We start from the raw sequence: 115343 nt of genomic DNA on the forward strand, positions 1-115343 counted from the left end.
TTGAGATCAAAGAAATCGCCCGTACCCTGTAATGGTGAAACGCAAAGCCGCTGCGCCAAACCGCAGCCTCAAAGTCTCCGACCAGATTCAGCGGGATCTGACGGAGCTGATCGCCCGCGAGTTGAAAGACCCGCGGGTGGGCATGGTCACCATCCAGGGGGTGGAGGTTACGCCCGACTACGCGCACGCCAAGGTTTTCTTCAGCGTGCTGACGGGCAACCCGGACGAATGTACCGAGGGTTTGAACCAGGCCGCAGGCTTTCTGCGCGCTGGTTTGTTCAAGCGCTTGCACATCCATACCGTGCCGACTTTGCACTTTCATTTTGACCGGACGACCGAGAAAGCCGCCGATATGAATGCGCTGATTGCGCGCGCGGTGGCATCCCGGGCCAAGGAAGACTGAGCCCCATGACCGCAACGCCACGTGTACGGGTTGCCAGGCGTCCCGTGCATGGGGTGCTGCTGCTGGACAAGCCTTTGGGCCTGTCCAGCAATGATGCGCTGCAAAAAGTGAAATGGCTGCTGCGCGCCGAGAAGGCCGGCCATACCGGTACCTTGGACCCCTTGGCCACCGGTGTGCTGCCTCTGTGTTTTGGCTCGGCGACCAAGTTCAGCCAGCTGCATCTGGATGCTGACAAGACCTACTTGGCAGTAGCCCGGCTGGGGGTGAAAACCTCTACCGGCGATGCCGAAGGCGATGTGATTGAGACGCGGCCGGTGCATGTCAGTCCCGAGCAGGTGGCGGCCGTGGAGAAGCAGTTCACCGGCCCGATCCGGCAGGTGCCGCCGATGTACAGCGCCTTGAAGAAGGACGGCAAGCCTTTGTACGAGTATGCGCGTGCCGGGGTGGAGATTGATCGGCCGGCACGGGATGTTGAGATATTTGAATTAAAAGTGGCTTTAGCGCAGACGGAATCTGCGCTGGATGCTATAGAAATTGTAGCTAAGTGCAGCAAGGGCACCTACATCCGCACACTGGGTGAAGATATTGGTGAGGCACTCGGTTGCGGTGCGCATCTGACGGCATTGCGTCGCATTGCGACCGGTGATTTCGGGATAACGCAGTGCGTCACTTTGGCGGAGTTGGAGGCCATGGCGGAAGACCAGCGCCTGGACTGCCTGCTGCCGGTGGATGCGTTGTTGGCGCAGCACCAGCGTGTCATGTTGGACACGCAGAATGCGGGACGGTTTCTGAGCGGCGTGCGCCGCCGGGGCGACTGGCCCGATGCTGCCCATGTGGCGGTATACGGCGACAGCCCCGCCACCTTGCTGGGAACGGCACAGGTGAGGGACGGTGAATTGATACCAGGGCGACTGCTAAGCCCGCTGGACATAGGTCAGATTCTGGCCCAGGCGCAAAAAGCAGAGAGCCATTCGATTTAGGAGTAGAGAAATATGAGCACTAAACAAATCCGTAACATAGCGATCATCGCCCACGTTGACCATGGCAAAACCACCATGGTTGACCAACTGCTGCGCCAGTCCGGCACCTTTGCCGAGCACGAAAAAGTGGTTGACACCGTGATGGACAACAACGCCATCGAAAAAGAACGTGGCATCACGATTCTGGCGAAGAACTGCGCAGTGAGCTGGGAAGGCACGCACATCAACATCGTTGACACCCCCGGTCACGCGGACTTCGGTGGTGAAGTCGAACGCGCCTTGTCCATGGTCGATGGCGTTGTGCTGTTGATCGATGCACAAGAAGGTCCTATGCCGCAAACCCGTTTCGTGACCAAGAAGGCGCTGGCCCTGGGCCTGAAGCCGATTCTGGTGGTGAACAAGGTGGACAAGCCCGGTGCGCGTCCCCAGCACGTGGTGAACGCCGCTTTCGACCTGTTCGACAAGCTGGGCGCGACCGACGAGCAACTCGACTTCCCGGTGGTTTACGCTTCCGGCATCAACGGCTGGACCTCGTTGGAAGAGGGTGCTCCTGGCGAGCAATGGGGCCCCGACATGTCGGCCCTGTTCAACACCGTGCTGAAGCACGTGCCATCGCAAAGTGGCGACCCTAAAGCTCCTCTGCAGTTGCAAATTTCCGCACTCGACTTCTCCACCTTCGTGGGGCGTATCGGCGTGGGCCGCATCGGCCAAGGCACGATCAAGCCCAATATGGACGTGGTGGTCATGGAAGGTCCGGACGGCAAGGTCGTCAAGGGCCGTATCAACCAAGTGCTGACCTTCCAAGGTCTGGAACGCGTGCAAGCCACGGAAGCCGGCCCCGGCGAAATCGTGTTGATCAACGGTATTGCCGACATCGGTATTGGTGTGACCGTGACCGATCCGCTGAAGCCCGCACCACTGCCCATGCTGAAAGTGGACGAGCCCACGCTGACCATGAACTTCTGCGTCAACACCAGCCCGCTGGCCGGCCGTGAAGGCAAGTTCGTAACCAGCCGCCAGATCTGGGACCGCCTGCAAAAGGAACTGCAACACAACGTGGCTTTGCGCGTCAACGAAACCGACGAAGAAGGTATCTTTGAAGTGATGGGCCGTGGTGAATTGCACCTGACCATCCTGCTGGAAAACATGCGCCGTGAAGGCTATGAGATGGCAGTGTCCAAGCCACGCGTGATGTTCAAGGACATCAATGGCGAGAAGCACGAACCTATCGAGCTGGTGACGGCCGATATCGAAGAACAGCACCAGGGCGGCGTGATGCAGGCCTTGGGCGAGCGCAAGGGTGAACTGGTCAACATGGAGCCGGATGGCCGTGGCCGTGTGCGCCTGGAGTACCGCATCCCGGCCCGTGGCCTGATCGGTTTCTCCAACGAATTCCTGAACTTGACCCGTGGTTCCGGCCTGATCTCCAACATCTTCGACAGCTACGAGCCGCACAAGGGCGACATCGGCGGCCGCAAGAACGGTGTGCTGATCTCCATGGACGACGGTGAAATCTTCACCTATGCCCTGGGCAAGCTGGACGACCGCGGCCGCATGTTCGTGCGCGCCAACGACCCTGTGTATGAAGGCATGATCGTCGGTATCCACAGCCGTGACAACGACCTGGTGGTGAATGCTACGCGTACCAAGCAACTGACCAACTTCCGCGTGTCCGGCAAGGAAGATGCGGTCAAGATCACGCCTCCGATCGAGCTGACACTGGAGTACGGCGTTGAGTTTATCGAAGACGACGAACTGGTCGAAATCACGCCCAAGTCGGTGCGTCTGCGCAAGCGCCATCTGAAGGAAAGCGATCGCAAGCGCGCAGGCCGTTAAGCCCTGATTCGGAGCAGCCACCGCGAGGTGCTGCTCTCTTGGAAGCCCCGGGCGCCGTCATGGCGTGCCGGGGTTTTTTCATGCGTGGCATGTTTTGCTGCATGGCGGGCACGCGTTACCATGGTTGCGTGCTTGGATGGTCCAGGTGGACGCATTTCGAATGGGGCTCCCTTGATGTTTGGGCGTACGAATTACCACCGTTATTTGCTCTGGGTCGCCGTAGTGACGGTCGGCATGGCGCTGGCCATGGCGGTAATGCTGGTGCTACAACTGACGCAGCGGCAGGCCATACGGCAAAACAGCCATTTGGGAAATGATTCGATCACGGCCATGGCCTTTCAGTTTGAGCGCGAATTTTTGCGTTTTCGCCAGGTGCTGGACAGCCGGGTCAAAAGCCGTGAACCACCGGACATGGATGAGCTGAATCTGCGACTGAACATCTTCGTGAGTCGCCTGGGTTTGCTGCGTGACAACCCCAGCATTGCCATCCTCCAGGGGCGGCCTGAATACGTGGCGGTCATTCCCCGCATGGAACAGTTGGTGGCGCAGACCGATAGCGTGTTGGAGCAGCCAGATCCGGACCCTCAGGCATTGACTGATTTGCTGCGGGAATTCAATGCCATGGGGCCCGAGGTGCAAGCACTGAGCATGGTTGCAAACAGCCAGGTATCACTGCAGCTGGAGGGGCAGGGCACCACGCTGCTGTGGCAGAACAATATGATCGTCTGGCTTACGCTGGCACAGCTGATCGTGCTGTTGGTGGCATCCGGTGCCCTGGTGGTCCGGCATCGCCGGCAGGAAGAGGAGCGCTTAGCCTTGAAGCGTTTGACCGATGATCTGGTAGAGGCCAACCGCATGGCCGAGAGCGCCAACCGCGGCAAGAGCCAGTTTCTGGCGAATATGAGCCACGAGTTGCGCACGCCTTTCAATGGTATTTTGGGCATGCTGGGGCTGCTGGAGGAAACGCGACTGAATGCGCGACAGGCCGACTATGTCGCCACCGTGCGCGGCTCGGCCAACCATTTGCTGGCTTTGTTGAATGACATTCTGGACGTGTCGGCCCTGGACGTGGGCAAGATGGCCATCAATCCATCACCTGTGCAATTAATCCGGCTGTTGCACGATGTAGATGCCCTGATGGGCCCGCTGGCCAAGGATAAGCACCTGGAGTTCGCGCTGGAATTGCATAGCCCGCTGCCCGATTGGGTGCAGGCCGACGGTACACGCATCAAGCAGATCTTGCTGAACCTGGTGTCCAACGCCATCAAGTTCAGCGCCCAGGGCCGCATTCTGCTGAGTGTGGACTGCGAACCTCAGGGCGACGCCACACCTGCGCATTCCGTAGCGCTGCGGCTATGCGTCAGCGACCAGGGCATAGGTATGGACGCCGCCACGCTGGACAGCCTGTTCCTGCGCTTTTCGCAGGGTGACGCCAGTATTTCCCGCCGTTTCGGGGGCACCGGTCTGGGCCTGGAAATCTCCCGCAGCCTGGCCCGGCTGATGGGAGGCGATATTACGGTGCAGAGCCAGCCCGGCCGGGGCAGCCAGTTCAGCCTGGCACTGCTATTGCCCTGCGTGTCGGCTCCGCAGGGTACCGAGCAGGCGCCCTCGGTACTACCTGCGCATGCGACCCAGTACGGCATCATCGGCGGCCTGGACATCCTGGTCGCTGAAGACCACCCGGTGAACCGCAAATACATGGAGGGCTTGTTGCAACGGCTGGGCCACCGCATCCGTTTCGTGGAGGACGGCGAACAGGCTGTGGCCGAGGTACGGCGTGCCGCGCCCGATGTGTTGTTCATGGATGTGCACATGCCCGTGTTGGACGGTCTGCAGGCCACCCAGGCATTGCGCGCGGGTGGTGGTGCGGCGTCCCGCGTCTACATCGTGGCTTTGACGGCTGATGTCTTCGCCGAATCCCGTGAGCGTGCGCTGGCAGCGGGCATGGACGATTTCCTGTCCAAGCCGGTGCGAATGGACCAGATCGAATCCTTGCTGCAGCAGCGCTTCGGCCTGATGGACAGCCGCGCTCCTGCGCAAGAGGCTGCAACGGTGGCCCCGCCTGCACCGGCCGAACCACGGCGCTTCCGCTCGGAAGATGTGGCCCGGCACTTGGATATGCCCATGCTGGGTGAGGTTTGCGTGGCGATTTCCCTGGACGGCTACCGCTCCTTGCTGGACAGCTTTTTCAACGACGAGTCTCGCAGCTTCAATACCCTGGTGGCATGCCTGGACGCGGCCGATACGACGCGCTTGCAAGAGGTGGCCCATGCCTTCAAGGGTGGCTGTGCCAGCCTGGGCTTTCATGCTCTGGCTGCCCTGGCCGGGCAGGTTGAACGCGCTGGGCTGGACTATAGCGCCGACGCCTGCGCGGACGCGGCGCGGCAAGTGCGCAGCCTGTACCAGACGGCGCATGCCTTGTGCCGGCGCATGGGCCTGACCGGTTTGGCCCATCCCGCAGCTTAGGTTACGTTGTCTAGGCAGGTGCTGCGGCAGACGACAATAGGGCATGCATTTATCCCACGCCCGCGCCTTGTTCATGATGGTTTTGGTGACCCTGATGTGGTCCATCGCAGGGGTTACCACCCGCCACCTGGAGTCTGCCCACAGCTTTGAAATCACTTTTTGGCGTAGCGCCTTCACAGTGTTGTCGTTGCTGGTGATTTTGCCCATCCTGCAGGGCCGTGCGGTCTTTACCAAGATCGCCCGGGGCGGCGTTTCGCTCTGGTTGTCGGGCGTGTGCTGGGCGGTGATGTTTACTGCCTTCATGCTGGCTCTGAGCATGAGCCCGGTGGCCAATGTGCTGGTCACCATGGCGCTGGGGCCTTTGTTCACTGCATTGCTGGCCCGCTTCGTGATTGGCCACCGTTTGCCCATGCGCACCTGGACGGCGATTGCCGTGGCGGGCGTGGGTATCGCCACCATGTATGGTGCACAGCTCTCGCTGGAGGGTGGGATGGAGCAGTTGCTGGGCTCGCTGGTCGCCTTGTGCGTACCGATTGCCGGCGCGGTGAACTGGACTGTGCTGCAGCGCAGCCGGGCACAGGGCCATGATGTGGACCTGGTGCCTTCGGTACTGGTGGGGGCCTTGATTTCGTCGGCTTTGACCCTGCCTTTGGCTTTGCCTTTCCAGGCGACCGCGCACGATATGGGCTTGCTGGCCCTGCTGGGCTCGGTGCAGCTGGCCATTCCATGCGTGCTGTCGGTATGGTGCGCCCGGGTGTTGAAGGCGCCCGAGGTGTCCCTGCTGCAGTTGCTGGAAGTGCTGTTTGGCATTGCCCTGGCCTGGCTGGGTGCCAACGAGGCACCCGATCCGCGCGTTCTGCTGGGCGGTACCCTGGTCGTGGCCGCGCTGGTGGGCAATGAGCTGCTGGGTTGGTGGCAGCGCCGCCCGATGTCTTGAACATACAAGCCGCTGCGATTACCCGTCTCAGGTGTAGGTGGTGTGCTTGCGTGCCACGGTTGCCTGTTCTTCTTCCACCTCTTTGCGCAGCCGGCGGATTTCTGTCAGTGCGTGCTGGAACTCGGTCAGTGAACGGTCGATGTCGTGCACCGGCTGTTCTTCCAGCTCGTTGCGGGAGTGGATGAAGCGCTGCGCATGGGCGGCGATTTCTCCGGCCAGATCTGCCTTGGCATCGGCGGCCAGCTGCGACTGGTGCGCGTCCAGCTCGCCCGAGGTGGTGAACAAGCCCATCAGCCCATAGGCGCGGCTAAGTTCTGCGGCCTGCTGCTGTGCCCGTTCGGCCTCCATATGGACTGCGCTGGCGGCGGCGACGGCCTCGCGCACCTCCATCAGGCGCAGCATGCGTTCGCAGGCCATGCTGGCCGCGCTGGCAGCTTTGGCCGCCTTGTGGGCAATCAGGCCCGCGAATGCGGTGAACAGGCCGATGACGGCACAGACCAGGGCCGCAGCCAGGGAGAGAAGGGCGGAGTTGCTCATAGCGTTCAGGGCCTGCAAGTTTCAAGCCGAATATGCGTTTGGCGCACATAGAGCCTGCGGGAGTAGCTATTAAAAATGTAGTGCCCCCAAGCGCCACGGCACGGCAGCTAGAGGCCATCTACGGCTTGTTTTTACCTTCGGGATAGGCTGGCAGAGGCAGTCTATCAAAGCGCGTGCGTCCACTGGCGGCGGTGATGTGCGCCAGGCGCTCTGCGGCCTCGCTGCCCACCCATTCCCACTGGAAACGCCAGGTCCAGCAGCCCACGGTGCCCGGGGTGTTCATGCGGTGGCTGCCGTCCAGGCCCAGTACGTCCTGGAACTGGCACAGCGCGTGGTTGGCCACTGATTGCGCGCAGGCGCGCACCATGGCCCAGTGCACATCATGTCCGTCGGTGTGCAGGTACTCACCGGCATAGGCGCGTTCGCGTTCGGTGCAGTCGGCCCACCAGCCTTTGACCGTGTCGTTGTCGTGCGTGCCGCTGTAGACGACCGTGTCGCGCGCATAGTTGTGCGGCAGGAAGTTGTTGGCTGCATCGTCCGAGAACGCGAACTGTAGTATGCGCATGCCGGGGAAACCAGCGCGCTGGCGCAGCGCCACCACCTCGGGCGTGATGACGCCCAGGTCTTCCGCGATGATGGGCAACTTGCCCAGCGCGGCTTCGATGGCGGCGAATAGCCCATAGCCCGGCCCTGGCATCCAACGGCCTTTTACGGCGGTGGGCTCGCTGGCCGGAATTTCCCAGTAGCCCACAAAGCCGCGGAAATGGTCGATGCGCACCACGTCGGCCAGGCTCAGCTGGCGCTTCACGCGCTCTATCCACCAGCGGTAACCGTCGGCCTGCATGGCCTTCCAGTTGTACAGCGGGTTGCCCCAGCGCTGGCCGGTTTCCGAGAAGAAGTCGGGCGGCACGCCGGCGATCACGCTGGGGTTGCCCTGAGGGTCCAAGTCATACAGGTCGGGGCGCGACCAGCAGTCGCTGGAGTGGTGGGCGATGAAGATGGGCAGGTCGCCTACCAGGTGGATGTTCTTCTGGTTGGCGTAGCCCTTGAGCCGCTTCCACTGCACATCAAACTGCCACTGCACAAAGCCCCAGAATGCAATTTCCTGTGCATGCTGGGCGCGGGCTTGCGCCAGTGCGGCCGGTTCACGGCGGGCCAGCGGGGCTGGCCAGTCGGGCCACAGCGCGGGGCTGTGAGCCTGGTCCAATGCCATGAACAGGGTGTAGTCGTCCACCCAGCTGGCTTCGGCCTGCAGCCAGGCCTGGAGGGCCTGCTGGTCTTCCGGCAGGGCGGCTTGCTGGAAGCCCGCAAAGGCCTCGCGCAAGCGGGCCAGGCGCCAAGGTACGACCTGGCTGTAGTCGATCTTTTGGGCGTTGAAGTCGGCTTTTAGTGATGCCGCGCTGATCCAGCCGTGCTCCAGTAGCGGCTCGAATGCCACAAACAAGGGGTTGCCCGCGAAGGCCGAGCTGCCCATGTAGGGCGAGTCGCCCGGGCCGATGGGGCCTAGCGGCAGCGTCTGCCACAGCGTCTGGCCGGCCACTTGCAGCCAGTCCACAAAATAGTAGGCGTTTGGCCCGAAGTCACCGCAGCCGTGCGGGCCGGGCAGGGACGTGGGGTGGAGCAGTACGCCCGAAGTGCGTTGGTTCAGAAGATCGGATGCCATGGTGCGTGGGTCCAGATGAAGTTGTGGATGGCTCAGGCGGCAAACCAGCCAAAGCCTTTGGAAGGTAGCGTAAGCGCGCCGCGTGCCAGCTTGTGTTCACCATACACGGCTTGCCATGGGATGCTGACCAGATTCGCTGGCAGGACGATGTCCACCGCAGTGTTGCCCAGGTTCTGCAGCACCAGCACCCGGCTGTCGCCGTTGGCGCGCACATAGGCCAGCACGCTATCGGCCAGACCGGGCACGGGCTGGAAGCTGCCACCGCTCAGTGCGGGTTGGCTGCGGCGCACGGCCAGCATGGCGCGCACAGCACCATGGATGTGCGCCGGCAGGTTGCCGGGCGTGGCCAAGGCTTTGTCCACCGCAGGCCAGTCCACCGCGCCGCGCACGCGGTAGCGTGCGTCCTGGTAGCCGGTCAGGGCCTCCTGCTCTCGCTGGAACTGGTCGTCATTCGGCTTGGCGAATTCATCGCCGTAGAAGATCACCGGCGTGCCCAGCAGGGTGAAGCTGATGCTGAAGGCCAGCAGGATGGCGGCGGGATCGTGGCGGAACAGGTCCACCAGCCGCGCGGCAATGCCCTCGCCCTGGCGGAAGTCCCATTCGGGCTGCAGGCAGTAGGCGGCGTGGATGGCCTTGCGCTCTTCGGGCGTCACCATCTCCAGCGTCAGTTCGTCGTGGCAGCGCAGGAAGGAGAACCAGCCGCAGTCGGCCGGAATCTCCGGCGTGAAGGCGGTCGACAAGGTTTCGAAAATCGGTTTTGCCGAGCCCTGGGCCAGCGCCAGGTAGATGCGCGGCATCACCGGGAAATGGTAGGCAGCCTGGCATTCGTCGCTGTCGCCGAAATAGGTGACCACCTCGGCCGGCGGCTGGCAGGCCTCGGCCAGCAGGATGGTGCCGGGGCGCACGGTGTCCAGCACGGCGCGGAAGAACTTGATGATGGTGTGCGTGCCCGGCAGGTTTTCGCAAATCGTGCCTTCTTCCTTCCACAGGTAGGGAATGGCGTCGGCGCGGAAGCCGTCCACCCCCTGCGCTACCCAGAACAACAGCACCCGGCACATGGCCAGCAGTACCTCGGGGTTGCGGTAGTTCAGGTCGGGCTGCGAGTCGAAGAAGCGGTGGAAGAAATAGGTGCCGGGCTGACCATCGGAACTAGGCAACGGGTGCCAGTTGCTCGGCATCATGCCTTTGAAGATGATGCGCGCTTCCTTGTAGCGCTCTGTTGTGTCGCTCCAGATGAAGTAGTCGCGGTAGGGGTTGTCCGGCCCCTTGCGGGCTTCCTGGAACCAGTGGTGCTGGTCTGAGCAGTGGTTCATCGCCACATCGAAGATCACGCGGATATTGCGGCGGTGCGCCTCGGCCAGGAATTCGGCAAACGTGGCCTGTGCTGCGGCGTCGCCGCCGCCCACCAGCTCGCTGCGGATGCGGGTGTAGTCGCTGATGTCAAAGCCGGCGTCGCGCATGGGCGAGTCGAGTATTGGCAGCAGCCACAGGCAGGTGACGCCCAGGTCCTGCAGATAGGGCAGGCGGTCGCGTAGGCCCTTGAAGTCCTTGTTGAACAGGTCCACGTACAGCGAATACACCACCACCTCCTTGAACCAGGTGGCAGGCGGCGGCGGGCTGGCCTGGGCGGCGGCTTGCTGCAGCTCGGCGAGGAAGGCGTCCAGCTGTGCGGTGGGCTGGCCGGGGTAGAGCTGCTGCCAGAACTGGCGTAGACCGCTGGACGAGGGGGTGGACATAGATGCTTCTCCAAAGCGCTTTGAATGCATGAAGACGCGGATTGTACGGGGTGTAAATAAGCTGCGAATGCGGGTTGCTCCTAGGAGCCTGTCGGACTTGGCAAGTGTCGGCTGCAAAGGGACCGCAGCGGTCCATTTTTATGGGAGCAGCGCTTTCACCGTCTTTTTGTCCCATAGCGGGGCTATGGGCCTGCAAACCCGGCAAAACCAGTCCTCGCTGGGGCCGCTTTTCGCTATCGACGCCCCAAACCCGAAAGCCTTCTGGCGCAATGATCCAGGTTAAGGCAGCGCCTTCCCGCTCGTCGCCCCGTTTGTTCCGCAATTGCCAGACTGCACTTCATAGTTGACCACTTGCACGGTCACGCTGAATGACGCCAGGGCCGGGTCGTAGGTGATCCGTAAAACCTCGGCACGGTCGTTCGCCGTGGGCAATGGTGGCAGTGCCGAGTTGTCCACTACCAGACTCTCTTCCTCGATACGCATGGCATCAGCGCGTAGAGTCAGCTGCTGGGTGGCCCCTTTTTGGGCCAGCACGGTAGCCACGCAGGCCTGCACCATGGGCGATCCCCGGGCCGGTATCTGCTCAAACACCAGCGCCTTGAGGTCGCTGGCCGCCAACGGAACCATGCCCTTGCCCGGCACCTCCAGCGTGAAGTTCCTGCTCACCGCATCGAAGCCGGCAATGTGGCGCACACCGGCCAGCGAACTGCCGTCGACGCGTTGCACGTCCACGCGGCGCATCGCGTAGCGGTCCGGTTGCGTGAGGTTCAGCGCCACGTCTGCGGCCTGCGCCATGCCAGTGGCCAGGGCCCATCCGAGCCAGAGCGCCTGACGCAATCCGCGGGAGTCAAGTTTCAGCATGTTTGCCTCCTATTCAAGGACCAGCACCACATTGCCGCGGTTGGGCAACACCAGCGTCAACGGCCGCCTATCGGTTGCGTCGGCAGGTCGCGCGGCGAACAGATAAACCTCGTCGTCGTCGCGGTAGAGCAGGCGCCAGCTCACCTCGCGGTCGTTGCAGGTCCGGAAAAAACGCTGCAACTCCTGCAGCCGCTGGCCATCGCCAATGAAGGTGGCCAGCGTGGCCGCGTCGGCTGTCGCACCACAGGCCAGCGCGGCCACCGGGCCATCTTTGGCGCCGCCAAAAACCGCGGTGACAGCGGGCAGCGGATGGTGCGGATCCATGCGGGCATGCGCCAGGAAAGTCTCATAACCAATCATCGACGCGACGTTGTAGACCGCATAAACGATCACCCCGGCCCGCAACAGATCCGCCAACAGCGGTGAGGGCCAACCCAGGTATGCCGCACCACGGCCGATGGCGCGCCCACCCGCATGCGCCGACGTCGCCGCAGCCGAGAGCCCCGCCGAGATGGCTGCCAGCACCAGGTTTATCACCAGCACCGGCACAGCCACCCAAAGCAGCAGCATGACCAGGTTGCGCGGCGTGCGCATCAGCTCGAAAGCGGCGATCAGGAAAGACTGGAAGCCGAGCTTGAACACTAGGTGCTGCACACCGAAGTTGTAGTAATAACTCCAGCGGTAGGCGAAGCCGGCCACATACAGCAAAGCCGCCAACAACGAAGATACGCCTATCAGCGCGGCGAAGGGATTGGGTCTTTCGGCGGCTTTTGTGTTTTCCATGCGGGTGGTGGTTGCCAGCAGTGGCGTGTGATGGTGGAGCTCATTTTTGGCGGGTACTGCCGGCCCGTCAACAGGCGCGCCACGCAAAAGGTGGAAGCTCAGCCAAGCCCTACACACTCCTGGGCGTTCAACCGTGACCCCGCCCAAGCCTGCCAGTGGGCAGACGTCGCACCGCACCTCCATGCGCAAGGTACCGTTGACTTGGCTGCCGATGGGTGCGCGACAGGGTGTGGCTGCTAAGGACCCGGGCGGAGGGGCCCTGGTTTGTGGGGCAGTTCTTGGTGCCTTTTAGATCGCTAGCACAGGTATTACCTGCGCTGGTAGCTATTTTTTATATAGCACTTTGAATTTGACTTTCAATAGAGCGTCGAAGACCGCTGCAAATGGCCTCTATGCAATGCGGGAAGGCGAAGGCTCCGCCGCTCCCGGTGCTATTTTTTGCGTTTCGGCAGACTGACCAGTCCGGTGGACAGGGCCGTGCCGCACACCACCACCAGGCCGCAGCCCAGCATCCAGGGCGTCAGCGTCTCGCCCAGCAGCACCGCGCCATAGAACACCGCGAACACCGGCACCACGAAGGTCACGGTCAGCGCCTTGCCGGGGCCGATGTTGCTGATCAAGCGGAAGAACAGGATGTAGGCCAGGCCGGTGCACACCACGCCCAGCACCAGCAAGGCCAGCATGGCATGGGTGCTGGGCCACTGGGCCGGCCAGAGCCACAGCGCGGGCAGGGCCAGGCCCAGCGTAGCGCCGACCTGGCTGCCGGTGGCGGTGACCAGGGGCGGTACGCCGGTGAGAAAGCGTTTGGTGTAGCTGCCGCTGATGCCGTAGCAAATGGAGGCCAGCAGGCAGGCCAGCACGGCCCAGCCGGGGGCGATGCCATGGGCGTCGGGCTTGAAGCTGGCTTTGTCCCAAGCCAGCAGGGCCACGCCTACAAAACCAATCACCAGGCCCAGGCTGCGCGAGCTGTTTGGCCGGTCCTTTAGCCAGGCCCAGGCGATGAGGGCGCCGAACAGCGGCACGGTGGCATTCAGAATGGCCGACAGCCCGGTGGTGATGGACAGCAGCGCAAACGAAAACAGCGCGAACGGAATGCCCGAATTCAGCATGCCAATCAGCAGCACCGGCTTCCAGTGCTGGCGCAGGGAGGGCATCAGCCCGCGCAGCCACAACAGCGGCAGCAGGGCCAGCGAGGCAATGGCCACACGCACTGCGGCGGTCGGTACGGCGCCGATTTCCACCGTGGCGATGCGCATGAACAGAAACGAGGCCCCCCAGATGGAGGCCAGTGCCACGAAGTCCAGCAGCCAGGGCTTGGCAAGAGATTGAGGCACCGCACTCACAGTAGCACCGCCTGGCGCTTGGCTTCCAGCTGCAGCAGCGCGGTCTTGCGCTCCAGCCCGCCGGCATAGCCGGTAAGCGAGCCGTCCGAGCCCAGCACCCGGTGGCAGGGCACGATGATGCTGATGGGGTTGCGCCCCACGGCGCCAGCCACGGCTCGTACCGCGCTGGGTCGGCCCAGACCGAAGCTCAAGGCGCCATAGGTGGTGCTGGCGCCACTGGGGATGCGCAGCAGGGCCTGCCACACAGCCTGTTGGAATTCTGTGCCGCTGCGCAGGTCCAGCGGCAGGTTGAAGCTGCTGGTGTCGCCCTCAAAATAAGCCTGCATAAAGGCCTGGGTGTGCAGCAGCACCGGGTGCTGTTGCGCCACCGGCCAGCCCGACATATCCGGCAGATGGCGCTGGCCTTCTGCAAACCACAGGCCGCACAGGCCTTGCTCGCTGGCGGCGGCCAGCATAGGTCCTAGCGGTGAGTCGAAACGGCTTTGCACCGTGTGGGATGGGAATTTCATATCAAACAAGCCTTTGGCGCAGGTAAATCAAGCGGCGGCAGCTACCTTTTTGGTAGCAACGGGTTGGGGGTTAGCGGCCGGTGCGGGCAGCTCGGCCCAGGCGCGCAGCACGGCGTAGCTGCGCCAGGGCTTCCAGGCCTGCGAGGCGGCTTCGGCGGCGCGGCTGGCCAGGCGCACATTCGGCTCCTGCTGCACGCCCAGGGCTTTGTGCAGGGCCACGTCGCCGGCCGGGAATGCATCGGGCCAGCGCAGCGCGCGCATGGCGATGTACTGGGCGGTCCAGTCGCCGATGCCGGGCAGTTCGCGCAGCTGGGCCATGGTGGCGTGTATGGGGCCGCTGCCGCACAGCCGCAGCTGCCCGTCGGCCACGGCGCGGGCCAGGGCCAGAATGGCGTTTTGCCGCTGGCGCACGACGCCCAGGGCGCCCAGCGCATCGCCGCTTAGTCGGGCCAGCACCTGGGCGGAGGGGAAGAGCCGGTTCAGCCCCGGCACGGGTGTTTCCAGCGGTTCGCCAAACTGTTCCACCAGGCGCTGGGCCAGGGTGCGGGCGGCGGCCACGGTGATCTGCTGGCCCAGCACGGCGCGCACGGCCAGCTCGAAGCCATCCAGTGTGCCGGGTACGCGCAGGCCGTCGCCGCTGGGGAAGTCGCTGTGCAGCACTGGGTTGATGGCCTTGGGGTCGGCGTCCAGGTCCAGCCAGGCGCGTACCCGGCGTATCACCTGCGGCAGCACGCCCAGCAGCGATTCGCTGACGTGCAGCAGCACATGGGTCTGGCCGGGGACGAACTCGGCGCGCAGCCAGCCGTTGTGGATCTTGCCGCCAGAATCCAAGCTAAAAGTGCGTGTGGCGCAGGATTCATCTGCGCTGGTAGCTATGGATTCAATAGCATCTATCTGGCGCTTGCGCAAAAATCCCAACATGGCGGCCACGTCATACGGCGGGCGGTAGCCGAGCTTGATGGCCGTGCCGCCCTGGGCCACTGGCTGGGTGCCCTGGTGTCGCAGCTGGCTGGGGTTGAGCTGGTAGCGTTCCATGAACACGGCGTTGAAACGGCGCACGCTGGCAAAGCCGCTGGCCAGGGCAATCTGGGCCATGGGCAACTGGGTGTCGGCCAGCAACTGCTTGGCTACCAGCAGGCGCCGGGTCTGCAGGTATTGCAGGGGCGACACGCCCAGCTGGGCCTCGAAGATACGGCGCAGATGCCGGTCGCTGACGCCCAGGCGCGCCGCCAGCTGGGCCACCGAGATATTGCTGTTGTCGCTCCAGCTTTGCGGGTCGTCCAGCAGGCGGGCGGCCTGCTGGGCAAGGATGGTGGTGGCGTCCTGGAACGACCACACCAGCGAGTGCGGCGCCAGCTCGGGCCGGCAGCGCAGGCAGGGGCGAAAGCCCGCATGCTCGGCCTGGGCTGCGTGGCCAAAGAAGCGGCAGTTTTCGCGCTTGGGCGTTTTCACGCTGCATACCGGTCGGCAGTAGATGCCGGTGGAGGTTACGCCGGTGAAAAAGCAGCCGTCAAAGCGGGCGTCCCGCGCCTGCATGGCGCGGTAGCAGGTATCGTCAAAGCGGCTGGTGCTGTCAGGTGTCATAGAGGCCATGGTACGCCAGGCGCCGGCCCTGATTAGCCGTTTTCGGACCCGTGATTGGCGTGCCGTGCACGGCCTCATTTCCGTCCACAATTTATGCGCAGCCTGGCTTGGCGCGGGGCAATTCTCAGGGAAAATGAAGTTATGCACCAACCCATCGTCGAAGTCCCTGGCGCCCACTGGTCTGGCCGTCCCACCGAAGCAAAACTGACCCGGGCGCTGGAAAGCGGCGGGGTTCTGTATTTTCCGTCCATGGCGTTCACCATGTCGCCGGCCGAGCAGAGCTTGCTGCGCCCCGATATGCGCGACCCCAAGGCGCGCAATATCAGCCAGCCGCCACAGGGCCAGGTGAAGGGCGCACTGGGTTCGCCCGATGAGTTGGCCCTGCTGGACGCGATGATGCGCCGCTACCGCCACCAGGCGGTGCAGCTGGTGCAGGACTTGTTCCCGCGCTACAGCGCTTATCTGCGCATGGAGCCCACCAGCTTCCGACCGACCGAGGTGGCCTCGCGCAAGCAGTCCTGGCGCGCTGACGATAAACGCCTGCATGTGGATGCTTTTCCGTCCCGGCCGAACCGGGGCGAGCGCATCCTGCGGGTGTTCAGCAACGTCAACCCCGAGCAGCCGCGCGTGTGGCGCGTGGGCGAGCCGTTCGAAGACATGGTGCAGAAGTTCTGGCCCCAGCTGCCGCCGTACAGCCCCTGGAAGGCGCGTTTGCTGCGCAGCATGCGCATCACAAAGTCCTTGCGCAGCGAATACGACCACATGATGCTGCAGCTGCACGACAAGATGAAGCGCGACATGGTCTACCAGAAGGAGGCGCCCAAGACCGTGGTGGCCTTCGCCCCGGGCAGCACCTGGGTGTGTTTTTCCGACCAGACCCTGCACGCGGTGGACCGGGGCCAGTTCATGATGGAGCAGACCTTTTTCATCCCACCCCAGCACCAGTACGATCCCTCGCAAAGCCCCCTGGGCATCTTGTCGCGCATGGCGGGTCGCACGCTGGACGGCGCGCGCCAGTAGCGAGTAGCGAGTAGCGTCTACGGCGTAATGGTCTACGGCGTAATGCCGGAGCCTGCTGCGGCCAACAGCACCAGGCTGTGCGCTGGTAGCTGGAACATCACTTCGCCCTGGCCGACCCACTTGGATCGGCCCTGTGGTTGGCTGCTATCCAGGACAACTTGCCAGACGCCGGCGGGCAGCCAGAACGGGTCGTCGGTATGGCCAGCATTCACCAGCAGCAGCAAAGGTGCTTTGGCCCGGCCGGGCCGGCCTATGAGGCAGCCCAGCGAGCGGTAGTGGGGGTCGCGCCAACCATCACCTTCCAGCGGCCGGCCGCTGCCGCGCAGCCAGGCCAGGTCGTGCAGGCCCAGCGCGTCGGCCACACCGCTGTACCACTGGTTGGCGAAGGGCAGGGCCTGGCGGCGCAGCGCGATGACGCGGGCCGTGAAGGCGATCAGGTCGTCGTCGGCCTCGGACCAGTTGATCCAGGTGGTCGGGTTGTCTTGGCAATAGGGGTTGTTGTTGCCGCCCTGGGTATGGCCCAATTCATCGCCAGCGCAGATCAGTGGTGTGCCTTGTGCTAGTAAAGTAGTAGCAAGCAGGGCGCGCTGCAGCCGCCCGCGCAAGGTGTTGACCACGGGGTCGTCGCTCGGGCCTTCGGCACCGCAGTTGAAGTTCAGGTTGTGGCCATGGCCGTCGCGGTTGCTCTCGCCATTGGCTTCGTTGTGGCGGTGGTTGTAGCTCAGCAGGTCGCGCAGGGTAAAGCCGTCGTGCGACACCACGTAGTTCACCGATTCGGCCGGTGCACGCTGGCGCGGCTGGAACATATCGGAGGAGCCGCACAAGCGCAAGGCCAGGTCGGCGCGGGTGTTGTCGGGCAGAGCGGCCTCCGGGGCGGCGGCGGTTTGCACCCAGAAGCCGCGCATGCAGTCGCGGAAGCGGTCGTTCCACTCCAGCCAGCCACGCGGGAAGTTGCTGGTCTGGTAGCCGCCCGGGCCTACGTCCCAGGGCTCGGCTATCATTTTTACGCGCGACAGCACCGGATCTTGGGCCACGGCGGTGAAGAAGGCGCTGCCGCGCTCGAAACCGGTATCGGTACGGCCCAGCACGGGTGCCAAATCGAAGCGGAAGCCATCGACATGCATGTCCGCCACCCAGTAGCGCAGGCTGTCCATTACCATTTGCAGCACGCGTGGCTGGCGTATGTCCAGCGTGTTGCCGCAGCCGGAGTAGTTGTCGTAGTAGGCTAGGGCTTCTGGCGGCAGGCGGTAGTAGCTGCGGTTGTCCAGCCCGCGAAAACTGATGTTGGGGCCGTCTTCGCCCGATTCGGCCGTGTGGTTGTAGACCACGTCCAGCAGCACCTCCAGCCCGGCGGCGTGCAGGGCCTTGACCATGCGGCGGAACTCGTCGCGTGGCGACAGGCCATCTACGCCGCTGGCCATGCGTGGGTCCACGCTGAAGAAACCCAGGGTGTTGTAGCCCCAGTAGTTGCTCAGGCCCATGTCGCTGAGCCGCTCTTCGCTGACTGCGTAGTGCACCGGTAACAGGCTGACCGCCGTCACGCCCAGGCGCTTCAGGTGGGCGATGGAGGCGGGGTGTGCCAGGCCGGCGTAGCTGCCACGCAGGGCTGGCGGCACTTGGTCGTTCAGGCGCGAGAAGCCTTTGACATGGCACTCGTAAATCACCGAATCGGCCAGGGCTATGCGTGGTGGGTGGTCGCCGCTCCAGTCGAACTGGTCGTGCGTGACGCGTGCTTTGAGTGCAAATGCCGCGTTATCGCGTGTGTCCATGTGGCGCGGGTGCAGGCGGTCGCCAGCGAAATGCTCGTCGCGCCACTCGAATTGGCCAACGATGTCGCGCGCATAGGGGTCCAGCAGCAGCTTGGATGCGTCGAAGCGATGGCCCCGGTCGGGCCGCCAGGGGCCGTGGGCGCGCAGGCCATACACCTGGCCGGGCTGGGCGCCTGGCAGGTAGCCGTGCCAGACATCGCTGGTATGGGCGGGCAGCCTCAAGCGGGCCAGTTCCTGCGTGCCTGTGGCATCGAACAGGCACAGGTCCATGGCCTGGGCATGGGCGGAAAACACCGCGAAATTGACGCCAAGGCCATCAAAGCTGGCACCCAAGGGCCAGGGTTGGCCTTGGGTCAGGCTAAGCCTGGCCGCATGGGGCAGGGGGGCGGGGGGAGATTTCAGGCTGTCCATTCCAGCAGTACTGTAGCCAAAGGCGGCAGGTTCAGCACAACAGAATGCGCGAACCCTTGCCAGGCCACATCTTCCGCTGTGGCAGTGCCCAGTGGCGTGCCTACATTGCTGCCGCCGTAGTGGGCCGAATCGGTGTTCAGCTTTTCATGGTAAGTGCCGGCGCTCGGTACGCCCAGGCGGTAGCCGTTCCACACATTCGGGGTGAAGTTGCACACCACAACGATGAACGAGGTGGCGTTCATGCCCCGGCGTATGAAGGCCAGCACCGAGTGCTCGGTATCGTTGTGCTCAATCCACTGGAACCCCTCGGGCACGAAGTCCAACTGGTACAGCGCCGGGGTGGCAGTGTAGAAGTGGTTCAGGTCGCGCACCAGGCGCTGTATGCCAGCGTGGGGCGCGTGCTCCAGCAGATGCCAGTCCAGGCTTTGGTCGTGGTTCCATTCGCGGTCCTGGGCGAATTCGCAGCCCATGAACAGCAGCTTCTTGCCCGGGTGGGCAAACATATAGCCGAGGAAGGCACGTAAATTGGCGAACTGCTGCCAGCGGTCGCCCGGCATCTTGTTCAGCAGCGAACCCTTGCCGTGCACCACTTCGTCGTGCGAAATGGGCAGCACGAAGTTCTCGGTAAAGGCATAGACCAGGCTGAAGCTGATTTCTCCCTGGTGGTGCTTGCGGTAGATCGGGTCGCGCTGCATATAGGCCAGCGTGTCGTGCATCCAGCCCATATTCCACTTGTAGTGAAAGCCTAGGCCGCCAGCATAGGTGGGGCGGGACACGGAGGGGAAGGCTGTGGACTCTTCGGCCAGGGTAATGGCCTGCGGGCGTTCGGTGCCTACCACCTCATTCATGCGCTTGAGGAAGGCGATGGTTTCCAGGTTCTCGCGCCCGCCGTGCACATTCGGAATCCACTCGCCAGCCTTGCGGCTGTAGTCGCGGTACAGCATGGAGGCTACGGCATCCACGCGCAGGCCGTCGACGCCGAAGCGCTCCAGCCAGTACAGGCTGTTGCCGACCAGGAAGTTGCTGACCTCGGTGCGGCCCAGGTTGTAGATCAGGGTGTTCCAGTCGTTGTGGAAGCCCTCGCGCGGGTCGGCGTATTCGTACAGGTGCGTGCCGTCGAAATTGCCCAGGCCGTGCGCATCGGTGGGGAAGTGGGCGGGTACCCAGTCCAGTACCAGGCCCAGGCCCTCGGCATGGCAGCGGGCCACGAAGCGGGCGAAACCCGCCGGGTCGCCGAAGCGGGCAGTGGGCGCGTACATGCCTACGGGCTGGTAGCCCCAGGAGCCGTCGAACGGGTGCTCGCTGATGGGTAGCAGCTCGATGTGGCTGAAGCCCATATCGCGTGCGTAGGGCACCAGGCTGTCGCTGAGTTCGTCCCAGTTCAGCCAGCGGTTGCCTTCCTCGGTCTTGCGTTGCCAGGAGCCCAGGTGCACTTCGTAAATGCTGATGGGCGCATCCAGTGCGTTGGCGTGTTTGCGTGCAGCGGATGCCGGCACGAAGGGCGGCAACGGTGCCACCATGCTGGCGGTGGCGGGGCGCAATTCGGCCTGTAGAGCATAGGGGTCGGCCTTGCCGGGCAGTATGCGGCCGTCCTGCGTGCGAATTTCGTATTTGTATTTGTTGCCGGCATGTACACCGGGCAGGAACAGCTCCCACACGCCGCATTCGCGGCGCAACCGCATGGGGTGGTAGCGGCCGTCCCAGAAATTGAAGTCGCCCACCACGCTGACGCGGCTGGCATTGGGCGCCCAGACGGCAAAGCGGGTGCCGGCCACGCCTTCCATGCTACAGGGTTGCGCGCCCAGTACTTCATAAGGCCGCAGGTGCGTACCTTCACCCAGCAGCCAGACGTCCATTTCCGCCAGTACCACGGGAAAGCGGTAGGGGTCGTCTACGGTGCTGCTGTGGCCATCGGCCCATTGCACCTGCAATCGGTATGCGGCGCCCGGTGTCAGTGCCACTGTGCCTTCAAAGAAGCCAGCGGCGTCTTGCAATGCCAACGGCCCCAGTAGCGCACCCTTGGCTGATTCCACGACCACGCTCTGGGCACCTGGCAAAAAGCAACGCACCGAGGTCTGGCCCGCATCTACAGGGTGGGGGCCCAGCACTGCAAATGGGTCGCCGTGGCGTGCGCCGCAAATCATTTCAATATCGTGGGCGTGCAACATAAAAACCGATCTTGAAGTGGGTTTAATCAGAAATGGACAGCGCTATGCGGTGTTGTCTATCACCGCATGTGTCTTATAGCGCGCCCGATGCATCCGGTGTGATGTGCCAGATTTGTTTCGCGTACTCACGGATCGTGCGGTCGGATGAGAACACCCCCATGCCCGCCACGTTGCTGATAGCCTTGGCGCACCAAGCCGCCGGCTGGCGGTACAGCGCATCCACCTCAGATTGCGTCGTTACATAGGATGTGTAGTCGGCCAGCAGCAGGTAATGGTCGCCACCCCACAGCAGCGAATCCACCAGGGCGCGGTAGCGGCCGGGTTCGTCCGGCGAAAACTGGCCACCGGCAATCGCGTCCAGCACGGCTTTCAGCTGGGGCGTGCTTTCGTAGTAGCGCATGGGTTGGTAGCCGCTTTGCTTCAGGGCTTGCACTTCGGGGGTCTTCAGGCCAAAGATGAAGATGTTGTCGTCCCCCACGTTCTGGCGGATTTCGATGTTGGCACCATCGTCGGTGCCAATGGTCAGCGCGCCGTTCAGGGCCAGCTTCATATTGCCGGTGCCGGAGGCTTCGGTGCCGGCGGTGGAAATTTGTTCGGACAGGTCGGCGCCGGGCATGATGACTTCGGCCACCGAGACGCCGTAGTTGGGCATGAATACCAGCTTGAGCTTGTCACCTATGCGCGGGTCGTTGTTGATGACCGTGCCCACGTCGTGGATCAGCCGGATGATGGACTTGGCTGCCACATAGGACGAGGCGGCCTTGCCCGCGAAGATCACGGTGCGCGGCACCCAGTCGGCGTTCGGGTTGGCCAGAATGGCCTGGTAGCGTGTCACCACGTGGAGCACGTTGAGCAACTGGCGCTTGTATTCGTGGATGCGCTTGACCTGCACGTCAAACAGGCTGTCCGGGCTAACGGTGATGCCAGTGCTGTGCTGTATGGCGGCGGCCAGGCGTACCTTGTTGGCGCGCTTGACGGCCATAAAGGACTTTTGAAAGTCCGTATCGTCCTTCTTGGCCTTCAGCTTCTGCAACTGGTCCAGATCCTGGCGCCAGCCTTTACCAATGGTGTTGTCCAGCAAGGAGGATAGGCCAGGGTTGGCCTGGGCCAGCCAGCGGCGCGGAGTCACGCCGTTGGTCATATTGGTGAAGCGGTCGGGCCAGATGCTGGCGAAGTCGGCGAAGATGGTTTGCACCAGCAACTCGGAGTGCAATGCTGACACGCCGTTGACCTTGTGGCTGCCGACGATAGACAGGTGCGCCATACGTACCCGGCGCTCACCTTGCTCGTCGATCAGCGACAGGCGGGCCAGGAAGCCGTTGTCGCCCGGGCGGTGGGCGGCGGCGATGTCCAGAAACTCCTTATTGATGCGGAAGATGATTTCCAGGTGGCGTGGCAGCACATGCTGCATCAGGCTCACCGGCCAGGTTTCCAGTGCTTCCGGCATCAAGGTGTGGTTGGTGTACGAGAAGGTCTTGCAGCAGATGCTCCATGCCTTGTCCCAGGGCATGCCTTGCTCGTCGCACAGCACGCGCATCAGCTCGGCAACACCTATGGCCGGATGGGTGTCGTTCAGGTGAATGGCCACGTGTTCGGCCAGGTTGTCCAGCGATGGGTGTTCAGCCAGATGCCGTGCCACCAGATCCTGCACCGAGGCGGCTACAAAGAAGTACTCCTGCTTCAGCCGCAGTTCGCGTCCAGCGGGCGTGCTGTCGTTGGGGTAGAGCACCCAGGAGATGTTTTCGTACTCGTTCTTCAGGCTGGCGGCGCGCGCGTAGTCGCCGGTGTTGAAGGCGTTCAGGTCGATATGTGCCGGTGCCACGGCTTTCCACAGGCGCAGCGTGCTGACTTTGGGCGTACCGTGGCCGGGCACCACCATGTCATAGGCTTTGGCCGCCACTTCACCCGCATGGCGCCAGACGGAGGCGCCGTTCACATGCTCTACCCAGCCGCCAAAGCGCACCGGGTAGCTGATGTCTGCACGCGGGAATTCCCAGGGCGTGCCGTTTTCCAGCCACGGATCGGGGTACTCCATCTGCGCGCCGTTTTGGATGTCCTGCGCAAACATGCCGTATTCGTAGCGGATGCCGTAGCCGAAGGACGGCAGACCCACGGTGGCCATGGAATCCAGGAAGCAGGCTGCCAGGCGGCCCAGGCCACCATTGCCCAGCGCGGCATCGGGTTCACGGTCGGCTACGGTTTCCAGGTTTTGGGCGAAGCGGGTCAGGCCTTCTGCGGCACTGCCACGCAGCTCCAGGGCGCCCAGGGCGTTGGACAGGGTGCGGCCCATCAGGAATTCCATGGACAGATAGACCACGCGGCGGGCCTTCTGGGATTTTTCCTGATTTTGGGTTTGCACCCAGCGGGCTGAAAGTTGTTGCCGTGCAACATGCGAGCTTGCGAGCATCAGGTCGTGTGCGGTTGCATCGGCCGGAGATACGCCTACGGTGTGCAGCAAATGCTGTTCAATGGCGGTATGGATATCGTCAGCGGAGGGGGTAATACACTGGGGCACAGGGGCATCCTTTGTCGAATGTGGTCAAGGCTGTCGCACTCCATTTGGAGGCTTTTTTGCAGAGTCTAAGCGCTTTGGATTTCTGAAATAGGCTTATTTGTTGAATTTTCGCATGCAGGGTTGGGCTGTAGGATTTTTTCGGCTTCGAGGTTTAAGATGTTGGCGGTAATCGGAAAGCCAATCAACAATTAATTTCTTCTGGAGACATTTGATGCAAAAAAATGATTTGGCACTCGGGCTGGATTTGCCCAAGCGGGCCATCGCATTGGTACTGGCCGGCGGTCGCGGCAGCCGCCTAATGAACCTGACCGATAGGCGTGCTAAACCGGCGGTCTACTTCGGCGGCAAGTTCCGTATTGTTGATTTCGCACTGTCGAACTGTTTGAACTCCGGTATTCGCCGCATTGGCGTGATCACCCAGTACAAGTCGCACAGCCTGCTGCGCCATTTGCAGCGTGGCTGGGCCTTTCTGAAGAATGAGATGAACGAGTTCGTGGACCTGCTGCCGGCCCAGCAGCGCAACGACAACGAAAACTGGTACCGCGGTACCGCCGACGCGGTCTATCAAAACCAGGACATTCTGGAAAGCTATGGTGCGGACTACATCGTGGTGCTGGCCGGTGACCATATCTACAAGATGAATTACGCCCTGATGTTGGCCGACCACGTGGCCAAGGGGCGGGAATGCACCGTGGGTTGCATTGCCGTACCGCGCAGCGAGGCATCTGCCTTTGGTGTGATGGCCGTGGGCGACAACAGCCTGATCACAGAATTCCTGGAAAAGCCGGCCGACCCGCCGGCCATGCCCGGCAGTACGGACATGTCCCTGGCCAGCATGGGCATCTATATCTTCAATGCCGCCTATCTGTATGCCGAGCTGGAACGCGATATGGCGGACCCGGAGTCCAGCCACGACTTCGGTAAGGACATCATTCCGCGCGCGGTGCGCAACGGCAATGCGTCGGCCCACCCGTTCTCTTTGAGCTGTGTACCCAATGCGGATGATGAGGAGCCTTACTGGCGTGACGTGGGCACCATTGATGCCTACTGGGATGCCAATATCGATCTCACAGCCACGGAACCGAAGCTGAACCTGTACGACACGCACTGGCCCATCTGGACTTACCAGGCGCAGCTGCCGCCCGCCAAGTTCGTGCACAACCAGGATGACCGGCGCGGCCTGGCGATCGAATCCATGGTGTCGGGTGGTTGCATCGTGTCGGGCAGCGTGTTCCGTTCCGTGCTGTTCTCCAGCGTGCGGGTGCATTCCCATTCCAGTGTGAATTGGTCGGTACTGTTGCCGGGTGTACAGGTGGGCCGTGGAGCACGTATCACGCGGGCTGTCATAGACCGTGGCTGCGTCATTCCCGACGGCATGGTGATCGGTGAAGATGCCGTGCTGGATGCGGAGCGCTTCCACCGCAGTGAAAATGGCATTACTTTGGTGACACCCTCCATGTTGAAGAAGTTGGCCGGATGAAAGTATTGCAAGTAGGCGCCGAGGTTTTCCCTCTGGTCAAAACAGGTGGCTTGGCGGACGTCATGGGGGCTTTACCCCAGGCCTTGATTGCGGCGGGGGCTGATGTGCGTCTTCTGCTGCCGGGCTTTCCAGCCATTCTGGCAGGGCTGAAGAAACCCGCACTGGTGTGTGAGCTCGGTGCCGTGTTTGGTGCGGGGCGGGTACGTTTGCTGCGTGGCACCCTGGCCGTCAGCGGTGTGCCGGCCTACGTGGTGGATGCCCCGTATTTTTACCAGCGAAAAGGTAATCCTTATTTGGCGGCAGACGGATCCGAGTGGCCGGACAACGCGCAGCGCTTTGCCTTGCTGGGCTGGGCGGCGGCCCAGGTGGCCTCTGGTGGCCTGGATCCGGCCTGGGAGCCCGATGTGCTGCACGCCCACGATTGGCACGCTGCCATGGCATGTGCCTACGTTGCGGCGAACCCAGGGGCCCATGTGGCGACGGTATTTACCGTGCACAACCTGGCCTACCAGGGGCTGTTTGATGCCAGGGACTTTCATCTACTGGGTTTACCCATCCGGTACATGGACCCTACGCGACTGGAGTACCACGGCAAGTTTTCATTCATGAAGGCGGGTTTGACCAGCGCGCGCTGCATCACCACGGTCAGCCCCAGCTACGCCCAGGAGATCGCAACCTCCGAGTTCGGCTGCGGTTTGGACGGGGTGGTGCGCTCACGTGGCGCAGATGTGTCCGGCATCCTGAATGGGGTGGATGACGCGGTGTGGAACCCGTCCACCGACAAGGATATTCCCGCTCGCTATTCCGCATCCGATCTGGCTGGCAAGGCCGTATGCAAGGCGGCGCTGCAAAAAGCCCTGGGTTTGCGGGTGGATGCCAAGGCACCACTGTTTACCCTGGTGAGCCGTTTGACGCAACAAAAAGGCCTGGACCTGGTGCTGGCCGCCATACCCGAGATGCTGGCGGCAGATGCGCAGCTGGCGGTGCAGGGGACGGGTGATGCCGTGCTGGAAAAGGCCTTCAGGGAAGCCATGGCTGCACATCCCGGCGCCATGGCGGTGCGCATAGGTTATGACGAAACCTTTGCCCACCAGATGATTGCCGGGGCGGACGCGATGCTGGTGCCATCCCGTTTCGAGCCCTGTGGCCTGACCCAGCTGTATGCCTTGCGCTACGGCACGGTACCCGTGGTCCGCCATGTGGGCGGTTTGATCGACACGGTGGTGGATGCGGATGCGTCCAGCCTGCAGGCGGACACCGCAACGGGCTTCATGTTCGGCCCCGCGACCCGCGAGGCTTTGGCCTTGGCGGTGCACCGTGCCGTGCAGGACTTTGCGCTGCCGGATGTGTGGAAGCAGCTGCAACGCTGTGGCATGGCGCAGAACTTTTCATGGGCTGCAGCGGCTACGCAATACCTTGCGTTGTACCAAGCTTTGGGTGTGCCGGCACAGGCTGCGTAGCTGGTGGATTGCAGGCCCGTCAAAACGGGCTTGCGAAAAACCTACAATTCGCGCTCGTGGTCTGGCCCTCTGGGTCGGATGTCTGATTTACCCGACCTCATCTACACCATGCACATTGCCAATTCCATCTTCAAAGCCTATGACATCCGCGGCATCGTGCCGACCACGGTAGACGAAGCGGTTGCAGAGGGAATCGGTAGGGCGTTCGGCACGATTGCGCTGGCCGAGGGGGAGAAGGTCATTGCTGTCGGGCGCGATGGCCGTTTAAGCGGCCCCAGCCTAGTCGCCGCACTGATCCGTGGCCTGGTTGCGGTGGGTGTGGATGTGATTGACGTTGGCGCCGCCACCACACCCATGCTGTATTTCGCGGCCTACACGCTGTGCCGCAGCGGCATCCAGGTTACCGGCAGCCACAACCCCAAGGACTACAACGGTTTCAAGATGATCATGGGTGGGCGTGCCATCCATGGTGAGGAAATCCAGGCGCTGCGCCGCATGATGGAAGCGGAAACCTGGGTATTCCAGGCCGGTGGCTCGGTACGCCAGGTAGATGTGCTGCCTGCCTACACCGCGCGCATCGTCTCCGACATCCAATTGGCCCGGCCGATGAAGATCGTGGTTGACTCGGGCAACGGCATTGCCGGCGCTTCGGCCCCCGCCATTTTGCGGGCCATAGGCTGTGAAGTGGTGGAGCTGTTCAGCGAGGTGGATGGCAACTTCCCCAACCACCACCCGGACCCGAGCAAGCCCGAGAACCTGGAAGACCTGATTGCCGCGCTGAAGACCACGAGCGCCGAGCTGGGCCTGGCTTTCGATGGCGATGGTGACCGCCTGGGCATCGTGACACAGGACGGCAGCAATATTTACCCTGACCGCCAGATGCAGCTGTTCGCCGAAGACGTGCTGCGGCGCGTGCCCGGTGGCACCATCTTGTTCGATGTGAAGTGTTCGCAGCGTCTGGCACCGGCGATTGCTGCCGCCGGTGGCCATCCGCTGATGTTCAAGACCGGCCATTCGCTGATCAAGGCCAAGATGAAAGAGATTGAAGCTGCAGGCGGCCAGGCGCCGCTCGGCGGCGAGATGAGCGGCCATATCTTCTTCAAGGAGCGCTGGTTTGGCTTCGATGACGGCACCTATGCCGGCTGCCGTCTGCTGGAAATCCTGAGCCAGTCGCCCGACGCCAATGCGGTGTTGCATGCCTTGCCGACCAGCTTCTCCACGCCTGAGCTCAATGTGCCCTGCCATGAAGGCGAGCCGCCCCGCGTGGTGGCGGAAGCCTTGCGTTTGGTGGATTTCGCCGCGCCTGCAGTGGTCAGCACCATCGATGGTTTGCGCGTGGATTGGCCGGACGGCTTTGGCCTGATCCGCGCATCCAACACCACTCCTGTGCTGGTGCTGCGTTTTGAAGGCCACACCCAGGCGGCGCTGGACCGCATCCAGGCCGATGTGTTGGCGCTGCTGCGCCGCGTCAAGCCCGATGCCAGTTTTGCGGCCTCTGCCCACTAAGGTGGCTGCTGGCGTCTGCAGGTATCTGGCATGAATGTTCTGATCGTCAAATTATCTTCTCTTGGTGACGTGGTGCACGCCATGCCGGCTGTGCAGGACATACTCTCTGAGTTGCCCGGTACCCAGGTGGACTGGGTGGTCGAACCGGGTTTTGCACCGCTGGTGCGCCGCTGTGAGGGCGTGCGCCGGGTGATCGAGTGCGACTTGCGCCGCTGGCGCAAGACCGTGTTTACCGTGGACACGCGCAATGCTTGGCGTGCCTTTTCGGCCGACTTGCAGCAGGAGACCTATGACGCGGTGCTGGACCTGCAGGGCCTGAGTAAATCCGCGCTGGTGGCCAAAATGGCGCGCTTGAGCCCGGACGGCCTGCGTTATGCCCTGGCCAACCAGACCGAGGGTTCCAGTTTTGAGGCGCCTACCCGCTGGGTGGCCGATGTGGCCATTCCCGTGGAGCCGCGCATCCACGCCATCAACCGTTCCCGCGTGATGTGCGCCCGGGCCTTGGTGTACGCATTGCCGGAGAAGGTCAATTTCGGCCTGGTGTCGCATTCCAGTATGGATGTGAACGCGATCAAGAACATTTCTAACAACTTCTTCGATTCCGGTGCCACGTCTCCCGCGCCCGTGGTGGCATTTGTGCACGGCACGTCCCGCGCCGACAAGCAATGGCCGGTGGAGCATTGGTTGGACCTGGGGCATCGCATGAATGCCTTGGGCTATACCGTGGCTTTCACGCACGGCAATGATGAGGAGTTGTGGCGCAGCGAAAGTATTGCCAGCCGGCTGACGCAGGCGGTGGTCTGGCCCCGCATGAAGGTGGACGCGCTGACCGATGCCATGTCCGAATGCATGGGCGTGGTGGGCGTGGACAGTGGCCTGAGCCATATCGCCGTGGCGCTGGATCTGCCGCATGTGCAGATATATAACTTCGACACCGCCTGGCGTACCGGCCCGCTGCAGAGCGACCACCAGATCAGCGTGGTGTCTGACACCACGCCCACGGTCGAGGCGGTTTGGGGCGCCTGGATGCAGGCCTCGGCCCTGGCGGCGCTGCGAGACTGAGCACTCTTGGTTCGCGTCTTGTATTCCTTGCTGCTGTGGCTGGCCAGTCCCTTGCTGCGCCGCAAGCTGCGTCTGCGCGCCGTGGCAGAGCCCGGCTATGCAGAACACATATCCGAACGTTTTGGCCACTACACCCAGGCGCCCAGCACAGGCTGGGTGTGGGTGCACGCGGTTTCGCTAGGGGAGACCCGGGCCGCCGCCATTTTGCTGGCAGCCTTGCGCAAGGAGATGCCGGACCTGCGCCTGCTGCTGACCCATGGCACGGCCACCGGCAGGGCCGAAGGCCGCGCTCTGCTGCGTCCGGGTGATGTACAGGTGTGGCAGCCCTGGGATAGTCTGGGCGCCGTGCAGCGCTTTGTGAGTCACTTTCAGCCGCGTATCGGCATCCTGATGGAAACCGAGATCTGGCCAAACTTGTTGGCCGCTTGCCGTAGCGCAGCCATACCGGTGGTGCTGGCAAATGCCCGGCTCAGCGAAAAATCCTTGCGCCAGGCCCAGCGGCTGGCTTGGTTGTCGCGGGCGGCCTATGGTGCGCTGAGCGCGGTGTGGGCGCAGACCGAGGCGGACGCCCAGCGCTTCGTTGCAGCCGGCGCGCCCAGGCCCCAGGTGCTGGGTAATTTGAAGTTCGATGCCAGCCCGGATGCCGCCCAGTGCGCCCGAGGCCGCAACTGGCGCCAGGCGGCGGGCCGTACGGTGGTTTTGTTGGCCAGTGCGCGCGAAGGCGAGGAGCGCATGCTGCTGGAAGCCTTGAAGTCTTTTAAGGCTCTGGCGCAGGATTCATCTGCGCTTGGTGCTATTAAAATGGGAGCAAACGGTGTGCAGTGGCTGATCGTGCCGCGCCATCCGCAGCGTTTTGACGAAGTGGCCGCGCTGGTACAGAACTACGGTTTGAGCGTGTCGCGCCGCAGCCAGTGGCAGGACGCTCCGATCGAGGCCGATATCTGGCTGGGGGATTCCCTGGGTGAGATGGCGCTGTACTACGGCCTGGCCCATATGGCTTTGTTGGGCGGAAGTTTCGAGCCATTGGGCGGGCAGAACCTGATCGAGGCCGCGGCCTGTGGCTGCCCCATGGTGCTGGGGCCCTCTACCTTCAATTTCGCAGAGGCGGCTGAATTGGCAACCCAGGCCGGTGCGGCCTACCGGGTGGCCGATATGCCTGCGGCGCTGGAACAGGTGCGGGCCTGGTGCCTGGCGCCGGATCAGCTGGCTGCTGCCGCGGCAGCCGGGCCGGCATTTGCAGCAGCCCACCGCGGAGCGGCGCAGAAGACGGCCGCTGCGATCAAAGCCTTGTTACAGGCCTGAGGTTTTAGAACGTTCTTAGTGGGCCAGCAGGGCGTTCACCGCCTGCAGGTCTTCTGGCTTCAGGCTCCCGCTGGCCTGGCGCAGCTTCAGCGAACCCACCAACACGTTGTAGCGGGCCTGGGCCAGACTTTGCTTGGTCTGGTAGAGCTGGCTTTGCGAGTTCAACACATCGATATTGATGCGCACGCCAACTTGGTAACCCAGCTTGTTGGCGTCCAGTGCGATCTGGCTGGAGCTTTCGGCGGCCTCCAGGGCCTTGACCTGGGCCAGGCCGGACAGCACGCCGTAGAACGCGGTGCGGGTGGATTGTGTGACCGCGCGCCGGGTTGCGTCCAGGTCGGCCTGGGCCTTGTCTTCCAATGACAAGGTTTCGCGTATGCGGTTCTGGACAGAGTAGCCGGCAAACAGTGGAATGGTCAGGCTCAGGCCCACCACGGCGGTGTTGTTGCGCGAGTTGGACGGCAGGCTGGATGTGCCGTTGGGGTAGCGGTTGACGTTGTAGGCGGCCGTCAGGTCCAGGGTGGGCAGATTGCCAGCTTTGGCCTTCTGGGTTTCCAGGCGTGCCACATCCAGTGCCACCAGGGCCTGCTGCACGTTCGGGCTGGCGCCTTCGGCCTGGCTGACCCATTTATAGACATCGGCTTCTTCCACGTTGGGCAGCACGGCGGGCTGGGCCAGCGGCGTGGGCTGGGCATTGGTTTTGCCGACGATGGTGTCCAGCGCTATTTTTTTCACCAGCAGATCGTTGTCGGCCGCGATCTCCTGGGAGCGGGCCAGGTCGAACCGGGCCTGGGCTTCGCGGGTATCGGTGATGGTGGCCGTGCCGACTTCGAAGTTGCGCTTGGCAGAAGCCAGTTGCTCCGCCACAGCGGCCTTCTGGGCGCGTACAAAGGTCAGGGTATCGCTGGCGGCCAAGACGTCGAAATAAGCTTGTGCCACGCGCACCACCAAGTCTTGTTCGGCTACGACCAGTTGCGCCTGGGCGACTTCTACCGACTTCTTGCCCTGCTCATAAGTGATCCAGTTGGCGGGGCGGTACAGTGGCTGCGTGCCGCTGAGGGCTGCAGTCTGGGTGGTGTAGTCCTTGTCCAGCGTGGGATTCACACTGTCGAGCAGGTTACGGTTCAGCCCGGCGGACAGGCCTGCGGTAGGCAGGATGCCAGCCTTGGCTTGGTCGGCCTTGGCCAGATTGGCGTCGTACTGCGCCTTGGCCGACTGGTAGGTTGCATCCGTGGCGCGGGCGGAGTCATACAGCTCCTGCAGACTTTGCGCATGGGCTGAGCCGGCAAAAATGGCAGCCACGGCCAAAGCGAGCGCGCCGAGCGGGAAACGTTGCATGTTCATCCTTGTCATGTCAGTAGCGGGGCACACGGGTATCCAGCTGTTGCGACCATGCATCTATGCCGCCGGCAATGTTCACCACTTGCTCGAATCCGCTCTGCAGCAAATACATGGCGACCCGCTGGCTGCGCGCGCCATGGTGACAGAGACAGGCCACGGGTTGCGCGGGGTCCAGCTCCGCCAGGCGTGCCGGGATTTCGCCCATGGGTAGAGTCACCAGGCTAAAGCCTTCTGGCTGCACACTGGCGGTTTGCCATTCCCAGGGCTCCCGTACATCCAGCACAACCGGCTTTGCCGTGGAGGGAAGGCTTTGCAGCCACTGGGCCAGTTGGGCGGGGGTGATCTGGTCGAGCATGGGGTTCAGAAATGGAACTTCGAGGGTTCTGGGAAATGCGCCAGCCGGGGGGCGACGATATCCCAGGGGGTGGTGGTCTGGTAGCTGGTGGTGCTGGTGCGGGTGGTGATATGGGCCTGCATTACCGGGTCTTGGCCCACGATGGCAAACAGGCGGCCGCCCACCTTGAGCTGGGCTTTCAGTACTTCGGGCACCGAAGCCACAGAGCCGCTGAGCACGATGACGTCAAAAGGACCATCGCCGGCCGCGCCCTGGGCGCCGTCGGCCTGGCGTACTTCCACGTTGTGCACACCGGCGTCACGCAGGTTCTTGCGGGCCAGGCTGGCGAGTTCCGGCAGGATTTCCAAGGACAGCACGTTTTGCGCGCAGGCACCCAGCAGGGCTGCCATGTAGCCGGAGCCGGTGCCGATTTCCAGCACTTTTTCGTGTTTCTGGATTTTCAGGTCCTGTAGTGCGCGAGCCTCGACCTTGGGCGACAGCATGCATTGGCCACCGGGCAGGGGCGCTTCCATGTCGATGAAGGCATAGGCCTGGTGCTCGGGCGGGAGGAACTTTTCGCGCTTGACGATAGACAACAGAGCCAGGATCGAGGCGTCCAGCACATCCCAGGGGCGGATCTGCTGCTCGATCATGTTGAAGCGGGTTTTTTCAATCTGGGCGGTGGTGGTCATGGTGGGTCTCTGTGGCGAAGGCGAAATAAGCTCTGGATTTTAGGGGTGGAATATGGCGGGTTCGGCGGGCAGCTAGGCCATTTACTTTCCGGTCATGCCTTGGCATGGGCGGCGATGTGTGCGTCGATAGCTAAAGTTTCATGTGGTGGCGGCTCCGGAGGGCTCGGGGCGGGCGCGCAGCCCGTTCAGCATGATGCGCACCTGCGAGGCGATGTACTGCTCGGGGGTAAACGGCTGCTGGGTGCAGGGGTGGCTGCCATCGGCACGCTGGCCCACCGACATGAATATCAGTGGCGCAGTCACGCTATAGGTGGCCAGGTCCAGGTTGAGCGGCGCGAATTCGCCGCTGTCCACACCGCGTTGCAGTATCTTGCGCACCAATTGCTGGTAGGGGTGCACCACTTCGTCCTGGTAGAAGGTGGCCATTTCCGGGAAGTTATGGGCTTCCAGCAGCATCAGACGGCTAATGCCTGCGGCTTTGGTCCGGCCTACGCGCTCCCACCAGGTCAGCATGCCGTGCTCCAGCAGGCTGGCGATGCTGCCGGTGTATCCATCCACTTCGCCGTTCAGTTCGTGGAAATGGCTAGTCAGGCTTTGCCGAACTACGGCTTTGAACAGTTCTTCCTTGCTGGAAAAGTACAGAAACAGCGTGCCTTTGGACACGCCGGCGCGCAGGGCGACTTCTTCCACACGGGTTGCGGCAAAGCCTTTTTCAACAAAGATGTCCAGTGCCGCTGCCAGCAGTTCACCCGGGCGCGCTTCTTTGCGCCGCGCACGTTTGGCGGTAGGGGGGGGCAGGGACTCTAGGCTGGGGGGCATTTTACTGACTGGTTGGTTATTAATATAGCCCGTTACCGATGCAGCGTCAACGTTCGGGCTGTACGGTCTGGGCTTGGGCTGGCACATGCGGGATTTGTTCCCGCAGTTATGGCATGCCTAAGAGCCTGTTCATGATCTATTTGGGGCCGCGCAGCCGTCTTTTCGGGAGGGGCTGGTAGGCGCGGCTCGCCGCCAATAGCCCGGCTATTGGCAAGAGTCGCAACGCCCCAGACCGCCCGAAAAGGCAGCTGCCCTTCGGGTTGGGGAGAAATCGGGCGATTTGCCCGCCATCACCCTTGCATGGGCAGTGAGCCCATGCAAGGGCGCTGACAGCCAACTCATCCCGATTGCTCCCCAACGCGGCCTCAAATAGATCATGAACAGGCTCTTAGATCGTAAACACGTTCTTATATGCGCCCTGCAACCTGCATGCCTAGCCATTCCCGCAGGATTTCGCGCGAGGACTGCAAGCCACTGCCGGAGGGCAGCCATTCCAGCAATGTGCGCTGCTGCGGCAGGGTAAAGCCGGTGGGGGCGGGCACGACCTGCAAGCCGGCCCGTTCGAAGGCCTGCACGGCGCGCGGCATATGCCAGGCGTGGGTTACCAGCGCGATGCGTTGCACGCCGTCGTGTGCCAGCAGCCGCTGCATTTTCTGAGCGTTTTCCACGGTGTCGCGGGATTGGTCGTCTACCCAGCGCAGGTTGCCGCCCAGTTCTTTCGACACCATGGCCTTTGCCACATCGCCTTCCGACAAGGCGCTGGTGCCGCTATTGGCCCAGCCCACGCCGCCTGCAAACGCCAGTGGCAGGCTGGATTGGCGCGCCAGCCAGACGCCGTAGCGCAGCCGCGCAGCGGTTTGGGCCGAGGGCTGGGCCGCGCCGTATTCGGGTGCGCTGGGCTGCACGCCACCGCCCAGCACCACAATCGCCTGGACCTGGTGGGCCTGCAGGTAGCTGGGTGCAGTGGCGGGTGGAATGGCTGCAACCTGCGGCAACAGGGTCTGCGCCAGCCAGACCGCCACTGCATTGCAGCTCAGCAGCCACAAACCTGCTAGGGCCAGCACGGCGATGCCCCGGCCCAGCCATTTGCGCCGCCGCGCCAGCACGCTGGCCAGAGCCGCCAGCAACAAAGGCCCGGCTGGAGGCATGGCCAATGCGGTCAGTATGGGTTTGAGTTCACTCGGATTCATTTGCTCTTGTATTGATAGCTGTTAGCGCAAGCAATTCGTGCGCTACACCATGTTTTGCTTTGTATCGAAGCTGGCTGCTTTCCGGTCGGCGCAGGGGGCAAGGTGAGTGTACAAGTCGGGCGCTGTTGAATCGGTGTACAAAGTAGCTTATGCAAAATTCGCCGTCCTCCACATCCTCGTCCAGTGCCGCCCAACGTGAGTCCATCACCTTGGGCGGTGGTTGTTTTTGGTGCACCGAAGCCGTGTTCGTCCAGGTGCGCGGCATTACCGATGTAGAAAGCGGCTATTGCAACGGCACGACCCAGAACCCCAGCTATGAGGCCGTGTGCAGCGGCCAGACCGGCCATGCCGAAGTGGTCAAGCTGGAGTTTGATCCGGCCCAGATCAGCCTGCGTGAGATTCTGGAAATCTTCTTCGTCATCCATGACCCGACCACGCTGAACCAGCAAGGCCACGACGTAGGCACACAGTACCGCAGCGGCATCTACGTGAATTCGCCCGACCAGCAGGAAGTGGTGCAGTCCGTGCTGCGTGAGGTCAACGACAGCAAGACCTATCGCCACCCAGTGGTGACCGAGGTGCTGCCCCTGGCCAACTATTGGCCCGCCGAGGAATACCACCAGGATTACTTTGAAAAGCACCCCAGCCAGGGCTACTGCCTGATGGTGGCTGCGCCCAAGGTGGAGAAATTCCGCAAGACCTTCAGCCGTCTGGCCAAGAGCTGATTGCTCTACTTATAGGAGCGCCTGGCGCAGCTTTCATCTGCGCTAGCGCCGGTTTTCTTGTGTGAGCATGCGGCGCTGCACCCCTAAAGCCATGTAGAGGGACGTGGGGCCATATGCGCGTCTGGGTGCGTAACGGGGCCCCAGCCCTTAAAATCGCGGGTTAATCCCCACAAAGTTTTGCATGAACGCCCCCGTCGACGTTTCCTTTTTCGCGCGCGCCGCCAAGCCGCTGACCAGCTACCGCAAGTACTGGGCGGCCCGCTTCGGCACGTCCAAATTCCTGCCGATGAGCCGCGCCGAGATGGATGTGTTGGGCTGGGACAGCTGCGACGTGATCATCGTCACCGGCGACGCCTATGTGGACCATCCGAGCTTCGGCATGTCGGTGATCGGCCGCATGCTGGAGATGCAGGGCTTTCGCGTCGGCATCATCGCCCAGCCCGACTGGCAGAGCGCCGACCCGTTCAAGGCCCTGGGCAAACCGAACCTGTTCTTCGGCGTCACGTCGGGCAATATGGATTCGATGATCAACCGCTACACCGCCGACCGCAAGATCCGCAGCGACGACGCCTACACCCCCGGCGACATCGGCGGCAAGCGCCCGGACCGCGCGGCCATCGTCTACAGCCAGCGCTGCCGCGAGGCCTACAAGGACGTGCCCATCGTCTTGGGTGGCATCGAAGGCTCGCTGCGCCGCATCGCGCATTACGACTACTGGTCCGACAAGGTGCGCCGCAGCGTGGTGGTGGATGCCAAGTGCGATTTGTTGCTGTACGGCAATGCCGAGCGCGCGATCGTCGAAGTCGCCCACCGCTTAGCCGCCAAAGAGCCCGTGCAGAGCATCACCGATGTGCGCGGCACGGCCTTCATCCGCCGCAGCGACGACCCGACCGGGCGCGACTGGGTCGAGATCAATTCCACCTCGGTCGATGCGCCGGGCCGCGTCGAGTCGCACATCAACCCCTACCAGACCACCTCCGAGCAGGCGGCAGAGCAGGGCGCGACCTGCTCCAAGGACGATGCCAATCCGCAGGGCGTACCGGCAGAAGCCGTCGTCAAGATGAGCCCGTCGCTGGGCGACGCGCTGGCGCGCTCCCAAGCCCGCGAACTCGCCAAGATCAAGGTGCCGCCACGCGAACGCTCGGTGATCCGCCTGCCGTCGTTTGAGCAGGTCAAGTCCGACCCGGTGCTGTATGCCCACGCCAACCGCGTGCTGCATCTGGAAACCAACCCCGGCAACGCCCGTGCGCTGGTGCAGGCCCACGGCGAGGGCGTAACGGCCCGCGACGTGTGGATCAACCCGCCACCGATTCCGCTGACTACGGCCGAGATGGACGCGGTGTTCGACCTGCCGTACGCGCGCAGCCCGCACCCGGCCTATGCCGACGAGAACGGTAGCCACGACGGCGCCACCAAGATCCCCGCCTGGGAAATGATCCGCTTCAGCGTGAACATCATGCGCGGCTGCTTCGGCGGCTGCACCTTCTGCTCGATCACCGAGCATGAGGGCCGCATCATCCAGAGCCGCTCGGAAGAATCGATCATCAAAGAGGTCGAAGACATCCGCGACAAGGTGAAGGGTTTCACCGGCACCATTTCCGACCTGGGTGGCCCCACCGCCAACATGTACCGCCTCGGCTGCAAGAGCCCCGAGATCGAGGCCGCCTGCCGCAAACCCAGCTGCGTGTATCCGGGCATCTGCTCGAACCTGGGTACGAACCACGACCCGCTGATCAAGATCTACCGCCGTGCCCGCGCGCTCAAGGGCATCAAGAAGATTCTGATCGGCTCCGGCCTGCGCTACGACTTGGCGGTGCAAAGCCCCGAGTACGTGAAAGAGCTGGTGACCCACCACGTCGGCGGTTACCTGAAGATCGCGCCTGAGCACACCGAGCAGGGCCCGCTGACCAAGATGATGAAGCCCGGCATCGGCAGCTACGACAAGTTCAAAACGCTGTTCGAGAAGTTCAGCGCCGAGGCCGGCAAGAAGCAGTACCTGATTCCGTACTTCATTGCCGCCCACCCTGGCACCAGCGACGAAGACATGATGAACCTGGCGCTGTGGCTGAAGAAAAACGGCTTCCGCGCCGACCAGGTGCAGACCTTCTACCCGTCGCCCATGGCCACCGCCACGACCATGTACCACAGCGGCAAGAACCCGCTGCGCAAGATCACCCGCGACAGCGAAACCGTTGACATCGTGCGGGGCGACCGCCGCCGCCGGCTGCACAAGGCCTTCTTGCGCTACCACGATGCCAACAACTGGCCGCTGCTGCGCGACGCGCTGAAGACCATGGGGCGTGCCGACCTGATCGGCAATGGCAAGCACCATCTGATCCCGACCTACCAGCCGATGACGGACGGGAACTACGAGAGCGCGCGCAAGAAGAATTCCACCGTGGTGACCAAGTCTTCACCGGTCACCAAGGGCCGCCTGCTGACCCAGCACACCGGCCTGCCGCCGCGCGACAACGGATCTGGCAAGGCGCCGGTTCGCAAGGTGGCGCGCAAGCCGCGCTGAACCGGTAGAAGTTTTAAGAAAAAACCGCTACCAGCGCAGGATTTACCTGTGCTGGTAGCTATAAATAACGTAGCAATCTCCCCATGTCTTCTCCCAAAGTTCTTTTCGGCTTTCACGCCGTGGGCGTACGCCTGAAAACCGCGCCGCAGTCCATCATCGAGATTTACTACGAGCCCACCCGGCGTGACGCGCGCATGCGCCAGTTTCTGGAGAAAGCCAATGAAGCCGGTGCGCGTCTGATTGAAGGCGACAGCCTGCGTCTGGCCAAGCTTTGCGGCAGCCACGGCCACCAGGGCGTGGCGGCGCGCGTGGAACATGTTCCGCAGGTCCATTCGCTGGACGACCTGCTCGACAGCCTGACCACGCCGCCGTTGCTGCTGGTGCTGGACGGCGTGACCGATCCGCACAACCTGGGCGCCTGCCTGCGTGTGGCCGATGGCGCCGGTGCCCATGCCGTCATCGCTCCCAAGGACCACGCGGCCGGCATCAACGCCACCGTGGCCAAGGTGGCCAGCGGTGCGGCCGAGACCGTGCCCTACTTCATGGTGACCAACTTGGCGCGCACCCTGGGCGAGCTGAAGGAGCGCAGCATCTGGTGCATAGGCACCAGCGACAACGCGCCCAAGACCCTGTACCAGGTGGACCTGAAGGGCCCCGTCGCTTTGGTGCTGGGCAACGAAGGTGACGGCATGCGCCAGCTGACGCGCAAGACCTGCGACGAGCTGGTTGGCATCCCCATGGCGGGTGCGGTGGAGAGCCTGAACGTATCTGTGGCCAGCGGCGTTTGCCTTTACGAAGCCTTGCGCCAGCGCTTGTAGCCCAAGCGGGCGAGGCCCCGTTCGAAAAATGCGGGTTTTCGCCTGAATTGTGGGTATATGTTGTTGAAAGCGGCTCGAAGCAGTGCAGAGTCAGTTATTCTTTACATTGAAAATATGCGTGTCACCAATATCCATTAAGGAGGAGGTGGGGCACAGCATGGAAATCGGGTTGCCGCAGTTGATGGGCAATACAAGAATAAGCAGGAGACTCAGCGTGTTTTATGAACCCCAACCTATCGATTGCATCACCAGCCGTGCGAAGACGTACAGCCTAATTAATAGCGTTTCTTTCCATCCGAGCGAGAATCTTTTTTGTGCGGCTTTTACCACTGTCAGCCAACTGATCATTTTCAAAATTGATCGTTTCGGCCAGGCGCGGACGAGCCAGATATTGAAAAGCCCCACAGCTTTGCTGGATGAGCCTCAGCATGTGGTGTTTTCCACGGACGGCCAAAAAATAATCGCCGTCAATTGGAATAGCGAGATATTCACGATTTACCAGCGCGGCGCCAATGGGCGTTATGCACACAGCCCCTTGGCTTCCATCAAGTTTCCAGAGCCTCTGGCCGGCTTCAAGCCGCATGGCATGGACATGTCGCGCTGCGGCAATAAGATGGTGCTGGCCTTCGGCTCCACTTCGCTGCGCAAACGCGGGGTCGCGCTCTTCAGTTTTGATGACAAGGAGCCGGCGATCCGCTTGCTCAGCCTCATCAAGGAAGAGGAGTTGCCTGGCATACCCAAGGGCGTTGTTTTCTCTCCGGATGGCAGCTGCGTGCTGGTGACCTACGCGGATGCAAACTGCATTTGCGTTTACGGGTTTGATGCGGAAACCGGGCGCCTGAATCCTGTTCCCCTGCAGACTTTCAAGGGCGAGGCCACGCGTCTATTTCGGCCGGAAGATATACGGATTTCGCGCGAAGGCGACAGCATTCTGGTGTCAAACAGCGAGGCGGACCGCATAACTTCCTACCATTTTGATAGCCGCAGCAACCGCATCACGGAAGAAGCGCCCAGCAACGCACTGGAAAACCCAGGCGCAAACATGCAGTTCCCGCACGGAATTGCGCTGTCGCCCGATGGCGGCTTGCTGGTGGTATCCCAATTTGGTCCACTGCCTATTACCAGCGACGGGAATATTGTGTTTGGCAGCAAGACGCCGCGCAAACAGGCGCGTATCAACATCTACCGCCACCAGCGGTTTCAGCCGGTCTTGAAAAAGTACGCCTGGAGGCGGTTCTGGTCGTCGCTGGTACGGACGGTTGCATTCCGATAGACGCCCCTTGTTTGGGCCCGCATGTGATTACAGCGGGCCGAGCCGGACCCGCACGGTGTAGGCGCCGGGTCCACCCGTAAATTCCAGCCGTCCGCCCATGCGGGTAGTGATTTGTCGCACGATGGCTAGGCCTAGCCCAGTGCCTGGCAGGGTACGGCTGCTGCTACCCCGGCTGAAGGCCTGTTGCAAGGGCTCCACCTCTTCCTGGGCGATGCCTGGGCCGGCGTCCGTTACGTCCAGCCAAACCTCTTGTTCTTGCTGACGCAGCTGCACGCACACAGGTGTCTGGCCGTGCTTGAAGGCGTTGTCCAAAAGATTGCTGACCAGCCTGTCGACCAGCAGGGCATTGGCGTTTGGCCAGAGCAGGCTGGTTGGGGCATCGATGTGCAGCTCTTCGGCAGGGCGGTCCCAGCGGGTTGCGGCGCTACGCACAGCTTCAGCCAGATTCACGGTCTCATTCAGTGGCAGGGTGTCGCTGCGCACATAGTCTAAAAAACTCTCTATCAGGCGGTCGGCTACGCCTACGTTGCGGGCGATGGCCTCCTTGCGGGCGCTGGTGTCGGGTACGTCAGGCAGTAGCTCGGCGGCCAGTCGGATGCGGCTCAGCGGGCTGCGCAGATCATGCGATACCCCGGCCAGTAGCACGGCCCGTTCGCTTTGCTGTTGGGCCAGCCGCGCCAAGGCTTGGGTGTAGGCACTGTCGATGGCGGCAATTTCGGGTGTACCACCCGGAGGCAGGGGGCTGGCCGGCGTCTCCAGCAGGTGGGTGTCGCCGTTGGCCAGGGCCTGCATGCGCGCGCGTAACTGTTCCAGTGGCCTTGTGAGGCGGCGGGTAAAGGCCCAACTGGCCAGCACCAGTAAGACCGCCAGGGCGGTCAGCGCCAGCAGCACGCGTGTGGGCCACGCGGTCAGCACAATCTCCCCAGGCATTCCCAGCCAGATGGCGGAGGTCTGGGGGCGCAGCACGTGGACCCAGACCATGGGCTCGTTGGCACGCATATTCAGCCGGACCTCGTCTATCGACAGGCCGCGTTGTGCCAGGGTGTTGCGCAAGGCGATGAAGCGTGGCGTGAGTGTGGGCAGGCGGCGGGTCTGGGCTGGCGTATCGCTTTGCTGCAGGATCTGTGCGGGAGCCGAGGGTGTGAGTTGCAAGCCCGCTGCCTGGGTGAGTTGCGGCGCCCATAGCTCGGCGTACAGAGTGGCGATGGTGGTGTTGCGTTCCAGGTAGAACAAGCTGCCGACAATGCTGCCTAGTGCCATCACCACGGCCAACTGTGTCAGCAGCAGGCGCAGAAACAGGCTGTCCAGGCGGCGCAGCATGCCCATGTGCTTGCCTCTCTCAGCCGCGCGGTACGAAGACATAGCCTTCGCCGCGCACAGTGTCTATCCAGGCTTTGCCGGGCACGGCTTCTTCCAGCTTGCGCCGTAGCCTGGCCACTTGTACGTCTACCGTGCGGTCTTGCGGCTTGTAGCCGCCGCTTTGCACGGCGTCGCTGAGCTGCTCGCGCGAGCGTGGTTTGCCGGGGCTGGCAGCCATGGCGATCAGCAGTTTGTATTCCACGCTGGTCAGCGCCACCGCCCGGCCGCCGGCCAGTACCTCGCGTTTAAGCTGGTCTATGCAGAGCCCATCGAAGCGCAGTTGCGTGGATTCGGTGCGGCCGGGCAGTTGCCGGCGCAGCAGGGCACGCAGACGGGCGACCAGCTCACGGGGTTCAAAGGGTTTGGGCAGGTAATCGTCAGCGCCGATTTCCAGGCCCAGCACGCGGTCCATGGGGTCGCCGCGCGCAGTCAGCATGACGATGCCCAGGGCCGGGTGGGCGGCACGCCAGCGCCGGCAGACGTCAAAGCCATTAGCGTCGGGCAACATCACGTCCAGCAGTACTGCGTCGGGTTTCCATTGTTGCAAGGCGCGCTCGCCGTCGCCGGCGGTCAGCACCGTATGCACGGCCAGACCTTCACGCTGCAGCAGTTCCGCCACCATGGCTGACAGCTCGGCATCGTCGTCCACCACCAGGACCAGGGCTTTGTTCATGGGCACCGAGTGTAGGAGAGGGCAGGCCGTGCGACATGCATGTTTCAAAACTGTCGCATTTCGTCGTATTCCGTGGTCATCCTGGGCGCGTCCGGACCGTCAAATAGAGGCCAGGCCACAAGGCTCGTGCGCAAACCCTCAACCCCAGGAGCAACCACCATGCAAACACCTTCCTCCATGACTTTCCGCCACTCGGTGCTGATGGCACTGGCGGCCGCATGCGCGCTGGGCGCCTTTACCGGCGTAGCCCAGGCGCGTAGCCGCCAGACCACCATCACCGGAGCAAATGGGGAGTCGGCTACCCGTGACGTGCTGCGCAAGCGCGGCGATGTATCGTCCAGTACCACCGGCCCCAATGGTAAGACCAGCAGCCGTGTGGTGGACCGTTCGGCCACCGGTGCCATGGCCACAATGACGGGGCCGAATGGTAAATCTGCCAGCCGGGTGACAACGCGCAGCAGCACCGGTTCACAATCCACGGTGACCGGCCCAAATGGCCAGACCGGCACGGTGACGGTGACGCGTTAAACCGGCAGTTCATCTCCATCCGGAAGATTCCAGGAGAAGCCTATGCGAACCGGAATGTGTTACTGGCTGCTCGCTTCCGCCGGGCAACCCGTGGCGGGCGGCTGAGATGCTGGCTTCGTTCAGCAAGGCTCCGGAATACCTGCCCTGGTTGCTGTTGCCGCTGGCTTTGGTCTGGCTGGCCGCTACCCTGGAAGGCCTGGTGCAAAGCTTTGTGCGCCGCCAGCCTTATGACTGGCGGGCCTACGCCACATCGGTAGCCGATATGCTGGGGCGCAGGCTGGTGGACGCGTTGGGCTTGTCCTTGGCTGCACCGGTGTTTGCCTGGGCCTATACGCACCGCCTGGGGGATATAGGTTTGTCCAGTCTGGTGGATGTGGGCGGCCTGTTTTTGGCGCAGGAGTTCTTCTACTACTGGTACCACCGCGCGGCACACCGTGTGGGCTGGTTCTGGGCCACGCACTGCGTACACCATTCGCCGCAGCAGTTGACCCTGGTCTCGGCACTTCGTCTGGGTTGGACGGGCAAGCTCACCGGCATTGGCTTGTTCTTTGTGCCGCTGGTGTGGCTGGGCTTTCCGCCGATAGCCGTAGCGGGTGTGCTGGCGGCGAATCTGCTGTACCAGTTCTGGCTGCATGCCACCTGGATACCCAAGCTGGGCCTGTTGGAATGGGTGTTCAACACGCCGTCGCACCACCGCGTGCACCATGGCAGCAATGCCGAGTACCTGGACTGCAATTACGGCGGCGTGCTGATTGTGTTCGACCGTTTATTCAGTACTTTTGTGGAGGAGCGGGCGGATATTCCCATCCGTTACGGCCTGGTCGAACCTGTGGCCACCTACAACCCTTTGCGGGTGGCCCTGCACGGTTGGTGGCGGCTGGGGCGGGACTTGCGGCAGGCGCAGGGCTGGTGCGCGCGCTTGGCGGTGCTGTGCGGACCGCCGGGTGGCCGAAGGGGTTCAGACAAACTCTTGCCGGTAGTTAAGGGTGAAATACGCCTCTAGCGCAGAAGATATGTGCGTAAGTTGCTATTTATTTAGTAGCGATTGATGACGGCTCACGGAACATGGCAAGTTCTCCCCGTTGGCGCTGGATAACTTTGGGGATAACTCTGAATGAATGCTGTATTACTGGGGTAAACCCTTGTTTTTAAAGGGTAAACATTGCAGTGCCTTATTTTCGGGCAGTTAACAACCCGGGCACTGCGCCCCCTTCAAACCCAGCCCCAAGCCCCCAGGATGGCGCCTATGCCCAGCAACCACAGAAGGTGTAACCGGGTGCGCCACATGATGAGGGCGGACACGGCGGTCAGCAGCCACAGGTTCCAGTCTCCGCGCGGGCCGTGCTGTGCTGATGACAGCACCCAGCCTGTGGCCACCATCAGCGCAATCACGATGGGCGCCATACCTTGTTTGAAGGCGCGCACGGCACGTAAGTCGCGGTTGCGGTGGCCCCAGCGGGTGGATACGCTGGTGAGTATGGTGCTGGGTAACAGCAGGCCCAGCATGGTGCAGGCCATGCCCAGCAGCGCAGCCCAGCCGCCGCCAGCATTCAAGCCCACGTTCCAGCCGAACAGGGCGACGAACAGTACATTTGGCCCGGGCGCGGCCTGGGCGATGGCAATGGCGGTATTGAACTGCTCGCTGGTCAGCCAGTTTTGCTGATCCACCAGATAGCGGTGCATATCGGGCACGGTGGTGATGGCGCCACCTACGGCCAGCAAGGACAGCGATACGAAATGCAGGAACAGATGCAGCCAGTCCTGGGCCTGCATGCTGATGGCGTGCAGGGTATTCATGGTTTGAGCTTGCGGTAGGTCAGCAGGCAGGCCAGTCCGCCCAGGCTGGGCAGCACATAGGCCAGCGGAATCCGCAGCAAGGCGATGAGGATGAAACAGGCCACGGCCAGTGCAGCGCACACCGGTATGCCCAGCGCATGCCGCCGCAGCGCTGGCAGCAAGCGCAGGCCTGCCGCCGTGATCAAGCCCGCAGCCACCGCGCCCATGCCGCGCAGCGCGCCCACCACCTGGGGGTAATGCGCGTACTGGGTGTACACCAGGGCGAGGGCCAGCACCGCCAGCAGCGGCATCGTCAGCATGCCGGCCAACGCGGCCATGGCACCACGCAGGCCGAAGTGGCGGTCGCCGATCATGATGGACAGATTGACCACGTTGGGGCCGGGCATGATCTGCGCCACGGCCCAGTCTTCCACGAACTCTTCGTTTGTCAGCCAGCGCTTTTTCTCTACCAGTTCGTTCTGAACCACGGCCAGCACGCCGCCAAAACCTTGCAACGCCAGCCAGGTGAAGGACAGAAACAAATCCGTGGGGGATCGGGGCTGTGGACGGGCGGGGGCTGGTGCATTAGAGGTGCTCATCGCGCCATTATGACGACCCGTTTGAGGACGATCCGGCAGATTCTTTTCACCCAAATGGAGGAAGTGGCGGTCCAGGGGCTAGCAGGCCTGGGGTACATTGCGAAGTAGTATTTTTCTCTTTTGTATCAAATATATCAAATTAGAGAGCATGATAGAACGCACACTTTTCAGCTCAGACCACGAGACTTTCCGCGCCAGCTTTCAGAAATTCATCGCCCGGGAAATCGCGCCCTTCCATGCACAGTGGGAGGAGCAGGGTTATGTAGATCGAGCCGTATGGAACAAGGCCGGCGAGCAGGGCTTTCTGTGTCCCTCCATGCCCGAAGTTTGCGGCGGGGCTGGCGCCGACAGGTTGTACTCGATTGTGCAGATGGAAGAGCTGGCGCGTGCTGGCACCACCGGTATTGGCTACACCCTGCACAGTGAAATCGTGGCGCCCTACCTGCTGCACTATGGCACGCCGGAGCAGCAGCACAAGTACCTGCCGGCCATGGCCAGCGGCGCCATGGTGGGAGCCATCGCCATGAGCGAGCCGGCAGCGGGCTCGGATTTGCAAGGCATGCAGTGCACCGCCTTGCGCCAGGCCGATGGCAGTTACGTGCTGAATGGCAGCAAGACCTTCATCACTAATGGCTGGCACGCCGATCTGGTGCTGGTGGCCGCCAAGACCAATCCATCGGCTGGCGGCAAGGGCACCAGCCTGTTCCTGGTGGAGCGCGGCATGCCTGGTTTTGCGCCGGGCAAGCGGCTGAAGAAACTGGGCCTGAAGGCGCAGGATACGGCAGAGTTGTTCTTCGACCACGTACGCCTGGCACCCGAGCAACTGTTGGGTGGGGCGGCCTTGGAAAACCACGGTTTTGTCTGCTTGATGGAGCAGCTGCCCTGGGAGCGCCTGCAGATCGCCATCACGGCCGTGGCGGCCGCGCAGTCGGCGATCGAGGGCACGGTGGATTATGTGAAGGAGCGTCGGGTCTTCGGTCAGCCACTGGCCGCCTTTCAAAATACCCGGTTTGTGTTGGCCGAGCTGCAGACCGAGGCACAGATTGCCCGGGTGTTTGTGGACCGCTGTATTGAGCTGATGTTGAGGGACAGCTTGGATACTGCAACCGCCAGCATGGCCAAGTACTGGGCCACCGATCTGCAATGCAAGGTGATGGACGCCTGCGTGCAGCTCTATGGCGGCTACGGCTATATGTGGGAGTACCCGATTACCCGGGCCTACGCCGACGCCCGGGTGCAGCGCATTTACGGCGGCACCAACGAGATCATGAAGGAAGTGATCACCCGGTCTATGGGGCTGGGCAGCGTGTAGCCGCCCAGCTACTTCTTACTCTTACCGCCGACTTAGCAGGGCACGCCCTTGCGCGCGACCAGCCAGTCCGGTGCGTCCTGCAAAGCCACCGGGCGCAGGAAGCGGTCCAGCGCGGCGTAGCCCACCGAGGTGGTGAAGGGCTGTGTCGATGCAGGGAAGGGGCCGCCGTGGTGCTGGGCCGTGGTCACGGCCACACCGGTCGGAACACCTGCGAACAGCACCCGTCCAGCGATTTGCGTGGCCGCGCGCACCAGGCTGCGGGTGGCTTCGCTTTCGGTCTCAGCGCCCCATAGCGTCACGGTCAGCGAACCGCCAATGGCGCGCAGCACGGCCAAGGTTTCTTCCACCGATGCGGTGCGAACGACCAGGGCGGCCGAGCCAAATACTTCCTCGTGCAACTGGTGGTCGGCAATGAAATCGGCTGCCTGTACTTCGGCCAGGAATGGGCGTGGAGGGGCGGACGCTTCGGCGCTACCGTCCACCAGGGGCTTCAGGCTGGCCGTGCTTTTCCAGCGGGCCACACCCTTGTCAAAGGTGGAGCGGATCGCACCCGACAGCATGGCGTGCGGCTGCAAGGCCTGCAGCGCTTGAGCAAAGGCCGCTACGAATGCATCGGATGCGGCATCCTTTTGGACCAGGATCACGCCTGGGCTGGTGCAGAACTGGCCTGCACCCAGGCAGATGGAGCCGGCCAGCGTGTTGGCCAGCTCTGCGCCATTCTTTTCTGCTGCGGCGGGCAACACGACCAGCGGGTTGACCGAACCCAGTTCACCGTAGAACGGCACGGGGCGTGGCCGGTCTGCGGCAATCTTGGCCAGAGCCGTGCCGCCCTTGAACGAGCCGGTAAAGGCAATCGCGGCGATGCCGGGCGCTTGCGCCAGCTTTACGCCCACGGCAATGGAGCCGCCTTGCACCAGGCCAAAGACACCAGCGGGTAGACCTTGGGCTGCGACCACGCCCTGGGCCAGCGCCGCAGTCTGGCGGGTCAGCTCCGGGTGGGCGGGGTGGCCCTTGACCACCACGGGGCAACCGGCCGCCAGTGCTGCGGCGGTGTCGCCACCCAGTACCGAGAACGCAAACGGAAAGTTGCTGGCCGAGAACATGGCGACAGGGCCCACGGGTACGCGGACCTTGGCCAGGCGTGGGCGGCCTACGGGCGGGGCACCGGCAACGGCCGGATCGTCCACCACGGCGTGGGCAATACCTTGGTCCAGCACATCGGCAAAGCCGCGCAATTGGAAGGCCGTGCGGTCCAGCTCGCCGTTCAGGCGTGGCAGGCCCAGGCCGGTTTCGCGGTCGGCCAGGGCCACCAGGCTTTCACGGCTGCCTTCCAGTGCGACGGCCAGGGCACGCAGCAGGCTGGCACGTTGGGTGGCCGAGGTGGCGGCGAAGGCGTCAGCGACGGCAACTGCAGCGGCTACGGTCTGGTCGATTTCAGCGGGAGTGGATTCAGGAAATTGTGCGCCAACGGGGGTGCCGGTTCGGGCTTCTATGGATTGCAGCATGGTGTTGTAACGAGGCAAGAAGTTGCAAGAAGTGGCCGAAGCAGGGTGACATGGCCGCGAAGGCAGAATGTAACACCGGCATGGTCTGCTGGCGGGCTGACTGGATACGCCCGTAGGGATGATTTAATTGCTGCTACTGATATGAATTCAAGGAAATGAGCATGGCTACGCAAGGATTTACCACCACCATCGTGCACGGCGACAAGGCCATGGGCGTGGAGCACGGAGGGGTGCACAAACCCATCCACACCTCGGTGCAGTACGGGTTTGACAAGGTTGAAGACCTGATTGGCGTGTTCCAGGGCACGGTCAAAGGCGGCTTCAACTATGCCCGCCAGGGCACGCCCACCACGGCGGCGCTGGAGGCCAAGATCACGCGCATGGAAGGCGGCCTGGGCTCGGTCTGCTTTGCCACCGGCATGGGTGCCATCGCGGCGATATTTTTGACCCTGTTGAAGGCGGGCGACCACCTGGTAGCCAGTCGCTACGTGTTTGGCAATACCAACAGCGTTTTCGGCACGCTGCGCAGCCTGGGCATAGAAGTCACGACGGTGGACGCCACCGACGTGGCCCATGTGGAAGCCGCCGTGCAGCCAAATACCCGCATGGTTTTCGTCGAGACCATTGCCAACCCCGGTACCCAGATTCCCGACCTGGCGCCCATCGGCGCGCTGTGCCGCAGCAAGGGCCTGGTGTATGTGGTGGACAACACCATCACCTCGCCCGCGTTGTTCCAGCCCAGGACGGTGGATGCCAGCCTGGTGATGAACTCACTCACCAAGACCATTGCCGGGCACGGCACGGCGCTGGGTGGCGCGGTGACGGATACCGGCTTGTTCGACTGGTCGGCCTATCCCAATATCTTTCCGGCCTACCGCAAGGGTGATGCGCGCCAGTGGGGCTTGGCGCAGATTCGCAAAAAGGGGCTGCGCGACATGGGCGCGTCGCTGTCGTCCGAGCAGGCACATAGCATTTCAGTGGGGGCCGAAACCATGGCTCTGCGCGTGGCCCAGACCAGTGCCACGGCGCTGGCGCTGGCGCAGTTTCTGGAGACCCACCCGGCGGTCGTCAAGGTGTTCTACCCCCGGCTGGAGTCGCACCCGCAGTACGCTGTGGCCCAGCAGCATTTCAGCGCCGGATCCTGGCTGTTGTCGTTCGAATTGGCCGATGCCGATGCCTGTCTGGCCTTCATCAATCGGCTGCAGCTTCCGGTGAAGGCCACCGGCATGGGCGACACCCGCACGCTGATCATCCCGGTGGCTCCCACCATTTTCTGGGAGGCCGGCGCCGAGGTGCGGGCCCAGATGGGCATTGCCGATGGCTTGATCCGCCTGTCCGTGGGCCTGGAGGATGCGGTCGACCTGCTGGCTGACTTTGCGCAGGCGCTTTCCTAACTTTCTTGCCGGAGCGGACTGCGCTGGGCCAGCTCGCCCAGGTAGTCCGTGATGCCGGCGCCTTCGCGTTCCAGAAAACGCTCCACCGCGTCGGCAAATGCCGGATGGGCCAGCCAGTGCGCGCTGGTGGTTTTGACTGGGAGCAGGGCGCGGGCCATTTTGTGCTCACCCTGGGCGCCGCCTTCGAAGCGTGACACGCCGTGTTCTATGCACCACTGCAGCGGCTGGTAATAGCAGGCTTCGAAATGCAGGCAATCCACCCGCTCCAGGGCACCCCAGTAGCGGCCATAGGCTACCAAATCTTGTGGGCTTTTTAGGCCGCTAGCGCAATCAATATCTGCGCTGATGGCTATTAAACTTGTAGCAATAGGCTTGGCGACACCATCTAGCTCGCGTTCGGCTACAAACAGCACCCAGTTCTCCGGCATGGTGTCGGCCATGCGCTGGAAGAAGTTGCGGCTCAGGTAGGGCGCGTTGCCGTGCTCGTAATAGGTGCGTTCATAGCAGCTGTAGAAAAAGTCCCAGTCCTGCGGCGTGATGTCGCGCCCGCGCGCCCAGCGGAAGCGGATGCCCGCGTCGGCCACCTTGCGCCGCTCCTGGCGGATTTTCTTGCGCTTGTCTTGCGCCAGCGAGGCCAGGAAGTCGTCGAAATCTCGGTAGCCGTCCATTTTGTTTTGCCAGTGAAATTGCACGGTGTGGCGCAGCATCAGCTTGGCATCTTGGGCCGCGGCTATGTCGTCCGGGTTGGCAAACAGCATGTGCAGGGACGACAGGCCTTGCTCCTCGCACCAGGCAACCGCCGCCTGGATCAAAGCGGCCCGCGCGCCAGGGTCACGCGCCAGCAGGCGTGCGCCGGGCACTGGGGTAAAGGGCACGGCAATCACGGCCTTGGGGTAGTAGGGCACACCGTGCTGCTGGTAGGCGCTAGCCCAGGCCCAGTCGAACACGTATTCGCCATAGGAATGGCTTTTCAGGTACAGCGCGGTGGCCGCGTGCAGCGTGTCACCGTGCCAAAGCGTGATGAGCTGTAGCGTCCAGCCGGTGGCGGGCAGGGCGCTGCCGCTTTGGTGCAGCGCGGCCAGGTATTCCCAGCGCATGAAAGGGCTGGCGTCGGCCTGCAAAGCCAGCAGCCCGTTCCAGTCTGCGGCAGGCAGCTGTAGCGGCGAGTTCAGCACCCGGATGACATAATCAACCGAACTCATTTCCCACCCCGCAGACCTGCTGCTGCCACCGTCTTTTTTGTTTCCATGACTCTCAAACTCTGTGTTGCCCAGCTCAATTTTGTCGTCGGCGACCTGGCCGGCAACGCGCAAAAGATCGTCGATGCGGCACGCACCGCCTATGCCGAAGGAGCGCGCCTGGTGTTGACGCCGGAACTCTCGATTTGCGGCTATGCCGCCGAAGACCTTTTCTTGCGTCCGGCCTTCACCGCTGCCTGTGATGATGCCGTGAAAACAGTGGCCCGCGAGCTGGCCGGGTTAAAAGACCTGGTGGTGGTAGTCGGCCACCCCAGCGGCGGCGATGATCGCACCAAATCCGTGGCGGTGCAGCGCCGTTTCAATGCGGCCAGCGTGCTGCGCGAAGGCCAGGTGCTGGCTACCTATGCCAAGCGCGAGCTGCCGAACTACCAGGTGTTCGACGAACGCCGCTACTTCACACCCGGGCATGGGGTCTGCGTGTTCGAGGTAGAGGGCGTGAAGGTTGGTCTGCTGATCTGTGAAGACGCCTGGTTCGACGAGCCTGCCGCGCTGGCCAAGCAGGCTGGCGCCGAGCTGCTGGCCGTCATCAACGCCTCGCCGTTTCATGTGGGCAAGGGCGGCGAGCGGGTGCTGCGCATGGCCGACCGGGCGCGCGCTGCTGGCCTGCCGCTGATTTACGCACACATCGTGGGCGGACAGGACGAGGTGGTGTTCGACGGCAATTCCTTCTGCGTGGATGCCGACGGCACACTCAGCGGCCATGCCCCGGCATTCAAGGAAAATCTGTTCTACGTGCAGGCAGTACCTGCGCAGGCAGCTATCAAATTGGAAGCGAGCATAGTGCCCGAGCGTAGCCTACAGGCCGACTTGTGGGACGCGTTGGTGCTGGGTCTGCGCGACTATGTGGGCAAGAACCGTTTCCCCGGCGTGCTGCTGGGGCTGTCGGGTGGTATCGATTCGGCCCTGGTGCTGGCCATTGCGGTGGACGCGTTGGGCAAGGAGCGGGTGCGCACGGTGATGATGCCGTCGCCCTATACCGCTGATATTTCCTGGATCGACGCGCGCGACATGGCTTCGCGCCTGGGTGTGCAGTACGACGAAATCTCCATCCTGCCCGAGTTTGAGGCCTTCAAAGCCTCGCTGGCGCCGCATTTTGTGGGCCGAGCCGAAGACACGACCGAGGAAAACATCCAGGCGCGTATCCGCGGCACACTGTTGATGGCCATGAGCAACAAGTTCGGCAGCATTGTGGTCACCACCGGCAACAAGAGTGAAATGGCCACCGGCTACTGCACCCTGTACGGCGATATGGCTGGCGGCTTTGCTGTCATCAAGGACGTGGCCAAGACCCTGGTGTTTGCCCTGGCGCGTTGGCGCAATGCCAACGACCCCTATGGCACGGGCAGCAACCCGATCCCGGAGCGCATCATCACCCGCCCACCCAGCGCCGAGCTGCGTGCCGACCAGACCGACCAGGACAGTCTGCCTCCCTACGAGGTGCTGGACGCGATTCTGGAGCGTTATATGGAGAATGACCAAAGCCTGGAGGCCATCATCGCCGCCGGCTTTGAGCGCGCCGATGTGGAGCGCGTAACCCGGCTCATCAAGATCAATGAATACAAACGCCGACAATCTCCAGTGGGAATTCGCGTGACCCACCGCAGCTTTGGTAAGGATTGGCGCTATCCTATTACCAGCAGCTTCCGGGCTTAACTTTTCCACTCTATAGCGAGAAAACCATGAAACAAATTACCGCCGTTCTGAAACCGTTCAAGCTCGAAGAAGTCCGTGAAGCCCTGGCTGAATGTGGCGTGACCGGCCTTACGGTGACCGAGGTCAAGGGTTTTGGTCGCCAAAAAGGTCATACCGAGCTTTACCGTGGCGCCGAGTACGTGGTGGACTTTCTGCCCAAGGTAAAGGTCGAGGTGGTGGTCAAGTCCGATGACGTGGACCGCTGCGTGGATGCCATCGTGCGTGCAGCTCGCACCGGCAAGATCGGTGACGGCAAGATTTTCATCACCAGTGTGGAGCGCGTGGTGCGCATCCGCACCGGCGAACAGGACGAAGCCGCGGTCTAAACCATTTAGATCCAGGCTGTAAAGCGCTGGACCAGCGCCATGCCCCAAATGGTAATGGTCATCAGCAGGCTCAGCAGCACGGCCGCGCTGCCCATATCCTTGGCGCGTTTGGACAGCGAATGCCATTCCGGCCCGATACGGTCGATGGCGGTTTCAATTCCCGTATTCAGCAGTTCCACCACCATCACCATGACGATGGAGCCTGCCAGCAACGAAAACTCCACCCAGCTATGGGCCAGCCATACGGCCACAGGAATCAGCACCATGGCGGCGATGGCTTCTTGGCGAAAAGCGGTTTCATGCCAGCCTGCGCGTAAACCGGCGAGCGAATAGCCTGCGGCGTGCCAGATACGGCTTAGGCCGGTGCGGGATTTTTGGGGATTGGCTTCGGAGTGCATGGGGGAAGAGGACATGGCCTGATTGTCGCCGAGCCAAGGCACCATAAGTGCCTTAACGACCCTTAACGGCTTAAGGGCGGTGAGGCAACCAGGCGAGTGCCCGCCAGCGCATCGTGCCAAAACTGACGCTGCGGATGGAAGCGGCTCAAAACTGCCCAAACGGCAATCCAGCCGAAGAGCACCCACACTTTTTCCTGCACCGAAATTTCGAACGGCGCCAGTGCCGCCAGAGGTGGCAAGAACCACAGCCAGCTGGACAGATAACGCATAAATGCCCTGCGCTGCGTGATGCCAACACCGTTTTTGTCTACGACCCGCATATGCCAGGTTTTCATGGCCAGGGTTTGTCCTTTAGACCAGAACCAGGTGAAGTAGATGCCGAATATGACAAACAAGAAGGCTTGCAAGGCGCCTCGATTGTCCATGGCGTTGCGGGTTTGGCTGAGTGTGCTGAACAAGTAGCCAGCTATGAACACCACGCCGAACATCAGCATGCCCTCGTACAGCCAGCAGGCCATGCGCCGGCGCAAGCTGGGCGCCGTGAGTGTGTCGCCACCCAGCACGGAGGCAGGGGGCGTCATTGGGCCGTTGTTTTGGCGGGAGTGGATCCGGCCGGGTTACCCAGTTCTACGCGCTGTAAAGCCAGGGGGAGCAGGGTTTTGGGATCGATTTGGTGCGCTTCCGTCACGATGCTGGGGTTTTTGATGACGTCTTTGCGCGCGGCTGGAACCACCACCAGTTTTTGCGGCGAAATAGGCCGTACCGCGGTGGCTGCACCGGGTAACTTGGTGGGTGCTTGTTTGGCCAGCTGGTGTTTTTCTTCGGCCGACAGCGTTTGGTAGGCCTCCCATTTGGCCTTTTTCTCGGAAGGTGTCAGACGTTTGGCTTCGGCGAAATTCAGGCGAGCGCGGCTGCGTTCGGCCACACTCAATGAGCCCCAGTCCAGCATGCGTTCATGCAAATTGGCCCGCTCAGTGTCATTCATTTTTCCGAAATTGGCAGACAAGGCCAGCCATTTGCGCTTCTGGGGCTCGCTGATGTCGTTCCAGTGCATGGCCAGGGGCTTGAGAGCCTCTTGCTGGGCGGGCGTCAACTCCTTCCACAGCGGTCGCAGTTCGGTCTTTGCCGTGACCGCCATGGGAATGGAGGCCGGGCCACTGGCAATAGCGGCGACTTGCGCCATTGCGGGTGCAGATATGACCCAACCCGCCAGACACAGGCTTGCCACAGCTGCATAAGCTTGCAGCGAAAGAAATTGACCGTTGCTCGAAAGGAACATCCGTATCTGGTCCGGGTTATTGGGTGGTGTCTCGGCTGGTTTTGAGGAACTCTACAAATCCAGGGTCGGTGTAAGCCGCGGTCGGCAGGTCGTCCGTTAGCAAGGCGGAGTCCACTTCGGCCAATTCGTCAGTGCGATTGTCGTTTTGCACAACGTAAATGGTCAACATGCCAACGACCAGCGCAAAAATCGGGACAGCAGAGGCAAGTCGGCTCCACCAGCCTGGGTTTTCGTTGCCCATACTCAGTGTTGCGCTGCCGCCTTGGCCCAGCACCACGGTGGCCGTACGGATGGACGGCGCTACCTTGCGTTTGGCCAGGGCCTGCATGCGGGCCACGCGCAGGCGCTCGGAAATATCGTGCGGCAGTTCGCTACTGCCTTCAGAGAGGCGCGCCGTGAGCTTGAGTGCATAACGGTCTTCCGCAGAAAGCGTGCGGGGTGCTAGCAGCTGTGTCATAAAAATATTCCTCGTGCCTTGAGTGCTTTGCTGAGCGATTGGACCGCGCGGGAGCAATGGGTTTTGACACTGCCTTCCGAGCAGCCCATGGCGCTGGCGGTTTCCGCAACATCCATTTCCTCCCAGTAACGCATGAGGAACGCTTCTCGTTGACGTGCTGGGAGTTCTTGTACCTGCGCATCGATTTCACGCAAAACGTGTGCCCGGCGGGTGGAGTCTTCCGCGCTTTCCGTTTGTTCGGAGCTATCGGAGAGCTCAAAGGTTTCCAGTAGATCGAATTCGCCGTCGCCAGACTCGAAATCGCTCATGTTGGAGAACAGTGTGTTTCTAGTTTTTTGGCGGCGAAACCAGTCCAGGGTGCAGTTGGACAGAATCCGTTGAAACAGCATGGGCAGTTCTTCTGCCGGCTTGTCGCCGTAGTGTTCGGCCAACTTCATCATGCTGTCTTGCACGATGTCTAGCGCAGATTCTTCATTGCGCACGTGGTACAGCGAGCGCTTGAACGCCCGTTTTTCGACGCCTTTGAGGAAATCAGAGAGTTCGCGTTCGGTAGCCAAGAAGATCGGGTCTAAAGGACGTTTGGTAAAGGCGGTGGACTCTCAGTGGGGAAATATGCACCGAGAAAGGGCTTGTCGGGCGAGATTATGGCATTGGGATCGCATTTTCTTGGACTGTTATGGATTTTGTGCGTTGCACAGTGACATAATCCAAGGCGCAAGTAAAACGCAAACGGATCATGGTTCGGTGGTGCAAGCAGCCCACCCATGGCTTTGGTCTTAAGTTTCAACACGTCTCCAAAAGAGTTCGTGAAGAAGCACCCAAGGTATTTCGTTAGAGAAATTCACAAAGGTTCATCATGGAAATGTCAAAAGCCGAAATCACTTCGGCGGCCGCAGCGTCTAGCGCCGCACAAAATACCCCGCGTACTACCGCCCAAGAGCTCATGGGTGCAGAGGTTCTGGTGAAATGTCTCCAGGCCGAGAACGTTAAGCACATCTGGGGCTACCCCGGCGGCGCCGTTCTGTACATCTACGACGCGTTCTACAAACAAGACACTATCCAGCACGTGCTGGTGCGCCACGAGCAGGCTGCCGTGCATGCGGCTGACGGTTATGCGCGTGCCACCGGTGACGTCGGCGTAGCGCTGGTCACCTCCGGCCCAGGTCTGACAAATGCGGTCACAGGTATCGCCACTGCGTACATGGACAGCATTCCCATGGTGATCATCAGCGGCCAGGTGCCTACGCACGCCATCGGCCTGGATGCGTTCCAGGAATGCGACACCGTCGGCATCACCCGTCCCATCGTCAAGCACAACTTCCTGGTGAAGGATGTGCGCGATCTGGCGGAAACCATGAAGAAGGCCTTCCACATCGCCCGCACCGGCCGCCCCGGCCCGGTGGTGGTGGACATTCCGAAAGACGTGTCCTTCAAGAAGACGCCTTACCACGGCTACCCCGAAACCGTCGCCATGCGATCGTACAACCCGGTGCGCAAAGGCCACGGCGGCCAGATCCGCAAGGCCTTGCAGCTGCTGTTGGCGGCCAAGCGTCCGTATATCTATACCGGCGGCGGCGTGCTGCTGAGCAATGCCTCGCAAGAGCTGCGCACCCTGGTGGACATGCTGGGCTATCCCTGCACAAATACCTTGATGGGCCTGGGTGCCTACCCGGCCAGCGACAAGAAATTCCTGGGCATGCTGGGCATGCACGGCACTATCGAAGCCAATAACGCGATGCAGCATTGCGACGTGTTGCTGGCTGTTGGCGCCCGGTTTGACGATCGCGTGATCGGCAATACCAAGCATTTCGCCCAGAACGAACGCAAGATCATCCACATCGACATCGACCCGTCGAGCATCTCCAAGCGCGTCAAGGTCGATGTACCCATCGTCGGCGACGTGAAGGAAGTGCTGACCGAGCTGATCGCCATGATCAAGGAAGCCGGCACCAAGCCCGACGCCGATGCCTTGGGCAGCTGGTGGAGCACCATCGAAGGCTGGCGCAGCCGCAACTGTCTGAAGTACAGCATGGGCTCCAGCGATGTGATCAAGCCCCAGTACGTGGTCGAAACCCTGTGGAACATGACCAAGGACGCCGACACCTACATCACCTCCGATGTGGGCCAGCACCAGATGTGGGCTGCGCAGTACTACCGCTTTGACGAACCCCGTCGCTGGATCAATTCTGGCGGCCTGGGCACCATGGGCGTGGGCATTCCCTACGCCATGGGCGTCAAGCTGGCCAAGCCCGACAGCGAAGTGTTCTGCATCACCGGCGAAGGCTCGGTGCAGATGTGCATCCAGGAACTGTCGACCTGCCTGCAATACAACACGCCGATCAAGATCTGCTCGCTGAACAACCGCTACCTGGGCATGGTGCGCCAGTGGCAAGAGGTGGAATACGCCGGCCGCTACAGCAGCAGCTACATGGACGCACTGCCGAACTTCGTCAAGCTGGCCGAGGCCTATGGCCATGTCGGCATGTTGATCGAGCGCCCCGAAGATGTGGAGCCCGCACTGCGCGAAGCCCGCAAGCTAAAGGACCGCACGGTGTTCATGGACTTCCGTACCGACCCCACCGAAAACGTGTTTCCGATGGTGCAGGCCGGCAAGGGCATCACTGAGATGCTGTTGGGCAGCGAGGATCTGTAACCAGGTCTTCAAGCCAAATATGGCTCTGGCGCAGGTACTGCCTGCGCTGGCAGCTATCAATTCGATAGTATTAACTTTCTGACGAATCTATTGCCCGCCAAGCCCGCGCATTACCGTGCACGGGGGAGGGCGGCGAAAAGAGGAATCTAGTCTTATGAAACACATCATTGCTGTCTTGCTGGAAAACGAACCCGGTGCGCTGTCGCGCGTGGTCGGCCTGTTTTCCGCCCGTGGTTACAACATCGAGTCGCTGACGGTGGCTCCGACCGAAGACGCCACCTTGTCGCGCATGACCATCCAGACCTCCGGCTCGGACGACGTGATCGAACAGATCACCAAGCACCTGAACCGCCTGATTGAAGTGGTCAAGGTGGTCGATCTGACCGAAGGCGCGTATACCGAACGTGAGCTGATGATGGTCAAGGTGCGGGCTGTCGGCAAGGAGCGCGAAGAAATGAAGCGCATGGCCGATATCTTCCGTGGCCGCATCATCGATGTGACCGAGAAGAGCTACACCATTGAACTCACTGGTGACCAGGGTAAGAACGATGCTTTCCTGGAAGCGCTGGATAGCGGCGCGATTCTGGAAACCGTGCGTACTGGCGCCAGTGGCATCGGTCGCGGCGAGCGCATCCTGCGGGTTTAGTTTTGAGTCGTCCGTACGCGCGTTTCGACGGGCTCAACGCGAACGGACTATTTTTGGCGATTGCGGTAAACGTTCGCCCTGAGCCTGTCGATGGGCATTTCGCCAAACCTTTAATTTTTGAAAGCAGAACATGAAAGTTTTTTACGACAAAGACTGTGACCTCAGCCTGATCAAGGGCAAGACGGTCGCCATCATTGGTTACGGCAGCCAAGGCCATGCGCACGCGCAAAACCTGAACGACAGCGGCGTCAAGGTCGTGGTCGGTCTGCGCAAGGGCGGCGCTTCCTGGGATAAGGTTGGCAAGGCCGGCCTGAACGTGCTGGAAGTCAACGACGCGGTCAAGGCTGCTGACGTGGTCATGATCCTGTTGCCTGACGAAGACATCGCTTCCGTCTACAAGAACAACGTCGAACCCAACATCAAGCAAGGCGCTTCGCTGGCCTTCGCCCACGGCTTCAACGTGCATTACAACCAAGTCGTGCCCCGCGCTGACTTGGACGTGTGGATGGTCGCCCCCAAGGCCCCTGGTCACACCGTGCGCAACACCTACACCCAGGGTGGCGGCGTGCCCCACCTGGTGGCCGTGCACCAGGACAAGACCGGCAAGGCCCGTGATCTGGCCCTGTCGTACGCGATGGCCAATGGTGGCGGCAAGGCCGGCATCATCGAAACCAACTTCAAGGAAGAAACCGAGACCGATTTGTTCGGCGAACAAGCCGTGCTGTGCGGCGGCGCTGTCGAACTGATCAAGATGGGTTACGAGACCCTGGTTGAAGCCGGCTACGCTCCTGAAATGGCCTACTTTGAGTGCTTGCATGAATTGAAGCTGATCGTGGACCTGATCTACGAAGGCGGCATTTCCAACATGAACTACTCGATCTCGAACAACGCCGAATACGGCGAGTACGTGACTGGCCCCGAAGTGATCAACGCCGAATCTCGCGAAGCCATGCGCAACGCCCTGAAGCGCATCCAGACCGGCGAATACGCCAAGATGTTCATCCTGGAAGGCCGTACCGGCTACCCCAGCATGACCGCTCGTCGCCGTCTGACGGCCGAGCATTCGATTGAAAAGGTCGGTACCCAGTTGCGCGCCATGATGCCTTGGATTGCCAAGAACAAGCTGGTTGATCAAACCCGCAACTAATTTTCCTGCGTGCGGCTGCTACAGCGGCACGCGGTGAGAATGGCAAAGAGCCCGCCAACCTTCAGGTTGGCGGGCTCTTTGTGTATGGAGGCGCGCTTACAGTGTGGAGATGTGCACCAAAACCAGGGAAAGATTGTCACCCGTGCCTCGGGCGCGCTTGCGCGCTTGCTCTATCAGGATTGCGCTGGCCTCGCGCGGTGGCAGGCTGGACAAGATGCTGCCCAATTCATTGTCTGTAAAGTAGTGCCAAAGACCGTCGCTGCAGGCCAGTAGCGTATCGCCAGGTTGCAACTGCAGCTGCAGGTGCTCGTCTACAGGCGGGTCGGCCTCTGTGCCCAAGCAGCCCAGCAGGATGTTGGCGTTGGGGTGTGTATTGGCTTCTTCGGGTGTGATTTCGCCACGCTCCACCAGGTTTTGCACAAAGGAATGGTCTAGCGTGCGCTTGACGAGTTGTTCCTTGTGGAAGTGGTAAATGCGAGAGTCGCCGGTATGCGCCCAGTGGCACTGGCCTTGTGGGGTAATCAAAAACAAGGCGGCGGTGCTGTGTGGCTCTTCCTCAGCAGAAATAGCAGTCAGCTTGATGACCAGGTGGGCCTCCGCAATGATGTTTTTTAGTAGGTTGCGCGGGTCGTCGTTATAGGGATCAAAGCGTTCGAAGAGTTGGCGGGCGGTCATCATGACCTGGTCGGATGCCTTGCGACCACCGCTTCGGCCACCCATGCCATCGGCTACCGCAGCCAATACACAGCCGTGCACGCGGGCATGGCTGAGCAGTAGGAGCTGGTCTTGTTGGTATTCGCGATCGCCTTTGTGAAGGCCCGTCGAAGCGGTAATCCGAAAACCTGGGGACATATATGAAATGCTTCGTTCTATGGTTGGCGCAGGGAGCGGGTCCGCACATAATGTGTGGATAAACTTTACTTGTCCGTATTATCCAGCCAAGCTGGAATGCGTCTGGCTCTTCTTGTTCTAGATCGTCGCCTTGAATCCCAACCTCCACTCCCCTGAACGCCAACTGATCGAATTGCGCATGGAGCACGCCGATTTAGACGCCAGCATTGACCACTTGGTTGAGCATAAACCACTGGATGAATTGATGCTGCAAAGGCTGAAAAAGCGCCGCCTGGCCCTGCGGGACAAAATTGCTCGCTTGGAAATGTCACTTGATCCCAAAGAGCCAGCTTGATGGGCCTGGGTCAGCGGGTTCAAGAGGTCTTTGCGTCTGACGGGGGGCTGGCGCGCACCACCAGCAATTACAAGCTCCGTCTTGGCCAATTGGATATGGCTTTAAGTGTGGCCAAGACCATTGAGGAGGGCGGGGTATTGGTGGCCGAAGCCGGAACCGGCGTAGGCAAAACCTTTGCGTATCTGGTGCCGGCGTTGCTGAGCGGGGAGCGTATACTGCTGTCTACAGCAACCAAGAATTTGCAAGACCAATTGTTTGCACGTGACCTGCCATTCTTGGTCCGTGTTTTGGGGCTACCCTTGCACATTGCTTTGCTTAAAGGGCGTGGCAGCTATTTGTGCCTGCAGCGCCTGGAGCAGGCTCGTTTTGATTTCCATCCGGTGGACCGTTCTGAACTGCGGAACTTGGCCGATATTGAGCGCTGGTCCCTTGTGACCCGCAGCGGAGATATGGCTGAACTTGACGCTTTGGACGAGCATTCAGCCTTGCTGCCGAGGGTGACATCAACACGTGAGAATTGTCTAGGCTCCCAGTGTCCCAGGGTTCGCGATTGCCATGTCAATCTGGCCCGTCGAGAGGCGTTGGCGGCGGATGTGGTGGTGGTGAACCACCATGTTTTTTTTGCCGATCTTGCTGTGCGAGAGAGCGGGATAGCCGAATTGTTGCCTACTACGCGGGTAACAATTTTTGACGAAGCACATCAGCTGAACGAAACCGGAGTTCAGTTTTTGGGCACCCATTGCACAACCGGGCAGTTGCTGGATTTTGCCCGAGACCTGCTTGCCACAGGCTTGCAGCAGGCGCGGGGCCTGGTGGATTGGCAGCAAACGGTTTTTGCAGTGGAACGCGCCGCTCGTGAGCTGCGGCTGGTGGTGGGGAAGGCCGGCCCGAACACGCGCTTGCGCTGGACGGGCCTGGCGCCAGAAGGTTTGCAGGAGGATGTTTGGTGTGAGGCCATGGCGGACATGGTTGAAGCTTTGCAGCAAGCGGCGATGGCTTTGGATATGGTGAGTGAGCTGGCTCCTGACTTTGTGCGACTGCATGAGCGGGCTATGGCGCTGCGCGACGTGATTTTGCAGTTTTCGCGGGAAAACTCTTTACAGGGTGTGCGCTGGCTGGAGGTGGGCATGCATCTGCGCCTGACAGAGTCTCCTTTGGATATTGCGTCGGCTGTTAAAGCAAGACTTTTCGGGGCGGATGTTGCGGACACCGGAAAGTCCTGGATATTTACGTCAGCGACCTTGGGTGATGATGCGCAATTGAGCTGGTTTACCGAACGCTGTGGACTCCATGGTGCAAGCTGTTTTCGCGTGGCGAGTCCATTTGACTATGCTGAGCAGGCTGGCTTTTATGTTCCACGCCATTTGCCCAAACCTGGCGAGTCATTACACAGCGCCCAGGTGGCGCTCTTTGCGGCAGACGCCGCGCGCAGTTTGGGTGGGCGCACCATGGTTTTGACTACGTCTCTGCGTGCCTTGCAGGTGATAGGCGATGCGTTGCAGGTGGCGTTTGCCGGTGATCTGGTGCTAGAGGTGTTGGTGCAAGGGCATAAGCCTAAGCGCCGCTTGATCGAGCGCTTCCGCCAAGGGGCATCCAACGGCCAGCCAGGCTGTGTGTTGGTGGCTTCGGCATCATTTTGGGAGGGGGTTGATATTCCTGGCGACGCGCTACAGCTCGTCATCATCGATAAGCTACCGTTTCCGCCGCCCAACGATCCGGTGGTAGAGGCGCGAGCTCAGCGAATTGAATCAGAGGGGGGAAATCCCTTTATGGAATATTTCGTGCCAGAGGCCGCCATTGCATTGAAGCAGGGCGCCGGGCGTTTGATTCGCCACGAAACAGACCGAGGCTTGCTAGTGGTTTGTGATGTGCGTCTTGTCAGTATGGGCTATGGCAAGCGCCTGCGAGCTGTATTGCCGCCCATGCGGATCTTGAAAACGGAAGCCGAATTTCAGACGGCCTTACAGGCGCTTACCAAATCTTCCACCACGGAGAATCCTTGGCCTTGAAGCCTTGGCTCACGTATTCACTTTTGGGGTAGTTTTGCGCCAGTATGCGTTGCGTGTCATCGCGCAGCTGCGTCATGCCCAGAGCTTCGTATGACTTGACCATGATGTACAAGGCCTCTTCACGTGCAGGGGCATTCTGGTAGTCCACCAGGGCGGACTGGGCGCGGTTGATGGCTGCTACATAGGCTCCGCGGCTGTAGTAATAGCGCGCAACATGCACTTCATATTGGGCCAGCGAGTTGACGATATAGACCATGCGCTGCAGGGCGTCGGGTGTAAAGCGAGACTCGGGGAAGCGGGTGCTCAGTTCCTTGAATGACTCAAAGGATTCCTTGGCTGCTTTCTGGTCGCGTTCGGACAGATCTTGCCGGGTCACGAAGGAGAATAGTCCTAGGTCTTCGTTGAAATTGACGATGCCTTTGAGATATAGCGCATAGTCCAGTGCAGGGCTGGCGGGATGCAGCTTGAGGAATCGGTCCAGGGTGGCCAGGGCTTGCGCCTTGTCGCCTGATTTGTAGTATGCGTAAGCTTTTTCTAGCTGAGCCTGCTGTGCCAACGGCGTGCCTGCGGCGCGGCCTTCCAGCTTTTCAAACAAGCCAATGGCCTTGTCATAGGCGCCGGAGTTGAGCTCATCCTTGGCTTCGGAGTAAATCTTGTTGGGGCTCCATCCCACCGTTTTATCTTCGGTCACGGTGGAGCAGGCAGATAGGCCGAAAGCCAGAACGACGGCCAGCAGGCCAGGGAACACCGATAATCTAGAGCGCAACATCACTGGCCACTTTCTTGAAACTAAGCGATTTGATTATATCGACCGACCTTGCTGCTGACGGCTCGGCAGAAAACCTTCCGGATCCTCTGGAGGTGGAGTCAGAGCAGCGCGCATTACATATTGCCGAAGCTTTGCATGGGCAGAGGCTGGACCGCGCTTTGGTAGAGCTGGTGCCGGAGTTTTCGCGCAGTTATCTGCAGCAATTGATAGAGGCGGGGGCGGTGACTCTGAATGGCCGGCCTGCACTAAAGCCTGCGGCCAAAGTAAAGGCCGGGGATGCAGGTGTTATTGAGTTGCGCCCCACGCAGCAAAGCCAGGCTTTCAAGCCTGAGCCCATGCCGTTGGATGTGGTTTTTGAAGACGCTTTTTTGCGCGTAATCAATAAACCTGCTGGCTTGGTGGTGCATCCGGCTCCGGGAAACTGGAGCGGAACTTTACTCAACGGACTGTTGGCGCGCGATGTGCAAGCCCAGATGCTGCCGCGGGCGGGCATCGTTCATCGGCTGGATAAGGACACCAGTGGTTTGATGGTCGTGGCCAGAAGTCGGGTCACCATGGATGCATTGGTGGCCATGATCGCGTCCCGAGACGTGAGTCGCCAGTATCTGGCTTTGGCGCACAAGGCCTGGACTGGCCCCGCAAACCGTAGTTTGGACGCATCTATTGGGCGTGATCCGCGCAATCGCCTGCGCATGGCTGTGGTTGATTTGGCCTTGCATGCGGGTAAAACTGCCAGGACTGATGTGGCTCTGCTGGAGAATTGCGACCAAGGCTGCCTGGTTCGCTGCACCTTGCATACGGGCCGCACCCATCAGATTCGGGTGCATATGGCTGCTGCTGGGCACCCTCTGGTGGCGGATGCTGTGTATGGCGGCATCGCTGCTGCCGGAATGGCTCGCCAGGCATTGCATGCGACCCAGCTCGCATTCGTCCATCCGATGACGGGGGAGGCTTTGCGATTCCATGCGCCACTGCCGCAGGATATGCGCCTTGCCTTGGTTGACTGGGGTCTCAGTTACAATGGCTAAAAGCGTTTGATGCTCGGGCTTGGGTCCTGACGCTATCAGTTTTTTGACGACACCCCAGCGGGTCGCGTGTACCGTGAGTTCCGCGCTGTCGATTTTGCGTCCTTGAATGGCGTTTTCCCCGGAATAGTTACATACATGAATACGGCAGAGGCCAAGCGCGTCCTCGAGGCTGCACTGATTTGTTCGCAGCAACCTTTGCCTGTGCGCGATATGCGTGTCCTGTTTGACGATGCTCTTAGTGCAGACACTGTGAAGTCCCTGCTGCAGGATTTGCAAAGTGAATGGTCACAACGCAGCGTGGAGCTGGTCAATGTGGCGAGCGGCTGGCGTTTTCAAAGTCGCCCTGAGATGCGTGAGTACTTGGATCGTTTGCATCCCGAAAAACCGCCACGTTATTCGCGAGCGACATTGGAGACCTTGGCCATCATTGCCTATCGTCAGCCGGCTACCCGAGGGGACATGGAGGAGATCCGTGGTGTCACCATCAGTGCGATGATCATCAAGCAACTGGAAGACCGTGGCTGGATTGAGGTCATTGGTCACCGTGAGACGGTGGGGCGTCCCGCATTGTTTGCAACCACGCGCCAGTTTTTGGACGATTTGGGCCTAGCCTCCCTGGACCAGCTGCCTTTGGCGGATGACCCTGTGCAAAGTGCCGAGTTGCTGGCCTCTTTGACGCAAGCTGAAGACTTTGCGCAAGCGGCATTGCCGATTGATAACCCCGCTGTGGATGTTTCCCCAGCTTCGCTGGAGCCCTCCGAGCCTCCTTTTGCTCCCCTCACCGCCAGCGGTGATTCTCCGATAACAAGTTCGCCCCATGCATAACACTCCTGTTGACCCCGCGCCGCTTACGCCTCCTGCTACGGAAGATCTGCCCGTGGGTGCCGAAGCCAGCTCCCGGCCCGCGCCGGCACCGTCGGACGATGCTGAAAATCGCTTTCTGGATGTGGTGTCGGGTCAGTTTGATGCCGACGAAGAAAGTGCCGACATTCCACCGCTGAAACGCGTGCTGGCGCCTCTTGCGGAGAGCCCGAAGCTGCACAAGGTGTTGGCCCAGGCTGGTATGGGCTCACGCTTGGAGATGGAGCAACTGATTCTGGAGGGACGCATTTCGGTTAACAACGAACCTGCCCATATTGGTCAGCGCGTCCAATACGGGGATTCGGTCAAGGTTAATGGCAAACCGGTGCGTTTTCGCATTGAACCGCCTCCGGCTCGGGTGATTGCGTACCACAAGCCTGTAGGCGAGGTGGTGACCAATGACGACCCGCAAAATCGTCCTACCGTGTTCCGTAAGCTGCCCAAATTGTTCCAGGGTAAGTGGCAGTCAGTGGGGCGGCTGGACCTGAATACCGAAGGTCTGTTGCTATTCACCAGTTCGGGCGAGCTGGCAAACCAGTTGATGCACCCACGTTTTGGGCTGGAGCGCGAATACGCGGTGCGCGTGCTGGGTGCCTTGAGCAAGGAAGAAAAGCAGCGCCTGCTCGATGGCGTCAAGCTGGATGACGGTATGGCTTCGTTTGGCAGCATCGAAGATGGTGGTGGTGAAGGTTCCAATTGCTGGTACCGTGTGACCATTTCCGAAGGCCGTAACCGTGAGGTTCGCCGCATGCTGGAAGCCGTGGGCCATGCGGTCAGCCGGTTGATTCGCATTCGCTACGGTGCCATGTTGTTGCCCCGCGGCCTCAAGCGCGGCGGTTGGATGGAGCTCGACGATCGCGATATCCAGGCCTTGGTGCATGCGGCCAACAAGGCTCCCGCGAGTGAGTTCGATGAGGTGCCGCGCCAGGCCCGTGCCCCTAGCCGCCGCCCGCCCAATCCTGCCGATGCCCGTAGTGCCCCGAACCGCACACGGGGTGGTCGCAACACGGGTGGACGAGGCCCCCGTCCATCGGGTGTCAACCCACCTGTAGGCCCGAATCCATTGGTGACCAACCAGATTGGCGGCAAAGGCCGTGGTCAAGGTCGTAAGGATATGGCGGACCGGACTCCTAGTGGTGGTCAGCCAGATCCGATGAAGACCGCTTTTGGCTACATCGGTGCCGATAGTTTTACCCGGCAGCGCAAAGATCCGAACCAGGGTGGGCCACGACGCAGTGGGGGCTCTGGTGGCAGCGGTAACGGCGGGCCACGCCGCAGTGGTGGCCGTAACCGCTAATTGTGGATGAGAGCAAGGCAATTGCTCGCACCACTACAACCTATTCATAAAGTGGGCATGCCGGCGGGTTAAACTCGCAGGCTTTGCTTTGTTGGCAAAATTTCAAAAAACCTAAGTTCAGGAAAATCATGGCTATCGAACGTACCCTCTCCATCATCAAGCCCGACGCAGTCGCCAAGAACGTGATCGGTCAAATCTATGCACGCTTTGAAGCAGCTGGCCTCAAGGTTGTGGCAGCCCGCATGGCGCACCTGTCGCGCGGCGAAGCCGAAGCGTTCTACGCTGTGCATAAAGCCCGTCCTTTCTTCAAGGATCTGGTGGACTTCATGATTTCCGGTCCTGTGATGATCCAGGCCCTGGAAGGTGAAAACGCCATTCTGAAGAACCGTGACCTGATGGGTGCAACGGACCCCAAGAAGGCTGATGCCGGCACCATCCGTGCTGACTTCGCTGACAGCATCGACGCCAATGCCGTGCATGGTTCTGACGCTGCTGAAACCGCCAAGGAAGAAATCGCCTTCTTCTTTGCTGGCCTGAACGTTTACTCCCGCTAACTATGTGCACCCTCATGCTTCGCTGCCTCTGCAAGAGGGCATCGCTGGTGGGGGTGAGCCCTGAGCGGCGCCTGAAATGACGACCAATCTGCTCGAGTTTGATCTCGACGGCTTGGCCGCATTTTGTGAACGGCTCGGGGAAAAGCGTTTTCGCGCGACACAGTTGTTCCGCTGGATACACCAGCGTGGAGCCACGGAATTTGACCAGATGAGTGATCTGGCCAAGTCTCTGCGCGGTAAATTGGCCGGCAGCGCGCATGTGCAGGGCTTGCCGGTCATCAGTCAGCATGCATCCACGGATGGCACCATCAAATGGTTGTTTGACGTGGGCGAGGGCAATGCCGTTGAGGCGGTGTTTATCCCTGAGAGCGACCGCGGCACGCTGTGCATTTCATCCCAGGCCGGTTGCGCTGTAGGCTGTCGATTTTGTTCCACCGGGCACCAGGGCTTCAGTCGCAATCTGACCACCGGTGAAATTGTGGCCCAGCTATGGTTTGCTGAGCACTTCTTGCGTAAACACCTCAAAACCGAAGATCGCGTCATCTCCAACGTCGTCATGATGGGGATGGGCGAGCCTTTACAGAATTACAACGCCTTGGTGCCAGCTCTGCGGGTGATGCTGGACGACCATGGTTATGGTTTGTCGCGCCGCCGGGTGACGGTTTCTACTTCTGGCGTGGTGCCCATGATCGACCGCCTGGCGCAGGATTGCCCTGTAGCCCTGGCGGTGTCGTTGCATGCGCCGAACAATCCCCTGCGTGACAACCTGGTTCCATTGAACCGTAAGTACCCCTTGGCCGAGCTGATGGAGTCGTGCAACCGCTATTTGGAGCGTGCCCCACGGGACTTCATCACCTTTGAATACTGCATGCTGGATGGCGTCAATGACCAACCCGAGCATGCCCAGGAGCTGATCGCACTGGTGCAGCAATACCGCCGCCCCGGCGTGTGGTGTAAGTTCAATCTGATTCCCTTCAACCCCTTCCCAGCGTCGGGCCTGTTGCGTTCGCCCCTGGCCCGCGTGGCGGCATTTGGCAAACTCTTGAGTGACGCCGGTATCGTGACAACGGTGCGTAAGACCCGGGGTGACGATATCGATGCGGCCTGTGGTCAGCTGGCCGGTGACGTCAAGGACCGCACCCAGGTGGTGAAACGCATGGCCCAGCAGCGTATGGTGATGATGGCGCAGGTGCCGCCAGTGGTTGAATCGTCCAAAGGGGTCTGAGGAATGCAAAAAAAACTGCGGGGTAACAGCCTATTGGGGCTGTTGGCTGGATGTGCCATGGTGCTGTGGCTGGCCGGGTGCGGCGCGCCTGGGCATGTGACGCCTGCGGTCGCCGCCAATCCAGGCACCCAGACTGACATCGTGACGGCGTCAGATGAACCAGAGGCTCGCAAGCATGCACGTACCCGCCTGCAATTGGCGATCGGCTATTTCGAGCAAGGCCAAACTACGGTGGCACTGGACGAGCTGAAGCAGGCCCTGGTGATTGACCCCTCGTTCTCTGATGCTTTCAATCTGCGCGGCCTGATTTACATGCGCTTGAACGATTTGCGTCTGGCGGAAGACAGTTTCCGCCGGGCTCTTGCCTTGAACCCGCGTGAGCCCAACACCATGCACAACTATGGCTGGTTGATGTGTCAGCAAGGCCGATACGCGGAATCCGTGCAGATGTTCGAACAGGCCTTGGCCAACCCCATCTATAGTGCGCGCGCCAAAACACTGATGACGGAAGGTCTTTGCCAGCAGCGCGCCAATTTGTTGCCCGAGGCGGAACGCAGTTTGTCACGCTCTTATGAGCTCGATCCCGGCAACCCCATCACCGGCTACAACCTGGCGACTTTGTTGTACCAACGTGGCGAATGGACACGTGCCCAGTTCTATATCCGCAGAATCAATAATTCCGAGCTTGCGAATTCCGAGTCCTTGTGGCTTGGCATCAAGGTGGAGCGCCGCATGGAGAACCGTGAGGCAATGATGCAGTTGGTGGATCAGCTGCGAAAGCGTTATGCACAATCCCGCGAGCTGGCGGCGTATGAGAGAGGGGCATTTGATGAATGAGTCAGTGGTGCCTGCGGCACCCGTTGCGGTGGAGTCTGAAACCCTGTCCCAGGGTGAACCTTCGGCTGTGCGGGCCGGGCAGCTCTTGCGGCAGGGACGTGAGGCTGTGGGCCTGCATGTGGCAGCCTTGGCGGTGTCGCTCAAGGTGCCGGTGGGTAAGCTGGAGGCCCTGGAGGCCGGCCGCTTGGATGCCTTGCCTGACGTCATGTTTGCGCGAGCCTTGGCCGCCAGCGTATGTCGTAGTCTCAAGATCGACGCTGCACCGGTGCTGGCCCATTTTCCCCAGGGAGCTGCCTCGCGCCTGGGCGCGGCAGACTCGGCGATCAATGCGCCTTTCAGGCAGCCGCATGCGGGGCCACGTTTCGGCCTGAAAGGGCAAATGCCCAGCCCTTCCGTCGTGGCCGTTGCGCTGTTGTTGATTGCGGCTTTGGCTGTCTTCTTGTGGCCGAAAAGCAAGGAAGAGGCGTCGGAGGTGTCCCAAGGTGTGGATACTTCTACGGTTGTTGCTACGCAGGCTCCTGTTTCAGAACCCACGGTTGAGCCTGCGCCGGCGGCTTCTGCTGTGCTGCCAACTCCGGTCGCGGTGGCGCCTGTTGCCGCGCCTGTGACCTCGGCGCCCGCTGTGGCTGCTGCTGCCAGTGCTCCGCTCACTGCTGCCAGCGCACCCTCCATCATGGTCATGACGGCTACGGGGGAATCCTGGGTGAAGGTCACCGATGCCAAGGGCGTAGTGGCTTTTAGCCGTACGCTGAATGCGGGCGAGGTCGTCCAGCCATCAGGTACCCCGCCGTTCAATATGGTGGTGGGGCGTGTGGATGCCGTGCAATTACAAGTACGTGGCCAGGCTTTTGACATGACGCCTTTTGCCAAAGACCATGTTGCCCGATTCGAGGTGAAGTAATGGACTTCCTGACGCCTGTAGAGGCTGCCGCGCCGCGCGCGCGCAATAGCTACCAAGCCCATGTGCGCTGGGGCTCCCGAGATGTCACGGTGGGCGGCAATGCCCCCGTGCGCATCCAGTCCATGACGAATACCGACACGGTGGACGCCATCGGCACCGCCATTCAGGTGAAAGAGCTGGCCCTGGCCGGCTCGGAGATGGTGCGCATCACCGTGAACACGCCCGAAGCCGCCCAGGCCGTGCCCTATATCCGCGAACAGCTGGACCGCATGGGCATTGACGTGCCGCTGGTCGGCGACTTCCATTACAACGGCCACCGCCTGCTGACCGAGTTCCCGGCCTGCGCCGAGGCCCTGTCCAAATACCGCATCAACCCTGGCAACGTGGGCAAGGGCGACAAGCGCGATCGCCAGTTTGGCCAGATGATCGAAGCCGCGATGCGCTGGAATAAGGCTGTGCGCATCGGCGTCAACTGGGGCAGCCTGGACCAGGAGCTGCTGGCCGGCCTGATGGACGAAAACAGCCGCCGCGCTGTGCCTTGGGACGCCAAACCGGTGATGTACCAGGCGCTGATCACCTCGGCCGTGGAATCCGCCAAGCTGGCCGAATCCATGGGCTTGGCGCCTGAGCAAATCATTCTGTCGTGCAAGGTCAGCGGCGTGCAGGACCTGATTTCGGTGTACCGGGCACTGTCGCAGCGCTGCCGCTACGCGCTGCACCTGGGCTTGACCGAAGCCGGCATGGGCACCAAGGGCACAGTGGCTTCCAGCGCCGCCCTGGCCGTGTTGCTGCAAGAAGGCATTGGCGACACCATCCGCGTCTCGCTGACGCCGCAGCCCGGCGAAGCCCGTACCCAAGAAGTCGTGGTCGCGTCGGAAATCTTGCAAGCCCTGGGCTTGCGCAGCTTTGTGCCCAGCGTCACGGCCTGCCCCGGCTGCGGTCGCACCACCAGCACGACATTCCAGGAACTGACCAAGCAGATCGACGACTTCCTGCGCGCGCAGATGCCGGTCTGGCGCAAGCAGTACCCAGGCGTCGAGGCCATGAAAGTGGCCGTGATGGGGTGCATCGTCAACGGCCCGGGCGAGAGCAAGCATGCCGACATCGGCATCAGCTTGCCCGGCACCGGCGAGGCGCCGGCCGCGCCGGTGTATATCGACGGTGAAAAAAGCGTCACCCTGCGCGGCGACAACATCGCCCAGGAATTCCAGGTCATCGTCGAAAACTACATCGCCAAGCGCTTCGGTGCGCCTGCGATTGCGTAGCCAGATTTAGGCATCAAATCGGCCTCTGGCGCATATTTAGTATGCGCTAGTAGCTATCAAAATAATAGTAATTGGATTTATGGCTGACAAACTCACTGCCGTCAAAGGCATGAACGACATACTGCCGCCCGACTCCGCGCGCTGGGAGTGGCTGGAGGACAAGGTCCGCACGTTGATGGCGCGCTCGGCCTACCGCATGATCCGCACGCCTATCGTCGAGCCCACCGCCTTGTTTGTGCGCGGCACGGGTGAAACTACAGACATCGTCGAGAAGGAGATGTACTCCTTCGAAGACCGGCTGAACGGCGAGCAGCTGACCCTGCGCCCCGAAAACACGCCCGGCGTGGTGCGCGCGGCCATCCAGCACAACCTGACCTATGACGGCGGTAAGCGTCTGTACTACATGGGTCCCATGTTCCGCCACGAGCGGCCCCAGCGCGGCCGCTACCGCCAGTTCTACCAGCTGGGCGTGGAGGCCCTGGGTTTCTCTGGCCCTGAGGTCGACGCCGAGATCATGCTGCTGGCCAGCGAGCTGTTTGCCAACCTGGGCCTGCGCAATGTGCGCGTCGAGCTGAACAGTCTGGGCGTGCCGGCCGAGCGCCAGGCGCACCGCGCCGCGCTGATCGCCTATTTCGAACAGCACCGCGACTTGCTGGACACCGATGCCCAGCGCCGTTTGCTGACCAATCCGCTGCGCATTCTGGATACCAAGAACCCAGCCATGCAGGCCATGGTGCAGGACGCGCCGCAGCTGCTCAGCTACCTGGGCGAGGCCTCGCTCAAGCATCTGGATACAGTGCAGACCCTGCTGACCAGCTGTGGCGTGCAGTGGACCGTGAATCCGCGCCTGGTGCGTGGCCTGGACTACTACAGCCACACGGTGTTCGAATTCATCACCGACGAGCTGGGCGCCCAGGGCACCTTGTGCGGCGGTGGCCGCTATGACGGCCTGTTCGAGCTGTTGGGCGGCAAGCCCACGCCGGCCGTCGGCTGGGGCATGGGCATTGAGCGCGTGCTGGAGTTGATCAAGGAGCAGGGCGCCGAGTTGCCTGCGCAAGCGGCCGACGTTTATGCGGTCGTGCCTGATATCGCCGCCTTGCCGGTCACCATGCAAACCCTGCAAACTTTGCGCCGCGCCGGTGTGCAGGTGCAAATGCACGCCGGAGCCGGCGAGGGCATGGGCAGCATGAAGTCGCAGCTGAAGAAGGCCGACGGCAGCGGAGCCCGGTTTGCCCTGATTTTTGGAGCCGACGAGCTGGCGCAAAACCTGGTGACGGTCAAATCCCTGCGCGACGGCAGCGGAGTGCAAACCACCCAGTCCCTGGCCGATGTGGCCACCTGGGCACCGACCCTACAATCGAACGCTTGACTCTTAGAACCTTATGGCAAACCACCTCGACCTTGAAGAACAAGAACAGCTTGACGAGCTCAAAGCTTTCTGGAACCGTTTTGGCAATTTGATCACCTGGTCCTTGATTGTGGTGCTGGCCGCATTCGCCGGCTGGAACGGCTACCAATACTGGCAGCGCAGCCAGGCAGCTCAGGCGGCCGCCCTGTACGACGAGGTGGACCGCGCATCCAAAGCCGGTGACGTGGCTATGGTGGAGCGCGCTTTTTCCGACATGAAGGACAAGTTCGGCCGTACGGCATTCGCCCAGCAGGCCGGCCTGCTGGCTGCCAAGAGCCTGTATGAAAAGAGCAAGCCAGATGAAGCCAAGGCGGCCCTGACCTGGGTGGCCGAGCAGTCTTCTGACGAGGGCTACCAGGCCATCGCCCATTTGCGTCTGGCCAGCGTGCTGCTGGAAGCCAAGAGCTACGACGATGCTTTGAAGCAGTTGTCGGGCAGCTTCCCCAAGGATTTTGAACCACTGGTCGCCGACCGCAGGGGCGATATCTACCTGGTGCAAGACAAGAAGACTGACGCCATCGCCCAGTACCAGATCGCCTACAAAGGCCTGGACGAACAAGACCAGTACCGCCGTCTGGTAGAGGTCAAGCTCAACAGTCTGGGCGTGGACCCGCGTCCTGCAGTCCCCGTGGTCACGCCTGCAGGCCCTGTCTCTGTGGAAGTCAAAAAATAATGAAAAATATGCCTTTTGCGCAGATATTTCGTGCGCCGGTAGCTATTGTTTTGGTAGCGGTGCTGGCTGCCTGCTCCAGCACCCCCGAAAAACCCAAGCCCGTAGATTTGCCCGCCAACGTGGCCTTGCTGGGCGTTCGTACTGCCTGGAACGTAAGACTGGGTGAGGCGGGGTTCCCAATGTCCGTCAACGTCTCGGGTGGGACGGTGACCCTGGCGGGTGCCGATGGCGCGGTGTCGGCGCTGGACGCGAAAAGCGGCCAATCGCTGTGGCGTGTGGCTGTAGGCGGACCCTTGTCTGCCGGCGTGGGCAGCGACGGCACATTGACGGCCGTGGTCACGCGTGACAACCAGGTAGTCGGCCTGCAGGCCGGTCGCGTGCTGTGGCGCCAGCGCCTGGCAGCCCAGACTCTGACCGCGCCGCTGGTGGCCGGCGGGCGTGTGTTCGTGTTGGCTGCTGACCGTTCCGTCAATGCCTTTGATGGCGCCACGGGCCGCAAATTGTGGAACCAGCAACGCACCGGCGAGGCCTTGGTGCTGAGCCAGTCCGGCGTGCTGATGGCTGTGGGCGATACCTTGGTCGCCGGCATGTCTGGTCGCCTGGTGGGCATGAACCCGAACAATGGCAGTACCCGTTGGGAGGCACCGATCGCTTCGCCGCGCGGCACCAATGATGTTGAGCGGTTGGTGGACTTGGTGGGTGGTGTCAGCCGGATTGGCGGTGTGGTGTGTGCACGGGCCTTCCAGGCTGCGGTGGGCTGTGTGGATGCGTCGCGCGGCAGCTTGCTGTGGACCAAGCCAGATGTGGGCTCCATTGGTGTGCATGGCGATGACCGTTTTGTCTATGGCTCCGAAGACGATGGCAACATCGTGGCCTGGCGCCGTACCGATGGTGAGCGCGCCTGGGTTTCCGAGCGTTTGCGTTACCGCAACCTGTCGGCGCCGCTGGCAGTGGGCCGCTCGCTGGTGGTGGGCGATGGCGCGGGTCTGGTACATTTCGTCTCCCGCGAAGACGGTTCTCTCTTGAACCGCTTGCCCACCGATGGCTCGCCCATCGTGACTCCCCCCGTATTGGCGGGCAACACCGTTGTCGTTGTGACCCGCAGCGGCGGTGTTTTTGGCTTTCAGCCTGAATAACTAATTTGCGTCAGCCGATCTGCGCCATACCATGAAACCAGTCTTGGCCTTAGTCGGTCGCCCCAATGTGGGCAAATCTACACTCTTCAATCGCCTCACCAAGTCGCGTGATGCGATCGTGGCGGACTTCGCCGGTCTGACCCGCGACCGCCACTACGGCAACGGCCGTCAGGGCAAGCACGAATACATCGTGATTGATACCGGCGGCTTCGAGCCGGATGCCGAAAGCGGTATCTACAAGGAAATGGCCAAACAGACGCGCCAGGCGGTTGCCGAGGCCGATGTGGTGATCTTCGTGGTGGATGCCCGCGGCGGCCTGTCTGCCCAGGACCACGATATTGCCAAGTACCTGCGTCGCCTGGGCAAGCCCTGCATACTGACGGCCAACAAAGCCGAAGGCATGAAGGAAGGCCACCAGTTGGTGGATTTCTATGAACTGGGTCTGGGCGAGGTGTACCCCGTCTCGGCAGCGCACGGGCAGGGCATTCGCGGCCTTGTCGATCTGGCGCTGGCTCCCTTGAATCTGCCCGATCCGGATGAAGAGGTCGAGGCCGAAGACATCGGCGTGACCAAGCTGGCCGTGGCGGGCCGCCCGAATGTGGGCAAATCCACGCTGATCAATACCTGGCTGGGCGAAGAGCGACTGGTGGCATTTGATATGCCCGGTACGACCCGGGATGCCATCAGTGTGCCCTTCGAGCGCAACGGCCACAAGTTCGAGTTGATCGACACCGCCGGCCTGCGCCGCAAGGGCAAGGTTTTTGAAGCCATCGAGAAGTTTTCGGTGGTGAAGACCTTGCAGGCGATCGAGACCTGCCATGTGGTGCTGCTGCTGATTGACGCGACCCAGGGTGTGACCGACCAGGATGCCCATATCGCTGGCTACATCCTGGAAAGCGGGCGCTCGGTGGTGCTGGCAATCAACAAATGGGACGCTGTGGACGCCTACCAGCGGCAACTGGTGCAGCGCTCGATCGAGACCCGACTGGCGTTTTTGAAGTTTGCGTCCATGCATTTCATCTCGGCGACCAAACGCCAGGGGCTGGGGCCGTTGTGGGCCTCGATCCTGCAGGCGCACCAGGCCGCCATGTGCAAGATGTCCACGCCGGTGCTCACGCGTCTGCTGCTGGAGGCTACGGCCTTCCAGAGCCCGCAGCGTGCCGGTATGTTCCGTCCCAAGCTGCGCTATGCCCACCAGGGCGGCATGAACCCACCGGTCATCATCATCCACGGCAATTCGCTGGAGCATGTGACCGACGCGTACAAGCGCTTTCTGGAGGGTCGTTTCCGCAAGGCCTTCAATCTCACCGGTACGCCATTGCGTATCCAGATGAAGTCAGCAGCCAATCCTTACGCCGATAAAGACGACTGAACGAGTCTCAACAATTTTGGTGGGGCCTTAGGCATACCTAGTGTAAGTACGGGTATCGCTGTGGTAAGGTCCAACCTTCTTTAACATCTTCACAACACGGAGAATATCGTGAGCAATAAAGGGCAGCTTCTTCAGGACCCATTTCTCAATACTTTGCGTCGCGAGCATGTGCCAGTGTCGATTTACCTCGTCAATGGCATCAAGCTGCAAGGCCAGATTGAGTCTTTTGACCAGTACGTTGTGCTGTTGCGCAATACCGTGACCCAGATGGTGTACAAGCACGCCATTTCGACTATCGTTCCTGGCCGTGCTGTGAATTTCTCCGCTGCGGATGAGTCGGCTCCCGACGCAGCCGCCTGAGATTGCCGGTCATTCTTTTGGTGACCGGGCTTCTGCAACGCTGCCCGGTCCACTAAAACCTCCCCCTCTACCTGTTTCCTGATTTGAGTTCTCCTGATTCGCCTGACATGCCACTGGCCGTACTGGTCGGTGTTGATTTGGGGGCACCGCATTTTGACAAAGAACTTGAAGAGCTGGGCCTGTTGGCAGACACCGCGGGTATGCGTGTGGTTGCCCGCATCACCTGCAAGCGCCAGGCACCCGATGCTGCGCTGTTTGTAGGCAGCGGCAAGGCTGATGAGATCAAGCTGCTGGCGCAAATGCATGGCGCGACCGAGATTCTCTTCGACCAGAGCTTGAGCCCCGCGCAGCAGCGCAATCTGGAACGCCACTGTGAGTTGCCGGTCAACGACCGGACCATGCTGATCCTGACCATTTTTGCCCAGCGCGCGCGCAGCCACGAAGGCAAGTTGCAGGTGGAACTGGCCCGGCTGCAATACCTGAGCACACGTTTGGTCAGGCGCTGGTCGCATTTGGAGCGACAGAGCGGCGGTATCGGTATGCGCGGAGGCCCAGGTGAAAAGCAAATCGAGCTGGATCGCCGTATGCTGGGCGAATCCATCAAGCGCACCAAAGAGCGGTTGCAAAAAGTGGTGCGTCAGCGCAGCACGCAGCGGCGCCAACGTTCGCGCCGCGATGCCTTTACGATTTCTTTGGTCGGCTATACCAACGCCGGCAAATCCACACTGTTCAACACCTTGGTGAAGGCACGGGCCTACACCGCCGACCAGTTGTTTGCCACGCTGGACACCACTACTCGTCAGCTATACCTGGGTGAGGCCGGGCGGTCCGTGTCCTTGTCCGACACCGTGGGGTTTATCCGCGATCTGCCGCACGGATTGGTGGATGCGTTCCGAGCAACCCTGCAAGAAGCAGCCGATGCCGACTTGCTGTTGCATGTGGTGGATGCCTCCAACCCGAACTTTCCTGAGCAGATGGCCGAAGTCGGCATGGTGCTGAGAGAGATAGGTGCTGACGATGTGCCCCAACTGCTGGTATTTAACAAGCTGGATGCCCTTGATAAATCGCGTTGGCCGCTCCAGATGCAAGATGAAATCGAGGTAGATGGCCAGCAGGTCCCTCGAATTTTTTTAAGTGCCCGTACCGGAGACGGAATGCCGGCGTTGCGGCAGAAGCTGGCGGAACTGTCCTTGGCCAAAATGTCCAAGGCAGATGCCCCCACGCAATCCCCGGAATGGCTCGGCGACGGTGTTTCCATAGGCACAATACAGGAATGACAACCGAGAGACTTGCGCGAATGAATCTCAATTTACGGGCTTTTACTATGGCCATCCTGCCAGGACGACTCCGGGGTATGTTCAACTTGAACGACCCGCGCTGGGGCCGTGGTGACGACAATGGGTCCGATGGCTCTCAAAAACCGGAAGAGCCGGCCAAGAACACGCCCAACCGCGGCCAGGGTCCGAACCAAGGCCCGCCGGACCTGGATGAGCTGTGGCGTGACTTCAACCGCAAATTGGGCGGGCTGTTTGGCGGCAACAAGAATAATTCGCGCGGCAACGGATCTTCCGGTGGCGGTGGTGGCAGTTTTCAGCCCGACATGAAGAATGCGGGTGTCGGCATCGGTTTGATTGCTGGCGTGGTTCTGCTGATTTGGCTGGGCACCGGCTTTTTCATCGTGCAGGAAGGCCAACAGGCCGTGATCACCCAGTTTGGCAAGTACAAATCCACGGTGGGGGCGGGCTTCAACTGGCGTCTGCCTTACCCCGTACAGCGCCACGAGCTGGTTTCCGTCACCCAGATCCGTTCTGTGGATGTGGGGCGCGATTCCATAATCAAGGCCACTGGCTTGCGCGAATCCGCCATGCTGACCGAAGATGAAAACATCGTCGAGATCAAGTTCGCTGTGCAATACCGTTTGAACGATGCGCGTGCTTTCCTGTTTGAAAGCAAGGACCCCAGCGGTGCCGTGGTGCAGGCCGCAGAAACGGCGGTCCGCGAGGTGGTGGGCAAGATGCGCATGGATACGGCCCTGGCCGAGGAGCGTGACCAGATTGGTCCGCGTGTGCGCGTGCTGATGCAAACCATTCTGGACCGCTATAAGTTGGGTGTGGAGGTGGTTGGCATCAATATGCAGCAAAGTGGCGTGCGTCCGCCCGAGCAGGTGCAGGCTGCGTTTGACGATGTGCTGAAGGCCGGTCAGGAGCGTGAACGTGCCAAGAATGAAGCCCAGGCCTATGCCAACGACGTGGTGCCACGCGCCGTGGGTTCCGCGTCGCGCCTGCAAGAAGAGTCTGAGGCATACAAGGCCCGTATCGTGGCCCAGGCCGAAGGTGATGCGCAGCGTTTCCGTTCGGTGTTGACCGAATACCAGAAGGCCCCCCAGGTCACGCGCGATCGCATGTATCTGGACACCATGCAGCAAATCTATACCAATGTCACCAAGGTCTTGGTGGACTCCAAGCAGGGCTCCAATCTGCTGTACATGCCGATAGACAAGATCATGCAGATGTCAGGTCAGGCCGCTGTGGGTGCCGCAAATAGCAGCACTACGGCAGATCCGTTGGCAAGCAACTCGGTGGTGCCGGTTGCGCCAGCGATCGTGTCGAATGATGCCCGCACGCGCGACAACTCGCGCTCGCGTGACCGTGACGTGCGTTAGGAGAATACTTTGAACAGAGTTGGTTTTATTGCATCGTCCCTGCTGGTGGTCTTCGCGCTGCTGAGCTCCATGTTGTTCGTGGTGGATCAGCGCCAGTTTGGTGTGGTCTACGCCCTGGGCCAGATTAAAGAGGTGATAACCGAGCCCGGTCTGAACTTCAAGTTGCCGCCACCGTTTCAGAATGTCACTTATCTCGACAAGCGATTGCTGACCCTGGACAGCACCGACGCCGAGCCCATGCTGACCGCTGAAAAGCAACGCGTGGTGATTGACTGGTATGTGCGCTGGCGCGTTTCGACGCCGTCCGACTACATCCGTAACGTGGGCCTGGATGAGAACGCCGGCGCCAATCAGCTGAATCGCGTGGTGCGCAATGCCTTCCAGGAAGAAGTCAACAAGCGCACGGTGAAGGAGCTGCTGTCACTGAAGCGCGAAGCATTGATGGCCGATGTAAAGCGCGAAGTTCAAGAGGCCGTGCAGGGCTCCAAGCCTTGGGGTGTGGATGTAGTGGATGTACGTATTACGCGTGTGGACTACGTGGAGGCCATCACCGAATCGGTCTACCGTCGCATGGAGGCCGAACGCAAGCGCGTGGCCAATGAGTTGCGTTCCACGGGTGCTGCCGAGGGTGAAAAGATCCGCGCCGATGCCGATAAGCAACGCGAAGTGACCATCGCCAATGCCACCCGTGAGGCCCAGAAAATCAAGGGCGAGGGGGATGCCGAGGCTTCTCGCATTTATGCCGATGCATTTGGCAAAGACCCCCAGTTTGCCCAGTTCTACCGCAGCCTGGATGCCTACAAAGCCAGCTTCAACAAGAAGAGCGATGTGATGGTTTTGGACCCATCGTCGGACTTCTTCAAAGCCATGCGCGGTAGCGGCAGCAGTGCTGCTGCGCCTGCCGGTAAGAAGTAATCTTGGAAGACGGCAATAGCCTCTGGGCCGCTCTGGCCCTGGTGCTGGTGATAGAGGGGCTGTTGCCTTTTCTATCACCGTCTACCTGGCGCAATATGTTCAAGCAGCTTTTGGAGCTGCAAGACGGCCAGCTACGCTTCTTTGGTCTGTGCAGCATGCTGCTCGGGCTGGTTTTGTTTCTGCTGCTGACATAGGGGCTGCGTCCCGCTTGAACGCCACGGATTGCAGGAAAAGTACCGTGGCGGTTTTTACCCGTGCCCAAGCCCGGTAAAATCTCTTTTTTAACAGCCTCCCCAAATCCCATGTCTGCTTGGGTCCTCCCGGATCACATTGCCGATGTCCTGCCTTCCGAGGCACGGCACATCGAAGAACTGCGTCGCGCTTTGCTCGACACCGCCCGTGGCTATGCGTACGAGCTGGTCATGCCGCCTCTGTTGGAGCATCTGGAGTCCTTGCTGACCGGTACCGGCGAGGCATTGGATCTGCAAACCTTCAAACTGGTAGACCAGCTGTCCGGGCGGATGTTGGGCGTGCGCGCTGACACCACGCCCCAGGTTGCACGTATCGATGCCCATTTGCTCAACCGCAAGGGTGTGACGCGCCTGTGCTATTGCGGTCCGGTGGCCCATACCCGGCCAGATCGTCCGCATGCCACCCGCGAACCGCTGCAACTGGGCGCAGAAATTTACGGCCATGCCGGCCTGGAAGCCGATCTGGAGGTCTTGCAGCTGTCGCTGGACTGCCTGCGAGCGGCTGAGGTCCAAGGCATCACGGTCGATATGGGTGACGCGCGTATTGCACGTGCTCTGCTGGCAGAAGTGGCGCCTGCGCCTGATCTGTTGGCACGTATCCATGCTGCGCTGGCCAACAAAGATGCTACTGAGCTGGCCGAGTTGTGTCAGGACTTCCCGGCGGTGACGCGTGACGCCCTGTTGGCCTTGGTGCAGTTGTATGGCGATGCCAGCATCCTGCAGCAGGCACTTCGTGTGCTGCCAAGTTTGCCGGCCATCCAGGACGCGCTGCGTGATCTGCAGTGGCTGGCGGAACAGCTGGCCGGCACGCCGGTCAGCTTTGATCTGGCCGATCTGCGCGGTTATGCCTACTACAGCGGTGCACGCTTTGCGATTTATGCGCAAGGCGCTGGCGATGCCTTGGTGCGTGGCGGCCGTTATGACGAGGTGGGAGCGGTCTTTGGTCGTAATCGCCCGGCGGTTGGGTTCAGTCTGGACCTGAAGCAGTTGGTGGGGGCCGTGGGCCCACGTCCGCTGCGGGCCGCCATCCGCGCGCCTTGGGGCCATGCCGACGATTTGCGCGCGGCTATTGCTGCACTGCGCGCCGAAGGTGAGATCGTGGTCTGCGTGTTGCCAGGTCACGAAAGTGAAGTTGATGAGTTCCATTGCGATCGCGTGCTTCAGCAAGCGGCTGGGCAGTGGGTCGTGCAAGTTATTTAAGAAAATTTCTGAGATGAACACCCAAACAAATCTGGTTCCTGGTCGCAATGTCGTCGTGGTGGGTACGCAATGGGGCGATGAAGGCAAGGGCAAGCTGGTCGATTGGCTCACCGAAAGCGCCCAGGGCGTGGTGCGCTTCCAAGGCGGTCACAACGCGGGCCACACCTTGGTCATCAACGGCGTGAAGACGGCCTTGCACCTGATTCCCAGCGGCATCATGCGCGCTGGCGTCAAATGCTACATAGGCAATGGTGTGGTGTTGTCGGCAGCCAAGCTGTTTGAAGAAATCGAAGGGCTGGAAAAGGCGGGTGTCGAAGTGCGTTCGCGCCTGCGCATCAGCGAGGCCTGCCCGCTGATCCTGCCGTTCCACGCGGCTATCGACATCGCCCGCGAAGCGCTGCGCGAAAAGGGCGGCACCGAGAAGATCGGCACCACAGGTCGCGGTATCGGTCCTGCCTATGAGGACAAGATTGCCCGCCGTGCGCTGCGCGTGCAGGACCTGAAATACCCCGAGCGTTTCGCTACCAAGCTGCGTGAGCTGCTGGAGCTGCACAACTTCGTGCTGACCCAGTTCCTGCATGCTCCTGCGATCGATTTCGACACGGTCTATGCCGAGTCCATGCGCCATGCCGAGTTGCTCAAGCCGATGATGGCCGACGTGTCGCGTGAATTGAATGACGCCCACAAAGCCGGTGCCAACCTGCTGTTTGAAGGCGCACAAGGCACGTTGCTGGACGTGGACCACGGAACCTACCCCTACGTGACTTCCAGCAACTGCGTGGCTGGCAATGCCGCTGCCGGTTCCGGCGTGGGCCCGGGCATGCTGCACTACATCCTGGGCATCACCAAGGCCTATTGCACCCGCGTGGGCGGCGGTCCGTTCCCGACCGAACTTGAATGGGAAAAGCCCGGCACGCCTGGCTACCACATGAGCACTGTCGGAGCTGAAAAGGGCGTAACCACCGGCCGCAGCCGCCGTTGCGGCTGGTTTGATGCGGCCCTGCTCAAGCGCAGCGCCCAGGTCAATGGCCTGAGCGGCCTGTGCATTACCAAGCTGGATGTGCTGGACGGCATCGACGTGCTGCAACTCTGCACCGGCTACATGCTGGACGGCGAGCTGGTTGATATCCTGCCCATGGGTGCAGACGATATCGCGCGCTGCGTGCCAGTGTACGAAGCCATCGATGGCTGGACCGATTCCACCGTGGGCGTGACCGACTACAGCAAGCTGCCCGAGAATGCGCGCCGCTACCTGAGCCGCATTGAAGAGGTGACGGGTGTGCCCATCGCCATGGTCTCGACCAGCCCGGACCGCGACCACACCATCATGATGCAGCACCCTTACAAGGCTGCTTGAGTTATTGAATAAATTGGCCGCTGGCGCAGATAGCGCCAGCGCCAGTAGCTATTATTTCAGGAGTAATTCCCCATGTTGACAGAAGACGGCAAGCACCTGTACGTCAGTTATGACGAATACCACAGCCTGATCGAAAAGCTGGCCCTCAAAGTCCACCAGTCGGGGTGGGAATTTGACAATATCCTGTGCCTGGCGCGCGGTGGTTTGCGCCCTGGCGATGTGCTGTCACGCATCTTCGACAAGCCTCTGGCCATCATGTCCACCAGTTCGTACCGTGCAGATGCCGGCCGCCAGCAGGGCGTGCTGGATATCGCCCGCTTCATCACTACACCCAAGGGTGAAATTGCTGGCAAGGTGCTGCTGGTGGATGACTTGGCTGATACCGGCCACACGCTGAACGCGGTGGTGCGTCAGCTCAAGAGCGACTACGCGCCCATCACCGAGCTGCGCAGCGCCGTGATCTGGACCAAGGCGGTTTCCGTCTTTACGCCCGACTATTCGGTCGAGTTTTTGCCCACCAATCCCTGGATCCATCAGCCTTTCGAGGGCTACGACGCCATGCGTCCAGCCCAGCTGATGGAAAAGTGGAAGCTGTAAGCGCGGCAGACGCAAGCGATCCGTGGCGAGCCGTCCCCATCCTTCCACCCAGCTGATCCACCACCCGTACGCGCCGCCTGCGGCGTTTGCGGCGCCGCAGCCTGGCGTGTTCAAGGCGTCGACCGTCATCTTTCCGTCCGTGGCCGCCATGCGCGAGTACGAATGGAAAGACAAGTCGGCCTACACCTACGGCCTGCACGGCACGCCCACCACCTACACGCTGGAAGAGCGCATCGCGACGCTGGAAGGTGGCAGCTACTGCGTGCTGGTGCCCAGCGGCTTGGCGGCCATCGCCAATGTGGCTCTGGCCCTGCTGAAGGCCGGCGACAGCATGCTGTTACCCGACAACGTCTACGGCCCCAACAAGGCCTTCTCGGAAGGCGAGTTGGCGCGCTGGGGCATCAGCACCCAGGTTTACGACCCCATGAATCCAGGCGATCTGGCGGCCAAGATCACGCCGACCACCCGGCTGGTGTGGGTCGAGGCTGCGGGCTCCGTTACCCTGGAGTTCCCAGACCTGCCGGCTTTGCTGCAGGTCTGCCGTGATCGCCAGGTCTGGTGCGCGCTGGACAACACCTGGGGTGCGGGCCTGGCCTTCAACCCCTTTGATCTGCTGCCTGGCAGCGGGACCACGCTCGGCGTGGACCTGTCCGTCCATGCGCTGACCAAGTACCCCAGCGGGGGCGGCGATGTGCTGATGGGCAGCGTCGTCACCCGCGACCCTGCGCTGCACCGCAGGGTTCAGCGCACCCATATGCATTTGGGCCTGGGTGTTGCGGCCAATGATGCCGAGCTGGTGCTGCGCTCCTTGCCCAGCATGGCATTGCGCTACCGGGCCCACGACATGGCGACCCGCGCCTTGGTGCAATGGTGCCGCCAGCAGGCCGAGTTTGTACAGGTGCTGCACCCTGCGCTGGCGGGTTCGCCTGGCCATACGCACTGGCAGGCGCTGTGTGGCGCGCAGGATGCGGCCGCCGGCTTGTTCAGCGTGGTGCTGGACCCGCGCTATACCTCGGCGCAGGTGGACGCCTTTTGCGATGCCCTGGCTTTGTTCAAGCTGGGTTATAGCTGGGGCGGTCCGATGAGTCTGGTGGTGCCTTACGAACTGGAGCGCATGCGGGTAGGCTGGCCGGACCATCTGGCGCGAGGCACGCTGGTACGCTTCTCCGTGGGTTTGGAGGCGGTGGCGGATCTGCAAGCAGACTTGGCGCAGGCGCTGCGGAAACTGGCGCAGCCCAGCGGTTAGATCCTGGGGCAGCCGAATATCCGGGCGCCGGCCAAGCTGTTAAAGTGGTAGCCTTATTTTGAAAGAAGACCACCTTGGCAACACCAAATTACGGATACGAAAAGCGTCAAAAAGAGCTGGCCAAGAAAAAGAAGAAGGAAGACAAGCTGAAGGCCAAGAGCGAGCGCAAGCACGACGGCATCACGGACGACGGTGTGCAGGATCAGGGCGATGCAACGCAAACCCCACCGCCCGACGCCTCCAGCGACGCCTGATCTTTCCTTCGTTTTTTAGTTCAGCAGCTTTTTCAGCTCCGGCCACACGTTGTTCAGCAACGTAGGATGCGCCTCCGCCTTGGGGTGGATGCGGTCTGGCTGGAACAAAGCCACCGGGTCCGGCGCATCCGCCACGCCTTTCAGCAAGAAGGGCACCAAACCGGTTTTCTCCGTCTTTGCCACCCTCTCGAACGTGCTCTGGAAGCGATTCGCGTAATCACGTCCGTAGTTCGGCGGCACCTGCATGCCGACCAGCAGCACCTTGGCACCGGCTTTCTGGGCGGTTTCGGTCATTTGGCGCAAATTGTCCTCGGTGGATTGCAGGGGCAGGCCGCGCAGCGCGTCATTGCCACCCAATTCAATCACCACCAGCGTCGGTTGGTAAAAGCCCAGCAGGCCGGCCAGACGCGAGCGGCCACCCGAAGTGGTGTCTCCGCTGATGCTGGCGTTGTGCACCACGGCCTGGATCTTTTGTTCGGCCAGGCGCTTCTCCAGCAGAGCTACCCAGCCCGTGCCGCGGGGCAGGCCGTATTCGGCGCTGATGCTATCGCCCACCACCAGAATGTTCGGCGTGGTCTTGGCCCAGGCACCGGATGACCCCACAGCGGCGGCCAGGGTCCATGTCGCGATAAAGTGTCTACGTTTCAAAACTCAAAGCCTTTCATGCCAAATCTGTCCCCAGGTGCTGTGATTTCTGTAGAGCATGTCTCCAAGTCGGTGACCGACTCTACCGGCACGCTCTCCATTTTGCGTGATATCGATTTCTCACTAGCGCCCAGGGAGACTGTGGCCATCGTGGGCGCGTCAGGTTCCGGCAAAAGCACCTTGTTGTCCATCATTGCAGGCTTGGATACACCCACGCAGGGCACAGTTCACATCGCCGGCCAGGATATTTTTGCGCTAAGTGAAGACGCCCGGGCCGCATTGCGGGCGCAGAAGCTGGGTTTTGTGTTCCAGAGCTTCCAGCTGATGGGCAATTTGACCGCGTTGGAGAACGTGATGCTGCCGCTGGAACTCATAGGCCGCAAGGACGCGCGCAAAGCCGCTACCGAGATGCTGGGGCGCGTCGGCCTGGGCCAGCGCCTCGGCCATTACCCCAAGCTGCTCAGCGGGGGAGAGCAGCAGCGCGTGGCCCTGGCGCGGGCCTTTGTGGTGCAGCCGGCCGTATTGCTTGCCGACGAACCCACAGGCAGCCTGGACTTTGCCACTGGCGAGACGGTGATGGAGTTGATGTTCGCGCTAAACCGTGAGCAGGGTACGACCCTGGTACTGGTGACGCATGACCGCGCTATCGCCGCCCGCTGCGAGCGCCGCATCACCATCGAAGCTGGCACCTTGGGTTGAGTGGTTTTATGAGAAATAGGCTGCTAGCGCAGGTATCGTCTGCGCAAGTAGCTATTTATTTGATAGCAAATGCCAGGGCTCAGCGCCCCAGGTTCAGCGGCAGGCCCACATAGTTTTCCGCCAGCACCGTGGAGGCGGCGGTGGAGTTCACCAGGTATTCCAGTTCGGCTTCCTGCATGCGCTGACCAAAGGCACCGGTGTCGGGGAACTTGTGCATCAGCGAGGTCAGCCACCACGAGAAGCGCTCGGCCTTCCAGATGCGAGCCAGGGCGCGCTGTGAATAGGTGTCGATACCAGCCGCGCTCTTTTCGGCATAGAACTCGATGAAGGCGCTGGACAAATACTTGACGTCGCTAGCGGCCAGGTTCAGGCCCTTGGCGCCGGTGGGAGGCACGATGTGGGCGGCGTCGCCGGCCAGGAACATGCGGCCAAAGCGCATCGGTTCGGCTACGAAGCTGCGCAGCGGGGCGATGCTTTTCTCCAGCGTAGGGCCGGTGACGATGCGCTCGGCTAGGTCCGGGTCCAGGCGGCTGCGCAGCTCGTCCCAGAAGCGCTGGTCGCTCCAGTCCTCGGCCTTGTCGGTCAAGGGGCACTGTACGTAGTAGCGGCTGCGCGTCAGGCTGCGCATCGAGCACAGCGAGAAGCCGCGTTCGCTGTTGCCGTAGACGATGGCGTGCGGCGACACGGGCGGCACATCGGCCAGCACACCCAACCAGCCAAACGGGTAGACCTTTTCGTATTCGGTGATGGAGCCCTCGGGCACACTGGCACGGCAGACGCCGTGGAAGCCGTCGCAGCCGGCGATGAAGTCGCATTCCAGCTCGAAGTTCTTGCCATCCTTCTGGTAGTGCACTTTGGGGTGTTCGCTGTCGAAATCATGCACGCTGACGTTGGCAGCCTGGTAGATGGTTGTTAGGCCAGCGGCGCTGCGTGCATCCATCAGGTCGCGGGTGAGTTCGGTCTGGCCGTAGGCGGTGACCACCTTGCCGTTGGTCAGTCCATGCACGTCGATCGCATGCCGCACGCCGGAGAACACCAGCTCAATGCTGTGGTGCACCACACCTTCGGCCTCCATGCGGGGCCCCACACCGGCTTCGCGCAGCATGTCCACCGTGGTTTGTTCCAGTATGCCGGCGCGGATGCGGCCCAGCACGTAGTCGGGGCTTTGGCGTTCGATGATGATGTTGTCTATGCCGGCTTTGTGCAGCAACTGGCCGAGCAGCAGGCCGGACGGGCCGGCTCCGACGATGGCAACCTGGGTTCGCATGGGGTGTCTCCTGAGGGCGTAATTTGCCTGTTAGCTTAGGCTGCCGGGAACGTTCTGTGGCGGCCATTCGGCGCTCTTTGTGCGATCATCGGGACTGCTGCGCGATCACCGCGCAAACATCCACAAAAGGGCGCCCATGGAGATTCAGAAAGCCGATTTGATCGAAGGCATGGCCAAAGGCATGGCGGTGCTGGAGAGTTTTGACACGCAGCGCCAGCGCCTGAACGCCACCCTGGCGGCGCAGCGTGCGGGCCTGACGCGGGCTGCCGCCCGGCGCCATTTACTGACCCTGGCGCACCTGGGCTACCTGGATACCGATGGCAGCTACTTCTGGCTTGCGGCCAAGGTGCTGCGTTTTTCAGGTAGTTATCTGGCTTCGGCCCAGCTGCCGCGGGTGCTGCAACCCACGCTGAACCGGCTGGCGGCGCAGACACTGGAGTCGTTCTCGGCCGTGGTGCGTGATGGCGACGAGGTGGTCATCGTGGCGCGCAGTGGCAATGACCGCAGTGGCGGGCCCTTGCGCGTGCTGGCGTATGGCCTGCACCTGGGTGCACGCTTGCCAGCCCATGCCACTTCCACCGGGCGGGTGCTGCTGGCGGTGGAGACCAAGTCCAGCTTTAATGCCTGGATGAAGGGGCGTAGCCTGGCCCGGCTGACCGCGCACACTATTACCGACACAAAAGTCTTTCGTGCGGTGGTTGCGCAGGTGCGCGTTGACGACTACTGCGTGGCCAGTGAAGAGCACGAATTGGGCGTGCATGCCCTGGCGATTCCGCTGCGCAATCTGCAGGGCAAGACGGTGGCTGCGCTGAATGTGGTGACCACGCCGCAACGGCTGCAGCAAGAGGTGCTGCGCAAAGAGTTGTTACCGGTGTTGTTGGAGGCGGCAAGGGAGCTGCGTCCCTTGCTGTGAGCGGCTCCATCCGCAGTCGGGATATTTAAGAGAAATCAGGCACTGGCGCCCGTATATCCTGCGGAGGCAGCTATTGATTCAATAGCAGTGGCCTGGGAAACCTTTAAACCTTCTTGAGCTTGCCGCGCACTGGCACCACGGTGGTGATGGTGGGGCGCACGGCTTCACCCGAAATGGGCTTGGGTGGAGATGTGTCCTTCTTGGGTTTCTTGGTTTCTTTATTGGTTTTTTGTTGACCTTTGGCCATGGTTTTCTCCGGTGGATAGGTGGAAACAGGCTGGCCGCCCCAAGTGCAGGGCGGACCAGTTCAGAAGGATTTCTGTGATCTGGAGCTTATCAGTTTGGCGCCAGTTTTTAGCTGACGTCTTGCTTCATTTGGCGGCCAGTGCGTCCAGCAGCTCGGTCTCGATCTCGATCTGGTTGCGGTTGTACTGCAGCTCCGGGCCTTGCACCAAAAAGCTGTCTTCCACGCGCTCGCCCAGGGTGGTGACCTTGGCCAGCAGCACGCTGAGGTTGTGCTTGGCCAGCACACGGGCCACCAGGTACAGCAGACCGGCGCGGTCGCTGGCAGAGATGTTCAGCAGCCAACGCTGGGCCTTTTCGTCAGGGCGCAGGTCTACGCGCGGCGCGATGGGGAAGCTCTTCACCCGGCGCGATACCCGGCCCTTGCTGGGCGGTGGCAGCGGGCCTTGCTGGGCCAGGGTGTGGTCCAGGTCGTTTTCCACCATGCTGGTGAGCTCGCGGTAGTGCTCGGGCAGCATGGCCGTGACCACCTGGAAGGTGTCCAGCGCGAAGCCGTTGCGGGCGGTATGCACCTTGGCGTCCACGATGCTGAAGCCGGCCTGGTCGAAGAAGCCGCAGATGCGCGCAAACAAATCGGGCTGGTCGGGCGTGTAGACCATCACCTGCAGGCCTTCGCCGACTGGCGACAGGCGGGCGCGCACCACCGGTTTCACCGCATGCGGCGGCACCGTCAGCGGCGCCGGGAAGGCCAGATGGCGCGATAGCTGGCGCGTGTGCCAGGCGATGTCGGCTGCGTCGTGGCGCATGAAGTAGCCTACGTCCAGCGTGTCCCACAGGGCTTTGTGCGACTCAAAAGGCTGGGCGTGCAGGGCCAGCAGCACCAGGGCTTCACGCTTGCGCGCCTCTACCTCGGCCTGCGGATCGGGTGCGCGGCCACCCAGGCTGCGCAGGGTGGTGCGGTATAGATCTTCCAGCAGCTTGCCCTTCCAGGCGTTCCAGACCTTGGGGCTGGTGCCGCGGATGTCGGCTACGGTCAGCAGGTACAAGGCGGTCAGATAGCGTTCGTTGCCTACGCGTTTGGCGAAGGCGCTGATGACGTCGGGGTTGCTGAGGTCGGCCTTTTGCGCCACGCGGCTCATGGTCAGGTGTTCGTTGACCAGGAATTCGATGAGCTTGCCGTCTTCGCGGTTGATGCCATGCTGGCTGCAGAAGTGCCGTACTTCCAGCGCGCCCAGCTCGGAATGGTCGCCGCCACGTCCCTTGGCGATGTCGTGGAACAGCGCCGCCACAAACAAGATCCAGGGCTTATCCCAGCCGGCACCCAGCTGCGAGCAGGCCGGGTATTCGTGCGCATGCTCGGCCATGAAGAAGCGGCGCACATTGCGCAGCACCATCAGGATGTGCTGGTCTACGGTGTAGACGTGGAACAGGTCGTGCTGCATCTGCCCGACGATGCGCCGGAACACCCACAGGTAGCGGCCCAGCACGGAGGTATCGTTCATCAGCCGCAGCGCATGGGTGATGCCGGCCGGCTGCTGCAGGATGCGCATGAAGGTGGCGCGGTTCACCGGGTCCTTGCGGAACTGCGAGGTCATCAGGCTGCGGGCGCCGTAAAGGGCGCGCAGCGTGCGCACCGACAGGCCGCGCACGCCCAGGGTGCAGGCGTAGACCTGGAAGGTCTCCAGAATGGCGTGCGGGTGTCGGTGGTACAGGTCGTCGCTGGCGACTTCGATCATCCCGGCTTTTTCAAAAAAGTGGGCGTTGATCGGCCGCAGCAGGTGGGTGGAGGGGTTCAGCCGTTCCTCGATGTTCAGCATCAGGATGTGGCTGAGCTGGGTCACGGCCTTGGCCGCCCAGTAGTAGCGGCGCATCAAAGCCTCGCTGGCACGCACTGGCTGGCCATCATCGTCTTCGGAGCTGTAGCCGAAGGACTCGGCCACGGCGGTCTGCAGGTCGAACACCAGGCGGTCTTCTCGGCGCTGAGCCGTCAGGTGCAGGCGGGCGCGTATCAGGCACAGCAGGTCTTCGTTGCGCTTGATCTGCTTGGCCTCGTGCGGCGTGGCGATGCCGCTGCGCACCAGTTCTTCCCAGCTCTTGCCCAGGTTGGCGGCCTTGGCCACCCACAGAATGGTTTGCAGGTCGCGCAGGCCGCCTGGCGATTCCTTGCAGTTGGGCTCCAGTGAGTAGGGCGTGTTTTCAAACTTGTTATGCCGCTGGCGCATCTCCAGCGTCTTGGCCACCAGAAAGGCGCGCGGGTCGGACACCGTGCCCAGGCGCTGGCGGAAGTCGGCATACATCTTGGCGTCGCCGGTGACCAGGCGCGACTCGATCAGCGCGGTCTGCACCGTCACATCCTTGCTGCCTTCGGCCAGACAGTCTTCCAGGCTGCGTACGCTGGAGCCGATCTCCAGGCCCGCGTCCCAGCAACTGCCGATGAAGTCTTCGATGCGCGATTTCAGCGCCTCGTCTTGCTCGGGCGATTCGCCGTCGGGCAGCATCAGCAGCACGTCGATATCCGAGTAGGGGAACAGCTCACCGCGGCCAAAGCCGCCCACCGCCACCAGGGCAAACGAGGCTGTGAAGCCGGCGCGTACCCATAGCTTGCGCAGCGTGTCGTCCGCCAGGTGGGACAGGTTTTGCAAAGCCTTGCGCAGGCCCCGGGTGCTGGGGCCGCTGTCGCGCACGGTTTGCAGCAAACGCGATTTTTCCTGCAGGTAATGCGCCCGCAGCGCCTGGATGTCGGTCATGGTGGGGCGCGTAGAAGCTTCAGGCTTGGGCTGGCACGAATGCTGGGATGGGCGGGCTGCCGGCAGAGACAGTGAGCACCTCGTAGCCGGTCTCGGTGACCAGGATGGTGTGTTCCCACTGGGCGGACAGGGAGTGGTCTTTGGTGACGATGCTCCAGCCGTCTTTTTCCGGGCCTTCCTTGATCTCCTTCTTGCCGGCGTTGATCATTGGCTCGATGGTGAAGGTCATGCCGGGCTTCAGCACTTCCAGCGTGCCTGGCTTGCCGTAGTGCAGTACCTGCGGTTCTTCGTGGAACACGCGGCCAATACCGTGGCCGCAGAACTCGCGCACCACGCTGAAGCCATTGCTCTCGGCAAAGCGCTGGATGGCGTGGCCGATATCACCCAGGTGGACGCCGGGTTTGACCATCTTGATGCCGTGCCACATTGCGTCATAGGTCAGCGCCGCCAGGCGTTTGGCCAGGATGCTGCCTTCGCCCGCAATGAACATCCGGCTGGTGTCGCCGTGCCAACCGTCTTTGATGACGGTCACGTCGATGTTTACGCTGTCGCCCTTTTTCAGCGGCTTGTCGTTCGGGATGCCGTGGCAAACCTGGTGGTTCACCGAGGTGCAGATCGACTTGGGGTAGGGGATGTTGCCACCGGCGGTGTAGTTCAGCGGGGCCGGAATGCCGCCCTGCACCTGGGTGATGTAGTCGTGCGCCAGCTTGTCCAGCTGGTTGGTGGTAACGCCTGGCACCACGTGGGGGGTCAGGTAGTCGAGTACTTCGGAAGCCAGGCGGCCTGCGATGCGCATGCCTGCGATGCCTTCCGCGTCTTTGTAGGTGATAGTCATGGCTGTAATTATCCTAGATGCGGGAAGTACGCTTTGACCGTGCCGTTAAAATCAGAGGCTAACTTCCCCAACCCGGGCCGCTACAGTGACCTTGCACATTTCCCAGTTTGAGGGCGGCAATGCCCTCAGCGACTTCCGCGTTCAACAAATTCTTCCCCGGCTGCAAGCCATCCACGACAAGATCAGCGGCGTGGCCGCGCGTTTTGTGCACCTGGTGGCCAGCGATGCGCCCCTGACGGACGCCGTGAAATCCCAGTTGGACGGCCTGCTGACCTATGGCGACCCCTATGCCGGCCCGGCCGAAGGCCCGCTGCTGGTCGTCACCCCGCGCTTCGGCACCGTGTCGCCCTGGGCGTCCAAGGCTACCGATATCGCCCACAACTGCGGCCTAGCCGTGCGCCGGGTCGAGCGCCTGGTCGAATACCGTTTGTCTGTCAAGCAGCCTTTGTTGGGCAAAACTGTATTGTCCGCCGAGCAACTGGCCCAGGTGGCCGACCTGCTGCACGACCGCATGACCGAAAGTGCCATGCTGGACCGCAGCCAGGCGCAAGAGCTGTTCACCTCGCTGGAAGCTGCACCCCTGGCCCAGGTCGACGTGCTGGGTGGTGGCCGCGCCGCGCTGGAGGCGGCGAATACCGAATTCGGCCTGGCCCTGGCCGACGACGAAATCGACTACCTGGTCAACGCCTTTACTACGCTGAAGCGCAACCCCAGCGACGTGGAGCTGATGATGTTCGCCCAGGCGAACAGCGAGCATTGCCGCCACAAGATCTTCAACGCCGAGTTCACCATCGACGGCGTGGCGCAGCCGAAAAGCCTGTTCGGCATGATCCGCAACACCCACCAGTTGGCGCCACAGCACAGCGTGGTGGCGTACTCGGACAACGCCTCGGTGATGGAAGGCTTCGAGATCGAGCGGTTTTTAGCCAAATCGGCATCTAGCGCAGGTACTACCAGCGCGAGCAGCTATGAAAAGAGTAGCGCCCAGCACCATGTGCTGATGAAGGTCGAAACCCATAACCATCCGACCGCCATTTCGCCATTCCCCGGTGCCTCCACCGGCGCTGGCGGCGAGATCCGCGACGAGGGCGCGACGGGCCGCGGCTCCAAGCCCAAGGCGGGCTTGACAGGCTTTACCGTGTCCAAGCTCTGGCCGCAAGACGGCGACGTGTCTATCGGCAAGCCCGAGCACATCGCCAGCCCGCTGCAGATCATGGTCGAAGGCCCGCTGGGCGGCGCGGCCTTCAACAATGAATTCGGCCGGCCCAATCTGCTGGGCTACTTCCGCGAATACGAGCAGACCGTCACTTCCGATGTGGACAGCATCCGCCGCGGCTACCACAAGCCCATCATGATCGCTGGCGGCCTGGGCACCATCGACGCCACGCAAACCCACAAGATCGAATTCCCCGCCGGCTCGCTGCTGGTGCAGCTGGGGGGCCCGGGCATGCGCATCGGCATGGGCGGCAGCGCCGCCAGTTCCATGGCTACCGGCGCAAATGCGGCCTCGCTGGACTTTGACTCGGTGCAGCGCGGCAACCCCGAAATCGAACGCCGTGCCCAAGAGGTGATCAACCAGTGCTGGATGCAGGGCGACAAGAACCCCATTCTGGCGATCCACGACGTCGGCGCCGGTGGCCTGAGCAATGCCTTCCCCGAGCTGACCAATGACGCCGGCCGGGGCGCGCGCTTCGACCTGCGCGCCGTGCCGCTGGAAGAAAGCGGCATGAGCCCCAAGGAAATCTGGTGCAACGAAAGCCAGGAACGCTATGTGATGGCCATCGCGCCGGATTCGCTGGAGGCGTTTACCGCGCTGTGCGAACGTGAACGCTGCCCGTTCTCAGTCGTCGGTGTCGCCACCGAAGAGCGCCAACTGATCGTGGCCGATGACGGCGCGGCCAGCCCGGTCGACATGCCCATGAACGTGCTCTTGGGCAAGCCGCCCAAGATGCACCGCGATGTGAAGACCGTGGCGCGCACCTTTGCGCCAGTGGAACTGACCGGCGTGGATCTGCAAAAAGCCGCCATTGCCGTGCTGGCCCACCCGACGGTCGCCAGCAAGCGCTTCCTGATCACCATCGGCGACCGCACCGTGGGTGGCATGAGCCACCGCGACCAGATGGTCGGCCCCTGGCAGGTGCCGGTGGCGGACTGTGCCGTGACCTTGGCCGACTACAAGGGCTTTGCGGGCGAAGCCATGGCCCTGGGCGAACGTACGCCGCTGGCCGCCGTGAACGCTCCCGCATCCGGCCGCATGGCCGTGGCCGAAGCCATCACCAACCTGCTGGCCGCACCCTTCGATCTGCCCCGCGTCAAGCTGTCGGCCAACTGGATGGCCGCCTGCGGCGAACCCGGCGAAGACGCCGCGCTGTACGCCACGGTGAAAGCCGTGGGCATGGAGCTGTGCCCGGCGCTGGGCATCTCGATCCCGGTGGGCAAGGACAGCTTGTCGATGCGTACCCAGTGGACAGAAACGGCAAACCCCTCTGGTAGTGCCGCCGACAAAAAGAAGGTCACCTCCCCGGTCAGCCTGATCGTCACCGCATTCGCCAGCCTGCCCGATGTGCGCGGCACCTTGACGCCGCAGCTGAATGCGACGGAAGACACGACACTGATCCTGGTCGACCTGGGCAAGGGCCAGAACCGCATGGGCGGCAGCATCCTGGCGCAGACCTTGAACCAGGTCGGCGATGCCGTGCCCGATCTGGACGACGCGCAAGACTTGGTCAACCTGGTGAACGCCGTCAATGCCGTGCGCCCGCAAATCCTGGCCTACCACGACCGCAGCGATGGCGGCCTGTTCGCGGCAGCCTGCGAAATGGCTTTTGCCGGCCACGTGGGCGTGGCGCTGAATGTCGATCTGCTGGTCACCGAAGGTGACGGCATCAGCGACAGCCGCATGGATGTGGGCGACAGCAAGAACTGGGCAGGCCAGGTCGGCCCGCGCCGTGAAGAGCTGACCTTGAAGGCGCTGTTCAACGAAGAACTCGGCGTGCTGCTGCAGGTACGCACTTCCGACCGCGACGCCGTGGTCCAGACCCTGCGCGCGCATGGCCTGGGCAAGCACAGCCACGTCGTGGGCAAGACCCGGCCCATACCAACAAGTTCAGACAGCGCGATCAGCGCCGGCGTGGGCGAAGTCCAGGTCTGGCGCGATGCGAAAGCCGTGTTCAGCGCCAAGCTGGCTGACTTGCACCAGGTTTGGGACAGCGTCAGCTGGCAGATCTGCCAGCAGCGCGACAACCCGGCCTGCGCCGATGCCGAGCACGCGGCGGCCGGTGCGGCCAACGACCCGGGCCTGCATGTGTTTATAGAGCCAAACAGTGCTCTGGCGCAGGTACTGTCTGCGCCAGCAGCTACGAAAACCGTAGCGGCGCCGGCCTTGAAGCTGACCCGGCCCAAGGTTGCCGTGCTGCGCGAGCAGGGCGTGAATTCGCACACCGAGATGGCCTACGCCTTCACCGAGGCGGGCTTCGAGGCCTTCGACGTGCACATGACCGATCTGCAAACCGGCCGCGTGCACTTGCAGGACATGCAGGCCGTGGTGGCCTGTGGTGGCTTCAGCTACGGCGACACCCTGGGTGCCGGCATAGGCTGGGCGCGCAGCATCACCTTCAACCCGGTGCTGGCGGCAGAGTTCAAGGCCTTCTTTGCCCGGCAGGACACGCTGGCGCTGGGCGTCTGCAACGGCTGCCAGATGTTTGCCGAACTGGCCGACATCATCCCCGGCGCGCAAGCCTGGCCACGCTTCACCACCAACCGCAGCGAGCGCTTTGAAGCCCGCCTGTCCATGGTGGAAATTTTGGAATCGCCCAGCGTCTTCCTGCAGGGCATGGCCGGCAGCCGCCTGCCGATCGCGGTGGCGCACGGCGAGGGTTATGCCAACTTTGCCTACCGCGGCGACGCATCGAAGGTGATTGCGGCCATGCGCTACACCGACAACCATGGCGTGGCTACCGAAGCCTACCCGTTCAATCCGAACGGCAGCCCCGGCGGCTTGACCGCCGTGACCACGGCCGATGGCCGCTTCACCGCCATGATGCCGCACCCCGAGCGCGTGTTCCGCAACGTGCAGAAGAGCTGGACCAGCGGTGACGTCAGCAGCTTCAGCCCCTGGATGCAGCTCTGGCACAACGCGCGCCGCTGGCTGGGTTAACTAGACCATCAAACGGCCACCGTCGCCTGGTTTTCGGTGTCCGCTTGACACTCGCGCGTGCGTCGCTTGACGAGCGTCGTGATCTTGCAGGGCAGTGCCTTGGTCTTTGCCTGCGCAGAGCCGTACGCCGATTCTCGGCGGGGTAGCCGTTGCAACCGACAAGGCCAGCCGTGGCCAGAAAAATGCAGCTGAGCTAGTAGCTGCGCAGTAAGGGCGTGTGCATGGTTTTTGTGCCGCTCCCTGGGCTACCGGTATGCCGATGGCCCAGGGAGTTCGTCGCTTATTCGTCGCGGCTGCCGCCCATGCCCAGCAGTGCCAGCAAGGACTGGAACACGTTGTACAGGCTCAGGTAGACACCCAGCGTGGCACTGATGTAGTTTGTCTCATAACCGTCTTGTACGCGCTTCAGGTCGTGCAGGATGAAGGCGGAAAAGATGCCTATGGCCAGTACCGACAGCGTCATCATCAGCGCGCTGGACTGTATGAAGAAGTTGGCAACGCCGGCCACCAGCAACAGGATCGCGCCGATGAACAGCCATTTACCCATGGCGCTCAGGTCGCGCTTGATGACGGTAGACAGGACCGCCATGCCCAGGAAGATGCCACCGGTACCGGCAAAGGCAGTCATCACCAGGCTGGCGCCGTTGTTCAAGCCCAGCACGGCACCGACCATGCGCGAAAGCATCAGGCCCATGAAAAAGGTGAACGCCAGCAGCACCGGCACGCCGGCCGCCGAGTTTTTCGTCTTCTCGATGGCGTACATGAAGCCGAACGCGCCGCCCAGGAAGACGAGCATGCCGATGCCGGGCGACATGGCGCGGGAAATGCCGGTTGTTACGCCCAGCCATGCGCCAAGCACGGTGGGCAGCATGGACAGTGCCAGCAGCCAATAGGTATTGCGCAAAACGCGGTTGCGCTGCGCCGTGCTGGGCAGGCTTTCAGCCGCGCCATAGGTGTTGGAGTGGAGAGTGTTCATCGGTAAGCTTTCAGTGGAGTGCAAATAGCCGCCGCTACAGCAGCAGGCCGGACAAGAGAGTCAGTGAGAGGGCCCGCAGCCTAGGGTCTGGGCGGGTGTTTCTCTTGCAGAGAAACGCTGCGCTGCACTAGGTGCGGAGCAGGGCCAAGCGTGGTGGCCTGCGCAAGCCGTCCGAGAATGGTTGCAGAAAGGCGGTGGGTGTGAAAGGTATGGCCGCAGCCGACTTGCGGCCAAAAGTCAGGCCGGACGGCGTCGAGTGGCACAGCGCGGGGCTGTCAAAACCACTGTCGGTCTCAGCGGTGTCGGACTGCTGGTCTGTGACCAACGGCTTGTTGCTGGTGGAGCTTTCGCCGCAGGCATCTGCCTGCAAAGGTATTTGTTCCTGCACCACATGGTGCTCGGCCATTGTCGGCTCGCCTGCCCAGGCGTACAAGCCGGATGCCAGCATGGCAAAGAACAGAACGACCGCAAAGACACAACGAAACATGCTGTGCATTTTACCGTCGGCCACCACTTGGGCCGTGTAGGACCATGGCGCTTAAAGCCTGCTCCTAGGGATATCCTGAGCCGAAAAACCAATTGCGTACCAGCAATCGACAAATCGGTATGCATCCGGCACGGGCGTCAAATGTAAGCTGATGTATCTGGGTGGAGTCAGCCATCCGTATGCATCCTGGCCTGGTGTATGTGTTGGTGTTGGACGGAGGCGCTGGGGCCGCTGCAGCGCACAAAGGTGAATTCCAAGATGCTTTCCAGAATGAGTGTGGGGCGCCAACTGGGCTTGGCCTTTGGCATGGTGATTGTGCTGGTGGTGGTGCTGGCCTTGACGGCCTACAGCCGCATTATGTCCATGCATGCGGACTTTGATGGCCTGGTGGACACCAGCTTGCCCGCGCTGACGGCTCTGGGGGAGGTGAACGACAAACTGCAGGCGGTGCGCATATCCGAGCTCAAGCATTTGGCGGCGTTGAATATGCCCTCCAAGGACCGTGAAGAGCTGGTGGTGAAAGCCACCGTGAAGGAGCTGGATGCCGCATTGGCGCGTTACAAGGCGGGCAGCGGTATATCGGCGAACACGGCGCTGCAGGCCAATTTGCTGGGTGCCATCGCCAAATACCATGCGCTGCGCAGCACCTTCTTCCAGATGTCGAATTCCGCCGCAGGTGCCGAGGGCGAGCGGGCCATGGAAGCCAGTGATTTCTTCGACGGACCCAGCCAGCAGGTGTATGTGGCGGCCTACCAGGCTTTGCAGAGGCTGTGGCAAGACCAGCTGGCACTGGCGGAACAAGACAAGGCCCGGGGCCGACAAGCCGTGACCCAGGCCCAGCTGGTGCTAATGGGCGTGACGCTGGCCTGCGTGCTGCTGTCGATCGTGCTGGCTGTGCTGATCAGCCGGCATTTGCTGCGCCAATTGGGTGGGCAGCCGGATGCCGTGGTGGCGCTGGCAACGTCCATCAGCCAGGCCGATTTGAGCAGCCCGGTGCAGGTGCAGCCGAACGACCAGCGCAGCGTGGTGTTTGCGATGGCCGGCATGCAATCGTCTTTGACGCAGATCGTGCAATCCATACGCATGGGGGCGGACGAGGTAGCCCGGGCCAGTGCCGAGATTGCCCAGGGCAACCATGACTTGAGCGCGCGGACCGAGCACCAGGCCAGTGCGCTGGAGCAGACCGCGGCGTCGATGGAAGAGCTCAGTAGTACCGTCCGGCAGAACGCCGACAGCGCCCACAGCGCCAACCAGCTGGCGCTGGAGGCCTCGCAGGTGGCCGTGCGCGGCGGTGATGTGGTGGGTAAGGTGGTTGAGACCATGCAGGGCATCAACCAGTCTTCGCGCAAGATTGCCGACATCATCAGCGTGATTGACGGCATCGCCTTTCAGACCAATATCCTGGCGCTGAATGCTGCCGTGGAAGCCGCCCGCGCGGGCGAACAGGGGCGCGGCTTTGCGGTGGTGGCATCTGAGGTGCGTTCGCTGGCGAGTCGCTCGGCCGATGCCGCCAAGGAGATCAAGTCGCTGATCGCCGCCAGCGTGCAGCGGGTGGAGCAGGGCGTGGGCCTGGTGGACGAGGCCGGTAGCACCATGGCCGAGGTGGTGTCCAGCATCCGCAAGCTCGCTGCCATTGTGGGCGAGATCAGCGTGGCCAGCGCCGAGCAGAGCAGCGGTGTGTCGCAAATCGGCGAAGCCGTGGCCCAGATGGACCAGGTGAATCAGCAAAACGCTGCGTTGGTCGAGCAGATGGCTGCCGCGGCCAGTGGCCTGAAGGGGCAGGCCGGCGATCTAGTGACGGCGGTATCTGTGTTTCGGTTGGAGTCGGCCCCTGTCGCGGAGGCCAATGGCCCGGCCCGGTCGCCGCAGGCATCAATAGCCGCCATCGCAAGCGCCTGAGGGCGCTGGGCGCAATAGGGTTAGCCCTGGTGATGGGGTACAGCTGTTATATATCTGCTATACAACTGTTAGTGATTGCTTTATGTTGCAGCCACTTACACTTGATCGTGTAGTCGGATTTGCGGTGCAAGGTACTTGTGTGCCGGGGGCTGCCAGAGCGTTTGATTCCCATCCACCAGGAGACAAGATATGCCCAAGAATTTCTTTATTCGCGCCACAGTGCTCGCCGTTTCTGTGCTGGGTGCTACTGTTTCGATAGCGCAAGACAATGTCTTCAAGATTGGTCTGATCCTGCCCATGACTGGCCAGCAGGCTTCCACCGGCAGGCAGATCGAAGCCGCAGCCAAACTCTATATGGCGCAGAACGGCGATACCGTGGCCGGCAAGAAGATACAGCTGATCGTCAAGGACGACACCAGCGTGCCCGACGTCACCAAGCGCCTGGCGCAAGAACTGGTGGTGAATGACAAGGTGAATGTGCTGGCTGGCTTCGGTATTACGCCATCGGCTCTGGCCACCGCGCCCATCGCCACCCAGTCGAAGACGCCCGAAGTGGTGATGGCCGCTGCCACCAGCAGCATCACCCAGGCCTCGCCCTACATCGTACGCATCAGCTTCACCTTGCCGCAGGCAGCGGTCAGCATGGCCGACTGGGCACCCAAGAACGGCATCAAGACGGTGGTGACCTTAGTTAGCGACTACGGCCCGGGCCTGGACGCCGAGAAGTATTTCAAGGAGCGCTTTTTGTTCAACGGCGGCCAGGTGCCTGAGTCGCTGCGCGTGCCTTTGCGCGGTCCGGATTTCGCTCCATTCCTGCAAAAAGTGCGTGACCTGAAGCCGGACGCGCTGTTCGTCTTCGTGCCCTCCGGCGCCGGTGCGGCGGTGATGAAGCAGTTCCTGGAGCGCGGCATGGACAAGGCCGGCATCAAGCTGATCGGTACCGGCGACGTGACCGATGACGACCAACTCAATGACATGGGCGACGGTGCGCTGGGCGTGGTCACCTCGCACCACTATTCAGCCGACCATCCTTCGGCCTTGAACGCCAAGTTTGTCGATGCCTTTGGCAAGGCGAACAAGGGTCTGCGCCCGAACTTCATGGCCGTGGGTGGCTATGACGGTATGCGCGTAATCTACGAAGCACTGCGCGCCACCAAGGGCCAGGGCGGCGGCGACGCTTTGCTGGCGGCAATGAAGGGCCAGATATTCGAGAGCCCACGCGGCCCGATCTTCATCGACGCGCAAACCCGCGACATCGTGCAAAACATCTATCTGCGCAAAGTGGAGCGCAAGAACGGCCAGCTGTACAACGTGGAATTCGCGGTCATCAAGGACGTGAAAGATCCGGGCAAGGCTAAGTAACACCCCCAGGCTACAGTGCTGCGCACTTTCCGCCACCCCCCCCTCGTATCGGTTTGAAAAACCGATACGACACGCAGGGGGCACAACCGGCGGCCCGGCAAAGCCGGTTCCGCGGTTGTTCTGGGTAAGGCAGTCGCGCCTCCGGCGGGCTCGAATTCTTGCGGATACTTGAGAGATTGGCTATCGCATGTTGACGATTCTTTTTGACGGCATCGCCTACGGCATGCTGTTGTTCATTCTGGCTGTGGGCCTGGCGGTGACGATGGGCTTGATGAATTTCATCAACCTGGCGCACGGCGCCTTTGCCATGGTCGGTGGCTACATCACGGTGCTGCTGATGCAGCGCCTGGGTGTGCCGTTTCTGGTTTGCCTGCCCTTGGCCTTTCTGGGCTCGGGCTTGCTGGGTGCGGTGCTGGAGCGCACGCTGTACCGGCCGCTGTACCGCAAGCCGCATCTGGACCAGGTGCTGTTTTCCATTGGGCTGACCTTCATGGCGGTGGCCAGCGCCGATTATTTCATCGGCTCCAGCCAGCAGATCATCCAGCTGCCCGAATGGCTGAAGGGCCGCACCGAAGTGGGCGAGGGCGCCTGGATGCTGGGCATGGGCCACTACCGGCTGTTCATCATCGCCGTGTGTACCGCGCTGACAGTGGCGTTGCAATATGTGCTGGCGCGCACCCGTTTCGGCAGCCGCCTGCGTGCTTCGGTGGACGACCAACGCGTGGCGGCCGGCCTGGGCATCAATGTGAACCTGGTGTTTTTGGGCACCTTTGCCGTGGGCTCGGGCCTGGCCGGCCTCGGCGGCGCGCTGGGTGCCGAGGTGCTAGGTCTGGATCCAAGCTTTCCGTTGAAATTCATGATTTACTTTTTGATCGTGGTCGCTGTCGGCGGCACCTCCAGCATCACCGGGCCGCTGCTGGCCGCGCTACTGCTGGGCGTTGCCGACGTGGCCGGCAAGTACTACATCCCCAAGCTCGGGGCCTTCATCGTCTACAGCCTGATGATCGTGATTTTGATCTGGCGGCCCCAAGGCCTGTTCGTTCGCCAAGGGGGCAAGTGATGCAGTCTGAATCGCAAAATCTGCTGCTGAAAAGCGGCCGCTGGAAGTCCTGGGAATACGCGCTCTGGCTGCTGGCGCTGGCCGCGCCCTGGGTACTGTCCAGCCACGCGCTGATCATCAACGAAATCGCCATCGTAGCGCTGTTCGCGCTGTCGCTGGACCTGATCCTGGGCTACACCGGCATCGTGTCGCTGGGCCACGCCGCCTTCTTCGGCATGGGCGCGTATTCGGCCGCGCTATTCGCCAAGCTGGTGATGCCGGATCCGCTGTTGGGCATGGTGTTCGGCATCGCCACCGCAACGCTGCTGGGCGCGCTGTGCAGCGCCACCATCTTGCGCGGCACCGACTTGACGCGGCTGATGGTGACTCTCGGCGTCGGCCTGATCCTGATGGAGCTGGCCAACAAGCTGGATTGGCTGACCGGTGGCGCCGATGGCCTGCAGGGGGTGGTGATGGGGCCGCTGCTGGGCCAGTTTGAATTCGATCTGATGGGGCAGACTGCGGCCTGGTACTCGCTCAGCGTACTGCTCGTGCTGTTCGTGCTGGCGCGGCGGCTGGTGCATTCGCCGTTCGGCGCCACGCTCAAGGCGATTCGCGACAACCGGCTGCGCGCCATGGCCATCGGCATCCCGGTACACAGCCGGCTGGTGATGGTCTACACCGTGGCGGCGGGCATGGCCGGTGCGGCTGGCGCCTTGCTGGCGCAGACCACGGGCTTTGCCTCGCTGGATCTGTTCGAGTTCCACCGTTCGGCAGACGTGATGCTGATCCTGGTGGTGGGGGGCGTCGGCTGGCTGTATGGCGGCGTGCTCGGCGCGGTGGTGTTCAAGCTGATGCAGGACTTTCTGTCCAGCATCACACCGCAGTACTGGACCTTCTGGATCGGCTTGTTCCTGGTGGTGCTGGTGTTGGTCGGCCGCGAACGCCTGCTGCGCCCCTGGACCTGGCGTTTGCCGCGCCGGACGGGAGGCCGGTCATGAGCGCTGATACCGTGCTGTCCGCCGAAGGCTTGGTGATGCAGTTTGGCGGCATCACCGCTACCAACAACGTCAACCTGGACTTGAAAAAAGGCGCTCGCCACGCGTTGATCGGGCCCAACGGCGCAGGCAAGACCACGTTGATCAATCTGCTGACCGGTGTATTGCAACCCACTTCTGGTCGCATCGTGCTGGAGGGGCAAGACATCACCCAACTGGCGCCACACCAGCGCGTACGCCGCGGCATGGTGCGCACCTTCCAGATCAACCAGCTGTTCGACACACTGACGCCGCTGGAAACCCTGGCCATGACGGTGTCGCAACACCAGGGCCTGGGCGGCAAATGGTGGCAGGCGTTGGGTGCACGCCGCGACGTGACGCAGCGCTGCGAGCAACTGCTGGAGCAATTCCACCTGACGGCCGTGATGGCCCAGGAAACCCGGGTGCTGGCCTACGGCAAGCGTCGGCTGCTGGAGATTGCCATCGCGCTGGCTTGTGAGCCACGCGTGCTGCTGCTGGACGAGCCGGTGGCTGGCGTGCCCGCGGGCGAGCGCGAAGAGCTGCTGCAAACCGTGGCCGCGCTGCCGGCCGAGGTATCGATTTTGTTGATTGAGCACGATATGGACCTGGTCTTCAGTTTCGCCAAACGCATGACGGTGCTGGTCAACGGCACGGTGTTGACCGAGGGCGATCCGCAAACCATTGCCAACGACCCGCAGGTCAAGGCCGTGTACCTGGGCCATGGTGAGGACGAGGCCCATGCCGGCAGCCAAGGAGGATTCGCCCATGGCTGAGCTGCTGAATGTGCAAGGCCTGAGCGCCGGCTATGGCGAGGCGGTGGTGCTCAATGGCATCGCGCTGAGTCTGAACGAAGGCCAGACGCTGGCCTTGCTGGGCCGCAATGGCACCGGCAAGACCACGCTGATCAACACCCTGGCTGGTGCCACGCGCCAGCATGCCGGCAGCATCCAACTTGGTGGCATCGCCTTGCACAAGCTGCTATCGCACGAGCGTGCTGCGGTTGGCATCGGTTGGGTGCCGCAGGAACGCAATATCTTTAAATCGCTGACGGTGCACGAGAACCTGACCGCGGTGGCGCGGCCGGCGCGGGCAGGGCGCGCGTCCAGCCCGTGGACGCCAGAGCGGGTCTATAGCCTATTCCCGCGTCTGGCAGAGCGCAAGACGAATCTGGGTACGCAGCTTTCGGGCGGCGAGCAGCAGATGCTGGCCCTAGGCCGGGCGCTGGTGCTGAACCCGACGCTGCTGCTGCTGGACGAGCCCTGCGAAGGCCTGGCCCCCATCATTGTGCAGGAGCTGCTGCGGGCCATCCGCCGCATCACCCGCGAGGAAGGCCTGTCTGCCATCATCGTCGAGCAGCATCCGCAGGCGATTCTGGCGATCTCAGATACCGCTGCCGTGCTGGACCGCGGCACCGTGGTCTACACCGGAACGGCAAAAAGCCTGCAAGAGCAGCCGGAGCTGCTCAGCAGGCTTTTGGGTGTGTCGCGCTAGCTAGGTAGCGCAGATCAGCTTACTTGCTGACTTCGTGGCCGATGAAGGCGCCGGCTGCTGCACCAGCAGCCGTGCCTACCGCGTTACCCCCTAGAACCAGGCCGGCAGCACCGCCGATGGCTGCGCCAGTAGCGGTGTTTTGCTGCCTGCGGTTCATGCCTGCGCAGCCGCCCAAGGTGAGCAAAACGGCGGCTATGGTGGCAGTAGCGATGGCGCGGTGGATGCGGTAGTTGCTGTTCATGGAGTTTCTCCTGTGGGTTTTGTATACCTACAGTATTGAAAATTCCCGACCATCCGCACAGCAGACGATGCCGTTACTGTTCGTAGCCCGATTCCTACATACAGGGCTTTTGCTCCTCCTATTCATCTGGGTAAAAAGGCTGCTGGCGCAGTTAATACCTGCGCTAGTAGCTATCAAATTTGAAGCAATCAGTGTTTGCCCTTCCAGGGCAGTAGCCAGCGCTCCAGCAGGCGCATGGCCAGGGAAAATGCAAATGCGCAAGCTGCGATGATGACGATGCCGACAAACACCGCGTCAGTCGCCAGGAAGTGGGATGCCGACATCACCATGAAGCCTATGCCGCGCGTGGCCGCGATCAGTTCCGCCGCTACCAGCGTGCTCCAGCCCACGCCTAGCGCGATGCGGATGCCGGTCAAAATCTCGGGCAGCGCAGACGGCAGTACCACCTGGCTGAACAGTTGCCAGCGGTTGGCGCCCAGCGACAGCGCAGCGTTCACCCGCTCTTGCGATAGGGACCGTACGCCGGCCTGGGCCGACAGCACGACGGGCGCAAACATGGCCAGTGTCAGCAGGGTGATCTTCGACGCTTCGCCTATGCCCAGCCAGATGATCATCAGCGGCAGATAGGCCAGCGGCGGCAGCGGCCAGTAGAACTCTATTGGCGTGTCCAGTACACCTTTGGCCCAGCGGTTCAAACCCATGGCGATACCCACAGGTATGCCCAGCGCCACCGCGATGGCGGCGGCCGAGAGTATGCGCACCAGGCTGGCAGACACATGCTCCCACAGCGTGGCGTTGGCATAGCCGTCGTCCCAGATGCTGCGGGCCGTGGCCAGCACCTCGGCCGGGGTGGGCAGAAACAGGTGTGGCACCAGCCCGGTCTGCGCCGCGGCCCACCACAGCAGCAGGATGGCGGCGCCAGTGGCGACACTGGTGGTGACGGTGCTGTGTTCGCCCACGCCAAAGCTGCGCATTTTCACCAGCCTCGGTGTGGTCGCCGGTGTGGGCGTGCTGCTGGCGTGGATGTTGCCGGGTACGGCAAGTTCGCTCATAACGTGGCCTCTTCTGTACTGTGTTCGGATCGGTGGACGATGGCACGTATGTCTTCGCGCAGCTGGGCGAAGGCGGGTAATGTCTTGATGGCGCGGGCGTCGCCATCGCGTGCGTACTGGCGTACAAAGTCCAGATTGAAGCGCGCCACGATGCGACCCGGCCGGGGTGACATGATGATCAGCTCGGTACCCAGGAACAGCGCTTCTTCGATGGAATGGGTGATGAAAAACACCCGCTTGCCGGTACGCGCCCAGACGGACACCAGCAGCTCCTGCATTTGTTCGCGGGTCATGCTGTCGAGCGCACCAAAGGGCTCGTCCATCAGCAGGATGTCCGGGTCGGGCGCCAGGGCGCGGGCCAGGCCCACGCGCTGGCGCATGCCGCCCGACAGCTCGTAGGGCGCGGCGTTGGCAAAGTCCTGCAGACCCACCAGGCGCAGCAGCTCCAGTGCCCGCTCGCGGCGCTCGGCGCGCGGCAGGCCGGCAAACTGCAGGCCCAGGGCGACGTTGTCGAGCACGGATTTCCAGGGCAGCAGCGTGTCCTTCTGGAACACCACGCCACGATCGGCACCCGGACCCTCCACCGGGCGCCCGTCCAGCGTGATGCTGCCATCGGACAAAGGTAGGAAGCCGGCCATGGCATTCAGCAAGGTGGATTTGCCGCAGCCGGAAGTGCCCAGAGCCACCACAAAGCCGCCCTGTGGGATGTCCAGCGACACCCGGTCCAGCGCATGCACCGGCCTGCCGTCGCGGGCTTCAAAAAATACGCTGGCGTGTTGGACGCGGAGCATGGATGCGCTTATTTCTTCAGGGCTACTACGGCGGCGGGCGTCACAAAGGCCGCGTAGCTGGGCAATACCTCGGGGATCTTCTTTTGCTCTTTCAGGAACACCGAGGTTTCCTTTAGGATGCGGGCCACGCCTGACTTCTCGCCGCCGCCCAGCCAGGCATCGGAGGCCTGGGTGTTCAGGCTCAGCAACGACAGGTTTTGCAGCGCAGCGGCCTGGTCGGCCGGGGTGCCGCCGAGCAGCTTGGCCAGCAGCTTGGTGTTTTCGCTGTCGGCGGTCCATGCGGCCTTGTTGCTGGTGAACGAGGTGGTGTATTTGTCCACCACGCTGGAGAAGGACTTCAGGAACTCGGGGTGCTCCTTGGCGAAGGCTGCGGTGGCCACCCAGGCGGAGAAAGTCGGCGCGCCTTTGTCGGCCACATCCTTGGAGGTCACCAGCACTTTGCCGTTCTTCTTCAGCTCGGTCAGCGCCGGGTCCCAGACAAAGCCGCCGTCAATATCGCCCCGGTTGAAGGCGGCAACGATGTCGGGCTGGGGAATGGCGAAAACCTGCACGTCTTTCTCCGTTAATCCCTGGGTTTTCAGCAGTGCCAGCAGTTGGTAGTGGTCGGTGGAGACGGGGGCTGCAGCCAGCTTCTTGCCCTTCAGGTCGGCCAGGCTGTTGATGCCGGAGCCGTTGCGCACCACCAGGGCCTCGTCGATGCCGGAGATGGAGGCCACGTAGAAGGCCTTCACGTCCAGGCCGCGCGAGGTGGCGGCAGCGTAGGGGCTGGAGCCCACGTAGCCAATCTGTACATCGCCCGATGCAATGGCGGCAAAGATGTCGGCACCGGAGTTGAAGCGACGGAAGTCGATCTCAAAACCCGTGGTCTTGGCGTAGTCGCCATTGGCAATGCCGACCGACGAGGGCAGGGCGTCCGTCTGGTAGCCCACCACTACTTTTTTGTCGGCCGCTGTGGCCGTGAGGGCGGTGCCCAATACCAGCGCGCCCACGGCGGCCGTCCATAGTTTTTGTGCGAATCGCATGCTTCCAGCTCCTGATAGTTTGCGGCCACGGCAAGCGGTGGCCTTGGAGCGGAATCTTAGGTTTAGATGTGTATGCAGCTATAGAACGATATCAACATACGATATGCGAATAATTGGAGCGCATAAGACCTGTTCCTATTGCATATAAAAATAGCTTCCAGTGCAGGTAATACCTACGCTAGAAGCTATTAACTTGATAGCAAGCTTCAGTCGGTTATCTGCGGCGGCTGCGGATGCTGCTGCAGGTACCAGGCGCGCAGGCCGTCGTCTTCGAAGGCGTAGTCGCCGCGGCCGGCACGCCAGATCAACTCTTTGTCACGCAGCGCGTCCAGCGCGCCCTGGATGGCTGAGTTGTTCAAGGCTTTGCCCAGCACGGCCTGGTAGGCGGCCAGCGCGGTTTCGGCGAACGGGGTGTAGTCGGGGGCCAGGCGGGCGATGGCGTCGAGCACGGCCTTTTGCGCACCAGGTAGGCTGTTATAGGCCGAGGCAAATTCCTGCCAGGCGCGGCTCTGCAGCTGCTGGGCGTTGCGTTCAATCAGTGCGTCCAGCGCCTCGGCGCCACCCCAGTCGGCCACGGCTTCGCCGACCACGCGCTTTAGCATCTCGGGCCGGCGGCCCAGCAGGTCAAAGGCGCGCTCCAGCGTCTCGGCGCTGAAAGCCTTGCCGTCGGCAAACTGGGGTTTCAGCCAGGCGGCGTAAGCTTCTACAAAGCCCCGGTCCAGCAGCGGGAATCGGGTTACGCCGGCGCCGTAGAAGGGCTCGCTCTTGCGCAGCACCAGGTGCGTCAGCTTGTCGCGGTTGGAGCCGGTCATCACCAGGTACAGGCCGCGTTCGGGCGTGCCTTGGTTGAGGCGATCACGCGCGGCTTTGAGCGCGAACATGGCCTGGGTGCCGGCGGGGGTGGACAGGGCATGCTGGGCTTCGTCCACCAGCAGCACCAGGGGTTTGCTGCATTTCAGGTGCAGCCGCTCCAGCGCATCGGCCAGCGTGGCGCCACCGGTCTGGCCGATCTTGTTCAGGTCCAGACTCAGAGCCCCCAGCACATTCAGCTTGTCCAGTCCCACGCCCTTGGCGGCCTTGAGCACCACGCCATCAAAGCGGGCCAGGGCTTCGCGCACCACGGAGATGATGAGTTCGGCCGGGTCGCGGCTGCGGTCGGACCACAGGTCTACGTACAGCGTCTCCCAGCCGCGCTTGCGCATCTCGGGCACCATGTCTTCGCGCAAAAAGGTGGATTTACCAGTGCGCCGGGGTGCGGCCAGGAACAGACCGGAGGTGGCGTCCAGGATGCCACGTCCCTCCAGCGCGTCGCAGTAGCTGGCCGCCAGGGCGGTGCGGCGGTAGGTGAAGAGGTCGGCCATGGGTTTTATGGGTTAATTATTTCGTAAAACATAATTTTACGGAAGATTGGATAATTGCACCATAAAGCCCTTGCTTGCGGCACGATGCGGCAGGGCTTGTGAAAGAAATACGGGTCTACCGCAGATTCTGTCTGCGCTGCAAGCTATTGAATTGGTAGCAATTGGTAGCAGTTGATCTGGGATACGCCCGGGGGCTCGGGTAAACTCGATTCTGCTTTTGTGGCGCTTATGGCGTATACAAATGCCTTGCAGACCAACCCACTCGCTATAACAACCAGACTTCGGTGCGCCTCCAATCCATCAAGCTCGCGGGCTTCAAGTCCTTTGCCGAACCCACCACCTTCCATCTGCCGGGCCAACTGGTTGGCGTCGTGGGGCCGAACGGCTGTGGCAAGTCCAACATCATGGACGCGGTGCGCTGGGTGCTGGGCGAAAGCAAGGCCAGCGAGCTGCGCGGCGAGTCCATGCAGGACGTGATCTTCAACGGCACGACCACGCGCAAGCCGGCCAGCCGCTCCAGCGTGGAGCTGGTGTTCGAGAACAACGACCACCGTGCCGGCGGCCAGTGGGGCCAGTTTGCCGAGATCGCCGTCAAGCGCGTGCTGACCCGTGAAGGCAATAGCAGCTACTACATCAACAACCAGCCGGTGCGCCGGCGCGACGTGCAAGACGTGTTCCTGGGCACCGGCCTGGGCCCGCGTGCCTACGCCATCATCGGCCAGGGCACCATCAGCCGCATCATCGAGTCGCGGCCAGAAGAGCTGCGCCTGTTCCTTGAAGAAGCTGCCGGCGTCTCCAAATACAAGGAGCGCCGCCGTGAGACCGAGAACCGCCTGAGCGACACGCGTGAAAACCTGACCCGCGTGGAAGACATCCTGCGCGAGCTCAACGCCAACCTGGAGCGCCTGGAAAAGCAGGCCGAGGTGGCCCACAAGTACAACACCCTGCACGCCAGCGCCACGCTCAAGCAGCACCAGCTGTGGTTCCTGAAAAAAACCGAGAGCGAGTCCGACCAAAGCAAGGTCAAGGCCGACGCCGCCCAGGCGGTGAACGACCTGGAGTCGCGCATTGCCGACCTGCGCCATGTCGAGGCCGAGCTGGAAACCATACGCCAGGCGCATTACGACGCGGGCGACGCGGTCAACCAGGCCCAGGGCAAGCTGTACGAGGCCAGTGCCGAAGTCGGCCGGTTGGAGGGCGAAATCCGCTTCGTGGTCGAAGGACGCCAGCGCGTCGAGCTGCGCCTGACCACATTGAAAGAACAAATCCAGCAATGGGCTACGCGCCAGGAAGACGCGCATTTCGAACTTGAAAATCTGGAGGCCACCGGCATCGAGGCGGAAGAAAAAGCCGAGCTGCTCGCCGCCCAGGTGGAAGAGCAGGCCGCTCAGCTGCCAGACTTGGAAGATGCGCTGCAAAGCGCCACCCGTGCCGCTAACGAGCAGCGCACAGGCGTGGTCCAGGTGCAGCAGCAGATCCAGGTGCTGGCGGCAGAGCAGCGCAGCATTGAAGAACAGTTCCGCCAACTCGACCAGCGCCGCGAGCGCCTGGAGGGCGACAAGAAATCGCTGGCCGCACCCGACGACGCCCGTCTGGAAATGCTGCAAGGCCAGCTGGACGAAGCCACCGAGGCCGCCGCCATAGCCGACGCCCGCCTGCAGGAGCTGCAGGAAAACCTGCCCCAGCTGGACGAAGACCGGCGCAGCAAGCAAACCGCCGTCAACACCGAATCTGCTCGCCAGGCCGATATCTCGGCCCGTCTGGAGGCGCTGAAGGCGCTGCAGGAAAAGGTCAAGACCGACGGCAAGCTCAAACCCTGGCTGACCCGCCACGGCCTGGAAGGGCTGCAAGGCGTGTGGAGCAAGTTGCACATCGAGCAGGGCTGGGAAAACGCCCTGGAAGCCGCACTGCGCGAGCGCATGGGCGCGCTGGAAGTATCCCGGCTGGACATGGTCCGCGCCTTCGCGGGCCTGGACGGCAAAGATGTGCCTCCGGCCAAGCTTGCTTTCTACAGCGCGCCGCCGGCCGGCCCCGCACCAGCTGCCGCCGCCTTGCCCCGTCTTGCCGATTTGCTGCGTTTGAACGATGCCGGCCTGGCCGCCTTGCTGGGCGACTGGCTGCACGGCTGCTATACCGCAGCCAGCTTTGAAGACGCGCTGCAGCAACGCAGCCAGCTGCAGACTGGCGAAGTGATTTATGTGCAAAGCGGCCACGCCGTCAGCCTGCACAGTGTGTCTTTTTACGCCCAGGACTCCGAGCAGGCCGGCCTTTTGGCGCGAGCCCAGGAAATTGAAAATTTAGAAAAGCAGCTGCGCGCCCAGACACTGATCAACGAGGAAACCCGCTACGCCCTGGTGCGTGCCGAGGCGGCCTACAACGAATCCTCGCAGCGCCTGGTCACGGCCCGGCGCGAAGCCAGCGAAGCACAAACCCAGGCCCACGCGCTGCAGGTCGAAACCCTACGCCTGGGCCAGTTGGCCGAACAGGCCCGCGCGCGCAGCCAGCAGTTGGCCGGCGACCTGGCCGAGGTCGAGGCCCAGCTGGACGAGCTGCAAGAGCGCCGCGTCACCGCTGAGGCCCGTTTTGAAGAGTTGGACATGCAGTTGGCCGACAGCCAGGAGCGCCATGCCCAGCTGGACGAGCGCGTCATCGAAGTGCAGCGCAAGCTGAACGAATGCCGTGAGCAGCAACGCAGCCTGGAGCGCCAGGCCCAAGAGGCCACCTTCGCCCAGCGCAGCCTGGGCGCACGCCGGGCCGAGCTGGCGCGCGCGGTGGACATGGCACAGCAGCAAACCGTGTCGCTGACCGACGAACAACAGCGCGCCCATGACGAACTGGCCCGCCTCAGCGACGCAGCCGCCCAGGGCGGCCTGCAGACCGCGCTGGCCCAGAAGCTGGAGCGCGAAGCCGCTCTCGGCGCCCAACGTAGCCAGTACGACGACCTGACCGCCCGCCTGCGTGCCGCCGACGAGGCCCGCATGCAGAATGAGCGCGCACTCGACCCGCTGCGCCAGCGCATCACCGAATTCCAGCTGAAAGAGCAGGCCGCGCGCCTGGGCTCGGAGCAATTCACCCAGTTGCTCACCGAGGCCAAGGCCGATCTTGAGGCGATCGCCAAGTCCATTGCCGATGGCGATGTACGCATGCACGGCATGCAGAGCGAGATCGACCGGTTGAACCGTGAAATCGCCGCACTCGGCGCTGTGAATCTGGCCGCGCTGGACGAGCTGACCGTGGCGCGCGAGCGCAAGCAGTTCCTGGACGCGCAGACCGCCGACCTGGTGGACGCCATGACCACGCTGGAAGACGCCATCAAGAAGATTGACGGCGAAACCCGCGAGCTGCTGTCCGGCACCTTTGACACCGTGAACGGCCACTTTGGCAAGATGTTCCCCGAGCTGTTTGGCGGCGGCAATGCACGCCTGGTCATCACCGGCGACGAGATTCTGGATTCCGGCGTGCAGGTGGTGGCGCAGCCGCCCGGCAAGAAGAACCAGACCATCCATCTGCTGTCGGGTGGCGAGAAAGCCCTGACCGCGATTGCCCTGGTGTTCGCCATCTTCATGTTGAACCCGGCTCCGTTTTGCCTGCTGGACGAGGTGGACGCGCCGCTGGACGACGCCAACACCGAGCGCTATGCCAAACTGGTGGCCAGCATGAGCCGCGAGACCCAATTTCTTTTCATTAGCCACAACAAGATCGCCATGGAAATGGCCCAGCAACTGATTGGCGTAACCATGCAGGAGCAGGGCGTTTCACGCATTGTGGCGGTCGATATGGAGTCGGCCCTTTCCATGGCCGAAATGACATGACAACTACCCTACAACTGGGGCTGGCGGTGGGGGGCGGCCTGGTACTGGCCGCCGTCGTCGCACATAGCACCTGGACAGCCCGCAAAAACGCCCCCAAGCAACCCGATCCACCGCCGCCCAGCGCCTTCCCCGACACGGAGGAGGGTGTGCAACGCCAGGAACCATCGTTCGAGGGCGAGCTGCCGCCGCTACCCGTGCCCGAGCGCAAGCCCGGCATGGACGCCTTGATAGACGGCCTGGCCACGGTGGCCGTGGAGCAGCCGGTGTCGGGCGACGCGGCCCTGGCCGCCATGCCGCCGACACGCCGCGTAGGCAGCAAACCCTTTGCCATCGAAGGCCTGAATGCAACCAGCCAGCAATGGGAAACCCCGGCCGCCGGCCAGCGCTACACCCAGTTCCAGACCGGCGTGCAACTGGCCAACCGCACGGGTGCGCTGAACGAGATCGAGTTTTCCGAGTTCGTGATGAAGACCCAGGCCTTTGCCGATGCGGTCAACGGCCTGCCCGAGTTCCCCGAGATGCGTGAAGAAGTGGCCCGTGGCCGCGAGCTGGACCAGTTTGCCAACGACCACGACGCCCAGCTGGGCTTCACCCTGCGCGCCGTGCACGCGGCCTGGAGCCCCGGCTATGTGCAGCAGCACGCGGCTCGCCTGGGTTTTGTACCCTCGCTGATCCCGGGCCGTATGGTGTTGCCCTCGGCCACGGCGGGCATGCCGCCGGTGCTGGGCCTGGCTTTCGACGCCCAGGCCGCGCTGGCCGAAGACCCGGACCAATCGGCCCTGCGCGAGGTGTCGCTGAGCCTGGACGTGCCCCAGGTGGACCGCGCCGAGCAGCCCTTTGTGCGCATGCGTGAAACCGCCAAGGCCCTGGCCGAGGCCATGGACGGCAGCATCACCGACGACCGTGGCTACCCCTTGCCCCAGGATGCACTGGACGGCATCGGCGCCGAGTTGGAAAAGCTCTACGACACGCTGGAGTCGCGCGAGCTGGCGGCAGGCTCTGCGTTGGCTCGCCGCTTATTCAGTTGATATGCCGGAAAATTTAGAGCTTTTTGGGGCTCCAGCGCAGGTAAATCCTGCGCCAGAAGCTATCAAAATAGAAGCATTGCGCGCGCAGCTCAATGCCTGGAGCCACAGCTATTACGTGATGGACGCGCCCACCGTGCCGGATGCCGAGTACGACCGCGTGTTCCGCGAACTGCAGGCGCTGGAAGAGGTGCACCCCGAGCTGCTGACGGCCGATTCGCCGACCCAGCGCGTGGGCGGCAAGCCGCTGCCCGAGTTCGCCTCGGTGCGCCACGCCGTGCCCATGCTGAGCATCCGAACAGAAACGGACACCGAACCCAGCGGCGCGCTGAATTTCGACACCCGCATCCGCAAGGAACTGGGCCTGGCTGAGGGTGATGCGCCGGTGGAATACGTGGCCGAGCCCAAGTTCGACGGCCTGGCCATGAGCTTGCGCTATGTGAACGGCGCGCTGGTACAGGCCGCTACGCGCGGCGACGGCGAGTACGGCGAAGACGTGACGCAGAACATCCGCACCATGCGGCAGATTCCGCTGCGCCTGCATGGCGATGCCCCGGCTTTGCTGGAGGTACGTGGCGAGGTGTACATGCGGCGCGACGACTTCGATGCGCTGAACGAGCGCCAACGCGAAGCCGGGCTGAAAACCTTTGTCAACCCGCGCAACGCGGCCGCCGGCGCAGTGCGCCAGCTGGACCCGGGCATTGCCCAAAAGCGCCCGCTGAAGTTCTTCGCCTACGGCCTGGGCGAGCTGACGCCGATGGAGCAGGGCGGCCCCGTCTTCGACACCCATTACGCCATGCTGCAGACCTTGAAATCTTGGGGATTTCCGGTTGCAGCGCAGGTACAGATTGCGCAGGGCGCTACGGAATTGGTAGCGTACCACCAGCAGACCGGTGCTGCGCGCGACCAGTTGCCCTACGACATCGACGGCGTGGTCTACAAAGTGAATGCGCTGGCCTTGCAGCGCCAACTGGGTTTTGTGTCGCGCGAGCCGCGCTGGGCCGTGGCGCACAAATACCCGGCACAGGAACAGCTAACCACGGTGACAGCGATTGACGTGCAGGTGGGACGCACCGGCAAGCTGACGCCGGTGGCGCGGCTGGCGCCGGTTTTCGTCGGTGGCGTGACGGTGACCAATGCCACGCTGCACAACCTGTTTGAACTGCGCCGTAAGCGGGTGCGCGTGGGCGATACCGCCATCGTGCGGCGTGCGGGCGATGTGATTCCCGAGGTGGTCGGGGTCGTCGAAAAGGCGCGTGAAACCTACGTGCCCAACTTCCGCATGCCGCGCCAATGCCCGATCTGCGGCAGCGCCGTGGTGCGCGAGAAGACCGAGATGAACCACCGCTGCAGCGGCGGCCTGTTCTGCCCCGCGCAGCGCAAGGAGGCGATATTGCATTTCGCCCACCGCCGCGCGGTGGAGATCGAAGGCCTGGGCGACAAGCTGGTCGAGCAACTGGTGGATGCCGGCATCATTCGCACCTTGCCTGATCTGTACAAGCTAGGCCTGACGGCCTTGTCCGAGCTGGACCGCATGGCCGACAAATCGGCCAAGAACATCCTGGCCGCGTTGGAGAAATCCAAGGATACGACCCTACCGCGTTTTCTGTTTGGTTTGGGCATCCGCCACGTCGGCGAGGCCACGGCCAAGGAGCTGGCCCGGCACTTCGGCAAGCTCGACAGCATCATGGATGCGACGGTGGAGCAACTGCTGGAGGTGGCCGACGTCGGTCCTATCGTGGCTTTGGCCATCCGCACCTTCTTCGACCAGCCGCATAACCGTGAAGTTGTCGAGCAACTGCGCGCTTGCGGCATCCGCTGGGAAGAGGGCGAGCCCGCCGCCCAGGTACC

The 115343-nt window shown here is 62.1% G+C and carries 102 protein-coding genes (2 of these 102 cut by a window edge); 61 read left to right on the plus strand and 41 right to left on the minus strand.

Annotated features, from left to right (window positions below; genetic code table 11):
- From infB to AC07R0_RS08490, 6 genes are all read left to right on the plus strand, one after another.
- Positions 1-32, plus strand: the final stretch of a protein-coding gene (gene infB / locus AC07R0_RS08465) for a translation initiation factor IF-2 (protein WP_495104484.1). Its footprint begins 2920 nt before the window's first position; 32 of the gene's 2952 nt are visible here — the last part of the coding sequence; its start codon lies beyond the left edge, outside the window; its stop codon occupies positions 30-32.
- The gene (gene rbfA, locus AC07R0_RS08470) at positions 32-403 is read left to right on the plus strand and encodes a 30S ribosome-binding factor RbfA (RefSeq protein ID WP_490593799.1); all 372 of its coding nucleotides are present in this window, start codon (positions 32-34) and stop codon (positions 401-403) included. The genes infB and rbfA overlap by 1 nt, the downstream gene beginning before the upstream one ends.
- A gap of 5 nt (positions 404-408) precedes the next feature.
- The gene (truB, locus tag AC07R0_RS08475; protein ID WP_495104485.1) at positions 409-1383 is read left to right on the plus strand and encodes a tRNA pseudouridine(55) synthase TruB; all 975 of its coding nucleotides are present in this window, start codon (positions 409-411) and stop codon (positions 1381-1383) included.
- A gap of 12 nt (positions 1384-1395) precedes the next feature.
- Positions 1396-3219, plus strand: a complete 1824-nt coding sequence (gene typA / locus AC07R0_RS08480; RefSeq protein ID WP_495104486.1) for a translational GTPase TypA — start codon at positions 1396-1398, stop codon at positions 3217-3219.
- Between the two features lie 174 nt (positions 3220-3393).
- The gene (locus tag AC07R0_RS08485; protein WP_495104487.1) at positions 3394-5685 is read left to right on the plus strand and encodes an ATP-binding protein; all 2292 of its coding nucleotides are present in this window, start codon (positions 3394-3396) and stop codon (positions 5683-5685) included.
- Positions 5686-5728: 43 nt separating this feature from the next.
- Positions 5729-6622, plus strand: coding sequence for a DMT family transporter (locus AC07R0_RS08490; RefSeq protein ID WP_495076267.1), 894 nt, complete (start codon positions 5729-5731; stop codon positions 6620-6622).
- 27 nt (positions 6623-6649) lie between these two features.
- Here AC07R0_RS08490 and AC07R0_RS08495 read toward each other — a convergent pair whose 3' ends face one another.
- The 8 genes from AC07R0_RS08495 to AC07R0_RS08530 form a co-directional block, all read right to left on the minus strand.
- The gene (locus tag AC07R0_RS08495; RefSeq protein ID WP_495076266.1) at positions 6650-7159 is read right to left on the minus strand and encodes a hypothetical protein; all 510 of its coding nucleotides are present in this window, start codon (positions 7157-7159) and stop codon (positions 6650-6652) included.
- Between the two features lie 118 nt (positions 7160-7277).
- Positions 7278-8822: a 4-alpha-glucanotransferase gene (gene malQ / locus AC07R0_RS08500; RefSeq protein WP_495104488.1), complete on the minus strand. Its 1545-nt coding sequence runs from the start codon at positions 8820-8822 to the stop codon at positions 7278-7280.
- Positions 8823-8854: 32 nt separating this feature from the next.
- Positions 8855-10558: an alpha-amylase family glycosyl hydrolase gene (locus AC07R0_RS08505; RefSeq protein ID WP_495104489.1), complete on the minus strand. Its 1704-nt coding sequence runs from the start codon at positions 10556-10558 to the stop codon at positions 8855-8857.
- 279 nt (positions 10559-10837) lie between these two features.
- Positions 10838-11353 carry a hypothetical protein gene (locus AC07R0_RS08510; RefSeq protein WP_495076263.1) on the minus strand — a complete coding sequence of 172 codons (516 nt, stop codon included), beginning with the start codon at positions 11351-11353 and terminating at the stop codon, positions 10838-10840.
- A gap of 75 nt (positions 11354-11428) precedes the next feature.
- The gene (locus AC07R0_RS08515; RefSeq protein ID WP_495076262.1) at positions 11429-12202 is read right to left on the minus strand and encodes a hypothetical protein; all 774 of its coding nucleotides are present in this window, start codon (positions 12200-12202) and stop codon (positions 11429-11431) included.
- A 431-nt stretch (positions 12203-12633) separates the two neighbouring features.
- Positions 12634-13536, minus strand: a complete 903-nt coding sequence (locus tag AC07R0_RS08520; protein WP_495076261.1) for a DMT family transporter — start codon at positions 13534-13536, stop codon at positions 12634-12636.
- 5 nt (positions 13537-13541) lie between these two features.
- Entirely contained in the window at positions 13542-14054 is a 513-nt protein-coding gene (locus AC07R0_RS08525; protein ID WP_495076260.1) for a methylated-DNA--[protein]-cysteine S-methyltransferase, read from the minus strand.
- A gap of 27 nt (positions 14055-14081) precedes the next feature.
- Positions 14082-15638: a DNA-3-methyladenine glycosylase 2 family protein gene (locus tag AC07R0_RS08530; RefSeq protein ID WP_495104666.1), complete on the minus strand. Its 1557-nt coding sequence runs from the start codon at positions 15636-15638 to the stop codon at positions 14082-14084.
- A 141-nt stretch (positions 15639-15779) separates the two neighbouring features.
- On the opposite strand from AC07R0_RS08530, the gene kdoO reads away from it, so the two are divergent.
- Entirely contained in the window at positions 15780-16658 is an 879-nt protein-coding gene (gene kdoO, locus AC07R0_RS08535; RefSeq protein ID WP_495104490.1) for a Kdo hydroxylase KdoO, read from the plus strand.
- A gap of 32 nt (positions 16659-16690) precedes the next feature.
- Here kdoO and glgX read toward each other — a convergent pair whose 3' ends face one another.
- The 3 genes from glgX to AC07R0_RS08550 all read right to left on the minus strand — a co-directional run bounded on the left by glgX (position 16691) and on the right by AC07R0_RS08550 (position 23521).
- Positions 16691-18838: a glycogen debranching protein GlgX gene (gene glgX, locus AC07R0_RS08540; RefSeq protein ID WP_495104491.1), complete on the minus strand. Its 2148-nt coding sequence runs from the start codon at positions 18836-18838 to the stop codon at positions 16691-16693.
- Positions 18826-21006: a 1,4-alpha-glucan branching protein GlgB gene (gene glgB / locus AC07R0_RS08545; protein WP_495104492.1), complete on the minus strand. Its 2181-nt coding sequence runs from the start codon at positions 21004-21006 to the stop codon at positions 18826-18828. Before glgB ends, glgX begins: the two co-directional genes overlap by 13 nt.
- Before the next feature lie 73 nt (positions 21007-21079).
- On the minus strand, positions 21080-23521 hold the full coding sequence (locus tag AC07R0_RS08550; protein ID WP_495104493.1) for a glycogen/starch/alpha-glucan phosphorylase: 2442 nt from the start codon (positions 23519-23521) through the stop codon (positions 21080-21082).
- Between the two features lie 211 nt (positions 23522-23732).
- Between AC07R0_RS08550 and glgC the strand changes: the two genes are divergently transcribed.
- From glgC to AC07R0_RS08575, 5 genes are all read left to right on the plus strand, one after another.
- Entirely contained in the window at positions 23733-25001 is a 1269-nt protein-coding gene (glgC, locus tag AC07R0_RS08555; protein WP_495076255.1) for a glucose-1-phosphate adenylyltransferase, read from the plus strand.
- Entirely contained in the window at positions 24998-26461 is a 1464-nt protein-coding gene (glgA, locus tag AC07R0_RS08560) for a glycogen synthase GlgA (RefSeq protein WP_495104494.1), read from the plus strand. The genes glgC and glgA overlap by 4 nt, the downstream gene beginning before the upstream one ends.
- Before the next feature lie 108 nt (positions 26462-26569).
- On the plus strand, positions 26570-27967 hold the full coding sequence (locus tag AC07R0_RS08565) for a phosphomannomutase/phosphoglucomutase (RefSeq protein WP_495104495.1): 1398 nt from the start codon (positions 26570-26572) through the stop codon (positions 27965-27967).
- 30 nt (positions 27968-27997) lie between these two features.
- A complete protein-coding gene (gene waaC, locus AC07R0_RS08570) occupies positions 27998-29029 on the plus strand; it encodes a lipopolysaccharide heptosyltransferase I (protein ID WP_495096852.1) in 1032 nt (343 codons plus the stop codon).
- A 6-nt stretch (positions 29030-29035) separates the two neighbouring features.
- The gene (locus AC07R0_RS08575; protein WP_495104496.1) at positions 29036-30331 is read left to right on the plus strand and encodes a 3-deoxy-D-manno-octulosonic acid transferase; all 1296 of its coding nucleotides are present in this window, start codon (positions 29036-29038) and stop codon (positions 30329-30331) included.
- 15 nt (positions 30332-30346) lie between these two features.
- Here the strand turns inward: AC07R0_RS08575 and AC07R0_RS08580 are convergent, their stop codons facing one another.
- The 5 genes from AC07R0_RS08580 to AC07R0_RS08600 form a co-directional block, all read right to left on the minus strand.
- Positions 30347-31669: a TolC family outer membrane protein gene (locus tag AC07R0_RS08580; protein ID WP_495076251.1), complete on the minus strand. Its 1323-nt coding sequence runs from the start codon at positions 31667-31669 to the stop codon at positions 30347-30349.
- Between the two features lie 16 nt (positions 31670-31685).
- Positions 31686-32027 carry a rhodanese-like domain-containing protein gene (locus AC07R0_RS08585; RefSeq protein ID WP_495076250.1) on the minus strand — a complete coding sequence of 114 codons (342 nt, stop codon included), beginning with the start codon at positions 32025-32027 and terminating at the stop codon, positions 31686-31688.
- 5 nt (positions 32028-32032) lie between these two features.
- Positions 32033-32698 carry a protein-L-isoaspartate O-methyltransferase family protein gene (locus AC07R0_RS08590; RefSeq protein WP_495104497.1) on the minus strand — a complete coding sequence of 222 codons (666 nt, stop codon included), beginning with the start codon at positions 32696-32698 and terminating at the stop codon, positions 32033-32035.
- Between the two features lie 138 nt (positions 32699-32836).
- Positions 32837-33517 carry a TetR/AcrR family transcriptional regulator gene (locus AC07R0_RS08595; protein ID WP_495076248.1) on the minus strand — a complete coding sequence of 227 codons (681 nt, stop codon included), beginning with the start codon at positions 33515-33517 and terminating at the stop codon, positions 32837-32839.
- A 407-nt stretch (positions 33518-33924) separates the two neighbouring features.
- Entirely contained in the window at positions 33925-34707 is a 783-nt protein-coding gene (locus AC07R0_RS08600; protein WP_495104498.1) for a YdcF family protein, read from the minus strand.
- A 149-nt stretch (positions 34708-34856) separates the two neighbouring features.
- Here AC07R0_RS08600 and msrA point away from each other — a divergent pair, with 149 nt between their 5' ends.
- The 4 genes from msrA (at position 34857) to AC07R0_RS08620 (ending at position 40044) form a co-directional block, all read left to right on the plus strand.
- Positions 34857-35432: a peptide-methionine (S)-S-oxide reductase MsrA gene (gene msrA / locus AC07R0_RS08605; protein WP_495076246.1), complete on the plus strand. Its 576-nt coding sequence runs from the start codon at positions 34857-34859 to the stop codon at positions 35430-35432.
- 181 nt (positions 35433-35613) lie between these two features.
- A complete protein-coding gene (locus tag AC07R0_RS08610) occupies positions 35614-37953 on the plus strand; it encodes a YgiQ family radical SAM protein (protein ID WP_495104499.1) in 2340 nt (779 codons plus the stop codon).
- Between the two features lie 83 nt (positions 37954-38036).
- Complete coding sequence (gene rlmB, locus AC07R0_RS08615; RefSeq protein ID WP_495104500.1) at positions 38037-38771, plus strand: 23S rRNA (guanosine(2251)-2'-O)-methyltransferase RlmB; 735 nt, start codon at positions 38037-38039, stop codon at positions 38769-38771.
- Between the two features lie 214 nt (positions 38772-38985).
- Positions 38986-40044 (plus strand): lactonase family protein, encoded by a 1059-nt coding sequence (locus AC07R0_RS08620; RefSeq protein ID WP_495104501.1) that lies wholly within the window; start codon positions 38986-38988, stop codon positions 40042-40044.
- A 27-nt stretch (positions 40045-40071) separates the two neighbouring features.
- Here AC07R0_RS08620 and AC07R0_RS08625 read toward each other — a convergent pair whose 3' ends face one another.
- Together AC07R0_RS08625 and AC07R0_RS08630 are read right to left on the minus strand one after the other, a co-directional pair.
- Positions 40072-41406: a HAMP domain-containing sensor histidine kinase gene (locus tag AC07R0_RS08625; protein WP_495104502.1), complete on the minus strand. Its 1335-nt coding sequence runs from the start codon at positions 41404-41406 to the stop codon at positions 40072-40074.
- Entirely contained in the window at positions 41384-42076 is a 693-nt protein-coding gene (locus AC07R0_RS08630) for a response regulator transcription factor (protein ID WP_495104503.1), read from the minus strand. The genes AC07R0_RS08625 and AC07R0_RS08630 overlap by 23 nt, the downstream gene beginning before the upstream one ends.
- A gap of 159 nt (positions 42077-42235) precedes the next feature.
- Here AC07R0_RS08630 and AC07R0_RS08635 point away from each other — a divergent pair, with 159 nt between their 5' ends.
- Both AC07R0_RS08635 and AC07R0_RS08640 read left to right on the plus strand, forming a co-directional pair.
- Entirely contained in the window at positions 42236-42604 is a 369-nt protein-coding gene (locus tag AC07R0_RS08635; protein ID WP_495104504.1) for a hypothetical protein, read from the plus strand.
- Between the two features lie 106 nt (positions 42605-42710).
- The gene (locus AC07R0_RS08640; protein ID WP_495104505.1) at positions 42711-43607 is read left to right on the plus strand and encodes a sterol desaturase family protein; all 897 of its coding nucleotides are present in this window, start codon (positions 42711-42713) and stop codon (positions 43605-43607) included.
- Between the two features lie 209 nt (positions 43608-43816).
- Here the strand turns inward: AC07R0_RS08640 and AC07R0_RS08645 are convergent, their stop codons facing one another.
- On the minus strand, positions 43817-44401 hold the full coding sequence (locus AC07R0_RS08645) for a chromate transporter (RefSeq protein WP_495076238.1): 585 nt from the start codon (positions 44399-44401) through the stop codon (positions 43817-43819).
- Positions 44398-44979, minus strand: a complete 582-nt coding sequence (locus AC07R0_RS08650; protein WP_495104506.1) for a chromate transporter — start codon at positions 44977-44979, stop codon at positions 44398-44400. Before AC07R0_RS08650 ends, AC07R0_RS08645 begins: the two co-directional genes overlap by 4 nt.
- A gap of 148 nt (positions 44980-45127) precedes the next feature.
- On the opposite strand from AC07R0_RS08650, the gene AC07R0_RS08655 reads away from it, so the two are divergent.
- Positions 45128-46291, plus strand: a complete 1164-nt coding sequence (locus AC07R0_RS08655) for an acyl-CoA dehydrogenase family protein (RefSeq protein WP_495104507.1) — start codon at positions 45128-45130, stop codon at positions 46289-46291.
- Positions 46292-46323: 32 nt separating this feature from the next.
- On the opposite strand, the gene AC07R0_RS08660 is transcribed toward AC07R0_RS08655, so the two are convergent.
- A complete protein-coding gene (locus tag AC07R0_RS08660) occupies positions 46324-47796 on the minus strand; it encodes an aldehyde dehydrogenase (NADP(+)) (RefSeq protein ID WP_495104508.1) in 1473 nt (490 codons plus the stop codon).
- A gap of 161 nt (positions 47797-47957) precedes the next feature.
- Between AC07R0_RS08660 and AC07R0_RS08665 the strand changes: the two genes are divergently transcribed.
- Positions 47958-49190, plus strand: a complete 1233-nt coding sequence (locus AC07R0_RS08665) for a cystathionine gamma-synthase family protein (protein ID WP_495104509.1) — start codon at positions 47958-47960, stop codon at positions 49188-49190.
- Here the strand turns inward: AC07R0_RS08665 and AC07R0_RS08670 are convergent.
- Positions 49187-50392: a GNAT family N-acetyltransferase gene (locus AC07R0_RS08670; RefSeq protein WP_495104510.1), complete on the minus strand. Its 1206-nt coding sequence runs from the start codon at positions 50390-50392 to the stop codon at positions 49187-49189. The genes AC07R0_RS08665 and AC07R0_RS08670 overlap by 4 nt on opposite strands.
- A 45-nt stretch (positions 50393-50437) precedes the next feature.
- Here AC07R0_RS08670 and AC07R0_RS08675 point away from each other — a divergent pair, with 45 nt between their 5' ends.
- Positions 50438-52102 carry an NAD+ synthase gene (locus AC07R0_RS08675; RefSeq protein ID WP_495096834.1) on the plus strand — a complete coding sequence of 555 codons (1665 nt, stop codon included), beginning with the start codon at positions 50438-50440 and terminating at the stop codon, positions 52100-52102.
- A gap of 26 nt (positions 52103-52128) precedes the next feature.
- Positions 52129-52467, plus strand: a complete 339-nt coding sequence (locus AC07R0_RS08680) for a P-II family nitrogen regulator (protein ID WP_495076231.1) — start codon at positions 52129-52131, stop codon at positions 52465-52467.
- Between the two features lie 5 nt (positions 52468-52472).
- Here the strand turns inward: AC07R0_RS08680 and AC07R0_RS08685 are convergent, their stop codons facing one another.
- The 5 genes from AC07R0_RS08685 to AC07R0_RS08705 form a co-directional block, all read right to left on the minus strand.
- A complete protein-coding gene (locus tag AC07R0_RS08685; RefSeq protein WP_495104511.1) occupies positions 52473-52880 on the minus strand; it encodes a diacylglycerol kinase in 408 nt (135 codons plus the stop codon).
- A gap of 47 nt (positions 52881-52927) precedes the next feature.
- Positions 52928-53446 (minus strand): RDD family protein, encoded by a 519-nt coding sequence (locus AC07R0_RS08690; RefSeq protein ID WP_495076229.1) that lies wholly within the window; start codon positions 53444-53446, stop codon positions 52928-52930.
- A complete protein-coding gene (locus AC07R0_RS08695; protein ID WP_495104512.1) occupies positions 53443-54048 on the minus strand; it encodes a DUF3106 domain-containing protein in 606 nt (201 codons plus the stop codon). Before AC07R0_RS08695 ends, AC07R0_RS08690 begins: the two co-directional genes overlap by 4 nt.
- Before the next feature lie 112 nt (positions 54049-54160).
- On the minus strand, positions 54161-54601 hold the full coding sequence (locus AC07R0_RS08700) for a DUF3619 family protein (protein WP_495076227.1): 441 nt from the start codon (positions 54599-54601) through the stop codon (positions 54161-54163).
- A complete protein-coding gene (locus tag AC07R0_RS08705; RefSeq protein WP_495104513.1) occupies positions 54598-55158 on the minus strand; it encodes an RNA polymerase sigma factor in 561 nt (186 codons plus the stop codon). Before AC07R0_RS08705 ends, AC07R0_RS08700 begins: the two co-directional genes overlap by 4 nt.
- Positions 55159-55457: 299 nt before the next feature.
- On the opposite strand from AC07R0_RS08705, the gene AC07R0_RS08710 reads away from it, so the two are divergent.
- The 3 genes from AC07R0_RS08710 (at position 55458) to ilvC (ending at position 59047) form a co-directional block, all read left to right on the plus strand.
- Entirely contained in the window at positions 55458-57254 is a 1797-nt protein-coding gene (locus tag AC07R0_RS08710; protein ID WP_495076225.1) for an acetolactate synthase 3 catalytic subunit, read from the plus strand.
- Between the two features lie 154 nt (positions 57255-57408).
- A complete protein-coding gene (ilvN, locus tag AC07R0_RS08715) occupies positions 57409-57900 on the plus strand; it encodes an acetolactate synthase small subunit (RefSeq protein ID WP_295960339.1) in 492 nt (163 codons plus the stop codon).
- 130 nt (positions 57901-58030) lie between these two features.
- Positions 58031-59047, plus strand: a complete 1017-nt coding sequence (gene ilvC / locus AC07R0_RS08720) for a ketol-acid reductoisomerase (RefSeq protein ID WP_495076224.1) — start codon at positions 58031-58033, stop codon at positions 59045-59047.
- Between the two features lie 96 nt (positions 59048-59143).
- Here the strand turns inward: ilvC and AC07R0_RS08725 are convergent, their stop codons facing one another.
- Positions 59144-59899 (minus strand): PP2C family protein-serine/threonine phosphatase, encoded by a 756-nt coding sequence (locus AC07R0_RS08725; protein WP_495076223.1) that lies wholly within the window; start codon positions 59897-59899, stop codon positions 59144-59146.
- Between the two features lie 130 nt (positions 59900-60029).
- Between AC07R0_RS08725 and AC07R0_RS08730 the strand changes: the two genes are divergently transcribed.
- Together AC07R0_RS08730 and yoaA are read left to right on the plus strand one after the other, a co-directional pair.
- A complete protein-coding gene (locus AC07R0_RS08730; RefSeq protein ID WP_495076222.1) occupies positions 60030-60233 on the plus strand; it encodes a YdcH family protein in 204 nt (67 codons plus the stop codon).
- Positions 60233-62242, plus strand: coding sequence for a DNA repair helicase YoaA (yoaA, locus tag AC07R0_RS08735; protein ID WP_495104667.1), 2010 nt, complete (start codon positions 60233-60235; stop codon positions 62240-62242). The genes AC07R0_RS08730 and yoaA overlap by 1 nt, the downstream gene beginning before the upstream one ends.
- Here the strand turns inward: yoaA and AC07R0_RS08740 are convergent.
- A complete protein-coding gene (locus AC07R0_RS08740; protein ID WP_495076220.1) occupies positions 62205-63011 on the minus strand; it encodes an outer membrane protein assembly factor BamD in 807 nt (268 codons plus the stop codon). The two genes, yoaA and AC07R0_RS08740, sit on opposite strands and share 38 nt — an antisense overlap.
- An 86-nt stretch (positions 63012-63097) precedes the next feature.
- Here AC07R0_RS08740 and AC07R0_RS08745 point away from each other — a divergent pair, with 86 nt between their 5' ends.
- The 22 genes from AC07R0_RS08745 (at position 63098) to AC07R0_RS08850 (ending at position 84410) form a co-directional block, all read left to right on the plus strand.
- Complete coding sequence (locus AC07R0_RS08745) at positions 63098-64039, plus strand: RluA family pseudouridine synthase (RefSeq protein WP_495104668.1); 942 nt, start codon at positions 63098-63100, stop codon at positions 64037-64039.
- Between the two features lie 135 nt (positions 64040-64174).
- Positions 64175-64864: an SMC-Scp complex subunit ScpB gene (gene scpB / locus AC07R0_RS08750; protein WP_495096829.1), complete on the plus strand. Its 690-nt coding sequence runs from the start codon at positions 64175-64177 to the stop codon at positions 64862-64864.
- On the plus strand, positions 64857-66197 hold the full coding sequence (locus AC07R0_RS08755; RefSeq protein WP_495104514.1) for a pseudouridine synthase: 1341 nt from the start codon (positions 64857-64859) through the stop codon (positions 66195-66197). Before scpB ends, AC07R0_RS08755 begins: the two co-directional genes overlap by 8 nt.
- 128 nt (positions 66198-66325) lie before the next feature.
- On the plus strand, positions 66326-66751 hold the full coding sequence (gene ndk, locus AC07R0_RS08760; RefSeq protein WP_490593745.1) for a nucleoside-diphosphate kinase: 426 nt from the start codon (positions 66326-66328) through the stop codon (positions 66749-66751).
- A gap of 76 nt (positions 66752-66827) precedes the next feature.
- Positions 66828-67976 carry a dual-specificity RNA methyltransferase RlmN gene (rlmN, locus tag AC07R0_RS08765; RefSeq protein WP_495104515.1) on the plus strand — a complete coding sequence of 383 codons (1149 nt, stop codon included), beginning with the start codon at positions 66828-66830 and terminating at the stop codon, positions 67974-67976.
- A gap of 57 nt (positions 67977-68033) precedes the next feature.
- A complete protein-coding gene (pilW, locus tag AC07R0_RS08770; protein ID WP_495104516.1) occupies positions 68034-68813 on the plus strand; it encodes a type IV pilus biogenesis/stability protein PilW in 780 nt (259 codons plus the stop codon).
- Entirely contained in the window at positions 68806-69714 is a 909-nt protein-coding gene (locus tag AC07R0_RS08775) for a helix-turn-helix domain-containing protein (RefSeq protein WP_495104517.1), read from the plus strand. Before pilW ends, AC07R0_RS08775 begins: the two co-directional genes overlap by 8 nt.
- Positions 69714-70979: a flavodoxin-dependent (E)-4-hydroxy-3-methylbut-2-enyl-diphosphate synthase gene (gene ispG / locus AC07R0_RS08780; RefSeq protein ID WP_495104518.1), complete on the plus strand. Its 1266-nt coding sequence runs from the start codon at positions 69714-69716 to the stop codon at positions 70977-70979. Before AC07R0_RS08775 ends, ispG begins: the two co-directional genes overlap by 1 nt.
- Before the next feature lie 79 nt (positions 70980-71058).
- A complete protein-coding gene (hisS, locus tag AC07R0_RS08785; protein ID WP_495104519.1) occupies positions 71059-72348 on the plus strand; it encodes a histidine--tRNA ligase in 1290 nt (429 codons plus the stop codon).
- Positions 72349-72361: 13 nt separating this feature from the next.
- Positions 72362-73060: a YfgM family protein gene (locus tag AC07R0_RS08790; protein WP_495076212.1), complete on the plus strand. Its 699-nt coding sequence runs from the start codon at positions 72362-72364 to the stop codon at positions 73058-73060.
- The gene (bamB, locus tag AC07R0_RS08795) at positions 73060-74196 is read left to right on the plus strand and encodes an outer membrane protein assembly factor BamB (protein WP_495104520.1); all 1137 of its coding nucleotides are present in this window, start codon (positions 73060-73062) and stop codon (positions 74194-74196) included. Before AC07R0_RS08790 ends, bamB begins: the two co-directional genes overlap by 1 nt.
- Before the next feature lie 31 nt (positions 74197-74227).
- A complete protein-coding gene (gene der / locus AC07R0_RS08800) occupies positions 74228-75568 on the plus strand; it encodes a ribosome biogenesis GTPase Der (protein WP_495076210.1) in 1341 nt (446 codons plus the stop codon).
- Positions 75569-75676: 108 nt separating this feature from the next.
- A complete protein-coding gene (gene hfq, locus AC07R0_RS08805) occupies positions 75677-75928 on the plus strand; it encodes an RNA chaperone Hfq (protein ID WP_490593736.1) in 252 nt (83 codons plus the stop codon).
- Between the two features lie 107 nt (positions 75929-76035).
- Positions 76036-77205 carry a GTPase HflX gene (gene hflX, locus AC07R0_RS08810; RefSeq protein ID WP_495076322.1) on the plus strand — a complete coding sequence of 390 codons (1170 nt, stop codon included), beginning with the start codon at positions 76036-76038 and terminating at the stop codon, positions 77203-77205.
- Positions 77206-77225: 20 nt separating this feature from the next.
- Entirely contained in the window at positions 77226-78590 is a 1365-nt protein-coding gene (gene hflK / locus AC07R0_RS08815) for an FtsH protease activity modulator HflK (protein WP_495104521.1), read from the plus strand.
- A gap of 9 nt (positions 78591-78599) precedes the next feature.
- Positions 78600-79505: a protease modulator HflC gene (gene hflC / locus AC07R0_RS08820; RefSeq protein ID WP_495076208.1), complete on the plus strand. Its 906-nt coding sequence runs from the start codon at positions 78600-78602 to the stop codon at positions 79503-79505.
- A 2-nt stretch (positions 79506-79507) separates the two neighbouring features.
- Positions 79508-79699, plus strand: coding sequence for a DUF2065 domain-containing protein (locus AC07R0_RS08825; protein WP_495076207.1), 192 nt, complete (start codon positions 79508-79510; stop codon positions 79697-79699).
- 108 nt (positions 79700-79807) lie between these two features.
- On the plus strand, positions 79808-80956 hold the full coding sequence (locus AC07R0_RS08830; RefSeq protein ID WP_495104522.1) for an ATP phosphoribosyltransferase regulatory subunit: 1149 nt from the start codon (positions 79808-79810) through the stop codon (positions 80954-80956).
- A 13-nt stretch (positions 80957-80969) separates the two neighbouring features.
- Positions 80970-82313, plus strand: coding sequence for an adenylosuccinate synthase (locus tag AC07R0_RS08835; RefSeq protein WP_495076205.1), 1344 nt, complete (start codon positions 80970-80972; stop codon positions 82311-82313).
- Between the two features lie 72 nt (positions 82314-82385).
- The gene (locus AC07R0_RS08840) at positions 82386-82910 is read left to right on the plus strand and encodes a phosphoribosyltransferase (RefSeq protein WP_495076204.1); all 525 of its coding nucleotides are present in this window, start codon (positions 82386-82388) and stop codon (positions 82908-82910) included.
- Between the two features lie 22 nt (positions 82911-82932).
- Positions 82933-84156, plus strand: coding sequence for a PLP-dependent transferase (locus AC07R0_RS08845; protein ID WP_495104523.1), 1224 nt, complete (start codon positions 82933-82935; stop codon positions 84154-84156).
- A gap of 74 nt (positions 84157-84230) precedes the next feature.
- Entirely contained in the window at positions 84231-84410 is a 180-nt protein-coding gene (locus tag AC07R0_RS08850; RefSeq protein ID WP_495104524.1) for a hypothetical protein, read from the plus strand.
- A gap of 15 nt (positions 84411-84425) precedes the next feature.
- On the opposite strand, the gene AC07R0_RS08855 is transcribed toward AC07R0_RS08850, so the two are convergent.
- Entirely contained in the window at positions 84426-85058 is a 633-nt protein-coding gene (locus AC07R0_RS08855; protein ID WP_495076201.1) for an arylesterase, read from the minus strand.
- 15 nt (positions 85059-85073) lie between these two features.
- On the opposite strand from AC07R0_RS08855, the gene AC07R0_RS08860 reads away from it, so the two are divergent.
- Positions 85074-85754, plus strand: a complete 681-nt coding sequence (locus tag AC07R0_RS08860) for an ABC transporter ATP-binding protein (protein ID WP_495076200.1) — start codon at positions 85074-85076, stop codon at positions 85752-85754.
- A 79-nt stretch (positions 85755-85833) separates the two neighbouring features.
- Here AC07R0_RS08860 and pobA read toward each other — a convergent pair whose 3' ends face one another.
- Positions 85834-87021, minus strand: coding sequence for a 4-hydroxybenzoate 3-monooxygenase (gene pobA / locus AC07R0_RS08865; RefSeq protein WP_495104525.1), 1188 nt, complete (start codon positions 87019-87021; stop codon positions 85834-85836).
- Between the two features lie 136 nt (positions 87022-87157).
- Here pobA and AC07R0_RS08870 point away from each other — a divergent pair, with 136 nt between their 5' ends.
- A complete protein-coding gene (locus AC07R0_RS08870; protein WP_495104526.1) occupies positions 87158-87934 on the plus strand; it encodes an IclR family transcriptional regulator domain-containing protein in 777 nt (258 codons plus the stop codon).
- A 103-nt stretch (positions 87935-88037) separates the two neighbouring features.
- Here the strand turns inward: AC07R0_RS08870 and AC07R0_RS08875 are convergent, their stop codons facing one another.
- The 3 genes from AC07R0_RS08875 to map form a co-directional block, all read right to left on the minus strand.
- Positions 88038-88181 carry a hypothetical protein gene (locus AC07R0_RS08875; RefSeq protein ID WP_495104527.1) on the minus strand — a complete coding sequence of 48 codons (144 nt, stop codon included), beginning with the start codon at positions 88179-88181 and terminating at the stop codon, positions 88038-88040.
- 124 nt (positions 88182-88305) lie between these two features.
- A complete protein-coding gene (locus AC07R0_RS08880; RefSeq protein WP_495104528.1) occupies positions 88306-90924 on the minus strand; it encodes a [protein-PII] uridylyltransferase in 2619 nt (872 codons plus the stop codon).
- Between the two features lie 19 nt (positions 90925-90943).
- A complete protein-coding gene (map, locus tag AC07R0_RS08885) occupies positions 90944-91759 on the minus strand; it encodes a type I methionyl aminopeptidase (RefSeq protein WP_495104529.1) in 816 nt (271 codons plus the stop codon).
- Between the two features lie 85 nt (positions 91760-91844).
- Here map and purL point away from each other — a divergent pair, with 85 nt between their 5' ends.
- Positions 91845-95915 (plus strand): phosphoribosylformylglycinamidine synthase, encoded by a 4071-nt coding sequence (gene purL, locus AC07R0_RS08890; protein ID WP_495104530.1) that lies wholly within the window; start codon positions 91845-91847, stop codon positions 95913-95915.
- A gap of 280 nt (positions 95916-96195) precedes the next feature.
- Here the strand turns inward: purL and AC07R0_RS08895 are convergent, their stop codons facing one another.
- Together AC07R0_RS08895 and AC07R0_RS08900 are read right to left on the minus strand one after the other, a co-directional pair.
- Positions 96196-96891, minus strand: a complete 696-nt coding sequence (locus tag AC07R0_RS08895; protein WP_495104531.1) for a Bax inhibitor-1/YccA family protein — start codon at positions 96889-96891, stop codon at positions 96196-96198.
- Positions 96892-97018: 127 nt separating this feature from the next.
- Entirely contained in the window at positions 97019-97378 is a 360-nt protein-coding gene (locus AC07R0_RS08900; RefSeq protein WP_495104532.1) for a hypothetical protein, read from the minus strand.
- A gap of 258 nt (positions 97379-97636) precedes the next feature.
- Here AC07R0_RS08900 and AC07R0_RS08905 point away from each other — a divergent pair, with 258 nt between their 5' ends.
- From AC07R0_RS08905 to AC07R0_RS08930, 6 genes are all read left to right on the plus strand, one after another.
- Complete coding sequence (locus AC07R0_RS08905) at positions 97637-99277, plus strand: methyl-accepting chemotaxis protein (protein ID WP_495104533.1); 1641 nt, start codon at positions 97637-97639, stop codon at positions 99275-99277.
- A gap of 189 nt (positions 99278-99466) precedes the next feature.
- A complete protein-coding gene (locus tag AC07R0_RS08910; RefSeq protein WP_495104534.1) occupies positions 99467-100639 on the plus strand; it encodes an ABC transporter substrate-binding protein in 1173 nt (390 codons plus the stop codon).
- 187 nt (positions 100640-100826) lie between these two features.
- Positions 100827-101699 (plus strand): branched-chain amino acid ABC transporter permease, encoded by an 873-nt coding sequence (locus AC07R0_RS08915; RefSeq protein ID WP_495104535.1) that lies wholly within the window; start codon positions 100827-100829, stop codon positions 101697-101699.
- Positions 101699-102679: a branched-chain amino acid ABC transporter permease gene (locus AC07R0_RS08920; RefSeq protein ID WP_495104536.1), complete on the plus strand. Its 981-nt coding sequence runs from the start codon at positions 101699-101701 to the stop codon at positions 102677-102679. Before AC07R0_RS08915 ends, AC07R0_RS08920 begins: the two co-directional genes overlap by 1 nt.
- On the plus strand, positions 102676-103470 hold the full coding sequence (locus tag AC07R0_RS08925; RefSeq protein WP_495104537.1) for an ABC transporter ATP-binding protein: 795 nt from the start codon (positions 102676-102678) through the stop codon (positions 103468-103470). Before AC07R0_RS08920 ends, AC07R0_RS08925 begins: the two co-directional genes overlap by 4 nt.
- Positions 103463-104188, plus strand: coding sequence for an ABC transporter ATP-binding protein (locus AC07R0_RS08930; RefSeq protein WP_495104538.1), 726 nt, complete (start codon positions 103463-103465; stop codon positions 104186-104188). Before AC07R0_RS08925 ends, AC07R0_RS08930 begins: the two co-directional genes overlap by 8 nt.
- Before the next feature lie 19 nt (positions 104189-104207).
- Here AC07R0_RS08930 and AC07R0_RS08935 read toward each other — a convergent pair whose 3' ends face one another.
- From AC07R0_RS08935 to AC07R0_RS08955, 5 genes are all read right to left on the minus strand, one after another.
- Positions 104208-104429 carry a YMGG-like glycine zipper-containing protein gene (locus tag AC07R0_RS08935; protein ID WP_495076186.1) on the minus strand — a complete coding sequence of 74 codons (222 nt, stop codon included), beginning with the start codon at positions 104427-104429 and terminating at the stop codon, positions 104208-104210.
- 188 nt (positions 104430-104617) lie between these two features.
- Positions 104618-105403, minus strand: coding sequence for an ABC transporter permease subunit (locus AC07R0_RS08940; protein ID WP_495104669.1), 786 nt, complete (start codon positions 105401-105403; stop codon positions 104618-104620).
- Between the two features lie 74 nt (positions 105404-105477).
- Positions 105478-106272 carry a taurine ABC transporter ATP-binding protein gene (locus AC07R0_RS08945; protein ID WP_495104539.1) on the minus strand — a complete coding sequence of 265 codons (795 nt, stop codon included), beginning with the start codon at positions 106270-106272 and terminating at the stop codon, positions 105478-105480.
- A gap of 8 nt (positions 106273-106280) precedes the next feature.
- Entirely contained in the window at positions 106281-107294 is a 1014-nt protein-coding gene (gene tauA, locus AC07R0_RS08950; protein ID WP_495076183.1) for a taurine ABC transporter substrate-binding protein, read from the minus strand.
- A gap of 206 nt (positions 107295-107500) precedes the next feature.
- Entirely contained in the window at positions 107501-108655 is a 1155-nt protein-coding gene (locus AC07R0_RS08955) for a hypothetical protein (protein WP_495104540.1), read from the minus strand.
- Positions 108656-108939: 284 nt separating this feature from the next.
- Here AC07R0_RS08955 and smc point away from each other — a divergent pair, with 284 nt between their 5' ends.
- The 3 genes in view from smc to ligA are tightly spaced (at most 1 nt apart) and all read left to right on the plus strand, a layout consistent with a single transcriptional unit that may run on beyond the window.
- The gene (gene smc / locus AC07R0_RS08960; RefSeq protein WP_495104541.1) at positions 108940-112467 is read left to right on the plus strand and encodes a chromosome segregation protein SMC; all 3528 of its coding nucleotides are present in this window, start codon (positions 108940-108942) and stop codon (positions 112465-112467) included.
- Positions 112464-113495: a cell division protein ZipA C-terminal FtsZ-binding domain-containing protein gene (locus tag AC07R0_RS08965; RefSeq protein WP_495104542.1), complete on the plus strand. Its 1032-nt coding sequence runs from the start codon at positions 112464-112466 to the stop codon at positions 113493-113495. The genes smc and AC07R0_RS08965 overlap by 4 nt, the downstream gene beginning before the upstream one ends.
- 1 nt (position 113496) lies before the next feature.
- Positions 113497-115343, plus strand: the 5' portion of a protein-coding gene (gene ligA / locus AC07R0_RS08970) for an NAD-dependent DNA ligase LigA (protein WP_495104543.1). It continues 244 nt past the right edge of the window; 1847 of the gene's 2091 nt are visible here — the first part of the coding sequence; it begins with the start codon at positions 113497-113499; its stop codon lies off the right edge, out of view.

Source organism: Rhodoferax sp. GW821-FHT07F03, from assembly GCF_059418745.1.

Excerpts from the sequence above, each read along its gene's own strand:
- rbfA (WP_490593799.1), top strand. The coding sequence starts at position 32 with ATGGTGAAACGCAAAGCCGCTGCGCCAAACCGCAGCCTCAAAGTCTCC.
- truB (WP_495104485.1), top strand. The coding sequence starts at position 409 with ATGACCGCAACGCCACGTGTACGGGTTGCCAGGCGTCCCGTGCATGGG.
- typA (WP_495104486.1), top strand. The coding sequence starts at position 1,396 with ATGAGCACTAAACAAATCCGTAACATAGCGATCATCGCCCACGTTGAC.
- AC07R0_RS08485 (WP_495104487.1), top strand. The coding sequence starts at position 3,394 with ATGTTTGGGCGTACGAATTACCACCGTTATTTGCTCTGGGTCGCCGTA.
- AC07R0_RS08490 (WP_495076267.1), top strand. The coding sequence starts at position 5,729 with ATGCATTTATCCCACGCCCGCGCCTTGTTCATGATGGTTTTGGTGACC.
- AC07R0_RS08495 (WP_495076266.1), bottom strand. The coding sequence starts at position 7,159 with ATGAGCAACTCCGCCCTTCTCTCCCTGGCTGCGGCCCTGGTCTGTGCC.
- malQ (WP_495104488.1), bottom strand. The coding sequence starts at position 8,822 with ATGGCATCCGATCTTCTGAACCAACGCACTTCGGGCGTACTGCTCCAC.
- AC07R0_RS08505 (WP_495104489.1), bottom strand. The coding sequence starts at position 10,558 with ATGTCCACCCCCTCGTCCAGCGGTCTACGCCAGTTCTGGCAGCAGCTC.
- AC07R0_RS08510 (WP_495076263.1), bottom strand. The coding sequence starts at position 11,353 with ATGGCGCAGGCCGCAGACGTGGCGCTGAACCTCACGCAACCGGACCGC.
- AC07R0_RS08515 (WP_495076262.1), bottom strand. The coding sequence starts at position 12,202 with ATGGAAAACACAAAAGCCGCCGAAAGACCCAATCCCTTCGCCGCGCTG.
- AC07R0_RS08525 (WP_495076260.1), bottom strand. The coding sequence starts at position 14,054 with ATGAAATTCCCATCCCACACGGTGCAAAGCCGTTTCGACTCACCGCTA.
- AC07R0_RS08530 (WP_495104666.1), bottom strand. The coding sequence starts at position 15,638 with ATGACACCTGACAGCACCAGCCGCTTTGACGATACCTGCTACCGCGCC.
- kdoO (WP_495104490.1), top strand. The coding sequence starts at position 15,780 with ATGCACCAACCCATCGTCGAAGTCCCTGGCGCCCACTGGTCTGGCCGT.
- glgX (WP_495104491.1), bottom strand. The coding sequence starts at position 18,838 with ATGGACAGCCTGAAATCTCCCCCCGCCCCCCTGCCCCATGCGGCCAGG.
- glgB (WP_495104492.1), bottom strand. The coding sequence starts at position 21,006 with ATGTTGCACGCCCACGATATTGAAATGATTTGCGGCGCACGCCACGGC.
- glgC (WP_495076255.1), top strand. The coding sequence starts at position 23,733 with ATGCAAAAAAATGATTTGGCACTCGGGCTGGATTTGCCCAAGCGGGCC.
- glgA (WP_495104494.1), top strand. The coding sequence starts at position 24,998 with ATGAAAGTATTGCAAGTAGGCGCCGAGGTTTTCCCTCTGGTCAAAACA.
- AC07R0_RS08565 (WP_495104495.1), top strand. The coding sequence starts at position 26,570 with ATGCACATTGCCAATTCCATCTTCAAAGCCTATGACATCCGCGGCATC.
- waaC (WP_495096852.1), top strand. The coding sequence starts at position 27,998 with ATGAATGTTCTGATCGTCAAATTATCTTCTCTTGGTGACGTGGTGCAC.
- AC07R0_RS08580 (WP_495076251.1), bottom strand. The coding sequence starts at position 31,669 with ATGCAACGTTTCCCGCTCGGCGCGCTCGCTTTGGCCGTGGCTGCCATT.
- AC07R0_RS08585 (WP_495076250.1), bottom strand. The coding sequence starts at position 32,027 with ATGCTCGACCAGATCACCCCCGCCCAACTGGCCCAGTGGCTGCAAAGC.
- AC07R0_RS08590 (WP_495104497.1), bottom strand. The coding sequence starts at position 32,698 with ATGACCACCACCGCCCAGATTGAAAAAACCCGCTTCAACATGATCGAG.
- AC07R0_RS08595 (WP_495076248.1), bottom strand. The coding sequence starts at position 33,517 with ATGCCCCCCAGCCTAGAGTCCCTGCCCCCCCCTACCGCCAAACGTGCG.
- AC07R0_RS08600 (WP_495104498.1), bottom strand. The coding sequence starts at position 34,707 with ATGAATCCGAGTGAACTCAAACCCATACTGACCGCATTGGCCATGCCT.
- msrA (WP_495076246.1), top strand. The coding sequence starts at position 34,857 with ATGCAAAATTCGCCGTCCTCCACATCCTCGTCCAGTGCCGCCCAACGT.
- AC07R0_RS08610 (WP_495104499.1), top strand. The coding sequence starts at position 35,614 with ATGAACGCCCCCGTCGACGTTTCCTTTTTCGCGCGCGCCGCCAAGCCG.
- rlmB (WP_495104500.1), top strand. The coding sequence starts at position 38,037 with ATGTCTTCTCCCAAAGTTCTTTTCGGCTTTCACGCCGTGGGCGTACGC.
- AC07R0_RS08625 (WP_495104502.1), bottom strand. The coding sequence starts at position 41,406 with ATGTCTTCGTACCGCGCGGCTGAGAGAGGCAAGCACATGGGCATGCTG.
- AC07R0_RS08630 (WP_495104503.1), bottom strand. The coding sequence starts at position 42,076 with ATGAACAAAGCCCTGGTCCTGGTGGTGGACGACGATGCCGAGCTGTCA.
- AC07R0_RS08635 (WP_495104504.1), top strand. The coding sequence starts at position 42,236 with ATGCAAACACCTTCCTCCATGACTTTCCGCCACTCGGTGCTGATGGCA.
- AC07R0_RS08640 (WP_495104505.1), top strand. The coding sequence starts at position 42,711 with ATGCTGGCTTCGTTCAGCAAGGCTCCGGAATACCTGCCCTGGTTGCTG.
- AC07R0_RS08645 (WP_495076238.1), bottom strand. The coding sequence starts at position 44,401 with ATGAATACCCTGCACGCCATCAGCATGCAGGCCCAGGACTGGCTGCAT.
- AC07R0_RS08650 (WP_495104506.1), bottom strand. The coding sequence starts at position 44,979 with ATGAGCACCTCTAATGCACCAGCCCCCGCCCGTCCACAGCCCCGATCC.
- AC07R0_RS08655 (WP_495104507.1), top strand. The coding sequence starts at position 45,128 with ATGATAGAACGCACACTTTTCAGCTCAGACCACGAGACTTTCCGCGCC.
- AC07R0_RS08660 (WP_495104508.1), bottom strand. The coding sequence starts at position 47,796 with ATGCTGCAATCCATAGAAGCCCGAACCGGCACCCCCGTTGGCGCACAA.
- AC07R0_RS08665 (WP_495104509.1), top strand. The coding sequence starts at position 47,958 with ATGGCTACGCAAGGATTTACCACCACCATCGTGCACGGCGACAAGGCC.
- AC07R0_RS08670 (WP_495104510.1), bottom strand. The coding sequence starts at position 50,392 with ATGAGTTCGGTTGATTATGTCATCCGGGTGCTGAACTCGCCGCTACAG.
- AC07R0_RS08675 (WP_495096834.1), top strand. The coding sequence starts at position 50,438 with ATGACTCTCAAACTCTGTGTTGCCCAGCTCAATTTTGTCGTCGGCGAC.
- AC07R0_RS08680 (WP_495076231.1), top strand. The coding sequence starts at position 52,129 with ATGAAACAAATTACCGCCGTTCTGAAACCGTTCAAGCTCGAAGAAGTC.
- AC07R0_RS08685 (WP_495104511.1), bottom strand. The coding sequence starts at position 52,880 with ATGTCCTCTTCCCCCATGCACTCCGAAGCCAATCCCCAAAAATCCCGC.
- AC07R0_RS08690 (WP_495076229.1), bottom strand. The coding sequence starts at position 53,446 with ATGACGCCCCCTGCCTCCGTGCTGGGTGGCGACACACTCACGGCGCCC.
- AC07R0_RS08695 (WP_495104512.1), bottom strand. The coding sequence starts at position 54,048 with ATGGCGCAAGTCGCCGCTATTGCCAGTGGCCCGGCCTCCATTCCCATG.
- AC07R0_RS08700 (WP_495076227.1), bottom strand. The coding sequence starts at position 54,601 with ATGACACAGCTGCTAGCACCCCGCACGCTTTCTGCGGAAGACCGTTAT.
- AC07R0_RS08710 (WP_495076225.1), top strand. The coding sequence starts at position 55,458 with ATGGAAATGTCAAAAGCCGAAATCACTTCGGCGGCCGCAGCGTCTAGC.
- ilvN (WP_295960339.1), top strand. The coding sequence starts at position 57,409 with ATGAAACACATCATTGCTGTCTTGCTGGAAAACGAACCCGGTGCGCTG.
- ilvC (WP_495076224.1), top strand. The coding sequence starts at position 58,031 with ATGAAAGTTTTTTACGACAAAGACTGTGACCTCAGCCTGATCAAGGGC.
- AC07R0_RS08725 (WP_495076223.1), bottom strand. The coding sequence starts at position 59,899 with ATGTCCCCAGGTTTTCGGATTACCGCTTCGACGGGCCTTCACAAAGGC.
- yoaA (WP_495104667.1), top strand. The coding sequence starts at position 60,233 with ATGGGCCTGGGTCAGCGGGTTCAAGAGGTCTTTGCGTCTGACGGGGGG.
- AC07R0_RS08740 (WP_495076220.1), bottom strand. The coding sequence starts at position 63,011 with ATGTTGCGCTCTAGATTATCGGTGTTCCCTGGCCTGCTGGCCGTCGTT.
- scpB (WP_495096829.1), top strand. The coding sequence starts at position 64,175 with ATGAATACGGCAGAGGCCAAGCGCGTCCTCGAGGCTGCACTGATTTGT.
- AC07R0_RS08755 (WP_495104514.1), top strand. The coding sequence starts at position 64,857 with ATGCATAACACTCCTGTTGACCCCGCGCCGCTTACGCCTCCTGCTACG.
- ndk (WP_490593745.1), top strand. The coding sequence starts at position 66,326 with ATGGCTATCGAACGTACCCTCTCCATCATCAAGCCCGACGCAGTCGCC.
- rlmN (WP_495104515.1), top strand. The coding sequence starts at position 66,828 with ATGACGACCAATCTGCTCGAGTTTGATCTCGACGGCTTGGCCGCATTT.
- pilW (WP_495104516.1), top strand. The coding sequence starts at position 68,034 with ATGGTGCTGTGGCTGGCCGGGTGCGGCGCGCCTGGGCATGTGACGCCT.
- AC07R0_RS08775 (WP_495104517.1), top strand. The coding sequence starts at position 68,806 with ATGAATGAGTCAGTGGTGCCTGCGGCACCCGTTGCGGTGGAGTCTGAA.
- ispG (WP_495104518.1), top strand. The coding sequence starts at position 69,714 with ATGGACTTCCTGACGCCTGTAGAGGCTGCCGCGCCGCGCGCGCGCAAT.
- hisS (WP_495104519.1), top strand. The coding sequence starts at position 71,059 with ATGGCTGACAAACTCACTGCCGTCAAAGGCATGAACGACATACTGCCG.
- AC07R0_RS08790 (WP_495076212.1), top strand. The coding sequence starts at position 72,362 with ATGGCAAACCACCTCGACCTTGAAGAACAAGAACAGCTTGACGAGCTC.
- bamB (WP_495104520.1), top strand. The coding sequence starts at position 73,060 with ATGAAAAATATGCCTTTTGCGCAGATATTTCGTGCGCCGGTAGCTATT.
- der (WP_495076210.1), top strand. The coding sequence starts at position 74,228 with ATGAAACCAGTCTTGGCCTTAGTCGGTCGCCCCAATGTGGGCAAATCT.
- hflX (WP_495076322.1), top strand. The coding sequence starts at position 76,036 with ATGCCACTGGCCGTACTGGTCGGTGTTGATTTGGGGGCACCGCATTTT.
- hflK (WP_495104521.1), top strand. The coding sequence starts at position 77,226 with ATGAATCTCAATTTACGGGCTTTTACTATGGCCATCCTGCCAGGACGA.
- AC07R0_RS08830 (WP_495104522.1), top strand. The coding sequence starts at position 79,808 with ATGTCTGCTTGGGTCCTCCCGGATCACATTGCCGATGTCCTGCCTTCC.
- AC07R0_RS08835 (WP_495076205.1), top strand. The coding sequence starts at position 80,970 with ATGAACACCCAAACAAATCTGGTTCCTGGTCGCAATGTCGTCGTGGTG.
- AC07R0_RS08840 (WP_495076204.1), top strand. The coding sequence starts at position 82,386 with ATGTTGACAGAAGACGGCAAGCACCTGTACGTCAGTTATGACGAATAC.
- AC07R0_RS08860 (WP_495076200.1), top strand. The coding sequence starts at position 85,074 with ATGCCAAATCTGTCCCCAGGTGCTGTGATTTCTGTAGAGCATGTCTCC.
- pobA (WP_495104525.1), bottom strand. The coding sequence starts at position 87,021 with ATGCGAACCCAGGTTGCCATCGTCGGAGCCGGCCCGTCCGGCCTGCTG.
- AC07R0_RS08870 (WP_495104526.1), top strand. The coding sequence starts at position 87,158 with ATGGAGATTCAGAAAGCCGATTTGATCGAAGGCATGGCCAAAGGCATG.
- AC07R0_RS08875 (WP_495104527.1), bottom strand. The coding sequence starts at position 88,181 with ATGGCCAAAGGTCAACAAAAAACCAATAAAGAAACCAAGAAACCCAAG.
- AC07R0_RS08880 (WP_495104528.1), bottom strand. The coding sequence starts at position 90,924 with ATGACCGACATCCAGGCGCTGCGGGCGCATTACCTGCAGGAAAAATCG.
- map (WP_495104529.1), bottom strand. The coding sequence starts at position 91,759 with ATGACTATCACCTACAAAGACGCGGAAGGCATCGCAGGCATGCGCATC.
- AC07R0_RS08895 (WP_495104531.1), bottom strand. The coding sequence starts at position 96,891 with ATGAACACTCTCCACTCCAACACCTATGGCGCGGCTGAAAGCCTGCCC.
- AC07R0_RS08900 (WP_495104532.1), bottom strand. The coding sequence starts at position 97,378 with ATGTTTCGTTGTGTCTTTGCGGTCGTTCTGTTCTTTGCCATGCTGGCA.
- AC07R0_RS08905 (WP_495104533.1), top strand. The coding sequence starts at position 97,637 with ATGCTTTCCAGAATGAGTGTGGGGCGCCAACTGGGCTTGGCCTTTGGC.
- AC07R0_RS08910 (WP_495104534.1), top strand. The coding sequence starts at position 99,467 with ATGCCCAAGAATTTCTTTATTCGCGCCACAGTGCTCGCCGTTTCTGTG.
- AC07R0_RS08915 (WP_495104535.1), top strand. The coding sequence starts at position 100,827 with ATGTTGACGATTCTTTTTGACGGCATCGCCTACGGCATGCTGTTGTTC.
- AC07R0_RS08920 (WP_495104536.1), top strand. The coding sequence starts at position 101,699 with ATGCAGTCTGAATCGCAAAATCTGCTGCTGAAAAGCGGCCGCTGGAAG.
- AC07R0_RS08925 (WP_495104537.1), top strand. The coding sequence starts at position 102,676 with ATGAGCGCTGATACCGTGCTGTCCGCCGAAGGCTTGGTGATGCAGTTT.
- AC07R0_RS08930 (WP_495104538.1), top strand. The coding sequence starts at position 103,463 with ATGGCTGAGCTGCTGAATGTGCAAGGCCTGAGCGCCGGCTATGGCGAG.
- AC07R0_RS08935 (WP_495076186.1), bottom strand. The coding sequence starts at position 104,429 with ATGAACAGCAACTACCGCATCCACCGCGCCATCGCTACTGCCACCATA.
- AC07R0_RS08940 (WP_495104669.1), bottom strand. The coding sequence starts at position 105,403 with ATGCGCAGCTTTGGCGTGGGCGAACACAGCACCGTCACCACCAGTGTC.
- AC07R0_RS08945 (WP_495104539.1), bottom strand. The coding sequence starts at position 106,272 with ATGCTCCGCGTCCAACACGCCAGCGTATTTTTTGAAGCCCGCGACGGC.
- tauA (WP_495076183.1), bottom strand. The coding sequence starts at position 107,294 with ATGCGATTCGCACAAAAACTATGGACGGCCGCCGTGGGCGCGCTGGTA.
- AC07R0_RS08955 (WP_495104540.1), bottom strand. The coding sequence starts at position 108,655 with ATGGCCGACCTCTTCACCTACCGCCGCACCGCCCTGGCGGCCAGCTAC.
- AC07R0_RS08965 (WP_495104542.1), top strand. The coding sequence starts at position 112,464 with ATGACAACTACCCTACAACTGGGGCTGGCGGTGGGGGGCGGCCTGGTA.